The organism is Rhizobium sp. NZLR1b (assembly GCF_019685155.1).
Taxonomy (GTDB): Bacteria; Pseudomonadota; Alphaproteobacteria; order Rhizobiales; family Rhizobiaceae; genus Rhizobium.
Genome location: NZ_JABDWC010000018.1, coordinates 1 through 110,449 on the forward strand (window position 1 = coordinate 1; position 110,449 = coordinate 110,449).

General features: G+C 61.0%; 113 protein-coding genes and 4 pseudogenes (1 of these 117 cut by a window edge). 52 read left to right on the forward strand and 65 right to left on the reverse strand.

Going from position 1 to position 110,449, the window contains the following annotated elements:
• Positions 1 to 101, forward strand: a pseudogene (locus HJB84_RS22780) (IS110 family transposase); the annotation flags it as partial.
• Between the two features lie 58 nt (positions 102 to 159).
• On the opposite strand, the gene HJB84_RS22785 reads toward HJB84_RS22780, so the two are convergent.
• Positions 160 to 978, reverse strand: a complete 819-nt coding sequence (locus tag HJB84_RS22785) for a sugar phosphate isomerase/epimerase (protein WP_221116992.1) — start codon at positions 976 to 978, stop codon at positions 160 to 162.
• A gap of 342 nt (positions 979 to 1,320) precedes the next feature.
• Between HJB84_RS22785 and HJB84_RS22790 the strand changes: the two genes are divergently transcribed.
• From HJB84_RS22790 to zwf, 4 genes are all read left to right on the forward strand, one after another.
• Positions 1,321 to 1,785 (forward strand): cupin domain-containing protein, encoded by a 465-nt coding sequence (locus HJB84_RS22790; protein WP_221116993.1) that lies wholly within the window; start codon positions 1,321 to 1,323, stop codon positions 1,783 to 1,785.
• A 579-nt stretch (positions 1,786 to 2,364) separates the two neighbouring features.
• Positions 2,365 to 3,639, forward strand: coding sequence for a hemolysin family protein (locus HJB84_RS22795; RefSeq protein WP_207583460.1), 1,275 nt, complete (start codon positions 2,365 to 2,367; stop codon positions 3,637 to 3,639).
• Between the two features lie 71 nt (positions 3,640 to 3,710).
• Positions 3,711 to 4,481 carry a trans-aconitate 2-methyltransferase gene (gene tam / locus HJB84_RS22800; protein ID WP_207583458.1) on the forward strand — a complete coding sequence of 257 codons (771 nt, stop codon included), beginning with the start codon at positions 3,711 to 3,713 and terminating at the stop codon, positions 4,479 to 4,481.
• 338 nt (positions 4,482 to 4,819) lie between these two features.
• Positions 4,820 to 6,337, forward strand: coding sequence for a glucose-6-phosphate dehydrogenase (gene zwf / locus HJB84_RS22805; RefSeq protein WP_207583457.1), 1,518 nt, complete (start codon positions 4,820 to 4,822; stop codon positions 6,335 to 6,337).
• Between the two features lie 117 nt (positions 6,338 to 6,454).
• Here zwf and HJB84_RS22810 read toward each other — a convergent pair whose 3' ends face one another.
• The 3 genes from HJB84_RS22810 to HJB84_RS22820 all read right to left on the reverse strand — a co-directional run bounded on the left by HJB84_RS22810 (position 6,455) and on the right by HJB84_RS22820 (position 7,861).
• Complete coding sequence (locus HJB84_RS22810) at positions 6,455 to 6,775, reverse strand: hypothetical protein (protein WP_221116994.1); 321 nt, start codon at positions 6,773 to 6,775, stop codon at positions 6,455 to 6,457.
• A 131-nt stretch (positions 6,776 to 6,906) separates the two neighbouring features.
• Entirely contained in the window at positions 6,907 to 7,362 is a 456-nt protein-coding gene (locus HJB84_RS22815) for an NUDIX hydrolase (protein ID WP_207583455.1), read from the reverse strand.
• A gap of 106 nt (positions 7,363 to 7,468) precedes the next feature.
• On the reverse strand, positions 7,469 to 7,861 hold the full coding sequence (locus tag HJB84_RS22820) for a hypothetical protein (RefSeq protein ID WP_207583454.1): 393 nt from the start codon (positions 7,859 to 7,861) through the stop codon (positions 7,469 to 7,471).
• Positions 7,862 to 8,083: 222 nt separating this feature from the next.
• Here HJB84_RS22820 and HJB84_RS22825 point away from each other — a divergent pair, with 222 nt between their 5' ends.
• From HJB84_RS22825 to HJB84_RS22835, 3 genes are all read left to right on the forward strand, one after another.
• Entirely contained in the window at positions 8,084 to 9,649 is a 1,566-nt protein-coding gene (locus tag HJB84_RS22825; protein WP_207583453.1) for a helicase HerA-like C-terminal domain-containing protein, read from the forward strand.
• A 239-nt stretch (positions 9,650 to 9,888) separates the two neighbouring features.
• Entirely contained in the window at positions 9,889 to 11,484 is a 1,596-nt protein-coding gene (locus HJB84_RS22830) for an ABC-F family ATP-binding cassette domain-containing protein (RefSeq protein ID WP_221116995.1), read from the forward strand.
• A gap of 506 nt (positions 11,485 to 11,990) precedes the next feature.
• Positions 11,991 to 13,517: an ABC-F family ATP-binding cassette domain-containing protein gene (locus HJB84_RS22835; protein ID WP_221116996.1), complete on the forward strand. Its 1,527-nt coding sequence runs from the start codon at positions 11,991 to 11,993 to the stop codon at positions 13,515 to 13,517.
• A gap of 80 nt (positions 13,518 to 13,597) precedes the next feature.
• Here HJB84_RS22835 and HJB84_RS22840 read toward each other — a convergent pair whose 3' ends face one another.
• The 3 genes from HJB84_RS22840 to HJB84_RS22850 are packed head-to-tail and all read right to left on the reverse strand — an operon-like array spanning position 13,598 to position 15,640.
• Positions 13,598 to 14,377: a VOC family protein gene (locus HJB84_RS22840; RefSeq protein WP_221116997.1), complete on the reverse strand. Its 780-nt coding sequence runs from the start codon at positions 14,375 to 14,377 to the stop codon at positions 13,598 to 13,600.
• 34 nt (positions 14,378 to 14,411) lie between these two features.
• Positions 14,412 to 14,879: a DUF1579 domain-containing protein gene (locus HJB84_RS22845; RefSeq protein WP_207583448.1), complete on the reverse strand. Its 468-nt coding sequence runs from the start codon at positions 14,877 to 14,879 to the stop codon at positions 14,412 to 14,414.
• A gap of 32 nt (positions 14,880 to 14,911) precedes the next feature.
• Positions 14,912 to 15,640: a thioredoxin family protein gene (locus HJB84_RS22850; protein WP_207583447.1), complete on the reverse strand. Its 729-nt coding sequence runs from the start codon at positions 15,638 to 15,640 to the stop codon at positions 14,912 to 14,914.
• 88 nt (positions 15,641 to 15,728) lie between these two features.
• Here HJB84_RS22850 and HJB84_RS22855 point away from each other — a divergent pair, with 88 nt between their 5' ends.
• Entirely contained in the window at positions 15,729 to 16,250 is a 522-nt protein-coding gene (locus tag HJB84_RS22855) for a MarR family winged helix-turn-helix transcriptional regulator (RefSeq protein WP_207583446.1), read from the forward strand.
• 63 nt (positions 16,251 to 16,313) lie between these two features.
• On the opposite strand, the gene HJB84_RS22860 is transcribed toward HJB84_RS22855, so the two are convergent.
• Positions 16,314 to 16,736: an organic hydroperoxide resistance protein gene (locus tag HJB84_RS22860; RefSeq protein WP_003580247.1), complete on the reverse strand. Its 423-nt coding sequence runs from the start codon at positions 16,734 to 16,736 to the stop codon at positions 16,314 to 16,316.
• Positions 16,737 to 16,861: 125 nt separating this feature from the next.
• Here HJB84_RS22860 and HJB84_RS22865 point away from each other — a divergent pair, with 125 nt between their 5' ends.
• The gene (locus HJB84_RS22865; RefSeq protein WP_207583445.1) at positions 16,862 to 17,350 is read left to right on the forward strand and encodes a MarR family winged helix-turn-helix transcriptional regulator; all 489 of its coding nucleotides are present in this window, start codon (positions 16,862 to 16,864) and stop codon (positions 17,348 to 17,350) included.
• Positions 17,351 to 17,405: 55 nt separating this feature from the next.
• Here the strand turns inward: HJB84_RS22865 and HJB84_RS22870 are convergent, their stop codons facing one another.
• From HJB84_RS22870 to HJB84_RS22930, 13 genes are all read right to left on the reverse strand, one after another.
• Entirely contained in the window at positions 17,406 to 17,639 is a 234-nt protein-coding gene (locus tag HJB84_RS22870) for a hypothetical protein (RefSeq protein WP_164010655.1), read from the reverse strand.
• A gap of 239 nt (positions 17,640 to 17,878) precedes the next feature.
• Positions 17,879 to 18,115 (reverse strand): 30S ribosomal protein S21, encoded by a 237-nt coding sequence (rpsU, locus tag HJB84_RS22875; RefSeq protein WP_003569533.1) that lies wholly within the window; start codon positions 18,113 to 18,115, stop codon positions 17,879 to 17,881.
• A 58-nt stretch (positions 18,116 to 18,173) separates the two neighbouring features.
• Positions 18,174 to 18,458: a cold-shock protein gene (locus tag HJB84_RS22880; protein ID WP_221116998.1), complete on the reverse strand. Its 285-nt coding sequence runs from the start codon at positions 18,456 to 18,458 to the stop codon at positions 18,174 to 18,176.
• Between the two features lie 179 nt (positions 18,459 to 18,637).
• Positions 18,638 to 18,847, reverse strand: coding sequence for a cold-shock protein (locus HJB84_RS22885; RefSeq protein WP_003546468.1), 210 nt, complete (start codon positions 18,845 to 18,847; stop codon positions 18,638 to 18,640).
• 257 nt (positions 18,848 to 19,104) lie between these two features.
• A complete protein-coding gene (locus HJB84_RS22890; RefSeq protein ID WP_207583442.1) occupies positions 19,105 to 19,839 on the reverse strand; it encodes a L,D-transpeptidase in 735 nt (244 codons plus the stop codon).
• Between the two features lie 139 nt (positions 19,840 to 19,978).
• Positions 19,979 to 20,785: a L,D-transpeptidase gene (locus HJB84_RS22895; protein WP_221116999.1), complete on the reverse strand. Its 807-nt coding sequence runs from the start codon at positions 20,783 to 20,785 to the stop codon at positions 19,979 to 19,981.
• A 106-nt stretch (positions 20,786 to 20,891) separates the two neighbouring features.
• Entirely contained in the window at positions 20,892 to 21,590 is a 699-nt protein-coding gene (locus tag HJB84_RS22900) for a nucleotidyl transferase AbiEii/AbiGii toxin family protein (protein ID WP_207583440.1), read from the reverse strand.
• Positions 21,591 to 21,645: 55 nt separating this feature from the next.
• The gene (locus HJB84_RS22905) at positions 21,646 to 21,870 is read right to left on the reverse strand and encodes a hypothetical protein (protein WP_207583439.1); all 225 of its coding nucleotides are present in this window, start codon (positions 21,868 to 21,870) and stop codon (positions 21,646 to 21,648) included.
• Between the two features lie 49 nt (positions 21,871 to 21,919).
• Positions 21,920 to 22,840 carry a S9 family peptidase gene (locus tag HJB84_RS22910; protein WP_207583438.1) on the reverse strand — a complete coding sequence of 307 codons (921 nt, stop codon included), beginning with the start codon at positions 22,838 to 22,840 and terminating at the stop codon, positions 21,920 to 21,922.
• 118 nt (positions 22,841 to 22,958) lie between these two features.
• Positions 22,959 to 24,584 (reverse strand): cisplatin damage response ATP-dependent DNA ligase, encoded by a 1,626-nt coding sequence (locus HJB84_RS22915; RefSeq protein WP_207583437.1) that lies wholly within the window; start codon positions 24,582 to 24,584, stop codon positions 22,959 to 22,961.
• A gap of 201 nt (positions 24,585 to 24,785) precedes the next feature.
• Positions 24,786 to 25,796: a ligase-associated DNA damage response exonuclease gene (locus HJB84_RS22920; protein WP_207583436.1), complete on the reverse strand. Its 1,011-nt coding sequence runs from the start codon at positions 25,794 to 25,796 to the stop codon at positions 24,786 to 24,788.
• A 194-nt stretch (positions 25,797 to 25,990) separates the two neighbouring features.
• Positions 25,991 to 27,349 carry a tetratricopeptide repeat protein gene (locus HJB84_RS22925; protein ID WP_207583435.1) on the reverse strand — a complete coding sequence of 453 codons (1,359 nt, stop codon included), beginning with the start codon at positions 27,347 to 27,349 and terminating at the stop codon, positions 25,991 to 25,993.
• Positions 27,350 to 27,563: 214 nt separating this feature from the next.
• Positions 27,564 to 28,394 (reverse strand): alpha/beta fold hydrolase, encoded by an 831-nt coding sequence (locus tag HJB84_RS22930; protein ID WP_221117000.1) that lies wholly within the window; start codon positions 28,392 to 28,394, stop codon positions 27,564 to 27,566.
• A 121-nt stretch (positions 28,395 to 28,515) separates the two neighbouring features.
• On the opposite strand from HJB84_RS22930, the gene HJB84_RS22935 reads away from it, so the two are divergent.
• Positions 28,516 to 29,487, forward strand: coding sequence for a glycerophosphodiester phosphodiesterase family protein (locus tag HJB84_RS22935; RefSeq protein WP_221117001.1), 972 nt, complete (start codon positions 28,516 to 28,518; stop codon positions 29,485 to 29,487).
• 19 nt (positions 29,488 to 29,506) lie between these two features.
• Here the strand turns inward: HJB84_RS22935 and HJB84_RS22940 are convergent, their stop codons facing one another.
• Positions 29,507 to 31,297 carry a PAS domain-containing methyl-accepting chemotaxis protein gene (locus tag HJB84_RS22940; RefSeq protein ID WP_221117002.1) on the reverse strand — a complete coding sequence of 597 codons (1,791 nt, stop codon included), beginning with the start codon at positions 31,295 to 31,297 and terminating at the stop codon, positions 29,507 to 29,509.
• Between the two features lie 489 nt (positions 31,298 to 31,786).
• Here HJB84_RS22940 and HJB84_RS22945 point away from each other — a divergent pair, with 489 nt between their 5' ends.
• Positions 31,787 to 32,509 (forward strand): LuxR family transcriptional regulator, encoded by a 723-nt coding sequence (locus HJB84_RS22945; protein ID WP_221117003.1) that lies wholly within the window; start codon positions 31,787 to 31,789, stop codon positions 32,507 to 32,509.
• A 36-nt stretch (positions 32,510 to 32,545) separates the two neighbouring features.
• Here HJB84_RS22945 and HJB84_RS22950 read toward each other — a convergent pair whose 3' ends face one another.
• On the reverse strand, positions 32,546 to 34,843 hold the full coding sequence (locus HJB84_RS22950; protein ID WP_221117004.1) for an EAL domain-containing protein: 2,298 nt from the start codon (positions 34,841 to 34,843) through the stop codon (positions 32,546 to 32,548).
• A gap of 260 nt (positions 34,844 to 35,103) precedes the next feature.
• On the opposite strand from HJB84_RS22950, the gene HJB84_RS22955 reads away from it, so the two are divergent.
• Together HJB84_RS22955 and HJB84_RS22960 are read left to right on the forward strand one after the other, a co-directional pair.
• The gene (locus tag HJB84_RS22955) at positions 35,104 to 36,471 is read left to right on the forward strand and encodes a TIGR03808 family TAT-translocated repetitive protein (protein ID WP_221117005.1); all 1,368 of its coding nucleotides are present in this window, start codon (positions 35,104 to 35,106) and stop codon (positions 36,469 to 36,471) included.
• 124 nt (positions 36,472 to 36,595) lie between these two features.
• Positions 36,596 to 37,261: a glutathione S-transferase family protein gene (locus HJB84_RS22960; protein WP_221117006.1), complete on the forward strand. Its 666-nt coding sequence runs from the start codon at positions 36,596 to 36,598 to the stop codon at positions 37,259 to 37,261.
• Position 37,262: 1 nt separating this feature from the next.
• Here HJB84_RS22960 and HJB84_RS22965 read toward each other — a convergent pair whose 3' ends face one another.
• Complete coding sequence (locus HJB84_RS22965) at positions 37,263 to 38,159, reverse strand: LysR substrate-binding domain-containing protein (protein ID WP_221117007.1); 897 nt, start codon at positions 38,157 to 38,159, stop codon at positions 37,263 to 37,265.
• 112 nt (positions 38,160 to 38,271) lie between these two features.
• Between HJB84_RS22965 and HJB84_RS22970 the strand changes: the two genes are divergently transcribed.
• Positions 38,272 to 38,466 (forward strand): hypothetical protein, encoded by a 195-nt coding sequence (locus tag HJB84_RS22970; protein WP_207583427.1) that lies wholly within the window; start codon positions 38,272 to 38,274, stop codon positions 38,464 to 38,466.
• Positions 38,467 to 38,479: 13 nt separating this feature from the next.
• Here HJB84_RS22970 and HJB84_RS22975 read toward each other — a convergent pair whose 3' ends face one another.
• The gene (locus HJB84_RS22975) at positions 38,480 to 38,971 is read right to left on the reverse strand and encodes a GNAT family N-acetyltransferase (protein WP_221117008.1); all 492 of its coding nucleotides are present in this window, start codon (positions 38,969 to 38,971) and stop codon (positions 38,480 to 38,482) included.
• Positions 38,972 to 39,243: 272 nt separating this feature from the next.
• On the opposite strand from HJB84_RS22975, the pseudogene HJB84_RS22980 reads away from it, so the two are divergent.
• From HJB84_RS22980 to HJB84_RS22995, 5 genes and pseudogenes are all read left to right on the forward strand, one after another.
• Positions 39,244 to 39,386: pseudogene (locus HJB84_RS22980) on the forward strand (LysR family transcriptional regulator); the annotation flags it as partial.
• 126 nt (positions 39,387 to 39,512) lie between these two features.
• Positions 39,513 to 40,490 (forward strand): phosphodiester glycosidase family protein, encoded by a 978-nt coding sequence (locus HJB84_RS22985; RefSeq protein WP_221117009.1) that lies wholly within the window; start codon positions 39,513 to 39,515, stop codon positions 40,488 to 40,490.
• Positions 40,484 to 40,666: pseudogene (locus HJB84_RS34150) on the forward strand (hypothetical protein); the annotation flags it as partial. The gene HJB84_RS22985 and the pseudogene HJB84_RS34150, both read left to right, overlap by 7 nt.
• A gap of 169 nt (positions 40,667 to 40,835) precedes the next feature.
• Positions 40,836 to 41,486, forward strand: coding sequence for a glutathione S-transferase family protein (locus HJB84_RS22990; RefSeq protein WP_221117010.1), 651 nt, complete (start codon positions 40,836 to 40,838; stop codon positions 41,484 to 41,486).
• Positions 41,487 to 41,556: 70 nt separating this feature from the next.
• Positions 41,557 to 41,922 (forward strand): MmcQ/YjbR family DNA-binding protein, encoded by a 366-nt coding sequence (locus tag HJB84_RS22995; protein WP_221117011.1) that lies wholly within the window; start codon positions 41,557 to 41,559, stop codon positions 41,920 to 41,922.
• Here HJB84_RS22995 and HJB84_RS23000 read toward each other — a convergent pair.
• Together HJB84_RS23000 and HJB84_RS23005 are read right to left on the reverse strand one after the other, a co-directional pair.
• The gene (locus HJB84_RS23000) at positions 41,907 to 42,527 is read right to left on the reverse strand and encodes a glutathione S-transferase family protein (protein ID WP_221117012.1); all 621 of its coding nucleotides are present in this window, start codon (positions 42,525 to 42,527) and stop codon (positions 41,907 to 41,909) included. The two genes, HJB84_RS22995 and HJB84_RS23000, sit on opposite strands and share 16 nt — an antisense overlap.
• Before the next feature lie 219 nt (positions 42,528 to 42,746).
• Positions 42,747 to 43,103, reverse strand: coding sequence for a DUF4406 domain-containing protein (locus HJB84_RS23005; RefSeq protein WP_221117013.1), 357 nt, complete (start codon positions 43,101 to 43,103; stop codon positions 42,747 to 42,749).
• Positions 43,104 to 43,243: 140 nt separating this feature from the next.
• Here HJB84_RS23005 and HJB84_RS23010 point away from each other — a divergent pair, with 140 nt between their 5' ends.
• Positions 43,244 to 43,999 (forward strand): DeoR/GlpR family DNA-binding transcription regulator, encoded by a 756-nt coding sequence (locus HJB84_RS23010; RefSeq protein ID WP_221117014.1) that lies wholly within the window; start codon positions 43,244 to 43,246, stop codon positions 43,997 to 43,999.
• Here the strand turns inward: HJB84_RS23010 and HJB84_RS23015 are convergent.
• Positions 43,974 to 44,708, reverse strand: a complete 735-nt coding sequence (locus HJB84_RS23015; RefSeq protein WP_221117015.1) for a hypothetical protein — start codon at positions 44,706 to 44,708, stop codon at positions 43,974 to 43,976. The two genes, HJB84_RS23010 and HJB84_RS23015, sit on opposite strands and share 26 nt — an antisense overlap.
• A 126-nt stretch (positions 44,709 to 44,834) precedes the next feature.
• Complete coding sequence (locus tag HJB84_RS23020; RefSeq protein WP_221117016.1) at positions 44,835 to 45,842, reverse strand: asparaginase; 1,008 nt, start codon at positions 45,840 to 45,842, stop codon at positions 44,835 to 44,837.
• A 335-nt stretch (positions 45,843 to 46,177) separates the two neighbouring features.
• Here HJB84_RS23020 and HJB84_RS23025 point away from each other — a divergent pair, with 335 nt between their 5' ends.
• Positions 46,178 to 47,389 (forward strand): MFS transporter, encoded by a 1,212-nt coding sequence (locus HJB84_RS23025; RefSeq protein WP_221117017.1) that lies wholly within the window; start codon positions 46,178 to 46,180, stop codon positions 47,387 to 47,389.
• A 28-nt stretch (positions 47,390 to 47,417) separates the two neighbouring features.
• On the opposite strand, the gene HJB84_RS23030 is transcribed toward HJB84_RS23025, so the two are convergent.
• Positions 47,418 to 48,041, reverse strand: a complete 624-nt coding sequence (locus HJB84_RS23030) for a metalloregulator ArsR/SmtB family transcription factor (RefSeq protein ID WP_221117018.1) — start codon at positions 48,039 to 48,041, stop codon at positions 47,418 to 47,420.
• A gap of 102 nt (positions 48,042 to 48,143) precedes the next feature.
• Between HJB84_RS23030 and HJB84_RS23035 the strand changes: the two genes are divergently transcribed.
• Complete coding sequence (locus HJB84_RS23035) at positions 48,144 to 49,604, forward strand: MFS transporter (protein WP_221117019.1); 1,461 nt, start codon at positions 48,144 to 48,146, stop codon at positions 49,602 to 49,604.
• Here HJB84_RS23035 and HJB84_RS23040 read toward each other — a convergent pair.
• From HJB84_RS23040 to HJB84_RS23055, 4 genes are all read right to left on the reverse strand, one after another.
• Positions 49,585 to 50,583 (reverse strand): NAD(P)H-quinone oxidoreductase, encoded by a 999-nt coding sequence (locus HJB84_RS23040; RefSeq protein ID WP_221117020.1) that lies wholly within the window; start codon positions 50,581 to 50,583, stop codon positions 49,585 to 49,587. The genes HJB84_RS23035 and HJB84_RS23040 overlap by 20 nt on opposite strands.
• 179 nt (positions 50,584 to 50,762) lie before the next feature.
• Positions 50,763 to 52,586 (reverse strand): GGDEF domain-containing protein, encoded by a 1,824-nt coding sequence (locus tag HJB84_RS23045; RefSeq protein WP_221117021.1) that lies wholly within the window; start codon positions 52,584 to 52,586, stop codon positions 50,763 to 50,765.
• Positions 52,587 to 52,744: 158 nt separating this feature from the next.
• A complete protein-coding gene (locus tag HJB84_RS23050) occupies positions 52,745 to 52,987 on the reverse strand; it encodes a type II toxin-antitoxin system ParD family antitoxin (protein ID WP_221117022.1) in 243 nt (80 codons plus the stop codon).
• 162 nt (positions 52,988 to 53,149) lie between these two features.
• Positions 53,150 to 53,698, reverse strand: coding sequence for an HdeD family acid-resistance protein (locus HJB84_RS23055; RefSeq protein WP_207583410.1), 549 nt, complete (start codon positions 53,696 to 53,698; stop codon positions 53,150 to 53,152).
• A 138-nt stretch (positions 53,699 to 53,836) separates the two neighbouring features.
• Here HJB84_RS23055 and betI point away from each other — a divergent pair.
• The 4 genes and pseudogenes from betI to HJB84_RS23075 all read left to right on the forward strand — a co-directional run.
• Positions 53,837 to 54,430 (forward strand): annotated as a pseudogene (gene betI, locus HJB84_RS23060) (transcriptional regulator BetI); the annotation flags it as partial.
• A 157-nt stretch (positions 54,431 to 54,587) separates the two neighbouring features.
• Entirely contained in the window at positions 54,588 to 56,051 is a 1,464-nt protein-coding gene (gene betB, locus HJB84_RS23065; RefSeq protein ID WP_221117023.1) for a betaine-aldehyde dehydrogenase, read from the forward strand.
• Positions 56,052 to 56,223: 172 nt separating this feature from the next.
• Entirely contained in the window at positions 56,224 to 57,873 is a 1,650-nt protein-coding gene (gene betA, locus HJB84_RS23070) for a choline dehydrogenase (RefSeq protein ID WP_221117024.1), read from the forward strand.
• Positions 57,874 to 57,995: 122 nt separating this feature from the next.
• Positions 57,996 to 59,339: a chloride channel protein gene (locus HJB84_RS23075; protein ID WP_221117025.1), complete on the forward strand. Its 1,344-nt coding sequence runs from the start codon at positions 57,996 to 57,998 to the stop codon at positions 59,337 to 59,339.
• A 109-nt stretch (positions 59,340 to 59,448) separates the two neighbouring features.
• Here HJB84_RS23075 and HJB84_RS23080 read toward each other — a convergent pair whose 3' ends face one another.
• Positions 59,449 to 59,895 (reverse strand): Rrf2 family transcriptional regulator, encoded by a 447-nt coding sequence (locus HJB84_RS23080; protein ID WP_007626992.1) that lies wholly within the window; start codon positions 59,893 to 59,895, stop codon positions 59,449 to 59,451.
• A 419-nt stretch (positions 59,896 to 60,314) separates the two neighbouring features.
• Between HJB84_RS23080 and HJB84_RS23085 the strand changes: the two genes are divergently transcribed.
• The 5 genes from HJB84_RS23085 to HJB84_RS23105 all read left to right on the forward strand — a co-directional run bounded on the left by HJB84_RS23085 (position 60,315) and on the right by HJB84_RS23105 (position 67,572).
• Positions 60,315 to 61,073, forward strand: a complete 759-nt coding sequence (locus HJB84_RS23085) for a phosphoadenylyl-sulfate reductase (protein WP_221117026.1) — start codon at positions 60,315 to 60,317, stop codon at positions 61,071 to 61,073.
• A gap of 113 nt (positions 61,074 to 61,186) precedes the next feature.
• Complete coding sequence (gene cysD / locus HJB84_RS23090) at positions 61,187 to 62,140, forward strand: sulfate adenylyltransferase subunit CysD (protein ID WP_207583404.1); 954 nt, start codon at positions 61,187 to 61,189, stop codon at positions 62,138 to 62,140.
• 1 nt (position 62,141) lies between these two features.
• Positions 62,142 to 63,638, forward strand: coding sequence for a sulfate adenylyltransferase subunit CysN (gene cysN / locus HJB84_RS23095; RefSeq protein ID WP_207583403.1), 1,497 nt, complete (start codon positions 62,142 to 62,144; stop codon positions 63,636 to 63,638).
• Between the two features lie 416 nt (positions 63,639 to 64,054).
• Positions 64,055 to 66,349 (forward strand): PBP1A family penicillin-binding protein, encoded by a 2,295-nt coding sequence (locus HJB84_RS23100; protein ID WP_221117027.1) that lies wholly within the window; start codon positions 64,055 to 64,057, stop codon positions 66,347 to 66,349.
• A 269-nt stretch (positions 66,350 to 66,618) separates the two neighbouring features.
• The gene (locus HJB84_RS23105; protein ID WP_221117028.1) at positions 66,619 to 67,572 is read left to right on the forward strand and encodes an NmrA/HSCARG family protein; all 954 of its coding nucleotides are present in this window, start codon (positions 66,619 to 66,621) and stop codon (positions 67,570 to 67,572) included.
• Between the two features lie 60 nt (positions 67,573 to 67,632).
• Here the strand turns inward: HJB84_RS23105 and HJB84_RS23110 are convergent, their stop codons facing one another.
• Positions 67,633 to 68,553: a LysR family transcriptional regulator gene (locus tag HJB84_RS23110; RefSeq protein ID WP_221117029.1), complete on the reverse strand. Its 921-nt coding sequence runs from the start codon at positions 68,551 to 68,553 to the stop codon at positions 67,633 to 67,635.
• Between the two features lie 112 nt (positions 68,554 to 68,665).
• Positions 68,666 to 69,703: a LacI family DNA-binding transcriptional regulator gene (locus HJB84_RS23115; protein WP_221117030.1), complete on the reverse strand. Its 1,038-nt coding sequence runs from the start codon at positions 69,701 to 69,703 to the stop codon at positions 68,666 to 68,668.
• A gap of 540 nt (positions 69,704 to 70,243) precedes the next feature.
• On the opposite strand from HJB84_RS23115, the gene HJB84_RS23120 reads away from it, so the two are divergent.
• The gene (locus tag HJB84_RS23120; protein ID WP_207583398.1) at positions 70,244 to 71,749 is read left to right on the forward strand and encodes a DegQ family serine endoprotease; all 1,506 of its coding nucleotides are present in this window, start codon (positions 70,244 to 70,246) and stop codon (positions 71,747 to 71,749) included.
• A gap of 199 nt (positions 71,750 to 71,948) precedes the next feature.
• On the opposite strand, the gene HJB84_RS23125 is transcribed toward HJB84_RS23120, so the two are convergent.
• Positions 71,949 to 72,323, reverse strand: a complete 375-nt coding sequence (locus HJB84_RS23125; RefSeq protein ID WP_207583397.1) for a hypothetical protein — start codon at positions 72,321 to 72,323, stop codon at positions 71,949 to 71,951.
• Positions 72,324 to 72,489: 166 nt separating this feature from the next.
• On the reverse strand, positions 72,490 to 72,879 hold the full coding sequence (locus HJB84_RS23130) for a hypothetical protein (protein ID WP_207583396.1): 390 nt from the start codon (positions 72,877 to 72,879) through the stop codon (positions 72,490 to 72,492).
• A gap of 174 nt (positions 72,880 to 73,053) precedes the next feature.
• Between HJB84_RS23130 and HJB84_RS23135 the strand changes: the two genes are divergently transcribed.
• The 8 genes from HJB84_RS23135 (at position 73,054) to HJB84_RS23170 (ending at position 76,137) form a co-directional block, all read left to right on the forward strand.
• Positions 73,054 to 73,356 carry a hypothetical protein gene (locus HJB84_RS23135; RefSeq protein ID WP_207583395.1) on the forward strand — a complete coding sequence of 101 codons (303 nt, stop codon included), beginning with the start codon at positions 73,054 to 73,056 and terminating at the stop codon, positions 73,354 to 73,356.
• A 155-nt stretch (positions 73,357 to 73,511) separates the two neighbouring features.
• Entirely contained in the window at positions 73,512 to 73,775 is a 264-nt protein-coding gene (locus HJB84_RS23140; protein WP_164010733.1) for a DUF1488 domain-containing protein, read from the forward strand.
• A 50-nt stretch (positions 73,776 to 73,825) separates the two neighbouring features.
• Positions 73,826 to 74,188, forward strand: coding sequence for a hypothetical protein (locus HJB84_RS23145; RefSeq protein WP_221117031.1), 363 nt, complete (start codon positions 73,826 to 73,828; stop codon positions 74,186 to 74,188).
• Positions 74,189 to 74,254: 66 nt separating this feature from the next.
• Complete coding sequence (locus HJB84_RS23150) at positions 74,255 to 74,401, forward strand: hypothetical protein (RefSeq protein WP_207583393.1); 147 nt, start codon at positions 74,255 to 74,257, stop codon at positions 74,399 to 74,401.
• Positions 74,402 to 74,494: 93 nt separating this feature from the next.
• Positions 74,495 to 74,938, forward strand: a complete 444-nt coding sequence (locus HJB84_RS23155; protein ID WP_207583392.1) for a pyridoxamine 5'-phosphate oxidase family protein — start codon at positions 74,495 to 74,497, stop codon at positions 74,936 to 74,938.
• Between the two features lie 202 nt (positions 74,939 to 75,140).
• A complete protein-coding gene (locus tag HJB84_RS23160; RefSeq protein WP_207583391.1) occupies positions 75,141 to 75,377 on the forward strand; it encodes a hypothetical protein in 237 nt (78 codons plus the stop codon).
• A 127-nt stretch (positions 75,378 to 75,504) separates the two neighbouring features.
• On the forward strand, positions 75,505 to 75,672 hold the full coding sequence (locus HJB84_RS23165; RefSeq protein ID WP_003587904.1) for a hypothetical protein: 168 nt from the start codon (positions 75,505 to 75,507) through the stop codon (positions 75,670 to 75,672).
• 264 nt (positions 75,673 to 75,936) lie between these two features.
• On the forward strand, positions 75,937 to 76,137 hold the full coding sequence (locus tag HJB84_RS23170) for a hypothetical protein (RefSeq protein ID WP_207583390.1): 201 nt from the start codon (positions 75,937 to 75,939) through the stop codon (positions 76,135 to 76,137).
• A 527-nt stretch (positions 76,138 to 76,664) separates the two neighbouring features.
• On the opposite strand, the gene HJB84_RS23175 is transcribed toward HJB84_RS23170, so the two are convergent.
• The 10 genes from HJB84_RS23175 to HJB84_RS23220 form a co-directional block, all read right to left on the reverse strand.
• Positions 76,665 to 76,850 carry a hypothetical protein gene (locus HJB84_RS23175; RefSeq protein WP_207583389.1) on the reverse strand — a complete coding sequence of 62 codons (186 nt, stop codon included), beginning with the start codon at positions 76,848 to 76,850 and terminating at the stop codon, positions 76,665 to 76,667.
• Positions 76,851 to 76,977: 127 nt separating this feature from the next.
• A complete protein-coding gene (locus HJB84_RS23180; RefSeq protein WP_221117032.1) occupies positions 76,978 to 77,406 on the reverse strand; it encodes a DUF1515 domain-containing protein in 429 nt (142 codons plus the stop codon).
• A 22-nt stretch (positions 77,407 to 77,428) separates the two neighbouring features.
• Positions 77,429 to 79,270, reverse strand: coding sequence for a hypothetical protein (locus HJB84_RS23185; protein WP_221117033.1), 1,842 nt, complete (start codon positions 79,268 to 79,270; stop codon positions 77,429 to 77,431).
• Positions 79,267 to 79,479 carry a hypothetical protein gene (locus tag HJB84_RS23190; protein ID WP_221117065.1) on the reverse strand — a complete coding sequence of 71 codons (213 nt, stop codon included), beginning with the start codon at positions 79,477 to 79,479 and terminating at the stop codon, positions 79,267 to 79,269. Before HJB84_RS23190 ends, HJB84_RS23185 begins: the two co-directional genes overlap by 4 nt.
• Before the next feature lie 19 nt (positions 79,480 to 79,498).
• The gene (locus HJB84_RS23195; RefSeq protein ID WP_221117034.1) at positions 79,499 to 79,861 is read right to left on the reverse strand and encodes a hypothetical protein; all 363 of its coding nucleotides are present in this window, start codon (positions 79,859 to 79,861) and stop codon (positions 79,499 to 79,501) included.
• Complete coding sequence (locus HJB84_RS23200) at positions 79,861 to 80,325, reverse strand: lysozyme (protein ID WP_221117035.1); 465 nt, start codon at positions 80,323 to 80,325, stop codon at positions 79,861 to 79,863. The genes HJB84_RS23195 and HJB84_RS23200 overlap by 1 nt, the downstream gene beginning before the upstream one ends.
• Positions 80,300 to 80,554 (reverse strand): hypothetical protein, encoded by a 255-nt coding sequence (locus HJB84_RS23205; protein WP_003587918.1) that lies wholly within the window; start codon positions 80,552 to 80,554, stop codon positions 80,300 to 80,302. Before HJB84_RS23205 ends, HJB84_RS23200 begins: the two co-directional genes overlap by 26 nt.
• A 281-nt stretch (positions 80,555 to 80,835) precedes the next feature.
• Positions 80,836 to 81,396 carry an acyltransferase gene (locus HJB84_RS23210; protein ID WP_221117036.1) on the reverse strand — a complete coding sequence of 187 codons (561 nt, stop codon included), beginning with the start codon at positions 81,394 to 81,396 and terminating at the stop codon, positions 80,836 to 80,838.
• A 50-nt stretch (positions 81,397 to 81,446) separates the two neighbouring features.
• Positions 81,447 to 82,805: a hypothetical protein gene (locus HJB84_RS23215; protein ID WP_221117037.1), complete on the reverse strand. Its 1,359-nt coding sequence runs from the start codon at positions 82,803 to 82,805 to the stop codon at positions 81,447 to 81,449.
• Positions 82,806 to 83,073: 268 nt separating this feature from the next.
• Complete coding sequence (locus HJB84_RS23220) at positions 83,074 to 84,759, reverse strand: hypothetical protein (RefSeq protein ID WP_221117038.1); 1,686 nt, start codon at positions 84,757 to 84,759, stop codon at positions 83,074 to 83,076.
• Positions 84,760 to 85,016: 257 nt separating this feature from the next.
• On the opposite strand from HJB84_RS23220, the gene HJB84_RS23225 reads away from it, so the two are divergent.
• From HJB84_RS23225 to HJB84_RS23255, 7 genes are read left to right on the forward strand one after another with little or no spacing between them, the layout of a single operon-like run.
• Positions 85,017 to 86,102: a lysylphosphatidylglycerol synthase transmembrane domain-containing protein gene (locus HJB84_RS23225; RefSeq protein WP_246762732.1), complete on the forward strand. Its 1,086-nt coding sequence runs from the start codon at positions 85,017 to 85,019 to the stop codon at positions 86,100 to 86,102.
• A 3-nt stretch (positions 86,103 to 86,105) separates the two neighbouring features.
• On the forward strand, positions 86,106 to 87,437 hold the full coding sequence (locus HJB84_RS23230; protein WP_207583385.1) for a glycosyltransferase family 2 protein: 1,332 nt from the start codon (positions 86,106 to 86,108) through the stop codon (positions 87,435 to 87,437).
• 2 nt (positions 87,438 to 87,439) lie between these two features.
• Entirely contained in the window at positions 87,440 to 88,222 is a 783-nt protein-coding gene (locus HJB84_RS23235) for a bifunctional 2-polyprenyl-6-hydroxyphenol methylase/3-demethylubiquinol 3-O-methyltransferase UbiG (RefSeq protein ID WP_221117039.1), read from the forward strand.
• A gap of 2 nt (positions 88,223 to 88,224) precedes the next feature.
• Positions 88,225 to 88,974 (forward strand): FkbM family methyltransferase, encoded by a 750-nt coding sequence (locus HJB84_RS23240; protein WP_221117040.1) that lies wholly within the window; start codon positions 88,225 to 88,227, stop codon positions 88,972 to 88,974.
• A gap of 16 nt (positions 88,975 to 88,990) precedes the next feature.
• Positions 88,991 to 89,854 carry an FkbM family methyltransferase gene (locus HJB84_RS23245; RefSeq protein ID WP_207583382.1) on the forward strand — a complete coding sequence of 288 codons (864 nt, stop codon included), beginning with the start codon at positions 88,991 to 88,993 and terminating at the stop codon, positions 89,852 to 89,854.
• Positions 89,855 to 89,895: 41 nt separating this feature from the next.
• Complete coding sequence (locus tag HJB84_RS23250) at positions 89,896 to 90,903, forward strand: fatty acid desaturase family protein (RefSeq protein ID WP_207583381.1); 1,008 nt, start codon at positions 89,896 to 89,898, stop codon at positions 90,901 to 90,903.
• 27 nt (positions 90,904 to 90,930) lie between these two features.
• Entirely contained in the window at positions 90,931 to 91,893 is a 963-nt protein-coding gene (locus HJB84_RS23255) for a bifunctional 2-polyprenyl-6-hydroxyphenol methylase/3-demethylubiquinol 3-O-methyltransferase UbiG (RefSeq protein WP_207583380.1), read from the forward strand.
• Positions 91,894 to 91,961: 68 nt separating this feature from the next.
• On the opposite strand, the gene HJB84_RS33665 is transcribed toward HJB84_RS23255, so the two are convergent.
• The 15 genes from HJB84_RS33665 to HJB84_RS23335 form a co-directional block, all read right to left on the reverse strand.
• Positions 91,962 to 94,034, reverse strand: coding sequence for a hypothetical protein (locus tag HJB84_RS33665; protein WP_259671152.1), 2,073 nt, complete (start codon positions 94,032 to 94,034; stop codon positions 91,962 to 91,964).
• Positions 94,035 to 94,188: 154 nt separating this feature from the next.
• Positions 94,189 to 94,506, reverse strand: a complete 318-nt coding sequence (locus HJB84_RS23270; RefSeq protein WP_405049111.1) for a hypothetical protein — start codon at positions 94,504 to 94,506, stop codon at positions 94,189 to 94,191.
• Positions 94,503 to 95,507 (reverse strand): tail fiber domain-containing protein, encoded by a 1,005-nt coding sequence (locus HJB84_RS23275; protein WP_221117041.1) that lies wholly within the window; start codon positions 95,505 to 95,507, stop codon positions 94,503 to 94,505. The genes HJB84_RS23270 and HJB84_RS23275 overlap by 4 nt, the downstream gene beginning before the upstream one ends.
• Positions 95,473 to 95,889, reverse strand: a complete 417-nt coding sequence (locus tag HJB84_RS23280) for a GNAT family N-acetyltransferase (RefSeq protein ID WP_221117042.1) — start codon at positions 95,887 to 95,889, stop codon at positions 95,473 to 95,475. Before HJB84_RS23280 ends, HJB84_RS23275 begins: the two co-directional genes overlap by 35 nt.
• On the reverse strand, positions 95,886 to 97,709 hold the full coding sequence (locus tag HJB84_RS23285; protein WP_221117043.1) for a hypothetical protein: 1,824 nt from the start codon (positions 97,707 to 97,709) through the stop codon (positions 95,886 to 95,888). The genes HJB84_RS23280 and HJB84_RS23285 overlap by 4 nt, the downstream gene beginning before the upstream one ends.
• Positions 97,706 to 98,413, reverse strand: coding sequence for a hypothetical protein (locus HJB84_RS23290; RefSeq protein ID WP_221117044.1), 708 nt, complete (start codon positions 98,411 to 98,413; stop codon positions 97,706 to 97,708). The genes HJB84_RS23285 and HJB84_RS23290 overlap by 4 nt, the downstream gene beginning before the upstream one ends.
• A gap of 34 nt (positions 98,414 to 98,447) precedes the next feature.
• Positions 98,448 to 99,014, reverse strand: coding sequence for a hypothetical protein (locus HJB84_RS23295; RefSeq protein WP_221117045.1), 567 nt, complete (start codon positions 99,012 to 99,014; stop codon positions 98,448 to 98,450).
• 204 nt (positions 99,015 to 99,218) lie between these two features.
• Positions 99,219 to 100,004 (reverse strand): hypothetical protein, encoded by a 786-nt coding sequence (locus tag HJB84_RS23300; RefSeq protein WP_221117046.1) that lies wholly within the window; start codon positions 100,002 to 100,004, stop codon positions 99,219 to 99,221.
• A 23-nt stretch (positions 100,005 to 100,027) separates the two neighbouring features.
• Positions 100,028 to 101,002, reverse strand: a complete 975-nt coding sequence (locus tag HJB84_RS23305) for a phage major capsid protein (protein ID WP_003587937.1) — start codon at positions 101,000 to 101,002, stop codon at positions 100,028 to 100,030.
• 15 nt (positions 101,003 to 101,017) lie between these two features.
• Entirely contained in the window at positions 101,018 to 102,109 is a 1,092-nt protein-coding gene (locus HJB84_RS23310) for a hypothetical protein (protein WP_221117047.1), read from the reverse strand.
• A gap of 35 nt (positions 102,110 to 102,144) precedes the next feature.
• Positions 102,145 to 102,456, reverse strand: a complete 312-nt coding sequence (locus tag HJB84_RS23315) for a hypothetical protein (RefSeq protein ID WP_207583371.1) — start codon at positions 102,454 to 102,456, stop codon at positions 102,145 to 102,147.
• Between the two features lie 19 nt (positions 102,457 to 102,475).
• Positions 102,476 to 104,569, reverse strand: a complete 2,094-nt coding sequence (locus HJB84_RS23320) for a hypothetical protein (protein ID WP_221117048.1) — start codon at positions 104,567 to 104,569, stop codon at positions 102,476 to 102,478.
• Positions 104,569 to 106,140, reverse strand: a complete 1,572-nt coding sequence (locus HJB84_RS23325; protein WP_221117049.1) for a terminase — start codon at positions 106,138 to 106,140, stop codon at positions 104,569 to 104,571. The genes HJB84_RS23320 and HJB84_RS23325 overlap by 1 nt, the downstream gene beginning before the upstream one ends.
• Positions 106,106 to 106,576: a terminase small subunit protein gene (locus tag HJB84_RS23330; protein ID WP_221117050.1), complete on the reverse strand. Its 471-nt coding sequence runs from the start codon at positions 106,574 to 106,576 to the stop codon at positions 106,106 to 106,108. Before HJB84_RS23330 ends, HJB84_RS23325 begins: the two co-directional genes overlap by 35 nt.
• A 19-nt stretch (positions 106,577 to 106,595) precedes the next feature.
• Positions 106,596 to 106,832 (reverse strand): hypothetical protein, encoded by a 237-nt coding sequence (locus HJB84_RS23335; protein WP_207583368.1) that lies wholly within the window; start codon positions 106,830 to 106,832, stop codon positions 106,596 to 106,598.
• Between the two features lie 759 nt (positions 106,833 to 107,591).
• On the opposite strand from HJB84_RS23335, the gene HJB84_RS23340 reads away from it, so the two are divergent.
• On the forward strand, positions 107,592 to 108,437 hold the full coding sequence (locus tag HJB84_RS23340) for a dienelactone hydrolase family protein (protein ID WP_207584273.1): 846 nt from the start codon (positions 107,592 to 107,594) through the stop codon (positions 108,435 to 108,437).
• A gap of 282 nt (positions 108,438 to 108,719) precedes the next feature.
• Here HJB84_RS23340 and HJB84_RS23345 read toward each other — a convergent pair whose 3' ends face one another.
• Positions 108,720 to 109,277 carry a YidB family protein gene (locus HJB84_RS23345; protein WP_207583367.1) on the reverse strand — a complete coding sequence of 186 codons (558 nt, stop codon included), beginning with the start codon at positions 109,275 to 109,277 and terminating at the stop codon, positions 108,720 to 108,722.
• 294 nt (positions 109,278 to 109,571) lie between these two features.
• On the opposite strand from HJB84_RS23345, the gene HJB84_RS23350 reads away from it, so the two are divergent.
• The 3 genes in view from HJB84_RS23350 to HJB84_RS23360 are tightly spaced (at most 43 nt apart) and all read left to right on the forward strand, a layout consistent with a single transcriptional unit that may run on beyond the window.
• On the forward strand, positions 109,572 to 109,901 hold the full coding sequence (locus HJB84_RS23350) for a helix-turn-helix transcriptional regulator (protein WP_207583366.1): 330 nt from the start codon (positions 109,572 to 109,574) through the stop codon (positions 109,899 to 109,901).
• Positions 109,898 to 110,362: an SRPBCC domain-containing protein gene (locus HJB84_RS23355; RefSeq protein WP_207583365.1), complete on the forward strand. Its 465-nt coding sequence runs from the start codon at positions 109,898 to 109,900 to the stop codon at positions 110,360 to 110,362. Before HJB84_RS23350 ends, HJB84_RS23355 begins: the two co-directional genes overlap by 4 nt.
• A gap of 43 nt (positions 110,363 to 110,405) precedes the next feature.
• Positions 110,406 to 110,449, forward strand: partial view of a GFA family protein gene (locus tag HJB84_RS23360; RefSeq protein ID WP_207583364.1) — the start only. 373 nt of this gene lie beyond the right edge of the window; the window shows 44 of its 417 coding nt (coding positions 1-44); it begins with the start codon at positions 110,406 to 110,408; the stop codon falls past the right edge of the window.

Genomic DNA, 110,449 nt, shown 5'->3' on the forward strand with positions numbered 1-110,449 from the left:
CCGGCAAGCCCAAGATCGTCGCAACCGTCGCAACTATGCGCAAGCTGCTCACCATCCTCAATGCCATCATCAGGGACGGACGACCATGGCAAAACGCTTGACAAATAAGACAGTCGCTCTCCCCGCTGGGGAGAAGAGGGAATGGGCGGACAACGAACCCTATTCGGCCAAGCCGATCGAGGCGAGATAGGCCGCGGAAGCCGGGATCTTCAACTTGTCCTTGATCTCGATGATCAGGCGCGGATTGCTTTCGAGCTTGGCGAGGGCTGCGAAGACGGCGTGCCAGTGGATCGAGCCTTCACCGAGGCTCCAGTGGCGGTCGGCATAGCCGTCGGCATCCTGCAGATGGACATGCTGCAGGCGGTTGCCGGCGGCCTTGACGTAATAATCCACAGGCGGCGCGCCGGTATAACCATGGGCATAATGGGCGTGGCCGGTATCGATCGAGACGGCGACGGCGGGCGAATTGAAGCTTTCGGCCAGCGCCACGCGGATGCTGGGATCCTTGTCCTCGATGTTTTCGATGACCATGGTGCAGCCGATATCCTCGGCGCGTCTGACGGCGTCACGCAGCGTCAGATGCACGCGCTCGACCAGATCCCCTCGGGCACCGTCATTGTTGTCGAGATTGTTGTAAGACCACGAGGTGTAAGGGCTGTGGACGACCATCTGCGTCGCGCCGATGGCGGCGCAGACGTCGAGGCCCTGCAGCAGCCGCCGGGTGACGACAGCGCGGATATCCGGATCTTCCGAGGCGATGGTAAAACCCCAGAACGGGCCGTGAATGCCGAGGCGGCCGGTATGGCCGTCGAGAAGCCTGCGGGCGCGCGCAGCGAGCGGCGCCCAGTCGCCGTTCAGAACCTCGGCATCGACGAAACTCTGCAATTCGAGATCGCGGGACTTTTCGAAGAGCCAGCTTCGGTGAAGCTCGAGCTCAACGAGCGTCATGGCGGCGCCGACGACGGGAAGAGAAGACATGGATGCGCTCCATCGATGACGCCGTGACGGCGTGAAGGGACGGCCGGAACAGCCGCCGCGTTCTATGCGCCCCTTCTGTGTCGGCGGTATTACAGGCGCGGAGCCTTTCGAAACGCCGCAGCCCTGTCATTTCCGCACGGCTGGCACAGCGCTGGCGGACCTTGCGAAATAGATCCGTCGCACCGATATCAGCCTCTCAGCTTCGTGAGGCATGTCCCATGCCCGAGCTATGTGGCGACGGTGCCTTCGGTAACAAGGCTGTTGTCAAAGGCGGTGCAAAGGTCTAACGGCTGCGCCCGCAAGAAAAAGCCCCGGGAGAAAAGCCCGAAAAAAGAAAGGGACATGATGTCCAACTCATTTGTGACAATGCCTGCCGGCGAAGGCGCGAAGCGCTTTTTCGTCCTCGGCGACCGGATCGAGCGACAGGTCCGTATCCGCGGAACCTGGCTCAACATCTTCGACGTCACCGTGCCGCCCGGCAGCCGCACCCCGAAACACGCGCATGCGAGCCCGGAAGTGTTTCGCATCCTCGCGGGACGTTTGACGATCTGGCGGCTCACCGACAACGGCCCCGAAGAGATCGAGGCCGGCGCGGGCGATATCGTCACCATTCCGCCCTTCATGGTGCACGGCTATTCCAACCGCGGGACAGCCCCGGCTGTCTTTTCCGCGATCGTCGATCGCGACATGGCCGAATTCATCGAAGCGGAAGGCACGACCGAGCCGCTGAAAGCCCCCTCGCCTGAGACCATCGCCCGCATGACCGCGGCGGCCAATGCTTACGGGATCACCATTCTGGCGGCTTGATGGCGCGAGCGCGTGATGCCGGGCCGCTTCGAGCGGCTTTCGGCATCATGCGGAAACACGAACAATACTTTTAAAACCTTCAATCAGAACGCGGTACTGCCGCCGTTTTCAAAACTGTCACATCAGTAGGCTATGAGGATTTTTGCCCGGTGCCTCTTGCGCCGGCACCGTTTCACCGCCAAAATTGCGACATGCCTGACAGCGACCCATCCAGTACAAGTTCCGCCCGTTCCAGCCGAGATCTTCCGGCCGAGGAAGCTGGCGACCACTGTAGGCGGCTTCGTGTCCGCCCCGCCCAGGGTACATCCCGCAGAGAGCGGCCTGCTTCCAGATCATTGCGAACGACGCGCCGCCGCATAGCCGGCTCTTGCCGAATCACGGATGTTTTTCGACCGCATTTCCGACCCTTCCACCCGGGTCGGGCTTGCCGCCTCACGGAATTCTGAGGACCGATGGAAGCGACACTGATGTAATACGACGACGGAATGACGATGGGCGACGCGTATGTAGCGCCTCGTCGAACACCTCGCTGCGTCGCCTTGTCGATGCGGCATTGAAACCTCAACGAATAGGGTCCCTGTGTTTCTGGAAATTGGAATTGTGGCGTTTCTCACCATCGTCAATGGTGTGCTCGCCATGTCGGAGTTGGCTGTTGTGTCTTCTCGAACAGCCCGCCTCAAGGTTCTCTCTGACCATGGGAGCAAGGGTGCAGCGCAAGCAATCAAACTTGCCGAAAACCCCGGTCGTTTTCTCTCTACGGTTCAGATTGGCATCACACTGGTCGGTGTTCTCTCGGGCGCCTTCTCAGGGGCCACGCTCGGCAGCCGCTTGACCGGATGGCTGGAGACACAGGGAATGTCATCGACGGTCGCCGACGCGATTGGCGTCGGTTCAGTCGTCGTGGCAATCACCTATCTTTCTTTGATTGTCGGCGAACTTGTTCCAAAGCAGATCGCGTTGCGAGAACCCGAAGCCGTTGCAGCGAAGGTCGCACCGGCTATGGCGGTGCTTTCAAAAATCGCGCTGCCGCTCGTGTGGCTTCTGAACGCCTCCGGAAATCTTGTGCTCAAGCTCTTGGGCCAAGCCGGAAAAGGTGGCGATAACGTCTCTGACGAAGAGATCAAAACTGTTCTGGCCGAGGCGCAGTCGGCCGGCGTTATCGAAAGCGAAGAGTCCGCGATGATATCCGGCGTTATGCGCCTGGCGGACCGCACCGCCCGAGCGCTTATGACGCCGCGACGAGACGTCGAAATTATCGATATCGACGACAGCCTTGATGAAATTCGAACTCAGTTGCACCGGACGAAACGGTCTCGGCTGCCGGTTCGGAAAGGCAGTTCGGACGAGGTGATCGGCATCCTTCCGGTCAAGGACTTTTACGACTCGATGTCGGAACACGGCACTGCCGATATCAAGGCTCTGACGCAAGACGTCCCGGTGGTTTCAGACCTTTCAACGGCGATCAATGTGATTGAAGCCATCAGGAAATCGCCAGTCCACATGGTGCTGGTTTTTGACGAGTACGGCCATTTCGAGGGGATTGTCTCGTCGGGTGACATTTTGGAAGCGATCATGGGGGCGCTCCAGGAGGGACCTATCGACGAGCAGGCCATCGCTCGTCGAGACGACGGTTCGTACCTGGTGTCCGGCTGGACGCCGATCGACGAATTCGCCGAGTTCTTGAATCTCAAGCTCGATGACGATCTCGAATATCAGACCGTGGCTGGCCTGGTGTTGGAAGAGTTGAAACATCTGCCGGAGCTGGGTGAGAGCTTCACGAGAGGCGGATGGCGCTTCGAAGTCGTCGATCTCGACGGAAGGCGCGTGGACAAAATACTTGTGTCTGCGGAGTGAAGGTCGGCGGGCGCTTGCATCGCCTATAAGATCGTCAAGCTCGACGGCCACAACATCAGGAGGTACCGCCCATGGCATGGTCCGCCCATCAATATGTGAAATTCGAGGATGAGCGCACACGACCGGCGCGCGATCTTCTGGCGCAGGTGCCTTTGCAAAGCCTTCGCCGCGCTGTCGACCTCGGTTGCGGGCCGGGCAATTCGACAGAACTGATCATCGAGCGCTATGGGGCCGACGGCGTCTCCGGTCTCGATAGCGACATGAACATGCTGGAGGCGGCCCGCAAGCGGCTTCCAGGCACGGCCTTCGTCGAAGCCGATCTCGGCAGCTGGCAGCCGACGGAGCCGGCCGACCTGCTGTTTGCCAATGCGGTCTTCCAATGGCTACCCGATCATCTCGATATTTTCGACCGGCTGATGGACGGGCTTTCCGCAGGCGGCGTGCTGGCGGTGCAGATGCCCGACAATCTTGGCGAACCCTCGCATCTGATGATGGAGGAGACGGCGCATGCGGGGGCCTGGAAGGCCGCCTTCGAGGAAAAGAGCGTGCGCCGCCAGGCGTTGGCCCCGCCTTCGGCCTATTATTCCAGGCTGATCGCCAAAGCCGCGCGCGTCGATATCTGGCACACCATCTACAATCATCCGATGGCGGATGGCGCGGCGATCGTCGAATGGGTGAAGGGCACCGGGCTGATGCCCTATCTCACCCATGCCGGCGAAAAGCATCGCCAGGCCTTCCTGACGGATTATCTCGCGCGGGTGGAAAAGGCCTATCCGAAGATGTCGGATGGGCGGGTGCTGCTGCGGTTTCCGCGGATTTTCATGGTGGCGGTGAAGGGATAACCGGAGGCTAATCACTGCTCTCCGGTTCTGACCGCAGCCCAGACCCCTCCCCACAAGGGGGAAGGGCTGAAATGCCGCACCGCTTCACATAACCTCCATCGCAGCAATCCGCAGAACGGTAACAGCCAGCAAGACTTCTCGTTTTGGTCACCGCCAGGGACCACAGCTTAGTCCCTCCCTCTTGTGGGGTCTTCATGGGTCTTCATGCAGCCGAATGAGGAGCCTCGGCACCCAGGCCGCCTCAGATAATGTCAAATGCCTGTTATCCCCGCCCGCATATGTTGCGGCGAAACCGATGCGGATTATAGTCGGCCGGAAAATCTCAGGAGATGACACACATGAACGCTGCCCCTACCCCGCCGGTCACCCTCGTCATCTTCGGCGCCACGGGAGACCTGACGCGCCGCCTGCTGGTGCCGGCGATCATCAACCTGACGCGTGAGCGCCTCGTCGGCGACGATCTTCATATTCTCGGCGTCGGCATCGAACCGGGCGACGACGCGTTTCTGCGCGGGCGGCTCGACGAATTTCTCAATCATCTCAGTGGCGAACAGCCGACGGTGAAAGACGAGGCCTGGCAAAGCCTGCGCCGGCGCATTTCCTATATGGCGGGCGATTTCACCAAGGTCGAAATTTTCACCGAGATCGGCAAGCGGCTGGGGCCGGATGCCAATGCCGCCTTCTATCTGGCGGTGCCGCCATCCTTTTTCGGCTCGATCGTCGAAAAGCTCGCCGCCCATGGCCTGACCGATGAAAAGGACGGCACCTTCCGTCGCGTCGCCATCGAAAAGCCATTCGGTACCGATCTCGCCTCCGCCAAGGCGCTCAATGCGCAAATCCTCGCCCAGATCGCGGAAAGCCAAGTCTACCGGCTCGACCATTTCCTCGGCAAGGAGACGGTGCAGAACCTGATGACGGCGCGTTTTGCCAATATGATGATCGAGTCTTTGTGGAACAGCCGCTACATCGACCATGTGCAGATCACTGCCGCCGAGATCGTCGATGTCGGCAGCCGCGGCAAATTCTACGATGCGACCGGCGCGCTGCGCGACATGGTGCCGAACCATCTGTTCCAGCTCCTGGCGATGATCGCCATGGAACCGCCGAACAGCTTCGATGCCGAAGCGATCCGCAACGAGAAGAGCAAGGTGTTGAAGGCGCTGCGCATCTATACGCCCGAGGAGGCAAAGACACATGGCGTTCGCGGCGCCTATGCCGCCGGCCCGCTCAACGGTGCTGCGCTTCCGGCCTATCGCGATAGCAAGGACGTTTCGCCCGACAGCCGGACCGAGACCTATGTGGCGCTGAAGCTCTATGCCGATACCTGGCGCTGGGCGGGTGTGCCCTTCTACCTCAGGACCGGCAAGGCGCTGACGGCGCGCGACACCGAGATCGTCATCACCTTCCAGCCGGTGCCCTTCGCGCAGTTTCGCGAGACCGACGTCCAGAGCCGCCTGCCGCGGAACCGGCTGGTGATCCAGGTGCAGCCGGACGAGGGCATGAGCATGGAAATCTCGATCAAGTCGCCGGGGCTTTCGGTCGATACGACGCCGGTCTCTCTCGACTTCCGCTATGCCGACAAGTTCGATATCGGCAAGACCACCGGCTATGAATCGCTGCTCTACGATCTCTTCATCGGCGACCAGACGCTGTTTCAGCGCGCCGACGGCATCGAGGCCGGCTGGGCGGCGGTGCAGCCCTTCCTCGACATCTGGGAGACGGATGAGAGCGTGCCCGAGGCCTACGCGCCGGGCAGCATGGGACCGGCCTGCGCCGACCAGCTTATCCAGCGTGACGGGCGGCGGTGGCATGAACTCGGTGTCATCCTGAACCATGACAAGAAGGACGGTAAATAGCGCCCTTCCCCAACGCTAAAGCGCGTCGCAGTTAACGTGATTCATGCGACGCGCTTTAGCTCTTTGTTTTACGCAATTCCGAACGCAAAACCGCTTCACACTTTTGCTGGAATTTCTCTATTCGTTGTCACGGCAGGCGGCGCTGGTGGAAGCGCCGCTGTTGCCGCCTTCGGTCGCAAGCGCTCCACGGGTCTTGCGCGGCGGGCAGCGCGCCCAGTCGACGCGACCGCTCGACGTTCCATTGTCGTTAATGCTGCCGGTTTCCATCGAGTCGAGCGGGATGATCAGTCCGCTTTGTGTTTCGACGCCCGGCGCGGTGCCGAGCGGCGGCGTGCCGTCGATCCGGCCGCTGGCGTCCATGCCCATGTTCGACTGGGCAAGACCCGGGGCGGAGAGGCTGAGGAGAGCGATCGTCGTTGCTGCAATAAACCTGCGCATGATGCTATTCCTTCTGATTTCAGCGATGCTGATAGAACAGCGAATACGACCTCGTTGTTCCTTCGTTACCGTCACTGACGATCAAAGTTTGGCGCGCTGTATGGGAGCCTTGCACCGGCGGTGTTTCCAGCTCAATCGCGCCAGCGTGACAGCAGTCTGTCGAGGCCTGTCGGATAGAGATCGATGCCTGCGTCACGCAGTGTATCGCGGCCGAACCAGCGCGCCGTCGCCGCCGTCTCGTCAAGTTCGGAATAGCGGATTTCGTCGCGCTCATAGAGCGATGCATCCGCCAGTTCGATTTCGGCGGCGAAGATGAATTCGTGACCGGTCTCGCCATGATGCTCGTAGATGTTTTCAAGCAGGAGCCAGGGACCGACGATGCGGATCGCCGTCTCAAGTTCCTCGCTAAATTCGCGGTGCAGCGCTTCTTCGCGGCTTTCGCCGAATTCGATCGCGCCGCCGAGCGGGCGAACACCCTTGATGCGGCCGCTATCTTCCTCGACCTCCGCGGCGAGCAACCGGTCTTCCCGCCAGGCGAGGCCGATCACCTTCACCCTGATCTGCTGCGACGGGCGCCAGACGGTCATCCGGCTCTCCTTCCATTCGAGAGGCAACGTTGCTGTTCACCCCGGTTTTTCCGGCACGAGAGCAATGAGCCCCGCAACGAAGCGAGGCTCCTGCCGATCTCTCGTCTCAGACGAACTGGCTGAGGCCCGGGACGGAGGCAACGACTTCGTCGACCACCTCTTCGCCGGCATATTGCTTGGCGATGGCGATGGTTTCCTTGGCGAGCGAGGTGATCTCGCCCATGCCGAGGCCTTCGCCCATCAGCTGCTGGCCGAGACCCATGATGCCGCCGCCGCCGAGCGAGCTCATCAGCCCGCCGAGCAGACCGCCACCGCCAGCACTTGCGCCATTGTACTGGGCGACGAGATCGGCGCCGCCGGGGATTGCTTCGATCATCCGGGCGACAGGGCCATCAGCGGCCTCGCGTTGCAGGAAGCCGAGCATCATGCCGAGCGCCTTTTCGGCCAGATCAGGCGCAATGCCCACACGATCGGCGATCTGGGTCACAATTTCATTCATCGTCAGCCTCCTGTTATTTTGACGTTAACGTCAACGTTATTCGAGATTCGAGCGCAACTCAAGCCGGGCGCGCACGGCGGCACATTGTCCAGTTTTGCTTTCGATGCAAACAGTTGTCCGCATCCGCCAGCCTGCTTATAACAGGGAAACGATGGTTCGATGAAGGCGGCAGGAGCCAGCCTTCTCAACAAAGACCGGCATAGCCGAAGGGAGCATTTGCGGATGATCGAGGATGGCAAGATTTTCATCGGCGCGAGCCGCAATCCCGACGACAGCATCAACAAGCCGGAATATCTCGACTTGAAGTTCGGCAACCGCCACGGCCTCGTCACCGGCGCCACCGGTACCGGCAAGACGGTGACGCTGCAGGTGCTGGCCGAGGGCTTCTCGCGGGCCGGCGTGCCGGTCTTCGCCGCCGATATCAAGGGCGACCTTTCCGGCATTGCCGCCAAGGGCGAGCCCAAGGATTTCCTCACCAAGCGGGCCGAGCAGATCGGCTTCACCGACTATGAATTCGATCAGTTTCCGGTGATTTTCTGGGATCTGTTCGGTGAGAAGGGCCACCGGGTGCGCACCACGATCGCCGAGATGGGGCCACTGCTGCTCGCCCGGCTGATGGATGCTTCCGAACCGCAGGAAGGCGTCATCAACATCGCCTTCAAGATCGCCGACCAGGGCGGGTTGCCGCTGCTCGACCTCAAGGATTTCACCTCGCTGCTGAATTATATGGGCGAGAATGCCACCGAGCTTTCCAATCAGTACGGGCTGATCTCCAAGGCCTCGGTCGGCTCGATCCAGCGGGCGCTGCTCGTTCTCGAACAGCAGGGCGCCGAGCATTTTTTCGGCGAACCGGCGCTGAAGATCTCCGACATCATGCGCACCAGCAATAACGGCTACGGCCAGATCTCCGTGCTGGCCGCCGACAAGCTGATGATGAACCCGCGACTCTACGCCACCTTCCTGCTCTGGCTGCTATCGGAATTGTTCGAGGAACTGCCCGAAGTCGGCGACCCGGACAAGCCGAAGCTGGTCTTCTTTTTCGACGAGGCGCATCTGCTCTTCAACGACGCGCCGAAGGTGCTGACCGAACGGGTCGAGCAGGTGGTGCGGCTGATCCGCTCCAAGGGCGTCGGCGTTTACTTCGTGACGCAGAACCCGCTCGACGTGCCGGAAACGGTGCTCGCCCAGCTCGGCAACCGCGCCCAGCATGCGTTGCGCGCCTATTCGCCGCGCGAGCAGAAGGCGGTGAGAACGGCGGCCGATACCTTCCGCCCCAACCCGGCCTTCGATTGCGCCACCGTCATCACCAATCTCGGCACCGGCGAGGCGCTGGTCTCGACGCTGGAGGCCAAGGGCGCCCCCTCGATCGTCGAGCGCACGCTGATCCGCCCGCCATCCGGCCGCGTCGGGCCGGTAACGGATGCCGAGCGCCAGCAGATCATGGACCGGAGCCCGGTCCTTGGCGTCTATGACGAGGACATCGATCGCGAATCCGCCTTCGAGCTACTGGCCGCGCGCGCCAGGAAAGCGGCCGATGCCGATGCCGCCAAGCGGGCGCAAGACGACGCCGCCCATGAGCAGCCGGGCACCACCACCTCCGGCTGGACCTTGCCGGGCTTCGGCGGCAGCAATGACGACGACAAGGACCGCGGCCAATCGCGCGGCCGAGCCTCCGGTTACCAACGCGAAACGGTGGTGGAAGCGGCAATGAAGAGCGTGGCCCGCACGGTGGCGACGCAAGTCGGCCGGGCGCTGGTGCGCGGGATATTGGGGAGCCTGAAGCGGTAGGGTTTTCGCGGGCGACATGGCCCTCATCCACCTGCCGGCACCGACCGGGGTCGAGCCACGGGTCTCGACCCGTCCTTCGGACGCCCGCCAGCAGGGAGGCAAGATCGTTCCCGCCTTGATTCGGAAGCGTTTATTCCCTAGATTACCTGCCATCGACCATTTCAACAGGATGTGTGCCGCAATGGATTTCAACCCGATCGCAACGCCAGTTCGCCTTGCCAACGGAGAAATCCATATCCATGCCTGCATCAATCACCCTCTCCCAAGTCTCATGGTCCGCGCCTGACGGGCGGCCGCTTTTTTCCGATCTCGATCTAAGTTTCGGGGCGGAGCGCATCGGTCTCGTCGGGCGCAACGGCGTCGGCAAGACGACGCTGCTAAAGCTCGTCTCCGGTGAGATCAAGCCGCATTCGGGAACCGTATCGGTCGGCGGCAGCCTCGGCATCCTGCGCCAAAGCGTGCAGGTGGCGGCCGATGAATCCATAGCCGATCTCTTCGGCGTGACGGATGCGCTTGGCGTTCTCCAGCGCGCCGAAGCCGGTGAGGCAACGGCCGACGAGCTTGTATCGGCGGACTGGATGCTCCCAGCGCGCATTGCCGCAGCACTCAATCGCACCGGGCTCGACGCGCCACCGCAGACGTTGCTTGCCGCGCTTTCCGGCGGGCAGCGCACGCGGGCCGGGCTTGCCGCGCTTGTTTTCACCGAACCGGATTTTCTGCTGCTCGACGAGCCGACAAACAATCTCGATCGCGATGGCCGCGAGGCGGTGATCGCGCTGATTTCGAGCTTGCGGGCCGGCGCGATCATCGTCAGCCATGACCGGGAACTGCTTGAAAGCGTCGATGCGATCGTCGAACTGACATCGCTTAGTGCCACGCGCTACGGCGGCAATTGGAGCCATTATCGCCAGCGCAAAGCGCTGGAGCTTGCGGCGGCGGAGCACGATCTCGCCGATGCCGAGAAACGCATGGCCGAGGTCGCGAGGAAGGCGCAGGCGACGGTGGAACGTCAGGCGCATCGGGACAGCACGGGGCGGAAAATGGCCGCCAAGGGCGGCATCCCGCGCATTATGCTCGGCGGCATGAAGGAGCGCAGCGAAACGACGGGTGGCGACAATGTCCGCCTTGCCGAGCGCCGGCGCGCCCAAGCGCTGGACGAGGGAAAGGCTGCGCGCGAGAAAATCGAGATCCTGCAGCCCCTGTCGGTGACCCTGCCGCCGACCGGACTGGCGGCCGGCAAGATGGTGCTGAGGGTGGATCGTGTGACATCCGGCTATCGGCCGGGCGACCCCGTCATCCGCGATCTCTCCTTCGATGTGACGGGGCCTGAACGGATCGCCGTCACCGGCCGCAACGGCTCGGGCAAGACGACGCTGCTTTCGCTTATCACCGGCGAACTCAAGCCCTGGGCCGGCACGGTCACCGTGCTGACCGACTTTGCGATGCTCGATCAGAAGGTCAGCCTTCTCGATCCCTCAGCCTCGATCCGCGATAATTTCCGCCGGATCAATCCGCATTCCGATGAAAACACCTGCCGGGCCGCCCTTGCCCGCTTCATGTTCCGGGCCGATGCGGCGCTGCAGGCCGTTTCGACGCTCAGCGGCGGGCAATTGCTGCGCGCCGGCCTTGCCTGCGTTCTCGGTTCAGCACCGCCGCCGCTGCTGATCCTCGACGAGCCGACCAACCATCTCGACACCGACTCGATATCAGCGGTCGAAGCCGGACTGCGCGCCTATGACGGCGCCCTGCTGGTCGTCAGCCATGACGAAACGTTTCTCGAGAGCATCGGGGTAGAACGGCGGCTGGAGCTGGCGGGCGGTGATCTGGTGGGGTAGTCGCAGAGAGACAGCCACGCAGGCCGAAGGCCGAAGCCTCGAAGGACGCGCTCGCCGCTGCTCCTTGTGTCCACAACCGCCAGTGCACCCGCCTCGTCCTTCGAGGCCCCTGCGGGGCACCTCAGGATGAGGCTCGCGTTGGCGTCGATCACCGACGCCGCCAGCGCCACCGGAAATCCCGGCTGCTGCGGTTCTCTTGCCTCTTTCTGCGGGCGATGTTATTTCAATCCTGCAACCGTTCGAGAAAGGAGGATCACGTAATGCAATATTATTTTCGGTTTAATCGCCAGCGTGGTCCCGTCAACGCCCTGCAAATGCGTTTGCAGGGCTGACCAGAGACCGTTTCTCGACATCTCCTCGTGGTCTGCCCTTCGTGGCCAATGCGGCGCCGTATCCTAAGGTTCGAGCGCGCATTCCTGTAATTTCCCGGGCCAATTTCCCGCAATCCCGTGATGGTTGAACGCCCCGGGTCGCGCGCGATACCCGATCAGGACCAGAGAACGATCATGACACTCATCGCTATCCGCAATCTCGGCGTGACGCTGGGCAATTTGTTGTTTTCCAAACTCAATCTCGTCGTCAATTCCGGCGACCGCATCGGCCTTGTCGCCGCCAATGGGCGGGGAAAATCGACGCTGCTTGCCTGTATCACCGGCGCGCTCGAACCAAGCGAGGGCGAGATCACCAAAGCGCGAGGGCTGACTATCGGCCATGTCGCGCAGAATGTGCCGCCCGCAATGTTCGATACGCCGTTTTACGATGCGGTGCTGCAGGCGCTGCCTGCCGATCAGGCCGAAAGCGAAAGCTGGCGCGTCGACGTGGTGCTGGAATCGCTCGAGGTGCCGGAGGTCATGCGCCGGCGGCCGCTGAAGCAGTTGAGCGGCGGCTGGCAGCGGCTTGCCATGCTTGCCCACAGCTGGGTCAGCGAACCCGACGTGCTGCTGCTCGACGAGCCGACCAACCATCTCGACCTCGAAAAGATCGCGCAGCTGGAGGGCTGGCTGAATGCGCTCCCCCGCGACGTGCCGGTTATCCTCTCCAGCCACGATCGCGCCTTCCTCGATGCGACGACCAACCGGACGCTATTCCTGCGGCCGGAGCAATCGCCGGTCTTCGCCCTGCCCTATACCCGGGCCCGCGCCGCCCTCGACGAGGCCGACGCATCCGAAGCCCGGCGTTATGAGCGTGACATCAAGGTGGCGGAGCAATTGCGCAGGCAGGCGGCCAAGCTCAACAATATCGGCATCAACTCCGGCAGCGACCTGCTCGTCGTCAAGACCAAGCAGTTGAAACAGCGGGCGGAGAAGCTGGAGGATGCAGCAAAACCGGCGCATCTCGAGCGCTCGGCCGGCGCCATCCGGCTTACCAACCGCGGCACGCATGCCAAGGTGCTGGTGACGCTGGAGGATGCGGCGGTGACGACGCCGGATGGAACGCTGCTGTTCAAGACCGGCCGGCAATTCATCTGCCAGGGCGACCGGATCGTGCTGCTCGGCCTGAACGGCGCCGGCAAGTCGCGGCTGGTCTTGATGCTGAAGCAGGCGATCGAAAGACCGGAGACCGCGCGCGATAGCATCAAGGCGACGCCGTCGCTGGTTCTCGGCTATGGCGACCAGGCGCTTGCCGATCTTGCCGACACCGACACGCCGATCGGCACGATTATCCGCCGCTTCGATGTCGGCGATCAGCGGGCACGCGCGCTGCTTGCCGGTGCCGGCATGACGATCGACATGCAGGCAAAACCGATCGGCCAGCTTTCCGGCGGCCAGAAGGCGCGGCTCGGCATGCTGGTGCTGAGGCTGACCGAACCGAACTTCACCCTGCTCGACGAGCCGACCAACCACCTCGACATCGAGGGACAGGAAGCACTGGAGAGCGAGCTGATGGCGCACGAAGCCAGCTGCCTGCTGGTATCGCACGACCGCAGTTTCGTGCGGGCGGTAGGCAACCGGTTCTGGCTGATCGAGAGGAAGCGGCTGGTGGAGGTGGGGAGCCCGGAAGGTTTTTTTGCATCGGTGGCGAGTGGGGTTTGAGGGTGTGCCGTGCAGCCCCCTCAGCCGCCCGTGAGGGCGGATGAGGGGGCCGGTGGCACGACGCCAAAAGCAGCCCAAAACTACCGCTTCGGTGCGACCAGGCAGAAGAAGGCGCCTTGTGGGTCCATGGCCTGGATGATCCAGCTGCCGCCGGGGACTTCCATCGGGCCGTGGACGACCTTGCCGCCGCCTGAGGTGACGCGTTCAATCGCGGCATCGAGGGTCGGCACGATGAAATAATAGCTCCAGAACGGCATCGGGATGTTTTCCGGCTTGGTCATCATGCCGCCGATCTGCTTGCCGTTGTGGGCGAAGAGGTAGTAGACGCCCATTGGACCCATGTCCATTTCGCTGTCCTTCGTCCAGCCGAACAGCTTGGAATAGAAGGAGACAGCGTCTTTGCCGTTGCCGGCATAGAGTTCATGCCAGCCGATATTGCCGGGCGCATCGGGGGCTAGTTCCGGCCAGGTTTTGTCCATCGGCGCCGGCGTCATGATGCAGAGCACTGCCCCATGCGGATCGGCGACGACGGCGAAACGGCCGACACTCGGGATATCGTCCGGCGGACGGCGGACCGAACCGCCATTGGCGGCGAAATCCTTGGCCGACTGGTCAACGTCGTCGACATCGACATAACCCGTCCAGTTCGGCGGGATGCCCTTGCCCTCGAGTTCGGCCGGAAATTCCATCAGGCCGGCGACGCCGATGCCATTCGCCTCGAAGATCGTATAGGGCGGCATGCCCTCCACTTGCATTTCGGAAGTGCTCCAGCCGACGACCGAACTGTAGAATTTCGCGGCAGCCGATGTGTCGGGGGTCATCAACTCGCACCAGATGAACTTTCCATGCGTCTCAGACATCATACTCTCCCTTTAGGCTTGAGCGCCGTGATTGTCAGGTCTTGCGGGTGTAATGCGCTTCCATGAACTGTTTCCAGGCACCATCCGGCTGCCTGACGCTGGAGATGAAGGTGCGGTGATCGGCGTCGACGAAGGCAATCTGCTCGCGGTAATCGGCAAGCCCTTCGCTGTTGAAGTCGGGCCCTGTGGTATAGAGATCCAGCACGTTGCCCGAGGCGTCGAGTTCACCCTCGTAGACCCACATATAGTCCATCATGCTGCCGATCCAGCTGCCGACATATTTGCCTTTGGCGGCGTTATAGCCGAGCGTCAGGATGCTGGTGCCTTGCTTGCCATCCGGCATGCGGCCGGTGCCTTCGGCAACCCACCAGATGCCATGCAGCGAGCGGACGGCTTCGGTCCAGGGCTCGTCGCCGGACATTTCCGGTGCGGTGACGGTCCATTCGCCGATCAGCCTTTCCAGGAAGGAATGTTCCTTCAGCACTTCAGCGGTCTTCAACATCCTTCTCTCCCTTGCATGATGTTGGCCTTATTTCAGTGACAGCAGGATGGCGTCTTGGCAGCCTCGTCGTATTCGTCGTGGCGGCGCACGAAATTCATCGTGCTGTCCTCGTTGCGGCCCTTCGGCGCCCGGTCGAGGATCATCAGGGTGCCGATCAATTCCTCCGGGCCGCGGGCATAACTCGAATAGGTATGGAAGACTTCGCCCTTGTCATTGCGGTAGAAGGCGCTGAGACCCGGCAGTTCGTCATTGGCATCAGCCGGCAGCATGGGAGTGAAATTGTAAAAGACATTGTCTTTGGCAAGATCCTCTGGGCTGAAAGAGACGTGATAATCGAAATTGAAATCGCTGCCGAAGGACGAGACCCAGGGGAATTTCCAGCCCATGCGGCTTTTGTAGGCGGCGATCTTGTCGAGCGGCGCGCGTGAGGCGGCGACCCAGGTGACGTCGTGATGGTTCAGATGCGGCAAGGCGCCGTCGACATGATCCGACAGGAAGGAGCAGCCGGGGCAGCCGGCATCCCAATCCGGGCCGAGCATGAAATGGTAGATCAGCAACTGGCTGCGGCCGTCGAAGAGATCGGCTAGCGACCTCCTGCCTTCAGGCGTTTCGAAGACATAATCCTTGTCGACCTTCACCCAGGGCAGCGCCAGGCGCGCGACGTTGACGCTATCGCGCAGCCTCGTCGCCTCTTTTTCTTTTGCCAGAAGTGCACGGCGGGCTTCGAGCCATTCCTCGCGGGAAACAACTTCATTCTGCATGAAATGCGCCCTCCTCCGGCGCCTGCCGGTGAAGCCGGCTCATCTCCTTCTCCTTGACTAATTACATTGATATCAATAGAAATGAAGCATGTCAAATTCGATCGAGATTCCCTTTTCCACGACGCTGCTGGTGCGCGACACCTGCCTCTGCCTGCATGTGCAGCGCGCGGCGCGGGCGCTTGCCCGGCTGTTCGACGATGCACTGAGGCCGGCCGGGCTGACTAACGGGCAGTTTTCATTGCTGATGTCGCTGAACCGGCCGGAGCCGCCGCCGATGGGACCGGTCGCTGCCTTGCTGGCCATGGACCAGACGACGCTGACGGCGGCGCTGAAGCCGCTACAGCGCAAGGGCTGGGTGACAGTGGTGGAGAATCCGAGGGACAGACGTGGCCGGCTGCTTGTCCTCACCGGCGAAGGCAAGGCGGCACTGGCAAGGGCACTGCCAATCTGGGAGAGCACGCATGCGGGGATTGATGGCACACTGCCGGATGGCAACTGCACGCGGCTGCGCGGCGATCTGCAGGCGCTGTCATCGATGACGGCAGAGATCCCGAAATCGGCACCCTCGCCCCGCCGCTCCCGTCATGGCGAAGAGGCAGCGGCTGAATAGGATACGCCTCCTGTCCCGCGAGGTCGCGGCAGCCGATAGGGCTGCCGCTCCCTTTAGAATCGATCAGGCAACTGTGACCGGAACTTCGGTGGACGTGCGCATGGCGTGGCTGTAGGGGCAGACGATGTGGGCGGCGGCGGCGAGCTTTTCGGCGGTTTCGCGGTCGAGACCGGGGATGTTTACCGTGAGCGCCACTTCGATGCCGAAGCCGGTGCCATCTTCACGCGGGCCGATGCCGACCTTGGCGGAGACCGTCGTGTCCTCCGGAATCTTGACCTTCTGCTGGCCCGCGACAAATTTCAAAGCACCGAGGAAGCAGGCGGAGTAGCCGGCGGCGAAGAGCTGCTCGGGATTGGTGCCGGTCGCGCCATCGCCGCCGAGTTCCTTCGGAACGGTCAGCGTCACGTCCAGAACGCCGTTTTCGGAAACGGCGCGGCCAGCGCGGCCGCCGGTGGCAGAGGCTTTGGTCGTATAGAGAATAGGCATGACGATCTCCTTTGATTGGCCCGTCGTTTGGGGCTGGACTTTTAATATTGCACAATTAAATTGTACGCAAGTGAATTTTGCAAATTGCATTTCGAATTCGAAAAGAGGACAATCGGACCTCAGGGATGATGGATATGAAAGCGCACACGATAAAGACGATGGAGATACCGCAGGAGGAAAAGCGGCTGGAAAAGCAGTTGTGCTTTGCGGTCTACGCGACGGCGCATGCTTTCACCCGCGCCTACAAGCCGATTCTCGACAGGGTCGGCCTGACCTATCCGCAGTATCTTGTGATGCTGGTGCTGTGGGAACGCGGCGAGCTGCCGGTGAAGACGATCGGCGAGCAGCTGGATCTCGATTCCGGCACGCTGTCGCCACTGCTGAAGCGGCTGGAACAGAACGGACTGATCAAGCGCATCCGCGACCTGCGCGACGAGCGGCAGGTGATCGTGTCGCTAACCCCGGAAGGTCAGTCAATGAAAGGGGAGATCGATACGATCATGACGGCGATCGGGCAAGCCGCCGGCTGCACGCTCGAGGAAATGGCCGCGATGCGCGACATGCTGCATCGGCTGCGAGGCAATCTCGGCCGAGCCGGCACGGGCGGCGGCTGACCGCATCCGCCCGGTTAGTCTAAGAGGGATAGCCTAACGGTTCTGCGGCCGAGGATCACGGCCGCTTCACAGCCGCCTTGGCCGGCGACCGGCGCTTCTTTGCGGGCGCTGCTTCAGGTCCGGCCTCAGCCTCCTGCTGCAGACGCAGGGCCTTCAACTTTTCCGTCTTCTTGTCACGGGCCGAGGCCTCGGCCGCGATAATGGCGCGCGCCGTGTGATCGGTCGCTTCCGCCTTGTCGCGAGACGAAAGCTTGGCGGGATTGAAGAATTCTCCCTTGGTGGCGGTCATGTGCCCCTTTCTCAGGTGATGACGGCTGATTTAGGCGCGATTCACGGCTGAACCATGGTTTCATGGTCGAAAGCCGCGATTGTGCGGCTAGGCCATGATCCCACAGCTGGCCGCAATTCCGCGGCCAAGCCGTGATTCGCCAGTCAGCCGTGATTCCGCGTTAGCACGCGATTCCACGGACGGACCGTGCTTCCACGTTGGCCGCGATGCAGCGGCCGGGCCGTGATTCCACGGCCGGGTTAGCGGGCGCGGAGAACCTTCTTCGGTGCCGGCAGCAGGCCTTCGCGCTGCAGCTTCTTGCGGGCAAGCTTGCGCTGGCGGCGAATGGCCTCGGCCTTTTCGCGGGCGCGCTTCTCGGACGGCTTTTCAAAAGCGCTGCGCGCCTTCATTTCTCGGAAAAGGCCTTCCCGCTGCATCTTCTTCTTGAGCACGCGGAGCGCCTGATCGACGTTGTTATCCCTGACGAGTACCTGCAAAGTGATATCCTTCCTGTCACGGCGGCGAGGCCGCACTGTCAATAATGAAACGGCGAAACTACTTGCCCGTTCTGATGCTCGAAAACTTCAGCCAGGGCTCTGCGCCGCCGGACTTGGCCGCTATCTCCAGGGGAGCTCTGGATGGCGATTCCCCGGTATCGATATCGGCCTCAGTAATGCGGCGTTCGAAATTTTCCGCGTCGAAGCGGACGCGATATTGCACATGCCCGTGATCGTTGGGCAGAATGCTGGCGATCCGGCAGCGCTTGTCGGCCTTCGCCGTGCGGGTAAGACCGGATTTCAGCACGATCATATCGCCGATCTTATAGTTTGGTCTGCCCATTTCAGCGTCCCTTCGACTTTCGGCTGCTCACTGGTCAATCAGAACGAGGTCATTCAAGAACGACCGGGGTCATTCGGAAAAGCCCAGCGGTCAAAGCAAAAAGGCCGGGTTGGCACCCGACCTCTTCCAGTCACTCAGCCATTTCGCTGCCATTATGGTCAGCACAGGCGAATGACAAATCATGCGGCCTGAAGGTTATCGGCCGAATTCTTGCCGGACTTCTTGTCGCGGACGAGATCGTAGCGGATCTTCTGACCTTCAACGAGTTCGCGCATACCGGCGCGTTCGACCGCTGAAATATGGACAAAAACGTCCGTAGAACCATCATCGGGCTGAATAAAGCCAAAACCCTTGGTGCCATTGAACCACTTGACGACGCCTGAATTCATAACGATCTCCTTTTCAACCGTTTGTGTTTCGCCTGCGGAATGTCCGACAAGCCGTATCGATGTTGAGAGGATATCTGACGGAGCGCTTCAGCGCGTGGACAAAGGTCGCAAGCAATTCGATACGCACCATGTAGGATATTTAGCGAATTAAGCAATGGTTTTTTGAAAAATAAATCTCTCGCGGGCGCAAAACGGGCCGTTTCACCGGGGAAAACGGAGCAATCCGAGGCGGCTGGTTGACGGCCGCCTCGGTGACATTACTGCAAGACGACGATCGGCGCTTTCGTCGGAGCGCGATCGTAGAGATCGATGATATCCTGGTTCAGCAGCCGCACGCAGCCCGAAGAGACTGCCTTGCCGATCGAGCGCCAGTCGGGATTGCCGTGCAGGCGGTAGAGCGTGTCTTCCCCGTTCGAGAAGATGTAGAGCGCGCGGGCGCCGAGCGGGTTCTTCAGGCCCGGCTCCATGCCGCCGTTCTCGATCGAATATTTGACGAGTTCCGGCTGGCGGGCGACCATCTCGTTCGGCGGCTTCCAGCGCGGCCATCTCTGACGCCACTGGATGACGCCTGAGCCCTGCCAGGCGAAACCCTCGCGACCGATGCCGACGCCATAACGCATCGCCATGCCGTCACCCTGGACGAGATAGAGGAAGCGCGACGGCGTATCGACGACGATGGTGCCGGGGGGCTGGCCGGTGGGATCGAGGACGCGCTGGCGATAATAGCGCGGGTCGATCTGCTCGTAGGGAACGGCAGGGATGAGAAAGCCGCCGTCCTCGACGGGGCCATACATGACGGCAAGCTCGGCCCCGCTCGGCGTGCTCGACGCTTCCGGGGACTGGAACAGGCGCATGGGCGAACGGTAGGTGATCGTCGTATCGCCCGATGTTACCGTATTGGCCGAAGAGGCGCAGCCGGTGAGCGCGGATACTGCTGTCAATGCCGAAAAGGAAAGAAAGCTGCGGCGGGAAAGATGTCTATCGAAGCTCATGACGCGGGACTGATTTCCTCTGATGCGGGAATCCGAGATAACAACATCAGAAGATCTATCGGCTTGCGCCAAATAAACCATAGCTTCACGCAGACGTGTCCGGCCTTGGGCGGACGATATCGGCGGCGCTGTTGCAGCGCTACATCACAACGATCTCCGCCTTGGCAGGAAGGCGGTCATAGAGATCGACGACGTCCTGGTTCAGCATGCGCACGCAGCCCGACGAGGTGGCCTTGCCGATCGACTGCCAGTCGGGCGTGCCGTGGATACGATAGAGCGTATCCTGCCCCTCCTTGAAGATATACATGGCGCGGGCGCCGAGCGGGTTCTGGAGACCCGGGTTCATGCCACCGTTTTCCGCAGCAAAGGGGCGAACCTCGGGCTGGCGTGAGACCATTTCCACCGGCGGTGTCCAGCGCGGCCATTTCTGTTTCCACTGGATGACGCCGCGGCCGGACCAGGCGTAACCATCGCGGCCGAGGCCGACGCCATAACGCATCGCCTTGCCGTTCGCTTCGACGAAATAGAGGTAATGCGCCTTTGTATCGACGACCACGGTGCCGGGACGCTCGGTGGTCTGGTAGTCGACCTCCTGGCGCAGGAACTGCGGCTGCACACGGCTGACGGGGATGGCCGGCAGGGTGAAATCCTCATCGCGAAGCGCACCATACATCGCCATGTGCACCGGATTGGTGACCGGCAGGCCGTAAGTCTGATGGAACTGGGTCTTGTAGAGCTCGCGCGTCTGCGGCACCGGCTGATCGGGGATCGGCCGCACCCGGCGCGGATCGACGCCGGGCGGCTGATAGAAGACCGGCGAAGTTTCCTGGACGAAACGGGCGGGCGAATCGGCGGCGACATCGGGAATGAGGATGTTGCAGGCGCTCAGCGACGCAACGACCACCACCAGCCCGGCAATCGGGAAGACCCGGCGCAGAAAATTCATGGAACCACCCTTATCAACGGTCGGCAAGACAGCGACATCTGCCGGGACGATGGCATTCGCGGCTGGCGCGAGGCTGGTGTTGATGGCGGGCGGGAAAGCCGGGAGATTAAAACAACCAGAGCCGCTGCGCCTCGCCACGAAGGGCGGCGATTGCCCGCACGGCAAGATCGCCGTCCATCTGTAGAACGCTTGCGGCATGTCTCAATTCGGTCTCGTCCTCAAGTCTGGTGATGACCCAACCGATCTTGCGTTCAATGTCTTGCCCATAAGCTTGCGTCGCCTTCAAAACGGCGGCAGCGGGAATCTCCGTGTAGCGGGTGAGAAGCATGCCGAGGTCGATAGCATCACGGTAGGCGACAGCCCTGTCCTGGCAGCGGTCAGCGTTGGCGAGCAGTTTTTCGGTAAACAAATCAGGCAGCGACAGAATTGAAACATTCAGCCGCGAATCGAAAGCGCCTTCAAGAGCGATCCGCGCCTCGCGCACGATTTCGAAGCGAATAGGCTGGTCGTCGAGGGCAAGGACCGTCCGCACGCCGTACTGGTCCGTCCTGAAGTCCCTGAGCGTCGTGACCGGCTCCCCAAAAAACGCTCCCACGCCGCTTTCGACCGCCGCCGTGCGCAAGACGCGATATCCTTCGCTATCCGCACAGAGAAAATCGACGTCGAGCGACAGCCGGTATTCGTCGAGAAGCATGACAATGGCTGTTCCGCCGGCAAACCAACACTTGTTGGCCAGAAAAAAATCCGCCTTCATCAGCCGAAGGGCCGCAGCGATGGTGCGATGTTCGGAACGTCTGAATTCCATGATGGCCACCTGGTTTCTGCCCAAGCTTAAAGGCGAAGGATAAAGAAACGGAAAATCAGGAGACGAGCAGAACACCGTTGCCGTAGGCGGCAGCCAGTTCGCGGATCAGCCGCATCTCCCGCTCAGTCAGCCGGCCGGTATCGACGAAACGCCAGTTGCGTTCATACAGCGCGAAAGCCTCGCAGGCAGGTATCGCGCGCGCGGGATCGCGATTCCAGACGAGCGATTTCAGCTCGGGGAAGTCGTTCGGCACAACCATGCTCTCTGCGTCCGTCTTCATGCCGGGAATATAGGCCTAACGGGCCTGTATTTGAAGCGGCGGCAAAAAATCAGGCCGCAACTCCATGGAAGAAGCGGATGCTCTGTTCGATCTCGGCCGGCAGCGCCGAGGTGTGATTGCCGGCGACGGTTTCGGTCTCGATATGCACGCCGTTGGCGCGGGCGCGGCGGGCCAGCAGATCGGCGCGGTCGTTGAAATGCGGCTCCTCCGTGCCATGGACGACACGGACCGGACATTTGAAGCTGTGGGCGTAACACAGTGCTGAACGCACCTCGAATTCACGCGTATTGCTGTCGTCGAAGCGGATATCCTGGGGATAGCGGTTGAAGAAGCGGAATGCGTCGGGGTTGCCCGATATCGGCGCGGCGGCGCGGAATTTCTGGGTGCTCATCGCCGTCAGCATGGTCAGCGTGCCGCCGATGCTGTGGCCGGCGATGAACAGGCGCCCCGAATCGACACCCGGCAGATGCGCCAGGCGCTCGGTGGCGGCGAGAACGTCGTCGACCTCGTCGTAGAAGCCGGAGAAATTGCCCATCTGGCCGTTTTCGCCGCGCAGCGACGGCATCATCACGATATAACCGGCATCCATATAGGGTTTCATCAGCTGCCAGTGGCCGGCGCCCATGGCGTTGCCGCCGTGCAGGAAGAGCACAGCCGGCTTGCCGACGCGCTCACGCTTGTACTTCGAGACCCAAGCGGCCAGTTCCAGCTCGCCGTATCCCGAGCGATAGAAGATCTTGTCGGCGTCGGCAGGTGCGCTCAGCAGTTCGTATTTGTCGGGCGCCGGGCCCTTCTGCAAAAGCTTGGTGCGGAAATGGTGGCGGACCTTGGCATAATCGCGCTTGGCAAGCCGCGGTTCATCCGGAACGTCGAACGCCGCTGCCATTTGCGGCAGGACGAGTGCGCCGGCAAGACCGGCCAGCACGGCACGGCGTTGGAGGAAAAAGGAATTCCGTTCATTCGAGCTCATAACGCAGCACCCAAATCATTTCCCCGGCACGCGAGATTTGCACCGGAAGATCGTTGCCGCCAATACACATCGTGTTGAAAATATCGTCCTGCGGCATTGTTGCACAGGATATTGGCCCTCACCCCGGCTTGGCGTCGATCATGGCGATCAGCGTGCGCAGCCGGTCGGCCTCGTAGCTGGGTTTGTCGGGGCGAAGGCGGGCGATGCGGGGGAAGCGCATGGCGACACCCGATTTATGCCGGGTCGAGCGGTTGATGCCTTCGAAGGCCACTTCGACGACGAAGCCGAAATCCTTGTCGGCGCGCACCGCCCGCACCGGGCCGAAACGTTCGGTGGTATTGTTGCGCACGAACTTGTCGAGCACTTCGAGTTCGGCATCGGTGAAACCGAAATAGGCCTTGCCGACGGGCACCAGCTGTTCACCGTCCTCGTCATCGGCCCAGACGCCGAAGGTGAAATCGGAATAGTAGCTGGAGCGCTTGCCGTGGCCGCGCTGGGCATACATCAGCACCGCATCGACATTATAGGGATTGCGCTTCCACTTGAACCAGGGCCCCTTCATGCGGCCGGCCTGGTAGACGCTGTCGCGGCGCTTGATCATCACGCCCTCGATGACCGGATCGGGCGGGGCGGCACGGAGACGGTCAAGTTCGTCCCACGACGAGAACGGCACGAGCGGCGAGAGGTCGAAACGGTCGTGGGGGGCGCGATCGATGATCTCGGCCAGCCGGTCGCGGCGATCGATATAGGGGTGGCCGCGAACATCCTCCTCATCGTCGAAAAGCAGATCATAGGTACGGATGAAGGCCGGGTAGTCGGCAAGCATCTTTGCCGTCACCGTCTTGCGGTTCAGCCGCTGCTGCAGGTCGGAAAAGGTTCGGGTCGGGCTGTTGGAGCGCGCGGTGCCGCCGACCAGCAACTCGCCATCGACGACGCCGGAAAAACTGATTGCCTCGAGAATATCGGGAAAGGCGCCAGATATGTCGTCGCCGGAGCGGGAATAGATCTTGCGCCGATCGCCGGAGCGGGAGAGCTGGACACGGATGCCGTCCCATTTCCATTCGGCGGCATAACTCGCCGGATCGAGACTGGTGAGATCCCCCTCCTCCACCGGATTGGCGAGCATGACCGAATGGAAGATCGCCGGGGTGGCCAGCACCGGCTTTTCGCCGCTAGCCGCCAGCCATGCGAACAGCGTCTCATAGGGCGGCTGCAGGCCGTGCCAGAGGGTTTCGATCTCGGTGACGTCCCTATCGCCGAGGTCGGCCAACGCCTGCTTGGCAAGCCGGGCGGAAACGCCGATGCGCATGGCACCGGTCGCCAGCTTGATGAAGGCGAAGCGGCCGGACGGATCCAGCCGGTCGAGCAGATCGCGGACGAAGCCGCGCACTTCGGTGCGGCCGAGCGCGTTCATGCCGGCGACGACTTCGCCGAGACGCGGCTGCGAAAGGGCCGAGCGGTCGATATCCTGCTCATTATCCCAGACGAGCGAGATGGTTTCGGCGAGATCGCCGACATAGTCATAGGAATAGCGGAACAGCACCTCGTCGATGCGCTCCAGCACCAGTTCGCGCAGCATGGCGGGCTTGACGTTGCGCACCTCCAACGTGCCGGCGATGGCGGCCAGACCGTAGCCGCGGTCCGGGTCCGGCGTGTCGCGGAAATAATCGGTGAGCAGCTTCAGCTTGCCGTTGCGGCTGGGGGTGAGGACCAGGCGGTCGAGGAGGTCGGCGAAGGCTTTCATCTTGACCTCCGCATTCCGGGGAAAGACCCCTCCCCAACTCCTCCCCACAGGTGGGAGGGGCTAATATGCGGCACTGCCTTGTCCTCCTTCGACCGCAGCGTTTTCGGTGATTTCATCGCGAGACGATGCGGCAGGTTAAGCCCCTCCCCCTTTTGGGGAGGGGTTGGGGAGGGGTTTTGATCCAGGGTGCCGCTCATCGCCTCAATCTGCCTCATCCTCATAACCGACCAGATGCAGCGGTTTGGCCTTGATGCCCTGCAGCTGGCACCAGCGCACCAGCGCCTCCTCGCGGCCATGGGTCACCCAGACCTCGGCCGGGTGCAGTTCCCGAATGGTTTCCGTCAGTTCCGGCCAGTCGCAATGATCGGAGATGACGAGCGGCAGTTCGACGCCGTGCTGTCTGGCGCGCTGGCGCACCATCATCCAGCCGGAGGCGAAGGCCGGCAGCGGCTCGTTGAAGCGGCGGGCCCAGCGGTCGGCGAAGGCCGATGACGGGCCGATGACGACGGCACCCTTGAAGGCGGATTTGTCACGGCTTTCGACGGTGGCCGGCAGCAGCTCGCCGAGATCGATCCCTTGTTCGACATAATAGTCGCAGAGTTTTTCCATGGCGCCGTGGATATAGATCGGTTCGGCATAACCGGCATCGCGCAGCAGCCTGATGACGCGCTGCGCCTTTCCGAGCGCATAGGCGCCGACGAGATGGGTGCGCTCGGGAAATTGCCTGAGTGAGGCCAGCAGTTTGCCGATCTCGTCCATCGGATCCGGATGATGAAAGACCGGCAGGCCGAAGGTCGCCTCGGTGATGAAGACATCGCAGGGGACCGGCTCGTAGGCCGCGCAGGTCGGGTCGGGGCGGCGTTTGTAGTCGCCCGAGACGACGATGCGGGTGCCGCTCTTCTCGATGGCGATCTGGGCCGAGCCGAGCACATGGCCGGCGGGATGGAAGCTCACCTTGACGCCGTTGACCAGCAGTTCCTCGCCGAAGGCCGCCGCCTGCTCACTGGCGCAGAAACCCTCGCCGTAACGCAGGCGCATGATGTCGAGCGTCTGGCGGGTGGCAAGTACGTTCACATGGCCCGGCCGGGCATGGTCGGAATGGCCATGGGTGACGAGCGCCTGCTCAACTGGCCGCACCGGGTCGACATAAAAGCCGCCTTCCGGACAATAGAGCCCTTCGGGGGCAGGATAGAGCAGCGCATCAGGTCTCATGAAACGAGAGATAGCGGGAAATGGACGCGAGGCCAGAGGGCGGAAACAGGGATTGTCGAATGCGCCGGAAACGCGCAATGCATAAGCTCGACTCCATCGGACGCTGGTCGAAACAATTCGGACAGTAACGTCAATGGCCGCCTTTCCTCAAGACGGCCATGATGATCTCCTTGGCGGTGACGCAAGCCGGTTGCTCAGACGACCGGCGTCATCAGCAGGCTCGTTCTGTCGTGGCCAACCAGCATGTCCAGTGACGTCCCAGCACGGACGTCTACCGGCTGCGGGAAGGTGTGAAGAACCTGGAGCCAGCCGCCATCATGATAGTCGTCGGGGTGATTGCTAAAAACCACGCCTTCGATCAGATCGACTTTCATCCACTGGACGACCCCGACTGCGGTGCCGTTTGCCTGAACAGGCACCGATATCTTACGCAACGCAGCAGTATGTTTGCGAGCGGTGAGATCCACTGTGGCGATCTCGAAATCATCCGAAAGCCTGGTCCACTCGGTCATCGTACCGTGAACCGGCAGACGCAGCGGGGCGAGCGCATTGAACTGCGACATGTCGAAGCCGCAGACCTCGCCGACATGGGCATAGTTCGAGAGCGTTTCGCTGGCAACCAGGCAGCCCATGGCAGCGGCGGCGCGTGGAATGACGATAGCGTCCTCGCGGACCAGTCGGGCGTGGGCGTCCTCGAAGGTTTTCAGCACGTCTTCGGCCAGGAGATCGCTCGAAAGGATCTCGGAAATCAGAATGTCGGCGCGAGCTTTCATCTCCCTGCCGACAGAAAGTTCGGTCGAGGGCTTTTCGAAGATATCGATCTGTTCGCGATAACCATTGGCAGCGATGATCCGCTCCGCGGTCTGCGCGATGACAGCCACAGTCTCACAGGTCGCGATATTGGTAGCGCCGGCGCGCGCCGCCATCATCGACAGCAGGCCGCTGCCGGCGCCGATATCGAGGATCTGCGCGTCGGCTCCGCGCAGCTCTATGGCACGGCGGATCGCCGCTTCGAAAGCGTCGTTGCGTCTGGTGTCGTTCATCATGGCGATGTGCCAGAAGGGTACGATCGATGAAGAGATGCGCCTTATCTGATGCCAGGCGTTGATATTGTCCGGCTGCAGCCGCAGAACATGACGAAACTCGGCAAGCGCCTCCGGCTGCCGGCCCGAATCGGCGAGCGCCACGGCGAGGTTGTTGCGCACGACAGGATTTTCCGGTGACAGGCCACGCGCCATCTCATAACAGCCGACCGCTTCCGCCGACCGGCCGAGCCGGCGCAGCAGCGCACCTTTTTCCATGAGGGCGACGAGATGGCCGGGATTGAGGCCGAGCAGTTTATTCCAGTAGTAGAGAGCGGTTTCGTCATCGCCTCTCTTTGCGACGACACCCGCCAGGAGCGGTAGAATATCTATCGTGCGATAGTCCTTGTGCAGGACTCTGACATAGGCTTTCTCGGCGCTTTCGAGATCTCCCGACGCCTGAAAACCCATGGCGTCATTCAGCGATTTGCGCGCGATCGAAATTCTTTCTTCCATATCGATGCTGATCATTCCGGCTCCCTGGCCTTCTCAATTCAAGCGGGGGAGCCGCGGATCGAGCACCGGCCATCGAACCGCACAATCCGCCCATGCATAGGAAGTCGCATGGGTGGGCGGCGGCCCGAAGGTTTCCGTGAACGAACGACAAACGAATCCTTCCCAGAGGATCCTACGTTTGCCGATACGAAAAAGTTACCGAATTCTTAAGAAATTCCGCTGCCGCGGCTCAACGCCGCAAGTCTTCATTTTTTTGTGTGCCGATGTCGTCAAGGAAGGACAACACCGCGGCGTTGAACTCCGCCGACCGCTGCAGCGGCGCAAAATGGCTGACGCCCGTGAGATAGATCATCTGCGCGTTGGGAATGCCGCGGGCAAGATATTCGGCGTGCTCGGGCTTGATGAATTCGTCGTGCTCGCCGAGGGCGATGGCGACCGATACGTCGACCCTGGCGAGATCGGCAGCCTGATAATTCGGCTCCGTCCGCATCATCAGGCTGACCGCCTCGACGAAGGGCTGAAAATCGTCCGGCGTCGCGGACAATGCGGCATAATCCCTGGCATGCCTGCTGAAACAGCGGTCGATGACCGGGGTCGGGACGAATTCCAGCGTGCCGCTCGGATCCATGTTGCAGGCGAAGAAGAAGACGCCCTCGACACGCGACGGCGCCGTCATGGCGAGGATCAAAGCGATGCAGGCGCCATCGCTCCAGCCAACGAAGGCCGCCCTTTCGAGAGAGAGATCGTCCATGACGGCGAGAACGTCCGCCGCCATCAACTCATAGGTATAGGGGCGGGAATCGCGGGTGCTTCTTCCATGGCCGCGGCTGTCGATCAGCACAACGCGGCGGCCGCTGCTGAGGAGCGCCGGGACCTGGTAGCCCCAGTTGCCGCTATGTCCGAGGCCGCCATGCAGCAGGATGACCGGCGGGCCGTCGCCATAGGTCGCATACCAGATGCGGGCGCCGTCCCGCCCAACATGACCTTCGACGGCGGCCGGCGGCAAGGCGGCCGCGCCATGCGCTTCGAAATGGATGAGCTCGTCGTCCTGTTGTTCCATCGCGATGACAATCCTTTCCGGCATATAAGCCATTGGCATAGAAAAGCCGGAAAAGAGCCCAAGAACAACCAGAATCGCTTTCTAGCTGTTGAATCTCTAGGTGCAATCAGGAGGAGCGGCATTGGGCAGGAAGCTTTTCTATTGCGCCGGCGCAATCGCACTGGCCGCGGCCGGCATCTACCTCAACAATACCAGCCTTCTGGCGGAGCAGCGTCCGGGAAAGCCTGAACTACTCGCCCATCGCGGCATTGCCCAGCGGTTCGACGAGACCGATCTGAAGAACGATACCTGCACGGCGAGCCGCATGCTGCCGCCGAAACATGATTACCTCGAAAACACCATCCGCTCGATGCAGGCAGGCTTTGCTGCCGGCGCCGATATTGTCGAGATCGACGTGCATCCGACGACGGACGGCGCTTTCGCCGTCTTTCACGACTGGACGCTCGACTGCCGCACCGACGGCCGCGGCGTCACGCGCGAGCATTCGATGGCGGAGATGCGAAAGCTCGACATTGGCTACGGCTATACCGCCGATGGCGGCCAGACGTTTCCGTTTCGCGGCCGCGGCATCGGCATGATGCCGACGCTTGCCGAGGTGCTTTCGACTTTTCCCGATCGGCGCTTCCTCATCAACGTCAAGAGCCGTGATCCATCCGAGGGTGAAAAGCTCGCAGCCGTGCTGAACGGGCTTTCCACTGAGCGACGGGCTCAGATCATCGTTTATGGCGGCGACGAGCCGATCGATGTCCTGCGCCGGCTCGTGCCCGATCTCAAGACCGCCTCGCGCAAGAGCCTGAAGACCTGCCTTACCGGCTACATCGGCTATGGCTGGACCGGCTTGCCGCCGGATGCCTGCAGACACGCCATGATGCTGGTGCCGATCAATATTGCGCCATGGCTCTGGGGCTGGCCGGACCGTTTTCTCAACCGGATGCAGGATGCCGGAACTGAGGTCTTCGTGCTCGGCCCCTATCGCGGTAGCGATTTTTCCGCCGGCATCGACGACCCCGCGCTCCTGGCGCGCCTGCCGCAGAATTATGCGGCAGGCATCTGGACGAACGAGATCGAAGCGATCGGCAAGGCTATGAAATGAGGAACCGCCGCGCCCGGTCTCAGAACTCCTGCCAGTCGCCGCCGGCAATTGCCGCATTGCCATGGAAGGCGGCGCTCACCTTCGCAGCCATTGCGCGCGGTGGCGATGCGACGGGCTTGGAAGCTGGAGTTGCCACAACGGGGCGTGGTTGTCGTGAGGCCAGGCCGCCGATGTTGAACTGCCCTAACAGCTGGAAGAGCGCGTCAGCCTCTCTGGCGAGACTATGGGCGGCTGCCGTCGATTCCTCGACCATGGCTGCATTCTGCTGCGTACCCTGGTCCATGGTGTTTACGGCGGTGTTGATTTCCTTCAATCCCGTCGCCTGCTCCTTCGAGCTTTCGACGATCGCGAGAACATTGCCGTTGACCTGCTGAACCTGGGCGACAATTTCCTCCAAGGCCTTGCCGGTTTCGCCAACGAGGGTCACCCCGCTCTTCACATGCTCGTTGGATGCGATGATGAGCTCCTTGATCTCTTTTGCCGCTTTGGCTGATCGCTGAGCAAGCTCGCGAACTTCTTGCGCTACGACCGCAAACCCTTTGCCGGCGTCGCCGGCGCGTGCCGCCTCGACGCCTGCGTTAAGCGCCAATAGATTGGTCTGAAACGCAATCTCGTCGATGACGCCGATGATATTGCCGATTTCCGCGGACGATGTTTCGATCTTCCCCATCGCCTCGACCGCGCTGCGGACCACCGCTCCGGAGCGCTCGGCATTTTCGCGGGTCCTTCGCACCAACTGGCCGGCTTCCTGGGCGCGGCTGCTGGAATCGGAAACCGTTGTGGTGATCTCTTCAAGCGCAGCTGCGGTTTCCTCGACGGAAGCGGCTTGCTGTTCCGTGCGCTTTGACAAATCGTCCGACGCGGAACGAATTTGCTGAGCTCCGGCAGCGATACCCGTTGCATTTTGGGCGACGACCTGCATCGCTTCGCGGAGCTTGGTAGCCGCAGCGTTGAAGTCGGTCCGGAGTTTCTCCAGTGTGGGAATGAACGGTGTTGCGACTTCCTGGGTCAAATCTCCGCCAGACAGGGCCATCAACGATCCTGCCAGCTGATCGACATTGTTCACGCGGGCAGTGACGTCGGTCGCGAACTTGACAACCTTGAATACCCTGCCGTTCATGTCGAAAATCGGATTGTAGGAGGCCTGGATATAGATCCTTTTTCCGCCCTTGCCTATGCGCAGAAACTCATCCGCGACGAACTCCCCACCCGACAGACGCTCCCAGAACCGCCGATATTCGTCACTGTTGACGTAAGCATTTTCGCAAAACATGGAATGGTGGCGACCGGTGATCTCCGCAATCTGATAGCCGAGAGCCGACAAGAAATTCTCGTTCGCCGACAGAATCTCGCCCTTCGGTGTGAACTCGATAACCGCCTGGACGCGCGAAAGTGCGTTCAATTTGCCGGCGTCTTCAGCACTTTGCAGCTTCTGCTTCGTGATGTCGGTCGCGAATTTCACGACCTTGTATGGTTTTTCGCCGCTGAAGACGGGGTTATAGGAAGCCTCAATCCAAATTTCCTTGCCCCCCTTGCCGATGCGCTTGTACTGGCGCTGATCGTACTCGCCTCGGCCGAGCTTCGCCCAGAACTCGCGATAGTCGGCCGACGCGGCGTCCGCCGGCTCGACGAATATCTTGTGGTGTTGGCCGACAATCTCAGACAACTTGTAGCCGAGCGCGGCACAGAAATTAGCATTGGCGGTTAGAATTTTGCCGGTGAGGTCGAACTCGATGATGGCCTGTGACCTGCTCATTGCCGCCAATATTGCCTTGGCATCAGATCCGAAACCAAATGCTATTTTCTTCATGCTGTTCCCCCTACTCAGGTCTGAACGAATGACTGCCGCGACCCATCACGGGCTTGCGCTGGACGAGCAACCTGAAAATAAAATCCGCTAAATTCATTAAGCACCCATTAACCGAACCGCTCGGCGACGCGGCCCTCCGCGCCAGGGGAAATTGTCAAAATTAGCAAATTAAAATCAATTACTTAAACTTCTCCATTGGAGAGACTCCAGGACGGTAGAATATCCCTCGGCGAGGATCTCGGAGGTCAAGTTGGGGATTTTTCACCTTGGCCTGTCCCCAAAAGCCCGAGGATTGGTTTACTTTTTGTTAAGTATTACCCGCCCCTTTATGCTTGTGTTCCGGTACTTGGCGGCCGTTCGATTCTTCCTCCGCGGCGGCAAAGTTGCATCCGCCTTCGAGCGTATGGAATCGACTTCCGAGACAGGCGGTGTTCGGTGGGTACACCAGTTGCCAAGCGCCCGGGTGCGAACGGCTGATCGGAGAAAGACATGAAGCTCGAGGCCGAATTCTACCGAATTGAGGAAGTCGCGGCAGGCTTCAACACGCATTACGAAGTGTTCAAATATATGAAGGGCCTCACTCAGGACCTTGGAATGAATACTTTCCTGATCATGACGCTACCCACGGTCGACTTCGTCGAAATAGGCGCAACCAAAATCATTGCCAACTGGCCGGCGGAAATGGTGGATTATTATGACGCCCATAATCTGATGATCGACAGTCCGGTCATCCGGCGGATGCTGAGATCAACCAGCCCGTTCAACTATGATGTCGAAGCGATCAATACCGATCGTGGCGAAGGCAAGAAGTCCACGGTCATCGAGCTGTTCCACCAGTACGGCATGGGAAAAGGCGCCTATTTTCCTGTTCACGATGCCGCGGGCGGACGCGGCGCCATGTCGATTTCTGGGCTACGGAATTTCGACATGATCGAAATGGCGAAGCTCCTGTTTATCGCCACACTCATTTATGACCGGCTTTCACAACTCACATTGAACGAGAAACACAAGCCCATCGAATTTACGCGGGGCGAACTGGACTGCCTGACGCTGACTGCCGGCGGCAGGAAGGGCAATGAAATTGCGAAGCTTCTCGATCTCACGGAGAATGCGGTCAACCATAACATCGGCAGCGCCATCAAGAAGCTGGGATGTACGACGAGAACGCAGGCCGTCGTCAGCGCTCTGCGGCTCAATATCATTCGTGTTTAGAAATCGCGGCGATTGGCAGGCTTGTGAGATTAAATCTCAGAGGTCCCGCGCCCGCAGCAATGCCGGAATCTCTTCCGGCGAAACCGGCTTGGAGAAGCGGTAGCCTTGCGCCTCTTCGCAGCGCGCGTGCCGCAGGAACTCCATCTGGGCGTCGGTCTCGACGCCTTCGGCGAGAACCGAAAGCTTCAGCGTCTGCGCCAGCGAAATCACCGCCGAGGCGATGGCGACGGCTGTTTTGTCGCCCGGCAGGGCTTCGACCAGCGAACGGTCCATCTTCAGGCGGTCGAAGGGGAAGGTCTTCAGTGCCGCCAGGCTGGAATAGCCGGAGCCGAAATCGTCGATCGACAGGCGCACGCCAAGCGCCCGCAGCGATTCCATCATGGCGAGCGCGCGGTCGGCATCCTGCATTACCACGCTTTCGGTGACCTCCAGTTCCAGCCAGCGCGATTGCAGGCGGTGGCGCTCCAGCGCCTCGGCGACGTGAGTGGCAAAATCCGGATCGGCGAATTGTTTGGTGGAGACGTTGACGGCGATCGTCAGCGGCGTCAGGCCCATATCCTGCCATAGGCGCGCCTGGCGGCAGGCCTCGTTCAGCACCCACAGACCGAGGGGAACGATGAGGCCGGTTTCTTCGGCAAGCGGGATGAAATTGACCGGCGGCACCCTGCCCTTGGCCGGATGGTTCCAGCGCACCAGCGCCTCGATGCCGGTGATGCGGCCGGTGGCGACATCGACCTGCGGCTGGTATTGCAGGAAAAGCTGGTCGCCGGTGATCGCCTGGTGCAATTCCTCCTGCTCGCCGAGCGGCATTCCGACTGGCGTACTGCCGCCATCGTGGTGCTGCAATGTGTTGCGGCCGAGTTCCTTGGCGCGGTACATGGCGCGGTCGGCATTGGCGAGAAGCACTTCCGAGGTTGCGCCATCGAAGGGAAAGGCGGCGACGCCGATGCTCGAAGTGACGGTGATCTCGCCGCCGTCGCTGCGGATCGGCCGGTTGATGGCCTTCTGCAACTCGCGCAGACGGCGGGTGATGCCGGCATCGTGGCTCGACTGATGGACGAGCACCACGAGGAATTCGTCGCCGCCGAGGCGCACCACCATATCGGATGCCCTGACGCTGTTGGCCATGCGGGCGGCGGTTTCCTTCAGCACCTCGTCGCCGGCGGCGTGGCCGCGGCCGTCATTGATATCCTTGAAATTGTCGAGATCGATATAGGCGACGGTGACCTTGCGGTTGTTGCGCCGGGCCTGGTCGAGAATATTCGCCAGCCGTTCCTTCAGGAAGGCGCGGTTCGGCAGGCCGGTGAGATCGTCGTGATGGGCCATGAAGTGGATGCGGTCATCGACACGCTTGCGCTCGATGGCAATGCCGGCAATGTGGGTGGCGAGCGCCACCAGCTTCATCTCGTGCTCTGTGGGACGGCGGACTTGTCTGGAATAGAGCGCGAAAGTGCCGAGCACGTTATTCTGCGCGGTGGCGATCGGCGTCGACCAGCAGGAGCGGAAGCCGAAGGGGGCAATCAAGGCGCGGAAATCCTCCCACAGCGGATCGCTCATCACGTCATCGACGATCACGGCTTGGCCGCGCCAGGCGGCGGTGCCGCAGGAGCCGACCTTAGGACCGATCGTGACACCATCGATGAGCCGGCTGTAGCCGCCGGGCAGGTTGGGCGCCGCGCCGTGGTAAAGCCTGGTGCCCTCGCTGTCGAGCAGCAGCACCGAGCCATCGATATCCGTCAGTTGCTCCTCGATCATCAGGACCAGCGCCTCGAGGATCATCGGCAACGGCTCGTTGCGGGCGATCATTTCGAGCAGTTTCGCCTGGCCGCGATGGAGATCCTCCTGAAGCTTGCGTTCGGTGATATCACGGGAGACGCCGATCAGGCCGACGATCTCGCCGCGGTCGTTGCGCAGCGGTATCTTCGAGGTCAGCCGGCATATCGGCCTTTTGCCGCCGGGCAGGACGTAGCTTTCCTCCATGTCGATAGAGGCTTGTCCCGTCGCCATGATCTGCTGCTCGATATCGAAATGGCGGCGAGCCGTCTCGAAATCGAACAGGTCGAAATCACGCTTGCCGGTGAGCAGATCAGCGCTCTCGAGGCCGAGGCTGCTGGCGGTGACGGCATTGGCGAAGACGAAGCGGCCGTCACGATCCTTGACGTAGAGGAAATCCGGAAGTTCGTGGACGATTGCCTTGAGGCGCAGGTTCTCGATGCCTTCGGAGAGGTGATGGGCAGTCGAGGCCATCATCGCCTCCGTCGCGGCGACGACGCGCCGCGTTTCGGCCGACAGGGCATCGGTCGATTCCCATCGCCTGGCACTCGGTTCGTGCATGCCGCCATTCTCCCCGGTGGGCCGAAGGCCCACACCCCGCATCGTCACCCGAAAAATTCCCTTCAAAGTAGTCCCCATTCCCTTCGGCTTGCTTAAATGAAAGGGTGAACAAGACGACAAAATCCGCGGCGATATCCTGCCGTTGCCGATCGCCATAACCGCAAATTCGGCCGCCTGCCCCAGAAAGAGACAGGCCCCCTGGCATGTTTCCTGCTATGGACATGCCAATGAATGAACACGCCATGATCAGGGAGCCCGGGATGCCTTCACGCCGCGACATGCTGCTCCTTCTCGCCGCCTCGGCGATTGCGGGCGGGGCATCGCGTGCGCTGGCCTCGCCGCGGACGGCGGCCGCCGAGCCCAATTTGCGCGGGACGATCGACGCAGCGGAATATCGCGCCATTCCCGAAAGCGGCGACCGCAAAAACCGCAACCTTGAGCAGATGATCAAACAGGCGGCGCGGGAAAACGTGCCGGTCTTCCTGCCGCCCGGCACCTACCGGATCTCCAATCTGACCCTGCCCGACAATACACGCATATCGGGCGTGCCCGGCGCCTCGCGGATCGTCTACACCGGCGAAGGCCAGCTGTTTTCGGCCGAGAACGTGCGCCGCATCGAGCTTTCCAATCTCGTCATCGACGGCGGCAATCGCTCGCTCGCCGACCACGCCGGCGGTCTGCTGCAATTTACCGGCGTCGACGAACTGCTGATCGACAATTGCGAGATCGGCGGCAGCCGCAAACACGGGCTGCAGTTGGAGCGCTGCGGCGGGCGGATCGAGCGCAGCCGTATTTCCGGTGCCGGGCAATCCGGGCTTTATGCGGTCGATTCCGCCAATCTTTCGGTCACCGGCAATACGATCTCGGATTGCGGCAATGGCGGCATTCTGGTGCATCGCTGGAAGAAGGCGGAGGACGGCACAGTCGTTTCCGGCAACCGCATCTCCAACATCCGCGCCAATGACGGCGGCACCGGCGAAAACGGCAACGGCATCAATATCTTCCGTGCCGACGGGGTGATGGTGGTGAACAACCATATCTCCGACTGCGCCTTCACGGCGATCCGCGCCAATTCGGCGTCGGACATCCAGATCAGCAGCAACCAGTGCCGGCGATCCGGCGAGACGGCGATCTATGTCGAATTCGCCTTCGAAGGCGCCGTCGTTTCCGCCAACATGATCGACGGGGCAGCGAACGGCATCTCGATCGCCAATTTCGACGAAGGCGGCAGGCTGGCGAGCGTCACCGGCAATGTCGTGCGCAACTTGACGCTGAAAGGGCCCTACCAGCACGAGGTCGGTTTCGGCATCGGCATCGCGGCGGAGGCCGATACGCTGATCTCAGGCAATGTGATCGAAGGCGCGCCGCGCTGGGGAATGCAGATCGGCTGGGGTCCCTATCTGCGCAACGTCGTCGTCAGCGGCAATGTGGTGCGCAAGGCGCCTGTGGGATGCGCCGTCTCGGTCGCCGATGGCGCCGGCACCGCCGTCATCACCGACAACATCTTCCAGGAAACCATAGAAGGCGCGGTTTTAGGCTTCCAGTGGGAGAAGAAAGTGTCGGCCGAGATGGCCGGCGGCGGCTCGCCTTATGCGCAGCTCACCGTCGAGCGCAACCGCGTTTCGTGACTTCGTTTTCGCGAGTGCCTGGAACTCCGCCATCAAAAGCTTTCATCATCCCATCAGCGGCAGGGACTTTTCCGGGGCCGATCGCGCAACTACGGTCTCTCGGAAACATTGAGGGGATACGGTCATGCTGACAATCTACGGAGTTTATCGATCGCGCGCCTCGCGCGTCTACTGGATGGCGGAGGAGCTTGGGCTGGAGTTCCGGTCGGTGCCGGTGCTGCAAGCCAGGCGGCTCGCAGACCCGCTGGCATCAGAGGCGCCCCTCAACACGCACTCCCCGGATTTTAGTGCGGTCAACCCGATGTCACAGATCCCCAGCATCAGGGATGGCGAGTTCGTCATGCACGAGTCGCTGGCGATCAATCTCTACCTCGCCCGTAAACATGGCGGTCCGCTTTCCGGACAAACCGTCGAAGAAGACGGTTTGTTGACGATGTGGTCGATCTGGGCCGCTTCGCAGGTCGAGCCGGAGACGGTAAAGATCGTTCTGACCTATGATAACGGCCTGGAAAACAGCGATGAGGGCAAGCAGGTGATCGCCGCCGCCTGCCGCGCGCTGCGCCGGCCGCTTGCGGCTCTCGAAAACCACCTTGCCGGCAGGGAATGGATCGTCGGCGACCGCTTCACTGTTGCCGATCTCAATATCGCCGAGGTGCTGCGCTACGCCCAGAGCGAGGAGGCCGTTTTCAACGCACATCCCAATATCAAAGCGTGGATCGAGCGCTGCCAGTCTCGCCAGGCCTATAAGGCGATGCAGGCGGGCCGCAGCCTGGAGCCGGCCGAGGCCTGAGTTACCGGAACAGCGCCAGCGTGCCGGTCATTTCCTCGCGGATCCAGGCTTTGAAATCCCTGACCTTCTTCGGCTCGCGCGTGCCTTCGGCAGTGACGAAATAATGGCCGAAGCCGGTTCGGGCGCGAATGCCGAAGGGGGCAGCGAGCCGGCCTTCGGCGAGCGCAAAGGCGGCTAGCGTCTGCCAGGCAAGCATGACGCCCTGCCCGGCGATCGCCGCATCCAGGCACAGCGAAGCATCGTTGAAGACGTGGCGGGTCGCGGGTGTCGCGCCTGACAGCCCCGCCTCGCGCATCCAGACCTCCCAGGTGAACATGGCGCGGCCGTCGACGACGGCAGGCAGCGCCAGGATATCGGCTGGCTCTTGCAATCTCGCCGCCATCTCAGGCGAACAGACCGGAAAGACCTCCTGCTCCAGCAGCAGTTCGGCCTTCACATCAGGCCAATTGCCGGTGCCGACGCGGATGCCGATATCGACATCGCAAAGCGCCGGGTTGACGAGATTGGTCGTTGCATCCAGCCGCAGCTTGATATCGGGATGACGCTCGGCGAAGCGATCGAGCCTGTAGACGAGCCAGCGGGCGGCGAAAACCGGCGCCACCGAGATGGTCAGGATCGTATCGTCCTTGCGGCTTGCGATCGACACCGCCGCCGAAAGACGGGCAAAACCCTCGTTGAGCGCGAGCAGCACGGGCCGGCCGGCTGCGGTGGCGATCATTCCCCTGGCGGTGCGCTCGAAGATCACCTGACCGAGCTGGGCTTCGGCCTTGATTACTTGCTGGCTGACGGCGCCGACCGAGACGCCGAGCTCGTCGGCGGCGGCCTGCAGCGAGCCCAGACGACCGACGACTTCGAGCGCCCTGAGGCCGTTGAGATGGACCGTGTTGAGGTTCTTCATGCAGTTTTTCTATAGCAGCGTCGCCTTAATCTCAATTGAAAATCCGCTTAGGAGAGCCGACATTACAGCCTGCGGCCATCATCCCGCACCGCCGGAGAAAGCGAGGCATGCCATGTCGTTGCTGAAGTTTTTCTTGAAGCCCGCCCTTGCCATGGGCGGTGCAGACACTACGCTAGTCTGGAAGGACGATCCGCTTCGGCATCCCGAGGTCGAGCGCATGTCGATGCGCGAAATTGCCGATCTTCCGCTCGGGGCAGAGACCGGGTTTTCCGCCGAGGCCAAACCGCCGCTGGCGAAATGCGCGTGACGGTGCGCGCCGCTTAGGCGATCGATGCCTGCCAGCAAATCACCTGACCGTCTTCCGGATCGATGCGTTCGCCGGTGCGGATAAATCCGTTGCGTTCAAGGGCACGCTGCGAGGCGATGTTTTCCACGCCCGTATCGGCCGAAACGAGCCTAACGCGCGGGTCTTTCCGCGCCCATTCGAGCAATTCTCCGATAGCGCGCGTGACGTATCCACGCCGCTCGCGACCCGGAACAATCCCATAGCCTATGTGGAGTTCGCCGTTCTCAGGCGCACGGATGATGGAGCACAGTCCGACGATCTCGCCATCCTCGACAATCATCCAGGCGGAGGGGGTAAATTCGGCGCCGATCTCCGCGGCGATCCTCGCCAGCATCTCCAGAACATCCGGAGGGGCGATCGCGCTATCGGGAACCAGGCGCGTATCTGCGGGCGCGGCGCCGTTCAGCAACGCGGCGAAATCATAAGCAGTCAATTCGATGATCATATTCTTCTCGACATTGGACATGCGCAAGCTTTGGCGCGTCAAGGCCGAGCAGCAAGACTAGCCCTCGATTGAATTCGAGCCGCGTCTCGTCCTTCCGCCTCGGCCAGTGCGTTCTGAATATTTTGCGACGGCAAACAAAGGCGTTCTCCTATTGGGGCCTGATACCCGAATGAGCGAATGCGGATTGATACTGAAGCTCGCCGGCCTCTTTGTCCAGGCTTCGCAGGGGACCAATCAATTGCGTGATGTCATCCAGACGCCCTCCATCGCCACCCCATCACTTCCGCCTGTAGATGCAGATCATCACCGACAGGCTGCCGTCGCCTCCTATGTCTTCCGTCGTGGGCGCAAGAGGCGAAACCCGGCGCTCGACACTCTGGTCAGACAGATCGAGAGCGAAATCAGCCGTTACGGAGGACTGGCCCTGGCAAGCTGAAGGGCTATTTCGACAGAGCGGGCAGCCTTTCCACCGTAGAAAAACCTTACTTGGGAGCTGCATTCGGGCGACGCCACGCCAACCCGGCGTCGCGAAGCCCTATCTGTTTCAGCAAAGAGATTTTCAGTGCCAGCAATTCGAAAGATCCTGTTCGGACTCCTAGCAATTTTAACGGTCGTCATTGTCGTCAGCGCCGGCTGGCTCTGGCAGGTCGCGGGTGTTTATGGTTTCAACACCGTCCTGCGGCGCGGTGGAACCTATTGGGTCAAAGTCAAACCTGACGACGAGCGCCTTTCCGCCTCCATGCGGTTGGCGTTGAGCCCGGTAATCCCGGCCGTTTTGCCCGGGCCGCTGGTCTGGCAAGAGCCGGAGACGGGCTTCGAAGTGGCGGAGCTGCCGGTTCTTGCCGATGGCCGCGAGGTCGACCGGATCTTTCTCAGCAGAATTGACCCGGCCCGCTTTCGATTCGTCACCCGCAATGCGGCTGCGGGCGATACCGGCATCGACGAATGGGAAAAGGCTTTGCCCAACGCAGTGCTCATCGTCAACGGCAGCTATTATGACAAGCATGGCAGGCCCGACACACCGTTCATCAGCGAGGGTATTGCGATGGGGCCCCAGCAATATGACGCGAAGGCCGGCGCCTTCATTGCCGGCAAAGACGCTGCCGATATCCGCGATCTGACCCATCAAGATTGGCGGGTCGCCTTTGCCGGCGCGTCGAACGCCATGGTTTCCTATCCGCTCCTGATCGGCGACGACGGGCAGACTCATGTGAATGTGAAAAGCCGCTGGCTCGCCAACCGAACCTTCGTCGCCAGGGACGATTTGGGACGTATCGTCATCGGCACGACAAAGGACGCGTTCTTTTCTCTCGACCGGCTGGCAGAGTTTCTGAAGACCTCGCCGCTCAATCTCAAGGTGGCCCTCAATCTCGACGGCGGTCCTCTCGCCTGCCGAAGTGTCCGGCTGAATGACTATCGGCAAAAATTCTACGCTAGATGGGAAGCTCAGGTGGACGACGACAGCGTAAACCTGCTCAGCTGGCCGATTTCCGAGGCCAATTGGGCCATGCCGATGGTACTGACGGTCGAGCGGAAGTAGGTCGGCATCTGATCGAGCGCGGCGACAATCCAAGCGACCTGAACGTCTTCTCATCGCGCCGTGGAAACTGGTAAGCCATGATGCGCGGCCTCTTCACCAACAAGACGGTCCGCAATCTCGTTACGGCCGGCATCCAGCCCGGCTCCACGGTTCATGTCCCGTCTGGCGGGGCCTTGCGAGGGATCTGGCGATAGTCTCAAGGCTTGCCGCGCTGAATTGATCTGGCCCCGGCGAGGATTATCGCGAGCATCGGTGTCGGAATCTCGTTTCGCCAGCCGTCTTCAAGCCATTGTATAACGCCTTACATCGGCATCGATCTAAGGATAAAATTATAGGGAGGAAGCGATGATGATTACCATTACCGCCTTTGAACGCTCGCCGGATCGCGGCCGGGGTCTGGCGCGTGACATGCGCGTTCGCTGGGCGCTCGAGGAAGCGGGCGAGCCTTACGAGGTTCGTCTCGTTTCGTTCAAGACGATGAAGGAGCCCGCGCATTTGGCGCTTCATCCTTTCGGGCAGATTCCGACCTATGAAGAAGGCGATCTCGCTCTGTTCGAGTCCGGCGCGATCGTGTTCCATATCGCCGAGCGCCATGCGGAACTGCTGCCGGCGGATACGAATGCCCGGGCACGCGCTGTCACGTGGATGTTTGCCGCGCTCAACACAGTAGAGCCACCGATCTTCGAGCGCAGCCTCGCCACAATCCTCGAGCGCGACGAACCCTGGTACGAGCAGCGCCTGCGTGCCCTCGAAGACAGCATCTGCAAGCGGCTGGGGAGCCTTTCCGCTCGCCTTGGCGATGCCGACTGGCTCGATGGTGCGTTCAGCGCCGGCGACTTGCTGATGGTGACGGTGCTGCTCAGGGCGCAAGCATCGGGTCTATTGGAGGAATATCCAAACCTTGCCGCCTATGTCGCCCGCGGCGAAGCCCGGCCGGCCTATCAGCGTGCTTTCGCGGCCCAGCTGGCGGTGTTCACCGCCGCATCGGCAGGCTGACAAAGGTTCCGCTTTCTGTCCGAAGCGGGCGTGGTTTCAGGTTTCGGATCAATGAGGGGAAGGTGAGACAATGGCCGGCGACGTCGATGCAATATTTGAGCGCCTCAAGCAGCTGGCTGCGGAAGCAGGCTTGCTCGATGTCGAGGAAAGCACCTCCTATGGCAACCCGGCGCTGAAGGTCGCCGGAAGGAGCTTCGTCGCGGTGAAGGACGCCGAGACGATCGTGATCTCGATAGGTCTGGACGACAAGGATCATCTGCTCGAAATGGCGCCCGACATCTATTTCCAGACCGCGCATTATATCGGCTGGCCCCATCTGCCAGTGCGCGCCGCCGTGATCGGCGACGAGGAATTACGGTTGCGGCTCATCGGCGCCTGGCTGTTCCGGGCGCCGAGGAAACTTGCTGCCCGTTCCGGATATCAGCCTCGATCGTAGGCCAGCGCCCGCTGGACGGCGGGGCGCTGCAGCATGCGCGCGTGGTGATCACTGACCTTTTCGAAGCGGGCGGGATCGACACCGTCGGACGGCAGCCAGCCTGTCATCACGAAGAGATAGGGATCGGCGAGCGAATAGGCCTCGCCCATCGCCCAGGGGCCTTTGAACATCGTCTCTTCGATCAGGGTGAAACAATCCGCCATATTCTCAGGCACTTTCGCCTTCATCGCCTCGATCGCCGCCTGATCGCCGGCCCAGCGCGAGCCGCGCGGGCGATGGGCATGGTTCACATGCACGGTCGAACAGAGATAGCTGTTGAAGGCCTGCAGCCTTGCCAATTCGAAGGCATCGCCGAGCGGCGCCAGCTTGGCGTCCGGCGCGCTTTCAGCGATAAAGCTGAGGATTGCCGGGGTTTCCGTCAGCACGCCGCGCTCGGTGACAAGGGCGGGCACACGGCCCTTTGGGTTGATCTTCAGATAGTCCGGCGAGCGCTGCTCGCCATTGGCGAAGCTGAGCTTTCTCGTTTCGAAGGCGAGGCCTGATTCTTCCAGGACAATAAGGCTTGCGAGCGCGCAGGTTCCTGCCGCGTAGTACAATGTCAGCATGGTGATCCACTCCCTTTCGGCACGTGATATAGCGCAGGGATGGGTGCGCCGGAACTGGGGAGATTGGGTTTTGTCTCTGCGTCGGCGCGGGCGAGGAGCAATGATCGGCATGCCGTGCCGTCTCCCTCAACCGCCCCGAAGGGTCGGTCGAGGGAGTGAGCAAAGCCGCAAATGCGCTGAGCTTAAGCGAAGAGCAACGCTGAGGCGCCGCGCAAGTCTTCAGCCGCAGCCCGGCACGTCTTCCAGCCGATGCCAGACCGGGATGCCGCGCTCCCTGGCGATGCGCACGTCGTTATCCGCCCCCTTGGAATCGCCCGGCAGGCGCAGCACGCCTTCGCAGAGCTGCAGCAGCCGGCCGGCGACTGGGTGGAAAATCTCCTCGTAAAGCGCGTCCCCGACCGACTTACCGCCGGCGGCGTGCCAGATCGGCAGGGCCAACCATTCGCCGATCATCGGCACGTGGCCGGCGACAAACAGTGCGTGCGAGGGTTGCTCCAGCCGCTTCAAGTTGGCGGCCATTTTTTCCGGGTCGTCGCCGGTTCCGGACCGATATGGGCCGGCAATCAAAATCAACATCATCCACTCCATCGCTCCGCTTCTGCGTGAGCACTCCCGGCTTCATGCACGGGATTTCGTGAAAATGCATGATATTTCTTGAATGTCGAGTCTGTTCGTGCAATATCGGGCTAATATGTTTAATTTCGTGCAGAGACCCTATGCTGACGTCACAACGCAAAACCCTCATCCTCGACATATTGCGCCGTGATGGCCAGGTGATCGCCAAGCGCGTCGCCGAGGATTTTTCCCTTTCGGAAGACACGATCCGCCGCGATCTCCGGGAAATGGCGGCGGAGGGGCTGTTGAAACGGGTGCATGGCGGCGCGATGCCGCTTTCGCCCGACCTGCCGGATTTCACCGCGCGGGCCAGCGTCTCGTCAGAGATCAAGGCACGGCTCGGTGCTGCTGCGGCGGCGATGGTCAGGCCGGGACAGATGATCTTCCTCGACGGCGGCACGACGACGGCTGAGATCGCCCGGCACTTGCCGCGCGACATGCCGCTGACGGTTGCGACCCACAGCCCGACGATCGCCGCCGAACTCGAGCACCACCCGACCGCCGAGGTGATCCTCACCGGCGGCCGGCTCTACAAACATTCGATGGTGGCAACGGGCGCGGCAGCGGCAGCGGCGATCTCGCAGTTGCGCCCCGACCTGTTCTTCCTCGGCGTCACTGCCGCGCATCCGGTGCATGGGCTTTCCACCGGCGATTTCGAGGAGGCGGCAATCAAGCGGCATATCGCCGGCTGCGCGGCCGAAACGCATGTGCTGCTGACGGAGGAGAAATTCGATCTCGTCTCGCCCTGCCCTGTGCTTGGAATTTCCGAGGTGGCGGGATTGATCGTGCCGGCGGAGATGACGGCCGAGCGGCTGAAGCCCTATCGCGACCTCAACGGCGCGATCGCCGCAGCGTGATGGCGCGGCGGGCCGGCGGCGCGGCAGCATGCAGCAAGAGGCTTGCGGCAAGAGCCGCGACGAAGGCCGCCAGCACGGCATAAGCGGGCGCCATGCTGCCGGTTCCAAGAGTGAGCGCTGTCTGCAGATGTGGCTGCACCAGCGCGATGGCGACGGAAAGTGCCGGCATGTCGAGCAGGGTTCCGGCGGCTCGCGACAGTTCCGACATGAAGGCTACCCCAGCAAGCGCGCCGTAGACGGCCGTCAGGCCGAGTGTGAAGCGCAACGGCACCGAGGCTGCGAGCGGCATGTCGCCATCCTCGAGGGTAAGCATGAGATAGGCGACGAAAGCGGCCAGAAACAGGAAGGCGATAGGCAGCGCCGCCACCGTGGCGGGTCGCGTCAGAGCCGTTGCGTCCGCTGCCAGGAAGAGGAGGACCGGCGTGGATGCGACGAACCAGACCGCGACAATCGGCCCCCAGAACCAGATGAGCGAGAGATAGTGAAGCCGGAGCAGCGTCGCCATGAAGAGCACGCCGATCGCGGTCCAGATGCAGGCGGGTTTGAGCACGCTCGATATTGTCAGGATGGCCGGTTCGCAGGCGCCGGCCATATTCCCACAGCCGGACAATTGCATAACGAGCCAGGTGATATAGTCGCGGCTTAGCGCGGTGAACATGAAGATGCCGATACCCATCAGCATCCACCAGAGATAGCGGCCTGCAAACATGCCCTGCCCTCATGGCTTGGACTGTGCTCACGTCGCCCCGAAGGGGTGAATCCGCGATCGTAGGACGCACCCTCTTTATATTAGGTAATTCTTATTTTTCTAATAACTTATACATGCGCCTCGCACTCATCCAGCCAAGGCGGAAGTGACCCTGACATCGCCGACATGAATGCCGTTCCAATTGCGCATCGACGTTGCGGCATGGGCCATCAGGGCGGCATGCACCTTCTCTTCGGCCTCGAAGAAGCGGGCGAGTGTCGCCGCCACCATGGCTTCGGCTGCGCGGGTGGTACCATCCTCGCATTTCAGCGCAATGGCGATGCCCTTTTCCGGGATGGCGGCGCAGAAAACGCCCTCGGCGCCGGTTTTGACGAAGATGCGACCGGGGGCGATCTGCATCAACGTGGTGCAGGCGCGGCCGGAGCCCGCGACATAGAAGGGCTCGGCCATGCAGGCCTCGACCAGGCGGCGAGATGCCTTGGCGCGTAAGGGCTCCAGACCGACGCCGGTCGCCATTTTGGCAAAGCCGTGGGCTAGGCTCCTGAGCGGCACGGCATAGGTCGGGATCGAGCAGCCGTCGGTGCCGCAGCTCTCGGCGCCAAGCACGGCGCCGGTCAGGCTTTCCATCGCCGCGCGGATCTCGACTTGCAGCGGATGCTGGTAGCCGACATAGCCTCTCGGATCGACGTCCTGGTGGCAGCAGGCGCAGATGAAGCCGGCATGTTTTCCCGAGCAATTGTTGTGCAGCGCGGTCGGCGCATCGAGCGTGCGGGCCTGATGGATGAGGGTTTTCTGGTGGAACGACCAATGGGCGCCGCATTCCAGCACGTCGGCATTTCGGCCGGCGCGCGACAGCATCGACGCGGCAAGCGCTACATGCTCGTCCTCGCCATTGTGCGAAGCGCAGGCCAGCGCCAATTCCTTGTCACCGAAACCGTAAGCATCGGCTGCTCCGCTTTCGACCAGCGGCAGCGCCTGCATCGCCTTGCAGGCCGAACGCGGGAAGACGGCGGCGTCGATATCGCCCAGCGAGAAGACAAGCTTGCCGTCGCCATCGACGACAGCCACCGCGCCGCGATGGCGACTTTCGACAAGCAGGCCGCGGGTAACTTCGACGGTGACGGGATTGGTCATGGGCTCTCATCCGGGTTCTGACGGGTTGCGGCAGGCATAACGCGTCAGGGGGCGAAAGCCAACGGTGTTGACGTTTTGTCCCGGTGTAGCGACGGCCACTTAGCGGCTACCGCTCCGCGCGTGGCGAGTTTGGCGGAAACGCGCAGCCAATCTCCGTCATCCCAAGCCCTGAGCCTGGGATCCAGGCCTCGCTCAATCCGGCAAGTACCGATGTTCCGTCGCACAGCCATCACAGCGTCCAAACGATCATCACAAGAATTGACCGAAGTGATCGAAAACTATCATTTCTCTGATGTAGCCGATGCGGCTAAAGGTGGTGCATCAGGAACCGCCCCATGCCATCCACTTTTTCCTTGATCCTGCGCGATAACCGGATCCGCATTCCGGCCGTGACGCTCGTCGCGCTGGCCTTCACCTATGCCTCGACCGCGCCCTATCAGTCGATCATCGGGATCAACGAACTGGGCCTGAGCAACGGCGTCTATTCGGCGCTGATCTTCTTCTCGGCGATCGTCAACGTTACCACAAGCCTGACGCTCGGCATCTGGTCGGACAGGCTGAAAGAGCGGCGGCCGCTGGTGCTGGGACTTTCCGTCGCCGGCATGCTCGGCTTCGGATCGATCGCGATCTTTCACAGCCCGGCGGTCTTCATCGTCTCGACGCTGTTGCTGGTGCCGATGAGCAACTCCACCTATTCGCTGCTGTTTGCCAGCCTGCGCGCCAGGACCAACCAGATGGATCGCGGCCAGGCGGCGGGGATCACCGCAACGGTGCGGGCGCTGTTTTCCGGCTCATGGGCGCTGGCGCCGGGGATGATCGGCCTCTATCTGGTCAATTCGCCGTCGATGACGCCGGCCTATGGGATCGCGGCCTTCGCAAGCTTCACCTGTTTCTGCCTGTATTTCTTCTTCGCGCCCGGAAACGGCACGGCCGGTCCGTCCCCCGATCAGCCCGGGTTCTTTGCATCGCTGAAGCGGATCTTCATGCCCTATGTACTTTCGCGCGTCATCGTCATGGCGCTGCTCTTCGGGCTGCAGCGGTTAAACAGTATGCTTCTGCCGCTGATCATCACCCATGCGGCTGATGGAAGCGTGGTCGATGTCGGCTTCATCGCCGGGCTGACGGCCTTTCTCGAAATGCCGTTCATGATGATGTGGGGCATGGCGCAACGGCGGTTCCGCACCGTGCATGTGCTCGCCTTCGGAGCGCTGATCTATTGCTGCTATCTGCTGCTGCTCGGATTTGCCTCGGCGCCCTGGCACATCTATGCGCTGCTCCTCCTCAACGCCTGCGGGGCGGCGGTGATCCTCAGCGTGCCGATCACCTATCTGCAGGACCTGATCGCGGACCGACCGGGTCTCGGAACCTCGCTGATCTCGCTCAACACCTTCATCGGCACCGGCATCGCCGCCGGGCTCTTCGCCTTCGGCACTGCGATCACCGATTATTCCGGAACCGCCTTCGTCGGCGCCGCTGCAGGTCTCGCGTCGATCGGAGTCTTGCTTTATCTCGAAAGCAGCAAGCGTCAGGCGCAGCAGCCGGCCTGAAGCGCGAGCTGCTTGCGAGCGGTATCGGTCAACGACGCGTGATGCGGTAGGCGCAGCGGCGGGCGCCGAGCAGGATGTGTTCGCTGCGCTCGACCTCGGCGCCGAGGGCGGCGCGGAAGGTTTCGAGCTCGGAGCGGCAGAAGCCGGCGCAGGCAGACGCGGCTGCGCAGACGGGGCAGTGGTTTTCGACCAGCATGAATGAGCCGTCCGCCTCGCGCCAGCTGTCGGCCATGTAACCCTCGCGGGTGCGGATCGCGGCAAGGCCCTCGACACGCGCGGCAAGGTCGCCGGCATTTTCCAGTTCCTGCCGATAGCGCTGCAGCGTCTCGGCCTCGCGGGCCGAGATGACGGTGTCGAGGGCTGCCGGGCCAAGCTGTTCGACCAGCGTGCCGAGCAGGTTTACCGTCAATTCGGAATGGCCGTCGGGAAATTGGCGGTTGCCGCTGGCGGTGAGATGCCAGAGCTGACGCGGCCGACCCCGGCCCGTGGCGCCGACGGTAACCGGCTCCACCAGCCCCTGCTCCGCCAGCTTGGCGAGCTGCTGGCGGGCAGCCTCGCCTGAAATGCCGAGCGCATCGCCGATCGCGGCGCCAAGCTGCGGACCTTCGGTCTTTATCAGGATCAGGATCCGGTTGGCGGGGGACTGGCGCATATTTTTCCAAGTGACATCTTGTTTTAATCCGGGAAGCATGTAATTTTCCAATTTATAACTTGGAAAATAATTCTTCGCCAGCAAAAATCTCGGGATCATTCCATGTCCGATATCGACCAGACTGCAGCCATCCCCAGCGCCAGCTCCCTCCTCCGCCTCTTCCTGCCCGAGCACCTGCCGGCAACATTGATGCTTGCCGGCGGCGTGGCGCTTTATGCGGTGGAGAGCTACATCATGGCGACGATCGCGCCTTCGATCGTGCGCGACATCGGCGGGCTGGCGCTGTTTTCCTGGGTCACCAGCCTGTTCGTCGCCGCAGCTGTGCTCGGCTCGATCTTCGTCGCCATGCGGCCGCGGGGGATCGGGCTTCGCGCCATCTATGTGATCGCCGCGCTGGTCTTCGGCGTCGGCAGCCTGATTGCTTCAGCCGCACCGTCGATGCCGGTGGTGTTGCTCGGACGCGCGGTGCAGGGTCTCGGCACCGGGGCGCTGGCAGCGCTTGGCTATGCCTTCATCCGATTCGTCTATCCCGAGCCGCTATGGACGAAGGCGTCGACGCTTTATGCGGCGATCTGGGGTGTGGCGACCGTCATCGGACCGACGCTCGGCGGCTTCTTCGCCGCCGGCAGCAGCTGGCGCTATGCCTTCATCGTGCTGGTGCCGCTCGGCCTAGTGATGGCGGTGCTGGCGCCGCGGCTGTTGCCCGAGGTCGAAGACGACCGTGAGCAGGCCAAGACGCCGGTTGCCCAGATCGGGCTGCTGCTTGGCGCCGTGCTGATGGTCAGCACCGCCGGAACGATCGAAACGACGGCTGCGAAAATCGCTTTGATCGCGGCCTCGATCGCCGCGGTCGCCGGCATGCTTTTCATCGAGGGGAGAAGCCCGAACCGGCTGCTGCCCTCCGGCGCCGTCAGCCTTTCCAGGCCGATTGCACGCGTTTACCTGACAATGCTCGCCATGACGGTCGTGCTCGTCAGCGACGTCTTCATTCCCTATTTCCTCCAGGTCCTGCACGGGGTGACGCCGCTTGTCTCGGGTTATCTCGTCGCCCTCGTCGCCCTCGGCTGGACGTTTGCGGCCTTCCTCAGCGGCTCGCTGACCGGCCGGAAGGCGTATTTGGCCATCGTTGCCGGTGCGCTTATCGAGGCGGCGGCGACGGCCTGCCTCGCGCTCTTCCTCGCCAGCGACAATCCGAATGCGCATGTGCTCGTCATCGTGCCGGCAGCGATCGGCATGTTCATGATGGGCGTCGGCGTCGGTCTTGGCTGGGCGCATCTCGTCGCCATGGTCCTGACGCTGGTTGCCGACAACGAACAGGACAAGGCGTCCTCGGCGATCCCGACGATGAGTTCGCTCGGCGGCGCTTTCGGAGCCGCTTTTGCCGGCGTCATCGCCAATGGCGCCGGCCTCGTCGATCCCGGCGGTGTATCAGGGGCGCTGTCGGCGGCCTACTGGCTCTATCTGCTGATGGCGCTGCCCGGCGTTCTGGCTCTCGGCGTCTCACTGACATTGATGCACGTCGCCCGCAACGCGGATAAAACGCTCAGCCGAGGCGCAGCATGATCTTGCCGACGTGGCTGCCCTCTTCCATCAGCCGATGGGCTTCGACGACCTCTTCAAAGGCAAAGACCTTGTGGATGACGGGGGCGACGGTGCCGGCTTCCAAAAGCGGCCAGACCTCGGAGAGCAGGTCGTCGCGGATGGCACGTTTTTCTTCCGCGGTGCGCGGGCGCATCGTGGAGCCGGTGACCGTCAACCGCTTGACCATGATCGGCTGGAGATTGACCTTTTCGGCAACGGCGCCGCCGAGGAAGGCGATGATCGACAGGCAGCCGTCTTTTCCAAGCGATGCGAGATTGCGCTCGAAATAGGAGGCGCCAATCATGTCAAGGATGATGTCGACGCCGTGGCCGGTCTCGGCCTTGATCACCTCGGCGAAATCCTCGCGTCTGTAGTTGATCGCCCGTTTGGCGCCGAGCTTTTCGCAGGCATCGCATTTCTCACCTGAACCGGCCGTGGCATAGACCTCGGCGCCGAAGGCACGGGCGAGCTGGATCGCCGTCGTGCCGATGCCGCTGGAACCGCCATGGATCAACACGGTCTCGCCTTCCGTCAGCCCGGCCATCTGGAAAAGATTGGCCCAAACGGTGAAGAAGGTTTCGGGAAGGGCGGCAGCCTTGACCGCATCATAACCCTTGGGAAAGGGCAGGATCTGGCCGGCCGGCAGCAGGCAATATTCGGCATAGGCGCCGCCATTGGCGAGACCGCAGACCTTGTCACCGACGCGATAGCCGCTGACGCCGGCGCCGATCGCGACGATTTCGCCCGAAAGCTCCAGGCCGAGGATCGGGCTCGCGCCCTTGGGCGCGGGATAGCTGCCCTGGCGCTGGGCGACATCGGGGCGGTTGACGCCGATCGCCTCGGCGCGGACGAGAACCTCGCCCTCACCCGGCACCGGCAACGGGCGCTTGCCAATCGTCATCACCTCCGGTCCGCCGAAGGACGGCAGATCGACGAAACGCATTTCCTGAGGCAGTGACATAGCGCGACCCTCCCTGAAGCATTTTTCAGGCATTCCGGACGCAAAACCGCTGCACACTTTTGCTTGAAATGCTCTGCGCCAAGGAAATAAGTCAGCCCTGCAGGCTTGGGAAGGCCGGAAATGGCAAGGGCGTCAATTCGCCTCGCCCGCTGCATAAGCTCTGCAGCGTCCTTGCGCGTCTAAATAGACGCACGGCGCTGGAGGAGATGGAAGATGAGACCTTCCTCGCTCTCTTTGGCGGCCGATTTGATGACGGCGATCTCGGCGCTGACGCGGTTGATATCGTCGATGACGAGGCCTTCCGGCAGTTCGATGACGCCGATCGAGCAGCGCATCAGCGGAAACAAGGCTTCGGCGCCGGCGCGGTCGTGACCGAGGATGCGGCCGGCGGCGCGGTGCTCGTCGGAATAAAGGTCAAGCACATCGTCGTGGAAATCGCTGATCAGCCGGTCGAGGATTTCCGTCAGCTCCTCCTTGGTCCAGCCAACGACGCCGATGAAGAAATCGTCGCCGCCGACGTGGCCGAGGAAATGGCGCTCGGCGAAAAAATAGCGGCGCATCAGCGCGGCAAACAACGAGATCGCGTGATCGCCGAGATGGAAGCCGTAGGCATCGTTGAAAGGTTTGAAATTGTCGAAATCGCAGTAGCAGAAGTGGCGGACCTCATCGCCGTCTCGGCCGGACTGGCGCATGAAATCGCGGATGGCACGATTGCCCGGCAGGCCGGTCAGCGGGTTCTGGTCCTGGGCGGTCTTCAGCTGTTTCTCGTTGATGACCTTGATCAGCGAGGCGGCGGAGACGACGCCGGCATAGCGCATGTTATCGGTCAGGATCAGGCAGTTGCTGCCTTCCATATTGGCGAAGATCGCCATCAGCTGCTCGGCGTCGCTGTCGAGGCCGACGATCGGCGCCATTTCGACGAAATGCGAGATGCTGCGCTCGTACATCTTGTTCTTCAGGAGATCGCGGCCGAAGGGCTGGTAGATATATTCCTTGAGGTGTTGCTCGTGGATGATGCCGCGCGGCTCGTTATTGGCGTTGAGCACGGGAAAGAAGGCCTGGCGCGGGTTGCGGCGGAAGAGTTCGAAGACGCTGTCGATGCTGTCGTTCTCGTAAACCGTCGGCAAGAGTTCGATCTGCTTGCGGATGAGGATTTCGTCGAGCGACTGGCTGTTACGTTTGCTTTTTCCGAGTTCCTGCAGATGTGGGAAAGAGGGCGCCAGCTCGGATATGTGCGTCGTCGGACGGGAGATGAACCAGCCCTGGACGAGGTCGACGCCATATTCGCGGCAAGTGATGAATTCGGCCTCGGTCTCGATGCCTTCGGCGATGACGCGGGTGCCGAGCACGTGGGCGATGTTGACGATGCTCTTCAGCAGGTGGCGCTTGCGGGGGCTGCGATCGATCTCGGCGACGAAATGGCGGTCGATCTTCAGGTAATCGACGGAATGATCGCAAAGCAGCTTCATCTCGCCGTGACCGACGCCGAAATCGTCGATCGCCAGCTTGAAACCGGCCTTGCGAAGCTTCGACACCAGGGCGGAAAATTCCGGCACGCTGGTGTTGTCGAAGCGTTCGGAGAACTCGAAGCAGATGGAGGATGGCGGAACATTCGCCTTTCGCAGGTGCTGCAGCAGGCTCTCGACCAGGCGTTCGCCATCAGGGATCAGCCGGACATCGAGATTGAGAAACAGCGTCGAGGTGGAAAAATTCGACAGCGACGCGAATTTGGCGAGCGCGCGGCTGGCGAGCATCTGCTCCAGCTGCAGCAGTTGGCCTGCCTGATGAGCCTCATCGAGAATGTCGACCGGCGTGTCGTAGCCGATGCGCTCCTGGCCGCGCATAAGGGATTCATAGCCGAACACCGTGCCGGTGCCGGCCTCGACGATCGGCTGAAAAGCGTTCTCGACCACGAGCTTGGCAAACGTGACGATCTGGTCGCTAGCATAGCGGCGCAGGACGCCGGGCTCGACGTTGGCAGCCAGGGAAGTCCCGCTCTTCATTTGGCTGATCTCCACTGTGACTTGTTCTTCTTGGTCAGGAAGATGCCCCGGAAGGATCAATGAACCCTTTCGCCAATATGAAAGTTTTGTGAAAGACGCAGGACGCGGCCACGCGTTCCGCGTTTACTTTGAATTCAAAAATACAATCAGGCGCTTCGTCAGGCGGAGCGGCGGCGCTCGGCCTCGTGATCGGCGAACATGTCGGCGACACATCTGCCGCCGGACGGAGCGCCCTCGTCGTCGAGAACATCGTCGCGGAATTCGTTGAGCTTGCGGGCGGCATCCCAGAGGCGGAGCGCCTCGCGGACGACCTCGCTGCTCGAGGCATAGCCGCCATTGTCGACGGCGGCGCGGATGCCCGCTGCCTGTTGCGGAGAGATGGAAACGGTGACCATCGGCATGAACTTCCTCCCTTTTTTATTCAGGCAGAACCCTGCCTTTGGGGGACGCATGACCATTTGCGGCGATCGCACACAGGGCCACCCGCTTTTGGCGAGCGGTCCATACCCCTTAAGTCTAATCCCCTGTCATGCCCTTGTCAAAATAGGCGTATCAAAAAGGCTTTAACTACGGATGCCGAGGCCGAAGGCGATCATCGTCGAGCCCTGGATGATGAGATCGGCGGCCAGGAACAGGCCGAGGATCCAGAGGCTGTTCACCGGCCAGCCCAGGGCGATGACAAAGCCGGCCAGCGCCGTTATGACGCCGCTTGCAACGATCCAGCGCCAGCCCTTCAGCGGTCGCATCCGCATTCCAACCCAGAGACGGAAGATGCCGGCCACCAGCAGGGCAATGGACAGAAACAGGGTCAAGGCCGCCGAGGTAAAGATAGGATTGATGAAGGCGCAGATGCCGGCAAGCACATAAAGGACGCCGCTTAGGGCCCAGAAGAGCACTTGATCCCAACGGCGCAACTGAAAAGCGTGGACGAGGTAGATGACGCCGCCTGCCAGCATCAGCATGCCGACATAAAAGACCGAGGCGACGGTCGCCATCAACAGGTTGCTGAGAGCGATGAGGCCGCAGATAAGAAGCAGTACGCCGAGGCCGAGAAACCATGCCCATTTCGAGCGCAGCGAGGATGCGGGCATTTCGTTGAAGACGCTGGTCATAGAACACCTCCTGATCAACTCCTAATATGTTGCCCCAGTTCTTCCCTAAAAGATGTGCGCGAAATCAATTCAGCAAATATTTTTGTTGATTGATCAGTCAATCAAAAATATCCTTACCGACAATAGGGGAGTTGGCGGTTGCCTAAAGTTGGAATGGAACCGGTGCGCCGGAAGGCGCTTGTCGATGCGGCGTTGCGGGTGATCGGCGATCACGGCTCGCTTGCCGTCACCATGTCCGACATCGCCCGCCAGGCCGGCGTCTCCCCTGCCCTGGCGCATCATTATTTCGGCAGCAAGGAACAATTGCTGATCGAGACGATCCGCTCGCTTCTCAGACAATTGCGCAGCGATACGGTGTCGGCGCTCCGTGCAGCCCGGACGCCGCGCGCCAGGCTTTCGGCGGTCATCCGGGTCAGCTTCCACGCCGACCAGTTTGCGCCGGACACGATCGCCGCCTGGCTTGCCTTTTACGCCGAGGCGCAGCGCTCCGAGGAGACGCGGCGTTTCCTGGTGATCTATGCCCGACGGCTGCGCTCCAACCTGCTCGTCGATCTCAAGGCGCTGCTGCCCGCCGACGCCGCAGAACGCATCGCCGAGGGCGCTGCGGCGATGATCGACGGGCTCTATATCAGGCAAAGTCTGAAATCGGCGCCGATCGGCATCGAAGCCTCGATCGCGCTGACCGAGGATTATCTGAATGCGCTTCTGGCCGTCGTTTCCCCTTCTCCCCAGCGGGGAGAAGATGTCCGAGGGACAGATGAGGGGGTGAGCGACGCAGGAGCGAACGGCCGAAAGGCCGAGACTGCCGCCCCCTCATCCGGCCCTGCGGGCCACCTTCTCCCCCAGGGGAGAAGGAAAAGCCACATCGCACCACCCAAGGACAAATGACATGAAAGCCCAGCCGAAAGCCTCGCACTTCATCGACGGCGAATATGTCGAGGATACCGACGGCACCGTCATCGAGAGCCTCTATCCGGCCACCGGCGAGGTGATCGCCCGGCTGCACGCGGCAACGCCTGCGATCGTCGAGAAGGCGATTGCGGCCGCCAAGCGCGCCCAGCCGGAATGGGCGGCGATGAGCCCGATGGCGCGCGGGCGCATCCTCAAACGGGCGGCCGACATCATGCGCGAGAGAAACCGGGCGCTGTCCGAACTCGAAACGCTCGATACCGGCAAGCCCATCCAGGAGACGATCGTCGCCGACCCGACCTCAGGCGCCGATGCCTTCGAATTCTTCGGCGGCGTTGCGCCGGCCGGCCTCAACGGTTCGCATATCCCGCTCGGCCAGGATTTTGCCTATACCAAGCGCGTGGCGCTCGGCGTATGCGTCGGCATCGGCGCCTGGAACTATCCGCAGCAGATCGCCTGCTGGAAAGCGGCGCCGGCGCTGATCTGCGGCAATGCCATGGTGTTCAAACCGTCGGAAAACACCCCGCTCGGCGCCTTGAAGATCGCCGAGATCCTGCATGAGGCGGGGCTGCCGAAGGGGCTCTTCAACGTCATCCAGGGCGACCGCGACACCGGGCCGCTGCTCGTCAACCACCCCGATGTCGCCAAGGTGTCGCTGACCGGCTCGGTGCCGACCGGGCGCCGGGTGGCGGCGGCGGCGGCCGGCAATCTCAAGCACGTGACGATGGAGCTCGGCGGCAAGTCGCCGCTGATCGTTTTCAACGACGCCGATCTCGATTCGGCGGTGGGCGGGGCGATGCTCGGCAATTTTTATTCCACCGGCCAGGTCTGCTCGAACGGCACCCGCGTCTTCGTGCAGAAGGCGATCAAGGCCGAATTCCTGAAGCGGCTGAAGGCGCGCACCGAGGCGATGCTGATCGGCGATCCGATGGACGAGGCAACGCAGATCGGGCCGATGGTCTCCTGGGCGCAGCGCGAGAAGGTGATTTCCTACATCGAGAAGGGCAAGACCGAGGGCGCGACGCTGATTGCCGGCGGCGGCATTCCGAACAACGTCTCCGGCGAAGGCTATTACGTGCAGCCGACGGTGTTTGCCGATGTCACCGACGATATGAGCATTGCCCGCGAGGAGATCTTCGGGCCCGTCATGTCGGTGCTCGATTTCGACGATGAGGACGAGGTGATCGCGCGCGCCAATGCCAGCGAATTCGGCCTCTCCGGCGGCGTCTTCACTGCCGACCTCACCCGCGCCCACCGCGTCGTCGACCGGCTGGAGGCGGGCACGCTCTGGATCAACACCTACAATCTCTGCCCGGTGGAAATCCCCTTCGGCGGCTCGAAACAATCCGGCTTCGGCCGGGAGAATTCGCTGGCCGCACTGGAGCATTATTCCGAGCTGAAGACGGTTTACGTCGGCATGGGGCCGGTGCAGGCGCCTTATTGATCGCAGCGCAGGCAGCCCCCTCATCCGCCCTCCGGGCACCTTCTCCCCAAGGGTAGAAGGGGGAACCGAGAGGCCGCGGCACGTCTCTTCTCGCCTTGGGGAGAAGGTGGCGGCAGCCGGATGAGGGGGCGACGCGCCGCGACGACTGAAGCAAAACGCGAGAGAAAGAACCATGCAAGCAGATTTCGTCATCATCGGCTCCGGTTCCGCCGGCTCGGCGCTCGCCTATCGCCTCTCCGACGACGGCAAGAATAGCGTCCTCGTCATTGAGGCGGGCGGAAGCGATTTCGGGCCGTTCATCCAGATGCCAGCAGCGCTTGCCTGGCCGATGAGCATGAAGCGCTACAATTGGGGCTATTTGTCCGAACCGGAGTCGAACCTCAACAACCGGCGCATCACCGCGCCGCGCGGCAAGGTGATCGGCGGCTCCTCCTCGATCAACGGCATGGTCTATGTGCGCGGCCATGCTGAGGATTTCAACCGCTGGGAGGAACTCGGCGCCGGCGGTTGGGCCTATGCCGATGTTCTCCCCTATTTCAAGCGGATGGAGCATTCGCATGGCGGCGAGGAAGGCTGGCGCGGCAGCGACGGGCCGCTGCACGTTCAGCGCGGCGGCTTCACCAATCCGCTGTTCCACGCCTTCATCGAGTCCGGCAAACAGGCGGGCTTCGAGACGACGGAGGATTATAACGGCAGCAAGCAGGAAGGCTTCGGATTGATGGAGCAGACCATCTTTTCCGGCCGCCGATGGTCAGCCGCCAACGCTTATCTGAAACCGGCGCTGAAGCGGAAAAATGTCGGGATCATCTACGGCCTGGCGCGCCGGATCGTCATCGAGGACGGCCGGGCGACCGGCGTCGAGATCGAGCGCAACGGCAAAATAGAGGTCGTCAAGGCAAGCCGCGAGGTGATCGTCTCGGCCTCTTCGTTCAATTCGCCGAAGCTGCTAATGCTGTCGGGCATCGGTCCGGGCGGCCATCTCCAAGAAATGGGCATCGAGGTGAAGGCCGACCGGCCGGGCGTCGGCGCCAACCTGCAGGACCATATGGAATTCTACTTCCAGCAGGTGAGCACCAAGCCGGTGTCGCTCTATTCCTGGCTGCCCTGGTTCTGGCAAGGCGTGGCCGGCGCGCAATGGCTGCTTTCCAAGGGCGGGCTCGGCGCCTCGAACCAGTTCGAAGCCTGTGCCTTCCTGCGCTCCGCGCCCGGGCTGAAGCAACCCGACATCCAGTACCATTTCCTGCCGGTGGCGATCAGCTATGACGGCAAGGCGGCGGCCAAAAGCCACGGCTTCCAGGTGCATGTCGGCTACAATCTGTCGAAATCGCGCGGCAGCGTGACGCTGCGCTCCGCCGATCCCAAGGCCGACCCGGTGCTGCGCTTCAACTATATGAGCCATGCCGAGGACTGGGAGAAATTCCGCCACTGCGTGCGCCTCACCCGCGAGCTCTTCGGGCAGAGCGCCTTCGCGAACTATCGAGGACCGGAAATCCAGCCGGGCGAAAATGTACGAAGCGACGAAGAGATCGACGCCTTCCTGCGCGAACATCTGGAAAGCGCCTATCACCCCTGCGGCACCTGCAAGATGGGCGCCAAGGACGATCCGATGGCAGTGGTCGATCCGCAGACCCGGGTGATCGGCGTCGAGGCCTTGCGCGTCGCCGACAGCTCGATCTTCCCGCACGTCACCTACGGCAACCTCAACGGACCGTCGATCATGACTGGCGAAAAGGCCGCCGACCATATCCTCGGCAAACAGCCGCTGGCGCGCTCGAACCAGGAACCGTGGGTCAATCCAAGGGCGGCGGTGAGCGATCGGTGATGGTTGGAGAGAGCTATCGTTGCCTGTCGGCGAAGTTCGTCGGCGGCGAATTTCGAAGAAAGAGATGGTTCTTTCCCTGCAAACCGGTTTAGGAAGAGGCTCTGTTCAACATCCGCTCCGGCATGCCCGTGTTGTATCGCAAGTCCAGACTTCTTCGTCGATCCCGTGTTCTATGGGGTTCCCTCGCGCTCTGGCGCCCGCGGCTGATTTTCTGGTTCGGCGCCTTTGCGATCGGCGTCATCAGCGTCGGCTTTGCCAGGCTGGCGGATCTCGCCCAGCGCGCTTTTGCCGGCGTGACCACCTCCGGCGAATGGAGCTTTTTGCTGCCGCTCGTCATTACGCCGCTCGGCTTCATTCTGTCGGCCACTCTTGCCGCAACGTTTTTCCCGAATGCGCAGGGCAGCGGCATTCCGCAGGCGATTGCCGCCCGGCACCTGCGCGATCCGGAAGACCGCACCCGCCTGCTGTCGCTGCGGCTGGTCTTCGGCAAGATCGTGCTGACGGTGCTCGGGCTGCTCAGCGGCGCATCGATCGGCCGCGAAGGGCCGACCGTGCAGGTCGGCGCATCGATCATGCTGGCGGTTGCCCGCTTCGGCGGCATGGCGCAGGCCCGCGGACTGATCCTTGCCGGTTCGGCGGCCGGCATCGCCGCCGCCTTCAACACGCCGCTCGCCGGCATCGTCTTTGCGATCGAAGAGATGAGCCGGACCTATGAATCGCGCGCCAACGGCCTGGTTCTGACCGCCGTCATCCTGTCCGGCCTTGCCGCCCTCGGGCTTGCCGGCAGCTACAATTATTTCGGCTCTACCGCGGTGGCGCCGGCATCGCTGCGCGACTGGGAACTGGTGTTCGTCTGCGGCATCGGCGGCGGCGCGCTCGGTGCAGCCTTCAGCGGGCTTGCGCTCCATATCGGCCAGCATGTCCGCCGCTTCACGCATTCGCAGCCGCTGCGGCGGATGGTCATGCTGGCAACGGCCTGCGGCCTCGCCGTCGCCGTCATCGGTATCCTGTCTGATGGTACGACCTTCGGAACCGGCTACGACCAGGCGAAGGGCGCGGTCGAAGGCAATCCCCTGCCCCTGCTGTTCTTCCTCGAAAAGCTTGCTGCCGGCTTCCTGTCGATGATTTCGGGAATTCCGGGCGGCATCTTCGCGCCCTCACTCGCCATCGGCGCCGGTTTCGGCAGCACGGTCGGCCAGTTGATGGGCAGCGGCATCGCGCTTGCGGCGATCCTCGGCATGGCCGGATATTTCTCCGGCGTGGTGCAGGCGCCGATGACGGCCTTCGTCATCATTCTGGAAATGACTGGCGATCACCAGGCCGTCATCCCGATCATGGCGGTATCGATGATCGGCTACGTCACCTCGCGCCTGTTGTCGCGAGAGCCGCTCTATCACGGCCTGTCGCGCGTCTTCATTGCCGCAGCGATCAGGGCCCGGCGCGCCAGGGAACTGGCGGAAAGCTGAGATCGGTCCACGAGAGGCGTGACTTCGACCCACGGCATCCGCGATGGTCGCAACACCCTGCCGTTGTGAATGACGCGCAACAGCACTGGGCAAACCGGCCGATCGTCGCTCAGGCGAGCAGCCGGGTGACTTCGGCGGTGCGGGCCGGCTGGGCGGCATCGGCGATGGTCGTCGAAAACAGCACCTTGCGGGTGGCGTCAGCCACCTTGGCGAAGACGTGGCGGATCTGGCAGTTCTGCTCGCCGTCGCAATCGTCGCACTTTCGATAGGCGGTGATCGACAGGCACGGAAGCGGCGCGAGCGGGCCGTCGACGATGCGCAGGATCTCGCCGAAGGTGATGGTGTGGGCGGGTTTCAAGAGGAGATAACCGCCCTGCTTGCCGCGGCGGCTGACGACGATGCCGTGATGTTTCAGGTCGAGCAGGATCTGTTCGAGAAACTTTTTCGGGATCTTCTGCTGCGCGGCGATATCGGAAATCATCACCGGTTCGTCAGCATCGGCATCCGCCAGAACCGTCAGCGCCCGCAGCGCATATTTCGCCTTTTGCGTAATCATCTCAGACCATCGACACACACAGGCGGCACGAATCTTCGCACCGCTACGGAAGTACTTTCGCCTCTATGGCATAGCCAGCATGAACGGAATTTGAACGCACCGGAGAAAGCCTTGAGGATCAAGCGTTTTCGGCCTTGTTTTCACCCTCGGCCGAGCCGGCGCAATTTACGCCTAAACCGCGTCTTCCGCATCTTTTTCGGCATCACTTCAGATTTCGGATTGACAGGCCGCGTGTAAGTCTACAAATCTTATAGACATTCAGGCTGCCAACGCGGATTTCGTCCGCGGGCGGCTGCTTTTCTGCATCGCGGCAGCTTCGGAGAGATATTTGCTCCTCCGGCCGCAGCTTTCGAAATCCCTTTTTCTGTCCGACCCTAGCCTGAGCTGCGATACTCCCGTCAACAAAGGACAGGATTCCCATGACTGTTAACAATACGATTGCGGAAGAAGGGCCGATTGCTAGAGCCGAGGCGCTGAACGACGCGCTGGCGGGTCTTGACCTCGCCGGACGTCTGTCGCTGGTCTCCGGCCTCGGCGGCCGCGTGGTGTTCACCACCTCGCTCGGCATCGAGGACCAGGTGATCGCCGCCGAGATCGGCACGCACCGCCTGCCGATCGATGTTGCGACGCTGCAGACCGGCCGGCTGTTTGCCGAGACGCTGTCGCTGATCGAAGAGACGGAAAGCCAGTACGACATTCAGATCCGCCGCTTCGAGCCTGAACAGGCCGACATCGACGCCTATGCGGCGCAATACGGCCTCAACGGTTTCTACGAGAGTGTCGAAGCCCGGCATGCCTGCTGTGGCATGCGCAAGCTGAAGCCGCTGGCGCGTGCGCTGGAAGGCGCTGCGATCTGGATCACCGGCCTGCGCCGTGGCCAATCGGCCAATCGCGCCGAAACGCCGTTTGCCGAATACGACGCCGAACGCCACCTCTTGAAAGTCAATCCGCTCGCCGATTGGGACCTGGAGGCAATCAAGGCCTTCGTGGCCGACAACGGCGTGCCGGTCAATCCGCTGCATCAGCGTGGCTATTCCTCGATCGGCTGCGAGCCCTGCACGCGGGCAATCAAGCCCGGCGAGCCGGAACGCGCCGGCCGCTGGTGGTGGGAGCAGGACGAGACGCGCGAATGCGGCCTGCATGTCGCCGAAGAGGCCGCGGTGATCGCCGCACAATAATCAAATTCACGGCTTACCGAACCCGGGCGCGGCCACCGCCGCAGCCTTGGGAAAGCCAGCATCAGGAACTGCTTTGCGGCAAACCGCAAAGGATCGACAGTCTGGAGTAAAACATGCCCGATAGCCGTCCGGATACGGAACTCAGCAATCCCCAGAGCGCCAAGGCGCCACTCGACCCGCATCTCAAGGCGCTGGAAAACGAATCCATCCACATCTTCCGCGAGGTCGCCGCCGAATTCGAGCGTCCGGTCATGCTCTATTCGATCGGCAAGGATTCCTCGGTGCTGCTGCACTTGGCGCGCAAGGCCTTCTATCCCGGCCGCGTGCCCTTCCCGCTGTTGCATGTGAACACCGGCTGGAAATTCCGGGAGATGATCGCCTTCCGCGACGCGACCGCCAAGAAGTACGAACTCGATCTGATCGAACACATCAATCCGCGCGGCGCGGCCGAAAACATCACGCCGTTTACCCACGGTTCGGCGGCCTTCACCGACATCATGAAGACCGAAGGCCTGCGCCAGGCGCTCGATGCCGGCCAGTTCGATGCCGCTTTCGGCGGCGCGCGGCGCGACGAGGAAGCCAGCCGCGCCAAGGAGCGGATCTATTCCTTCCGCACCCCGGACCATCGCTGGGATCCGCGCAACCAGCGGCCGGAACTGTGGAACGTCTATAACGGCATGATCCGCAAGGGCGAGAGCGTGCGCGCCTTCCCGCTGTCGAACTGGACGGAGGTCGACATCTGGCGCTACATCCAGGCCGAAGACATTCCGCTGGTGCCGCTCTATTACGCCAAGAAGCGGCCGTTCGTGGAGCGCGACGGCATGATGATCCTGGCCGAGGATCCGCGCCTGGAATTGCTGCCCGGCGAAGTCCGCCAGGAAGGCATGATCCGCTTCCGCACCCTCGGCGACTTCCCGCTGACCGGCGCCATCCGCTCACAGGCGACCACCCTCGAAGAGGTGATTGCCGAACTCGAAATCGCAACGGTGTCCGAACGCCAGGGCCGCGCCATCGACCGCGACCAGTCCGGCTCCATGGAAAAGAAGAAGCGTGAAGGATATTTCTGAGATGACCGCAGCCCAAACCGCCGTCTCGGCCGCCACCGTCGTCAGCCTGCCCGCCGCCGAGCCGCAGAAGGCCCAGCGCGACACGCGCCCGTTGCGCCTGATTACCTGCGGTAGCGTCGATGACGGCAAATCGACCTTGATCGGCCGCCTGCTCTGGGACACCAAGGCGGTCAAGGAAGACCAGGCCGCCACGCTGCAGCGCGATTCCACCGGCAAGCAGAACGATCTCGGCCTGCCCGACTTCGCGCTGCTGCTCGACGGCCTGCAGGCCGAGCGCGAACAGGGCATCACCATCGATGTCGCCTATCGCTATTTCTCGACCGACAAGCGCTCCTTCATCGTCGCCGACACGCCCGGCCACGAGCAATATACCCGTAACATGGCGACCGGCGCCTCGACGGCCGACCTCGCCATCTTGCTGGTCGATGCCCGTTTCGGCATTCTCGAGCAGACCCGCCGTCATGCGACGATCGCCTCGCTGCTCGGGATCAAGCAGTTCGTGCTTGCCGTCAACAAGATCGACCTGACGGGCTACGACCGCGCCGGCTTCGACAAGATCACCCATGAATTCCGGGAATTTGCCCTGTCGCTCGGCGTCAAGCAGATCACCGCCATTCCGATGTCGGCGCTGAAGGGCGAAAACGTCGTCTATTCCGCCCAGGCCGCCATGCCGTGGTACAGCGGCCCGACGCTGGTGGAGACGCTGGAGCTTGCGACCGTACGCTCGTCGCAGACGGTCGGCTTCCGGCTCTCGGTGCAGCGCGTGTCGCGCCCGGGCGAAAGCTTCCGCGGCTATCAGGGCACGGTTGCCGGCGGCTCGGTCAAGCCAGGCGACAGCGTCATGATCCTGCCGTCGGGCATGGTCGCCAATGTCTCGAAGATCGTCACCTTCGATCTCGTTCGCAACGCTGCCGTTGCCGGCGACGCGATCACGCTGGTGCTCGACCGCCAGGTCGATGTGGCGCGCGGCGACATGATCGTCTCGATCGACGCCCAGCCGCAGGTCGGCCTTGCCTTCGACGCGCAGATCGTCGCGCTGCAGCCTGAGGGCATCGAGCCCGGAAAACGCTACTGGCTGAAGAGCGGTTCGCGCCGCCAGCGCGTTCAGGTGCAGCCGCTCAGTCAACTCGAGCTGAAGACCGGCACCTGGACTGCTGCCCAGCGGCTCTACATGAACGCCATCGGCAAAGTCCGGCTTGTCTTCGAGGAAGCGGCGATCTTCGACCCCTATGAGCAGAACCGGCTGTCCGGCTCCTTCATCCTGATCGACCCGGAGACCAACAACACGGTTGCCGGCGGCATGGTGACGGGCAAGCGTACCGAACTCGGCGGCCTGCACAATGGCGAAGGCCGCGTCATCCTCTCGCTGCCGGCCGATCTTGCCGAACAGATCATGGCCAGCGAACTCTTCGCCAGCCGCAGCCACGAGGCCGAGGTGCGCCGCATGACCGCCGCCGAAGCGGCCGATCTCTGGTCGAGCGCTGCAAGTGATATTTGATAAGAGATAAGGGGCCAGCAACACTGGCCTCTTATGCGAGGCCGAATCCGGTGACTGCGGCCGGCGGATTCCTGCCGAACGGCGATGGCGCAAATTGCAGTAATGAAATCGATCAGGTCCTGGGACGTTGCGACAAGCTCTCCACCTCGGCTTTCGGCCGATTGCGGCTATCTGAAATGGTCCTGGGAGGCAGGAGAAACCCCGTTACTTCTCTCGAAGCCCAGCTCTGATCCCCTCGCCAAGTCTTGACCTCCTGGCTGGCTGAGAGCGGCTTCAACGTGGCGGTTGCCCTCTCGATGTCTGGTGCATGGTTGCCGTCATTGTCATCGCAGCAGTCCGTTGGGGCCTTTTGCGGTGGAACAGTCCGCATCCCCGGCTATATAGGTCATTGTGCGTTGGCTTTTTAGCGGTAATCGATGCCCAATTCTCCCGAATCCTCAGGTGAAAGCGTTAGCAGCTCGAGCTCGGGTCGCGATCAGACCCCAGATTCGGCAGCGCAAGCGGCCGCCTTGGATTCGCCGGGAACCACCCAAGTCGAAGACCCGCAGCCGCCCCACGGATCCTTCGACCAAACCAGACGGGCCGTCAGGACTCTATTACGTGCGATACGTCAAGATTTGCAGGCAAGTTCTGCTGTGGCAAAGATCAAGACGGCCGCATTTTCTTGGAGGACGAAGCCAAGGAGGTCGGCGCCGCTTGGAATCCCGCCAGCTCCGCACAACTGGATGGCGACTGCTTTGGTCAAAGCCGGGCGCGGTATTCGCGATCGGCGTTCAAAGCGTGAAAGCCGTTGGAGCGCATCGCTCATTACGGGCTGGTGGAAATTCGCTCTCGGGTCCTTCCTTGTTGTCTGCCTCCTCGTCGGAAGCATTCTGGTGTGGGCACTGAAAGACGTGCCCTGGAGCGAAATCCGGGATGGAACGTTAAAGCCGGTCGTGGTGCTGGAAACCGCCGACGGCGCGCCGCTGGTAAGACAGGGACCTTATCAAGGGCCATATGCTCGATACGACCAGTTTCCACCCCATCTGATCGATGCCGTCCTTTCGATTGAGGATCGCCGGTTCATGGGTCATTTCGGCATCGATCCCAGGGGCATCGCGAGGGCGCTTCTGCGGAACTTGGAGGCCGGCTCGGTGGTGGAGGGTGGCAGCACTATCACCCAGCAACTGATCAAGCTGCAATACCTCGACAGCGACCGAACAATAAAACGAAAGATTCAGGAGGTCGTGATCGCATTCTGGCTGGAGTGGAAGCTCGGCAAGGCGGAAATCCTGACGCGCTATCTGAATAGCGTCTATCTTGGCGCGGGGGCTACCGGCATGCCTGCCGCCGCGCGCATCTATTTCAACAAGGATGTCGGCGCCCTCAACCTGCCTGAGTCGGCGATGCTGGCGGGATTGCTGCGGGCGCCGAGCCAATGGAATCCCATCGACAATTTCGAAGGCGCCCGGCAGCGCACCATGGTCGTCCTCGATGCGATGGCGGCCAATGGCAAGATCACCGCGCCGCAGACGGCGGAAGCCAAGACGAGCTTTGCCAGCCTGCACCCAACGACACCAACGCCGCGTTCCGGAAGCTGGTTTGCCGACTGGATTTCGCCGCAAGCGAGCGAAATCGCCGGCTCCTCGCCGGGTTCGACTACGGTGCGCACCACGCTGGTGCCGACATTGCAGCAGATCGCCGAAAGGGTCGTGAAAAGAGCCCTGGACAGTGAAGGAAAGACGGTCGCAGCATCGCAGGCGGCGTTGGTTGCGATGACGCCCGACGGCGCGGTCGTTGCGATGGTTGGCGGGCGCGACTACAAGGCGAGCCAGTTCAACCGCGCCGTCACCGCGATGCGCCAGCCGGGTTCCACCTTCAAGCTGTTCGTCTATTACGCAGCATTGAAGGCTGGGCTCACTCTGTCCGACCAGGTTCTGGACGCGCCAATAGACATTGACGGCTGGTCGCCAGAAAATTCCGGTGGCAACTATCGCGGTTGGGTAACGCTTGCCGAGGCGTTCGCGCGATCGCTCAATGCCGCGTCAGTGACGCTTGCGCAAGAGGTGGGTCTAGACAATGTGATCGCAGCCGCGCGCGAACTCGGCATCGATGCGCCACTGGCCAACACGCCGTCATTGGCGCTTGGCACATCCGAAGTAAATCTGCTTAACCTCACCAGCGCCTATGCGTCCGTCAAATTCGGCAGGGCCCCTGTCAAACCCTGGGGCATCATCGACTTTCAAGCGGCAGGGCAGCCCAAGACGTTTCGCGTTGGCTCACAATCAAAGCCGAATGTCGATCTTTCGCCCTACCAGTCCGATCTCCTCGGCCTTCTGCAGTTGGTGGTCGAGCGCGGTACTGGACGCGGAGCAGATCCCGGCACGTTTGCCGCCGGTAAGACCGGCACGAGCCAGAACAATCGTGATGCCTGGTTCGTCGGCTTTACGGAAGCCCTCGTCGTCGGTGTCTGGGTTGGAAATGACGATGACGCGCCGATGAAGGGGGTGACCGGCGGCGCCCTGCCAGCGCATATTTGGCGGGACTTCATGCGCGAGGCGACGACCGAACCGACGTTGGACGGAGTGCGATCGACAGAAGCAGCCGTCGAGGGCCAAGGCGCGCCGCAGTCCTGTAACATCACCGCCTGCTCGCGCAGCTACCGCTCCTTTCGACCGTCCGATTGTACCTATCAGCCATATTCCGGCGGCCGAAGGCTTTGCGAAAAGTGATGTGGATGGCAGAGATCGAGCCGCCCGTCCTTCCCTGACTGCCGGTGTTTCCGATCCGTGATGCGCTACCGACTGGTATCGGCGCCCGGCCGGGCGCCACTTATCCATAAAACGGCATTATCTTATGCTTTTCAGCAATCTACAGCGATAGAGCCTGTTTCGATAGGGTAGCCACAGTCGAGGTGGCTATCGGCACGGACCGACTGCGCTGCCTTGTAAAGACGCCTGCCACTCTGGTCGGCGGCAAATGACAGGGAAAGGATGAAGCTATGTCTACAGACAACAAGCTATTGATCGCGGTTACCGGTGCAACGAGCAAACAGGGGCGCAGCGTCGTTGCAACGCTTCTTGAGAGCCAGCGCTTCCGCGTCCGTGCCTTCACTCGGAAAAAGGATTCGCCCGAAGCTCTACGTCTTGAGAAGCTCGGCGCTGAAATCGCCACCGTGCCTCTCGAACTCGGCCGCCAGAATGAGTTCGTTGCTGCGTTCAAGGGCGCGGATGGCGCCTTTCTGATGACGCCGCCGATCGCCCCGCCGGAGACAAGCGAGGCTCCGCTCGGCCGGCAGCTGGCGGATGCGGCCGTCGAGGCCGGCGTCGGGCACATTGTGTTCAGCACGCTCGAGAATATCGACAAGATCACCGGTGGGACGAAATATGCGCCGCATTTTACCGATAAAGCGCGCGTTGCAGATTACATTCGCGGCCTGCCGATCTCTCATTCCTTCATTATGCTGGCATTCTTCTATACGAATCTAAGTGAATATTATGCGCCGCGCATGGAAGGCGACACCCTGCTCTTGCCGATCTATCTGCCGGAAGATTTCGCAGCACCTTTTGTCGATCCGCTGACGGCGACCGGGCCTGTTGTCCTCGAGATCTTCTCGAACCCCGAGCGCTACAACGGCAAAACGCTGCCGATCGTCGGCGATATCATTTCTCCGCGCGAGATGGTCGAAACCTTTCAACGCGTGACCGGCCTCAAGGCCGAGTATCGAAATGCGTTCACCAGGGACGGCCTGCTCGCCTATTTTCCGGAGTTTGCCGCCAACGAACTTCTCGTTCGAGAGATTCTCGGGATGGTCGAATATGCTGTCGAGTATGGCTATTTCGGCAAGGAGCACGATCTCGAATGGAGCCGTCGCCTGAATCCCGGAACGCTCGGCTGGGAGCAGTTTCTGCGGACGTCGGGGTGGCGCGGCGACAAGCGCTCTTTCGGAGGTTGAAGCGTCTCGCAAAGGTGCGGCAGCGGTTTTGCGAGAACGGGATGCCTGAAAACAAGAGGCTTACGATGGCCGGATTCCCGGCAGCTTAGCGACCTCGGCGGCCAGAAAGTCGACGAGGAGTCGAACGCGGGCAATGGCTGCACGCTCCGGAACTATCAGCAAGCTTACAGGAACCGGCGAAGGCCGATAGTCGCCAAGCACGACCTCTAGCCGGCCGTCTTCCAGAAGATCGTGAACCAGCCAGAGATGTGTGGGACCAATGCCGCGGCCGGCGGCAAGGGCTTCGCGCGCCGCAAGCCCGTGATCGACGCGCAAACGGCCGCTGACCGGGACCATCAGGCTGGCGCCATCGGGAGAGGAAAGAAGGAGCTGATTGCTGCCTGCCACGTTGGACATCACAACGGTTTCGTGGCGCGACAGATCGGCCGGGCGCTGCGGCCGTCCGCGGACAGAAAAATAAGCCGGAGCGCCGACCAGCAGCCGCTGGCTCTCTCCGAGCGCATGAAGCTTCATCGAGCTGTCGGCGAGAGGTCCAAGACGGAGCGCCACGTCGACGCCTTCGCGAACCAGGTCGATACGCTCGTCCGTCAGGTTGAGGTCGACGCGGATATCCGGGTGCCTGTCCTGAAAGTCAAAGATCATTCGCGTGACATGCATTACGCCAAGTGCTGCGGTACAGGAAAGGCGAACTGCGCCAGCAGGGGCTTGACGGGCATCTCTGGCTTCTTCAGCAGCCTGTTCGACCAGGCGCAATATCTGAAGGCAGTTGGTATAGTAGCGACTACCTTCTTCCGTAAGGGTGACGCGACGCGTGGTTCGGCTGAGAAGAGGCACACCGACAGCCTCCTCAAGTTCATTGAGGTGCCGCGTCACGGTGGATTGGCCGACGCCCAGTTCCTTTGCGACCATCGACAGGTTGCTGCGCTCGGCGACGCGAATAAAGGTGCGCATTCTGTCAAAAGACAGTCCCGCCTTATCCATTTTTCAGCACAGTGATTGTCATTTCACCCATATACGGAATAATCTTGACTATGCCCAGTCCAAGCTTCCGCAAGGCTAGGCTCCACGTCTATTGTCGGTGTGTCTGACCAGATTACCGCGTCGAACCCCGCGGAATAATGGTAAAGCCCAAGTCAGCCTTGTCTTCATCAGCTGGCTCGCCGCGGACGGCGCGCAGCAGCATGTCGGCGACGCGGTAGCCGATATCGTAGCGCGGTATGTGCACCGTCGTCAGCGACGGCTCGGTGAAGGCCGAAAATTCCAGATCGTTGAAGCCGCAGATGCCGACATCCTCCGGCACGCGGATGCCGCGCACGGCGCATTCGATGAGAACGCCAAGCGCCAGTTCGTCGCTCTGGGCAAAGACCGCATCGATATCCGGCACGCGCTGCAACAGCGTGGAAAACAACTCCCTGCCGAGGCCGGTGCGACTTGGCGCATCGCCGCCGATAATGAGATCGGGGTCGAAACGCCCGGCTTCCCGCATCGCAGCCTCATAGCCTTCGATGCGGCGGCGCGAGCGGACATCCGCGCCGCGGCCCATGAAAGCGATCCTGTTATAGCCCTTCGACAGCAGGAAACGGGTGGGTTCGGCGCCGGCCGCATAGTGATCGAGGCCGACGACCAGGGTTTGCGGCTCCTGGCTGAGATCGGCGATATGGGCGATGGGACAGGCAGCACGCTCGATCAGCGGCAAAAGATCACGATAGGATTCGGCGCCGGCGATGATGACGCCGGCCGGCTTCTGCGTCAGGAAAGATTTCAGCAGGCCGGCCTCCCCCTCGCCATGGTTCAGCGTATTGGAATATTGCACGGTGAACTCGGTGCCGCGGAAGCGATCCTCCATACCGGTCATCAGGCCAGTGAAGCCGTATTGATGCAAGGCGGGCGTGATGACGCCGACGCTGCCGTTGTGGCGGCCGGCCAGCGCCCGGGCGGCAAGATTGGGGATATAACCCATCTCGTCGACCGTGCGCAGGATCACCTCGCGCAGATCCTCCGAGACGATCTCAGGATTACGAAGCGCGCGCGAGATGGTGATCGGGCTGACGCCCACCTTCTTCGCCACATCGCTCAACGTCACATGCGCGCCGCGCTTGCCGTTGCGCCCCCGCTCCACTGCCTTGCCCATCGCCCCTCATATGCTGCCGCGAAACCCGCCGATTCGCAGTCTATACTTTCTGCAGAAGAAATAATTTAGAGTCTACTAACATTTTATATTCGCAACAAGTTTCGGGCAGACAATTTCCAGAAACAGCAGCATGATCATCTGTCGGCAAAATTACGGGCGCATGCGGCGATCGGATCAACGGATTCGGGAATAAGTCCATTTATTTTCGAATGAAAATCGCTGGGGAGAACGCGCTGCGAAGCCAAACCTCGGCCGGAAGACCCAGCGTGTGGCACCCGGTTCAAAAACCGTCGGCACAAAGATTAAATTCCAGTAATGTCTTACAAATCGGCAATATAAACATGATCAATATTTAATTTGTAAATCCGCCGGCCGCGATCATATGAATCCCGAGCGCGAATTCTTCGATTGTCCCGGTCGCCACCCCAACGACTGCGCTGCGATCGGAGGCATTGGCGCCAAACGCCATCCGACGCCAGGTCCCAAGACGTGGAACCACGACGCCATCCAAAGCCAACACTCTCGCAAGGGACCATCACCATGTCACACATCTTAAGCAAACACCGCGCTGCAGCGCTGGTCGGGGCGGCCATCATCGCCGGCGCGGCCTGTCTGCCCTTCACCATCAACGGCTCGAACGCCATTGCCGCGCCAGCCGATAGCGGCGGCGTCTTGGCCGCGAGCGGCTCCTTCGCGTCCATCGTCGATGCCGACAAACCTGCCGTCGTCACCATCACCACGACAATGAAGGCGACCGACGTCAGCGCCGACCAACAGGACTCGCCGATGGACGAGCAGTTCCGCCAGTTCTTCGAGGATCAAGGCATCCCGCTGCCGCACCAGGCACCGAAAAACCGGCCTTCCCAGCAGGCGATGGCGCTCGGCTCCGGCTTCATCATCAGCCCGGACGGCGTGATCGTCACCAACAACCATGTCATCGACAATGCCATCGACATCAAGGTGACGCTGGACGACGGCACGGAACTGCCGGCCAAGCTGATCGGCACCGACCCGAAATCCGATGTCGCCGTCTTGAAGATCGAGGCGCCCAGGCCCCTGCAGACGATTGCCTGGGGCGATTCCGACCAGTTGAAGCTCGGCGACCAGATCCTGGCGATCGGCAACCCCTTCGGCATCGGCACGACGGTGACGGCAGGCATCGTCTCGGCGCGCGGCCGCGACCTGCACAGCGGGCCCTATGACGATTTCATCCAGATCGATGCGCCGATCAACCATGGCAATTCCGGCGGACCGCTCGTCGACCGCAGCGGCAATGTCGTCGGCATCAACACTGCGATCTATTCGCCGAACGGCGGCAGCGTCGGCGTCGGCTTCGCCATCCCCTCGGATGAAGCCAAGGCGATCGTCGCCAAGCTGCAGAAAAACGGCTCGATCGATCACGGCTATCTCGGCGTGCAGATCCAGCCGGTGACGAAAGACGTCGCCGATGCCGTCGGCCTCGACAAGACAGGCGGGGCGCTGGTTGCCGCCGTTACCGCCGATACGCCGGCGGCGCAGGCCGGCGTTAAGCCGGGCGATATCGTCACCTCGGTCGGCGGCGAGACCGTCAAGACGCCGAAGGATCTGTCGCGGCTGGTGGCCGACCTTTCGCCGGGCGCCAAAAAATCCCTTGGCATCTGGCGCGACGGCAAGACGATCGATCTCAACGTCACTGTCGGCGGCAATGAGGACGGCCAGAAGCAGGCTGCGGCCGAAAGCTCGGACAACAAGGGCGAGAGCAGCGGCCAGCCGAGCCTCGGGATCGGACTTGCCGACCTGACAGTCGACATGCGCCAGCAGCTCAACCTGCCGCGCGCCGTCAGCGGCGCGGTGGTCGCCAGCGTCGATCCCGACAAGTCGGCCGCTGCCGCCGGCATCCAGTCGGGCGATGTCATCGTCTCGGTCAACGATAAGCTGGTTCACAACAGCCGCGACGTCAAGGCCGCGATTGCCGACGCCGGCAAGGCCGGCCGCAAATCGGTGCTGCTGCTCGTCGAACGCGACGGTATCAAGACTTTTGTCGCCGTGCCATTTGCCGCGGTCTGAAGGCCGCGTCTGGTAGCAAGACCTTCGTCGCCGTGCCGTTCAGCGCGGCCTGAGGGCTCAAGTTGAAGGTTGAAAGGAGAAGCCCGTGAGAGCGGGCTTTCGACCGACCGGCGTGGTGGCGTTCGAACCGTGTTCGGCTTGGTCGGCGAAGACATGGATGCGTACCTGCAGAATGCGGTCGCTCTCGCCCTACGTCTGCTCAGGGAGATTTCCGCTTCGCCCTCTTTGTCTGACTGCCGTGGTTGCCTCTTTGACGGTTTGCCTCCTGCTGATTTATCGCATCGGATTGGCTGCGTTGGGCGGCCTCCAATTGCTGCCTCGTCGGGAGATCATGCTCGTAGGTGGGCGCGCTGAATGCCGTGGCGTTGTCGAACGGACCTTTGTGTGTCCGCGCCACACCATAGGCTTGGTTAGCACCCCTATCGATCCCGTGCTCGGCCGACGGTGAGCGGGCGTGACGAGCCTGTGTGATCAGATCGTCGGCAGTCGGGCTTGACGTTGCGCTCTTCTGCGCCGAAGCGATGATCGCGCGTTTCCCGGCGTCGTCCTTTTGATCGGCGCGGTTCCGGGACATGTTTTCATCCTTTTTCGTCGTGTCACATCAGATCGCGATGCATGCCGTTCAGACGCGTGTAGCCGTTCAGGAAAAACGACACGCCTAACTACGAACATGAATCAGGTTCGATGCGGCGATTTAGAAGCGATAATTCTGCCCTGTCGCGTTCGGCGGCCTTCACCGATCATCGTTCAGGCAGCCTGGTTTTTGGAAAGCGATAACCGACCGGCCGTCGCGATGCGTTGGCACGCCGGGGCGCCGTATACCGGCCAATCCGATAGGCCTTCTCCGGAGCGCCGCCGTCATCCTGCCATCTTGCAAAAGACGCGTCTTCGATCGCCTGAGGACGCGGGTTCGAACTCAACTGGGTTGCAAGATACATTCTCAAAGCCGATCTCAGCGCGGCCTCATCGACGATGCCTATTTGGAAACAATGAATGAGGAAACTCGTCGCGCTGATCTCGCTGATATCGATCGCGTAAGTTTCGCCGCCACGGAAACCGGCCTTTCGAAGAATGCGCTCCAGCATTCTCAAATTGGTGACATCGAAAAACGGATCAGATGGGGAAGACATTGTGTCCTCCTTCATTGGGGCTAGGGTTCACGTGCGCGCCCCAAGCGACGGTGCCCTTATCGTGCCCGCCGATCGCTCAGCTTGCGCTCTTTGCCACCTGGCCGCAACCTCATTCGCCGGCAGCCATTGATAATGCCGTCGCAAAACCCATTTAGAGGGGGGAGGATACGCATCATGCAGTTCAACGGTGAAGCGACCCTCACAAGGCCGTCGGCATTGGCGGTTTCCGAAAGGCGAGCGCTTTTAGATCACCTCAGTGAGGCGATCGGTCGCCTGGCTTACGGGCTGGCGGCTGATGGATTGCTCGACCTTGTGCCGTCTCTGCTTGAGATAAACAGCGTTCTCCGCGACATGACGGATGAAATTTCCCGTGCGGACCCTGTTTATTCCGACGAGGTCATCGCGAACACGGTACGCTTGATCAAGACGTCCGAGGCCTTGCTTGAGAACAGGGTCATCGTGCAGACCATCCATTAAGATCGGTCGGCCATTGAGATCGGTCGGCCATTGAGATCGGTCGGCGTCGGACATGCCGACAGGCTTTGGCATCAAGCTCCTCGTTCTCTACGTGCATCCAGTTCATCGCCGGCTCCGAGTCAACGGCCCGCGCCCACCTCCAAGGATCGACCGCCATGGCACTTATCTTTCCAAATAGAAGCCGGAGCTTCGACGAAGTGCGAAAAGGCGTGCGTTTCACCGGCTATGACGGCATGTTCGAGGTCCGGTTTCTGGTCGAAGAAGGCGCACTCGGCAGTACTATCACGCAGAGTTCGTCCGAGGCCGCATACCTTAATGCCTTCGATGCCGCCCGTTCTTCCATTCAGGAGGCCGCATCGAGAGCCTATCAGCATCGACGCGGAAACAACTTCACGCTCAAGGCCGAAGATTTTCGCTAGAGTATTTCCGTTTTTCTCAGGAATCACGGAAATGCGGGGGAGCTAAGAATATGGTTTCGACACGATACCGGCCGAAAGACCTCAAGCTTGCACGTTGTCATATCGTGAAGGCCGCGCGCCGCATTGCCCATCAGGAAATGGTGATCGGGAGACTACTGGTCAAAGGCAGCCCCTCGGGATTAGCCTACGAGCTGTTGGGCAGGCTCTACGACGATCAGCGGCAAAAACTCGATCGCCTGAAACTGATCGAAGCGATGGTTGAGGTAAAAGCACAATCCTCTATGGGCGCGCCCCATCCTCGCGGCGCGCTCGCGCCGCGCTTGGCGATTGTGCGCAGCGGCGTGATCTCTCTGCCTGACCGGGAATCGGCCACGCCTTGTCGCGCAGACGTTTGGCACCCATATTTGGTGTAGTGGCAGTTTGTGAACGAGCACTGCTTCAGTGGTCGTTAGAGTTCCCCGGCCCCAAAGGAGGGCATCATGTCAGCCACGGTAAACATCCATTCGTGGAAAAGCCTGGTCCAGCATGTCGGCAAGTTCCGCTATATCGACTTTCTGGTGAAATTGACGCCGGCGATCAGCGTGGCTTTTATCGTCTATGTCGTCTTCAAGGATGTGTTCTGGTAGGCGCTGGAACACCGTGGACCACGGCCAAGACGCGCCTCGCTGTGCTTGTCAAACGAGGGTCTGTAACGCTGACGACGGAACTGGACAACGCAAATGCAATTGCGAGAAATGGGTGAACAAGATTGCCTCGCCTTTCTGGCAAGCCACACCCGTGGGCACCTGGCATGTCTGGGCGACAAATATCCCTATATCGTTCCCATTCATTATGCGTATGAAAAGGACCGGCTTTTTATATTTTCCATGCCGGGCCTGAAGGTTGATCTATTGCGGGCCAATTCACCCGCCTGTGTTCAGGTTGAAGAATTCAGCGAAAACCGAACGTGGAAGAGCGTGCTTGTTCAGGGTACCTCTGATGAGCTGACCGATACGCCGGCCCGGCATGACGAGCGCATCCACGCCTGGTCCCTTCTGCAAAAGCAACCGTTTTGGTGGGAACCCGGATCGCTTGCCTTAAACTCGGAAAGCGAAGACCGTCCTGCTCCCTCCATATTCTTCGGCATTTCGATTGATATGGTATCTGGGAGGCAAGTGGTTTAAGGTGCGGCCTTCAGACCTGCCGTGCCCCCTCGATTCGCAGGGCGGCGTTGCTGCACCATATATGGAACTCCAGACAGACACGGCTAAGCGCTGTCCGATACCAGCCTTCCCATAGGGGCGCGGATTGCTTGATGCTTTTTACCAACGCGGTTGCTGAGCCAGCATCGCGTTTAATGGCACGCGACCACCGATAGGGAAAACCATGAACCAGGCACCCGAGAACGAAACTCTTTTCAACATCACCGGACACTTCGTACAGGAACTGAAGGCCGTTCTTCAAAGCGAGAGCATCGTCGAAGGCTCCGACTACGAAAACAGCGCCTTCGACGAAAAACGACGGGCGGAAGGGCTTCACCTGCTGCGCTTCCACAAGACCGGCACCGCAGCTCAGGCAACCCAGATCTGGGAAAAACATACGACAGCCCGGTCTCATCGATAATCCGGAACGAAGCCCATCCGGCTGACGTTGACGTGATGCCGGCTCTCAAATCCTGATGAGACGATGCAGCTGGCGCGTCCTGACGTGACGCGCCACTCGGCTCTACATTTCCATGAAAGGAAAAATCATGACCAATGACAAAACGAAAAACGCGGCCGCGACCGACGGACCCTACGACGTCATCTACTTCGCGAAGAAACACCGTATTTCCAACGAGGATGCCAAAGACATCATCGAAAAATACGGCGCCAATCGCAAAGAGGCTGATAAGGCCGGCCGCCGCATCAGCGCCTGAAGCAGGATAGGACTTGCCGGCGTGGAACTCTAACAGCTCCCCGCATCTGCTTGCGAGGCCACGATGCAACATCAGCGGACGAATTAACCCTACTGGCTTACCTTAATATCAGCATACGCTTGAATACGTCAGGCCCTGTGCCATCGTATCCTCAGGGTAACGTTTCTTATTCCTGAAGCAGTTCGCCGGAACCGTGGCCTGCCTCTTAGCGAAGAGGCAGCTTCCACGCATAGGGGCCGGGCAACATCAAATGGAGGGTATGCAATGAATAACGTCTTAGAATTTCGTGCAAAATCCCCGCATGTCGAAAGTCTGTCCGACTGCCGGGAGGCGCTTGAATCGGCGGTGATGAAAATCGTCAGTGACGCGGTCTGCAAGGGATATCAGCCGGCAGAAGCCGCCATGGTGGTCGCCGATATCGCCGACGACTACATCCTCATGCTGTCGCGCCAGCTGCAGCATTGATCTGCTTGCAAGGCTCGCGCCTTGTCTGCACGAGCGGTTGACGGGCCGAGATCGTTGCCGTTCATCGCCAGGAAGCAGAGCGCTTCCGCCATATAAGATGGGTGAGTGGACCGCGCAGCGACTGCAGGGGTAGCAGTTGGTACAGGAGACGAGACCTGCTACGCGGTCCGTCGGCCACAACGCCAGTCTTTGTCGGAAGTTCCGCAGGGAACGGCACCGCAAATAGGCCCGCGTGCGGGAACATCCGCTGGAGGAACAAGTCACAATTGTTCCCGTCATGTTCCAATCGTTAGACTTGTGTGCTTCGACCCCGGGGGAAGACAGAGAACTTCATCACAAGCCAGCAAAAACCCCGCCGGAGCGGGGTTTTGAGCGAGTCGGAGTGGGTCGGCAGCGTTATCGGCGACCTGGGAAGCCCGCTAGCGGGATTTCTCTCCCTCGCCTCTGGGGCTCGTTGCTCCGTTCTCTCACTCTTTGAATCATCGTCGTAATGCGGCGTGAAAGAGTGACAGGTCGTTGAAGCGTCGCTAGCGCCACCGCGGCTGCCGCGGCGGAGCGTTGGCCTGGATCTCGTGCAGCGGCGCGCGGGATCCGAGAAGCTTCTTCAGCTTCTTCTCCTCCGCCGGACCGATACCGAACTTGCGGCAATGCTCGGCGACATCATGCTCTCGCGGACCGGGAATGCGAACTTGGCGATGGTTCATGCTCTTCATGACTATTTCCTCCTGAGAGGAAAACCACCACGGAACAGATTTGTTCGTTAGCAAAGTCTAGAATTTGTTTTACTTGCTCCGTTGTCGTCAACAAAATGGCAGCAGCACGGAATACGTGAGCAATTGCTCAACTGATCTTCAACCAATGCCTTAACGCTGCCACCGCGCCGTCGCTGGCATAGGCAATCATCCCCCCGATCGTCAGCCCGGCAAAGGCGATCAGCCCCGATATCCCGTACCCGATCGATTTCATCCGTTTCCATTCTTCCAGCGCCGGCGCCACCGCCTCCTGGTTCTTCTCGACGGTCCCCTTGAGGCTCTTGATCTCCTCGCGGATCTGCGCGTCGACACCGCCGCTGATCGCCACCCTGGTATCGAGATTTGCGATCTGCCTTGCCTGGTTGTCGAGCCGCGTATGGATCACGGCGCGGCTATCGTGGGCATTGGCCTTTTCATCGCTGACCTCATTGCGCAGAAGTGCCACGTTTTCCTCGATGCCGGTCAGCCTTCCCTCGACGCGCCCGAGAGCGCGGAGAATATCGTCATTGGATGTCATCTCTGTAACCGCTCGCTATGCCTTAGGGATAAAATTTCAGCTTTTCGGATTGGGGAATGCCGCCGGCGATACGGTCGATTACGGCGCCATAGGGATGAACGCCATCCGGCGTGACGCTCGGGCGGACAATGGAGCCGACCGGCAGCACCGTGGCGCGCGGGATCGAGATCGTGATCGTGTTGCCGGAGATGCTGCCGATCGATGTCGTTGACAGGCGGGCAATGCCATCCGGTCCGGCATAGGTGTTGATCTCTTGTTCCGGCCCGAAAATGCTGGCATCCGCAACCTCGATCGTCGTGTAGTTCGCGACACCGTCCGTTCCCGCCTGCACCGTCACCGTGGTGCTCGGCAGCTCCAGCATACCAGGCCAGACGCCATCCCGGACGCCGGAAACCCATGCCGCATAGGTGTCGATCGCATCGTCGCAGCAGCCGCTCGTCTTGGCGAGAATGTCGTTGCGAAGGCGCCATTTGCCGGAGGCATCCGTGCCGTCCGCCGGCCAGCTGTTGTTGGCCGAGACGTTTTGATACTCGGCTCTCGCATAAAGGTCGTTGGCGCTGATCGAGCCCGTTGCCGGCGACGTCGCCGATCCGGCGAAATTATAGGTGAAGGTGGTCGGCCCGGTGACCGTGATCACCACATTGCCGTTGTACTCCGTCTGCACAGCGCCGGAGATCGAAACCGTCTGGCCGGTCGCCAGGCCACTGATGCCGGATGCGATCGTTGCGGTTACCACTGTGCCGACCGACGTCAAGGTCACCGTACGGGTGGAAACGGTGCGGCCGAGCGGCGGGAAGGCGACGATCCTGACGCCGGGATAGCGCGCCCGAAGCCTTGTGATCAGGCTTCTGTAGTTGGTGGTGAAGAAGACGGCGTAGGTGGCTGCAGTGTCGTTCTGGCCCATCTGGTTGGCAATGATGGTGAACGGCTTCTTGCCGCTGTTGAAGGTGGCGATCTCATCGAGAATGGCCCAGCGCCGGGTCGCGATCGCCGCACCGGTGCCGGTAAGCTCGCGCACGGAGCCCGATCCCGGCATGCCGATCATCAAAAAGGGAATGCGGCCGATGCCGCCGTTCCTGTCGAGCCAGCGGCGAAACCAGCCGAGATTGCCGCGCGCGTCGGCAGCCGCGGAAAACTGCTGGCGCGCCTCACCCAGACTGTCGACGACAGCAAGCGCGACCGGCCTTCCATCCCAATCGCCCTTGGCGACCATGAAGTCGGGGCCGTAATATTGCGGCTGCGCCTGCGTGGCGTAATTGGTATCGAGTGCCGCCGTGCTGTCGGCAAGCGGGGTATCCTTGAAGGCCAGGAGGGTGGCGAGATCGCCGGCGCCCCAGACGCGCTCGCCGCGATGCTTCTGGATGCGGTAGACGGGCCAGATCTTGTCGCCGACGGCGGTATGATAGAATAGCCAGATTTCGATTTCGCTTTCCGGGTCGACATCGGGAATCGTCAGCTCATCGGTCCAGGCGCCGTTCGTCTGGTCGGCAACCGTCAGCGTGTTCAGACCGGCGAAGGTGCATTGGTAAAAGACACCGGCGACCCGGATGAACATCGCATCGGCGACCACAGAATTGCCTGGCGTGCCGATCGTGCCGGTGACGACCGTCTCCTGCGGCGCGTTGCCGCCTTCCGTCGAGGCGAAGCCGGACAAGTGGAAACGGAAGGTTCTGGTCTTATATTGCGGCGTGTTGACGACGATCTTGCTGCACACGTAATTCGTGCCGGATGCGGCGGTGACGATCGTGCCCGACGGCATGCGATTGCGGGTTGCGAAGAACATGTAGCGATCGGGGTCTGCGCTGCCCCCGCCCCCGCCACTCAGCATCGGATTAACAAGGGCAAGCGAAATGGCATTCATCATCGGCGTGTTCCAAATCTGCTGGTGAGGTCGTCATAGAAGCGAATGGTGCGGCCCTGGCGGGCATTGGCGCGGTCGAGCGCCTGGCGCTCGCGGGCGAGGATGGCGATGACCGGCTCGCCTTCCACAACAGGCGCATGCGCCTCCTGTCTGCGGAGATCATCGGGCAAGGGCGGCAGCGCGATGCCGGCCGCCGCCTGCCCCTTGATCACCGCCGCCTTGTTCAGCCGCTCAGTGGCGGAGCAGCCACTGACGATCAACAGCAGTGACAGCGCAAGCGCGGTTCTTTTCCGAAAGCTGAAGCTCATAGGATTGGATCTCGATTTCGAGTGTGTCTCTGGCCGCCTGCTCTGACGCTTCGGCGGCTGCCAGGCGCTTGCGGTGCTCTTCGGTGGCCTCGGCAGCGGCGTCACGCTGCCGCTCCATCTCGGCGGCTCTCGCATCGGCTGCCCCCTTTTCGGCCAGCATGATATAGCCGGCCCGCGCCTGCCTTGCCGCCGAGGGATAGCCGATCGAAACGGCATAGAGGTGATAGAGCATCAGGCCGGCGGCGATGCCGGCGCCCATCTTGAGCGTGTCGAGCAGGGAGAACATCAGATGCCCTCCAGGCAGAATTGGCGTTCCTTCTGCCGGCGCCGCGTCAGGCCGGGAAAGGTGATGCCGGAGGCGCGGTTCCACTTCAAAAGCGCCTCGCAGCCCTCAGCCGCCCTGCCCTGGTTGATCAGCTTGACCGCGCTCGAGCCGCAAGCCGCCTTGACGCCGACATTATAGGCAAACGAGGTCAGCGCCACGAAACGGGCATCCGGCAGCGGCACGCGCACACAGCTTTCGACGCCGCTCGCATAGGTCTTGAGCTCCAGCGCCAGCAGCGCCTTGCACTGCTCCACCGTCTTGTGATCGCCGGGTTTGACGCCATTGGTGCTGCCATAGCAGATCGTCCATGGCTGTCCCTGTGTCGCCGGATCGGGATAGGCATTCTGGCGCAGCCCCTCGAACGAGCCGACAAGCGCCACAGCCATGGCCGCGGCGGCACTACCCTTCTGCAGGCGGTTTGCCATTCAATTCTCCTGAGATTTTCTGCTGGACGAAGATGCGGGCAACGATCGCCGCAACGGCGAAAAGCCCCGTTGCCGCCGACATGGCGAGCTGGATGTAGAGGTTGCGCGACACCCAGGTTGCGGCGACGAAATTGATGACGGGCTCAAGCACGATGAAGAGCAGCGCCAGCGCCATCAGGCGGACGGACCAGGCGTGCTTGATCACCGCGCGCCAGTTATGGACGAGCATGGGGTGGGCTCCGGGGTGTGTGAGAATGTGGAAAAGCACCCGGCTCCGGGGTGGAGACGACTGCGAGTTGAGATTTCAACGATGTGGGTTCGTGCTCCGTCCAACGTCAAAGGACACTAGAGCGAGTATATTGAACGCGGAATCGGCTTGAGGATTCCGTTGCCTCCGTTGGTGATTTCGTCGGAGAATATGACCCCGCCTTAGGCGATGATCTTCGCAGCCGCGTTCTGGCTGCGTCGCACGATGCATGTCAGTGTGATCGGACGAGCCGTGCCTGACGGCTATTCACGATATTTTACAACCCTTGCTGGCGAACCGACAGCGACCCCATATTCCGGGATGTCGCTTATTACAACTGCGTTCGCTCCAATCACGGCGCCATTGCCGATTTTGACATTCACCAGGATCTTGGCTCCGGCCCCTATCCACACATCATTACCGATCTCAACTGTACCGATCTCAGCCTTCTGAAGCCTGATTGGCGTATCACGCCTCATGCCGTGGCCGTGGTCGATGATCTGGACATCAGAGCCGATCAGGACATCATTCCCGATTGATATCCGGTTCTTCGCCGTGATGATGTTGCGCCGGCCGATTACGGTGTTGTTGCCGATGAAGACTTTGGGCTCTGGCATTGTAAGTTGAAAGAACGACTGATCTTGGATGGTGACGTTGTCGCCGACCTCAAGGACGGCATGACTAACTAGGCGGAACTCAGCGCTGCGTTTCACCACGAGATTTTTTCCGGCAGCGGTGAAGTAGCGAAAGCGCTTATAAGCAGTGACGAGCCTCTGAATTAGGCCGCCTCGATTTCGATATGATGCCTTGTCGACCTGTGCCATTTCTACTCCTGGCGTGATGGCAGCATGTCAAACACAGGTGTGGAGCTTATTCAAGAGCCCCTTCCGCAATGAAAATGGAAGCCATCGGTCCAGATCCAGATACTGCCGGTAGAGCCGCCCAATGTCATGCGAATTTGCCGACTTGTATTTGTCCATATCTCCTGCGATCCCACTGCGAAACCGCTTGCTACCTGGATAGTGCCGACGTTGGCGCCATCGCTGCCGGCGCCGGCAACAAGCGCACCTTGTGCAGGGTCAGATAGCAGAGCTGCGTTAGTCGTTGCCGACGATGTGAACTCGAAACGCAGCTTCGCTTTGACTTTCACCCCATTTGGCATTGTCAGCGCCAGAAGCGTCGAAGTCGTAGAGATAGCAACGTTGACAGCGTCCTTGACGGGCGTAACGAAAGTGTATTCGTCACGCGGGTACATCACGAATTGCCGGATGAGCGAGCTGGCATCGGTCAGCACCACGCCGATGCATTTGACGATGCTATAGCCGATGAGCAGCGTTGTGGTGACGCCGCCGATGGTTGCCGAGGTCGAGAGAACAATGTCGAAAGACAGGTCTGCGTCCTTGCGCAGGGCATAGGCAAAGTAGGTCGCGTTCGCTGCAATGGCGCCCGCGTCAAGGCCGCCAGCACCGGTGCCGGCCGCAAATGTTCCCGTCACTCGCTTCGTCAATGACGTTGCGCTGGAAACGAAGCTCGATCCCGTCCTGGCAGATCCTGCAGCAAAATCGATATGCGTATTCGGGCTGCCGACGTTGTTGGAAAGGGTGAGCCCGACAATGAAATCGCCGACCGCCGAACTGTCGGCTTTACTCTGGATCCTGGCGAAGAGCTTGTTGGTGAAGAAAGCGCCCCCGGAACAGATGATTTCGACGCTGTAACCGTCCTTGAGGATAAGCTTGGCCGCGCCGTCGATCGTCTCCGAACCGTTCGGATCGATCGTCACATCCCCGCCATCGGCCATGACGCAATAGTGCCAGTTTGCGCCGAGCGTTGCCGCTGCGGTCAGGGTGAGCGTGGCTGCCGCGGTAAAGCGATGGACGGCGTTGTCGTCGGATGCGAGCGCGGTGTAATCGCCTGACTTCACCGCATAGACCAGATCCTGATCGAACGCGACCTCAACGCCGTTCTGGGCAAAACCGAGCAGGCCACCGCCTTTCAGATAGAGGCCGGTCTGCGGGGTCGAGGCGAAGCCGACGCCCGGTGCGGAGAGGGTTCCGCCTGCGGCTTTGAGGGGCGCGATCATCGGCGCCGAACCGTCGCGCGGCAGAGAATTGGTGATTTCGTTGCCGAGGTCGGTGGTCAGCGCGTTCCACGGCGCCGGGTCGATGACCTGGCCAACGGAGGGTGTCGTGCCGGCGGGTTTGGAATAGACGCCGGTTGATGGGTTTCTGGGCATTCATCATCTCCAAAGAAAAAGGCCCCGCGGATGCGAGGCCATATGATGGGTTAGCAATGGCGGGTGCACGCGCCCCCGGATTTTGCGGGTCGATCAACCCAGCGACCGACAGCCTCGATCTGCCGTCTCAAGATCGCGGATTAACTCAGCGGTCTCCGCGAAGACGGGCACTTGAGTTCGCCCGTGGCAGTCGCGACGGCGCCCGTGGACTGCTGCCTTTGGTTCAGGGCCAATTGAGCCAGCCACGGCTTTGGTGATGCCATAAGCCTCAAAGCGCCCGCAGCGTTACATTTACCAGTTCAGCCAGATAATTTTTCAAGCCACTAGGCTCGATGAAGCGGTAATAGAGGTATCCAGATGCGACGGAAGCATCGTTCCATGATCTTTGCGTGGCTGTAATTTCCAGTTCCGCTTGTGGGCCGCTTAAATCAATATCTTTTGCGCTGGCCCAAGAATTGCAGAAAAAAGCGATTCGAGCGGGAAGATTGGAGTGGACGGGCCTAACGCCCGGCTTTGTATCAACGCCAAAAAACAAGATGTGGGCGGGCGTAAATGCCATCCTGGTTTGTCCGCCCCAAAGAATGCGGAATTTAGAGGTATAGTCAGCGAACCCATACTCCGAAACCTCGCCAGACAGCGGAAGCTTGTCGACTATCCAGTAAACCGAATAGGCAGACCACTCAGGATGATCAGCGAGATATTGAGAGACAGCCAGATCCTTCGCTGCCCGTGCTTGCCATGCCGCGTAACTCTCCCACCACCGGCCGATGAAGACGGTGAGAAGTGATACAAACACCACGATTGCAACCCTATGGCTTTGAAGGTTGGTCGATCTGAATTTGATAACTCGCCATATCCCGATACCCACCACGCTTATCGGCAGCGGCATAAGCATCGCGTTTCTCATCAACACGCCGGGTGCGGGGCTCTTGCCAACAAGTATATAAGGGACCGTCCCACACAGCAGTAAAAATATCCCAAAGCCGATAATTTTGAAACCGTCGCTAGAGCGTTCATTTAGCTGAGCGTTTCGAGCATCTCCCCTGTTCGCGAACACAAAGCACGCGACAAAAAGGATCGAACAGACCGCAGCTCCCAAGTAGAGATAAACATTCCAATCATAAACGCTCCTTGCCAAAGGAAAGATCGTGCCATTAAATATAAATCGATAGGAATTCTCCGCAATGCTTTCAACATTTAGGGTAAAGCCATTGTAGTTATCGTATAATCCGTACCTAGGGTAGAAAATTGCCTTACAAACCCAGTACACGAAGGGCAGAATGGTGAAATCCGCTCGTGCAAGGCAGAATGATGAAAATGTCGAGACCAATTCCCGCGCATTGCGAACTCGGCGCCCTGTCCTTCTCAGCCACACCGCATAAACGAGGACGAAACCAGCCGCATAGAGCACCAGCAAGGAATTCAGCGTGAATGCAATGAAGTAAATGCAAATTGCCAGTCCGCGGAGGAGATAGTGGCTCCTTCCGCGCATCCATTCGATTGACAGGAATAAATATGTAGCCAATAGAAAAAGGGCATAGGCATTAAAGTATATCGAATATGTAAAAATAACCGTGATCGTGGGGAGCGGCAACAACTGCGTGAATATTGCGAGCACCAAAGACTCGCGCTCCGAAAAATATCCAGACTTTGAAGCTAGGAGGTAGGAGAAGATCGCAATGAAGTAGACCCCGATTATGACAAAGGATTTTAAAAGCAAAACGTTCCCAACGAAGGCCATCGGCCAAACATAGTACGTAAATACCGGCACCCCTGCTGAAGAAAACATGTCCGCGATGGCGATCCAATCATTGTAGATCAATGTTGGAAATAAACCGGCATCCTCAGCAAATATTCCTTCATTGAAGAAGGCCATCCAGTGGGTCAAGAGAACAGCAATCGTCAGTAAAAGCAAACTATTCAGTTTCGGCCTAGCTTGAAGCTGATCACTCATTCTCATTTCCCGCGCTCTAGAAATTTCCGGATATCGAGCCTTTGCGGAGCGCCGTTCTAAATCAACCGCGGTCGTAAGCAAGCGCTAAATCACGCTGATTCCAGGCTGCGTGCGACTAGGAAATAGAAGACTTGTGGGTACCATAAATTGAGGTGGCGCCGCGACGAAACTATTGGTAGCGGGCCGCCCGTTAGTGCTGTATGCGGTCGACTTCACCCTCGACTTCCACTTGCGATCGATTCAAACGCAGGCCTTTTATGCTCAAACGTCCCGTCAAAAACGCTCTACCCAGTTCGGCTGTTGAAGCCGCAAGTCACTGGCGGATGCGTGAGAGGTTGTATAACTCATGGAGCAAAGCTGCGGCGGCGGCTCCTGCATATCAACGCCTGCAGATGCTTATAGCCTCGGCAATAAGCATTTTCCTCCTGATATTCTTGCTAAAGGCGGTGGATTGGGAGGAAGCCATCCGGATTTTTCGTAGCGGAATATCCGTCACATCGCTCCTTTGGTTTATGCTTGTTACCTTTGGTATCGCGGTAGGTTATGCGGTGCGGTGGCGCCTGTTGTTGGATGGCAAGATCGGTTACGGAACGTCCCTCATGGCCTCCCTACTCGGCTTGGGCGCCAACATGTTCCTTCCTGCGAGAGGTGGAGACCTCTTGCGTGTACATTACAGCCGAGTTGTCGCGACCGTCCCCTACGCAGACGCTCTTGGTAGGCTTCTGGTCGAAAAGATGGTTGACTTGGTGACGATCATTTCCGTCGGCATATTTTCTTTGGTTTTACTGAGCCATACATTGAATTCCGAGTACCGAAATGCTCTGTTGGTCATCATGGTTGGTGCAATAGTTGGGATATTTCTATCGGCAGTTCTGGTAAGGAATTTCGGCAATCGGCTTGTCCCGATATTGCGGCCCGTCTTCGGTCTCCTGCGACTGCAAGATTTCTTTGACCGTCACGTTATTCATTTTATCGGAAATTCCGCACGAAGCTTATCTCTGTCCGTGACCATCGTTCCGGCCTTTCTGACGCTGGTTTTGTGGCTTTCGGCATACGCCCTTGCGTATATCTTCGTCGCCCGGTTTGTCGGCGTCGAGCTGAGTTATCAAGAATCGTTATTCGTGTTGTTTGCCGGGGGATTGGGTCTGATGATCCCAGCTGCACCATCCGGAGTCGGCACCTTCCATGCATCCGTCGTTTCGGCATTCGTATTGCTAGGGCGTTCACCCTCAGAGGGGTTACTCCTGGCGACGGCCGTTCATTTTCTCTTTTTTGTGGTGTACGTCGTGCCTGCAGCCCTCATCCTGGGACATTGGCGCTTGAACCGCTTGGCGCCGAGGTAACTTATGCGGGACTATTTCTATTCTCAATTGAGAAAGTACATTGGCCTCTTTGTCTTGGGCCAGAATTCCGTGGTCGAGATCGATCCGACGACGCCTCTGCTGATTGGTAAATTTCCTCAGGGCAAGATAACGTTTCGCTCGATAACGCAACCGACTGAACCTGTGAAAGAGTTTGACGAGCACAAGGTCGTCAAGATCGAAGAAGTCGCTGACACCAAACCTGATTATCTGGTCATCAGCGGCCTCATCCATTACGAACGAGACATACAGAGCATGTTCGCTCAGGCACGTGCATTGTGTTCACCTGAGACACGCCTTGTTCTTACCTATTACAGCAGCATGTGGCGGCCGCTTGCAACTCTCGCATCTAAGCTCGGCCTGCGCCGGCGGGTTCCTGAATCGAATTGGCTTGCCCATGAAGACGTCGAGAATCTTCTGACGCTCGAAGACTTCGAATTAATACGACTGGACCAGAAGATTCTAATCCCGGTTTACATCCCACTTATCAGTGGCTTTGTTAACCGTTGCCTTGCTCCTCTTCCGCTTTTTCGAACTCTCTGCCTTCTCAACATCGCGATTGCGAGGCCGGTCGGCGATGCCGCATCGAAAACCGAGCCGTCGGTGTCAATTGTAGTTCCAGCGAGAAACGAGGCAGGAAATATCGAGGATATTGTCAAACGGTTGCCGGTTATGGGGCCGGATGATGAACTCATTTTTGTCGAAGGCAATTCAACCGACGCAACGTGGAAGGCGATCCAAGAAGCGCAACAGCGCTATGGCGGCGAACGCACCATCCTGATTGCCCAACAGGATGGTAAGGGTAAAGGCGACGCCGTCAGGAAGGGTTTTTCGCTGGCCACAAAGGAAGTCTTGATGATTCTTGACGCGGACATGACGGTCCCGCCCGAGGATTTGCCGAAATTCTACAACGCCATCAAGGATGGGAAAGGCGAGTTCATCAACGGAACTCGCTTGGTCTATCCCATGGAAAAGGAGGCGATGCGTTTCTTCAATCTCCTGGGCAACAAGTTTTTCGCATTGGCTTTCTCCTTCGTTCTTGGCCAGAGATACAAAGACACCCTATGCGGAACCAAGGTGATCAGCCGCTCCAATTATCTCAAACTTCAGGCAAACAGATCCTACTTCGGTGATTTCGATCCCTTTGGTGATTTCGACCTGATCTTCGGCGCCGCGCGGATGGGCCTTAAGATCGTCGAGGTTCCGATCGGTTATCGAGAAAGACTCTACGGTGAAACGAACATCTCGCGTTGGCGCCATGGTTCCATTCTGTTGGCTATGCTGGCTTTTGCGGCAAGACGAATAAAGTTTCTCTGACGATGGAAATCGAAAGCACTCTCTATGACGCCGATCTTGCTCAAACGCTGGCAAATCGCGAGCGGCTAAGCGCAAATCCCAACCTGATGCATTGGTATGGCGAGCTCTACCAGGAGATGTTTCGACAGGAACCGGATATTGCCACGAATACCGTTCTGGAAATCGGAAGCGGAACGTCGCCTCTCAAGCGCTTCCTACCGAATGTCATCACCTCCGATGTGCTGAAGTTAGACTATTTGGACTTTGTCTTCGATTGCCACGAGATCGCTGGGTTGCCTGACATCGCGGACCATAGCGTCGATGTGATTACGATGACCAATGTTCTGCATCACCTGAAGGATCCCCTTGCGTTCCTCCGCGGGGCGACACGCAAGCTCACAAAGGGCGGCAGGGTGTATGCGACGGAACCTTATTTGTCTTGGCTATCCTACCCGATGTATAAACTTCTCCATCATGAGCCGGTGAATTTCAGTATCCGCCGCCCGGTTCTGGATACCGTTCAGGGTCCTCTTTCGACCTCAAATCAGGCTATGCCACATATGATCTTCTTTCAGCGGCCGGACTGGCTCGCTGAGCTTGCAGATTGCTATAGGCTTGAGAAGACAAGGATCAGCTATTTCACCTCCCTCTCCTATATGGTGACAGGCGGGATATCGAAGAAGTTTCCTGTGCCTGGCTGGGCTTATAAGCCTTACTTCAAGCTCGACAGAGCAATAGGCGCCGCGCTGCCCAAGGTGTTCGCCTCATTCTTCACGGTCCGCCTCACGTCAAAAGAAGAGGTGTAGGGATGGTTTTGCTACGTCTCGCCGATTGGCTCTATCGGCATTGTTATGCCCTGTATTATCCTCTCTATTCCGTATGGAAGGCAGTTTCGGAACGACGTGAGCGCGCTTTAATGCGTGAGCTCATTTCGCCGGGCATGATCGTCGCAGATATCGGTGCAAATATCGGAATATATACCCGCATGTTCTCCGCGCTGACGGGAACGACCGGCCATGTCCATGCCTTCGAGCCGGCGCCGGCGAACTTCGAAAAGCTTGAAGCAACGGTAACCGGCTTGTCGAATGTATCCCTGCAACACGCCGCGGTAGGAGCGGCCAGCGGCACCACAAGGCTGTATGTTTCGGCCGAGCTGAATGTCGATCACCGAACATTTGATAGTGGCGATGGGCGAGTGAGCATCGACGTCCCATTGGTGAAGCTGGATGATTACTTTTCGCCAGGGCAGCGGGTCGATTTTATCAAAATCGATGTTCAGGGATATGAGTTGAGCGTTCTACAGGGTGCCGAGCGGGTCCTGCGGGAGAATCGCGACATTCGGGTATTCATGGAGTTCTGGCCTTATGGTTTGTCGAAAGCGTCCGTGAACCCGGCCGAACTCACCAAATTCCTACAGATGCTGAATTTCGAGTTCCAAAACATAGCGGATCCACCTGGCACTGCTTTCAATTACGAGAGCCTTGATCCAAAAAACGCGGGCCAATATTGCAATCTGGTCGTTGCAAGAAGAGCGCCCGCCAATCACAAAACCACTTAGAGGCGGCCTGAGGACAATGTTATCCACCAGCAACAAAATCCTGATCGCTCGCTCTCTATCCAAAGCTGTCTTGTTGGTCCGGGGTTGCGTTGGCTTACCCGCAACCGTCATAACGAAGCGCCGCGGAATAAATTGGTCGCTGGACCTTAGAGACGGCGTTGATTTCGCGATCTACCTATTGGGCGGGTTCGAGGTCAGAACGCTCGATAGGTATAGAGAGCTGATAGGGGACGGAGACATAGTCCTCGACATCGGCGCCAATGTGGGTTCTCATACGTTGCCCCTGGCGCAATTGGTGGGCGGAGCCGGCAGGGTGATCTCCTTCGAGCCGACGGCTCATGCATTCGCGAAACAGAAGGCCAATATTTCGCTCAACCCGACGCTCGCCCAGCGAATCGACGCTTACCAGATGATGCTTATGGCAAGTGCATCCGAAGCGATGCCCGAAGCGGTCTATTCAAGCTGGCCGCTCGAAGTTGCTGAAGATTTGCATAGCGAACACCACGGTCGACTCATGTCGACACAGGGCGCGCGGCTCGGCACGCTGGACGAAACATTGCGGGATCTTGGGGTCGGCAAGGTCGATTTCATAAAACTTGACGTGGACGGAAACGAGCTTGCGGTTCTACTTGGGGCGACGGTGACTCTCAAAAAGTTCCAGCCGCGTATAATGCTTGAATTGGCCCCCTATGTTTACGCTGAGAATCCCGGAGACTTCGACAGATTGTTGGAGCTTCTCTGGCAGGGCGGCTACGAGATTGATGAAATGGCATCTGGCAGGAAGCTGCCTGAAGACGCCGACAAAGTACGGGCGATGATACCGGAAGGTGGCGGTATGAATGTGCTGGTTAGGAGCAAGAGCTCAAAGGAAGGTAGATAACTTTCTTCGAGGGTTATCGGATGGATAGGATTGGTCACTGCATGGATGCGCAGTTCAATGAATGCATGAAGGTAGCGAGAAGGCTTGTCGACCAGAGCTTCCTTGAATCGTTGAAACAGCCTCAACCGCGCGCAATTATCGTGGCGACGACGATGGTCTGGGTTCAGATCGTTATCTCTTGGGCGATCGCGCTCTTCGGCCCTTGGTGGGTGCTATGGCTGCCATTCCTGATTAACTCCGCGGTAACGCAAGGCATGTTGCTTTGGGTTCACGAAGCGTCGCATTTCCACCTCTTCTCCAGCCGCCGCAAAAACGATATCTGGTGCGATATATTCTTTGCCGCGCCTGTCGGGATGTCAGTCGGCGCGTATCGACTACGCCACATGAGCCACCATGCACATCTGGGTACAGAAAAGGATGAGGATGGTTACCCCTATCGCGAGCCGATCAAGGGCTTCCGGGCGCTCGCGTGGGTCATGGTAAAGGCGCTGAGCGGTGGCATGGGAGTGTGGCTGGCGGCTGACAAATATGGTGGTCTGGCTCGAAAGAAAGCATCGGGTAACTCGCTGTCGCCTTCCTGGTTAGCGCCGATGGTGACCATCATCTTCAACGGCTTGCTGTTTGCACTCTGCATTGTCACGGGACGATGGTATCTCTACATTCTGTTATGGGGTTATCCCATTGCTGCCGTGGCAATCGCCCTGAATATTATACGCACCATCGCGGAGCATCAGCCCGAGGATTATCCACTTTACGAGGACGGACGGGAGCGGGCCATGATGCCGCTCGCCCGGACGACAGTCCCTAATTGGTTTGAGAAATGGCTTATGTACCAGGCGAATTTCAACTATCATATCGAACACCATCTTTTTCCCGCCATTCCGCAGCACAATCTCGCAAAACTTCATAGGCACCTGCTCAAAGGTGGTTTCTACGAGCATTTTCCGAGGTGCCTGCAGCGCAGTGGTTTTGCAAAATTCATCCGACTCTCGAGAAATCGTAAGAACGATGATTTCTCAGATTCGGTTCAAGATGCGTTGGCTCTCTAGGGTCTAAAGGTATTGAACGCGGCAAACATGAACTCTCAAGCGACAAATCACATAAGATCAACCCCTACAACGTGCAGCGGTTGCGGCAGTGACAGCTGCACAGTTGTCGCTACCGGGCGCGACTATATATATCACGGCAGTGAAGACTTCTTCAGATACGTCCGATGCGATGGATGCGGTCATTTCTATCTCAATCCGAGACCCGACATCAGCCAACTGTCTTTGATGTATCCGGCGAACTACGGAACCTTCTCGAATAGATTTCAGAGCCGGGCAAATCTCCTTGGAAGAGTAAAGACCATCGTCAATCGAAAGCGCCTTAAGGATGTTGTCGCGCATCTCCCTTTGCGGGGAAGAGTGCTCGATGTAGGATGCGGCAACGGCGAACTTTTGATTGCACTGCGTCAAGCGCGTCCTGATCTTGAGCTCTTCGGTCTCGATTGGCATTTCCCGGCTGAAACGCGTACCGCCCTGGAAAAACAAGGAATAAAGGTAGTCGAAGCGCCGCTCGAAGCGGCGGAATTGCCGGCCCAGCCATTTGATCTCATCGTCATGCTCCAGCTTATAGAACACCTTTGGGAGCCAGAAGAGAGCTTGCGGCGCCTTGTCCTCGCCTTGGCGAAGGATGGCCGGTTATTGATCGAAACGCCTAATACTGACGGCTGGGACAGACAGCTGTTTGCGGGCTGTGCATGGGGCGGATATTATTTCCCGCGGCATTTGAACCTTTACAATTTTGAGCGTTTGGCCGAACTCCTGCGCAGAGTGGGGTTGGCTGTCGAATCTCAACGCAATCTTCCGGCTCCTTTGATCTGGATTTACTCCCTGCAAGGCGCTGTGCAGGCGCGTTTCGGCTGGAAAAGCACCTTGACGAAGATTTTCGGCGTCAAAAATATACCCTTGATTGCTGCCTTTGCTTTTCTTGATATCGCCGCCATCGCGATGAGATTTACAACGTCAAACCAACAGGCAATATCGAGGAAGGCATAGCCGCCATGTGGGCTATGCCGGCGCCGAACGAGCTTTCACGCGTTGCGGCCCCGGAAGCCTGAATTGGCCTACCACAGACCACTTTGCTGCCGAGCGAGGAGCGCACGCACGAGGGCGGCCGCCGCCGGTTCGCGACCTTGGTTCATCGTCTGCCGCGGATTGCGGGAGGCCGGCCTCGGTGTCAAGTTGGGTGGGTTGTCAGGCAGGGCGAAGGGATCGGTGGCGCCGTCGGTCTGGTACTCCGGCAGAAAGCTCTTTGCTCTCGCGAGCCGGTTTGTGGCCTCCTGGTTCCCCGGAACATCGTAATCTCGAAAAGCCCAAGCCCTGTTCATCAGGCGTTGCGCCTCCTCGAGCGATTGAGCGGCGTTCAGCCTGGCGATCAGGCGAGGGTCCTCCTGCAGGAAGAACTCGGCCTGTGTCTGCGGGCTGATCGCACCCGGCTTTTCGCCCTTGGCGGCGGCGAAGTCGTAAAGTGCCTGCAGTCGGGTGTTACGCCACGACATAATGGCGCCTGATCTGCCGGGCTTTCCGCTCTTGCTTGGGTCGGACCAAGAACTATTGGCTCTCTTGGCCGAGAACTGGCTTTCGGACTGGCCCGTCGAGGCGATAGCCGCAAGACCATAAGGGTTGGTCACCTTGATGATCGACCCATCTCGCTGCTTATAGCCGTTCTTGATCGTGCCCATGAAGCCGTCGAAGACATCGGCGTCGACGGGTTGCTGGCTGGGAGTGCCCCTTACCGCCTGCCGATCGTGGCGGCCGGGTTTCGGTGTGGGAACGGGCACTTTGCCCGTTGGAACGAAGGGATCGTCGCCGGGCAGTTGGGGCGCCGTCGCGGGCTGCTGGCGGCGCTCGTCCGTCGTCAACTGCGGATCGGGATATTCCGGCCTCGGCGCGGGGACAGGCCCCTTGGCCGGCTGAGAAGGCACGGCATGCGCAACGCCCTTGGACTGTGCCGCGATCGCCGCTTCAATCATGCTGTCCGGATAAAGAGCGCCCGATGTTCCCTGCTCCTGCGTGATGAGGGCGCGAACAAACTTCTTTGCCATTGCCGGGTCGTTCAGGCGGAGATCATCGGCAGGGCCAATGCCCATCATTTGCGCGATGTTGGCAGCCGCCGTGAAAGAGTTAGGCGTCCAGCCCTTTGTTCCAGCGATGATTTGATTCGGCGTCAGCATGCCCTCTCGATACTTCTTCATGATCTGCCAGACATTGTGCTCCATGCCAGCTTCCGGCGTGGCATAGACAACTTGCGGATCGCCCTGGTCGGTGTTCTCGGAAGGGCCGATGATCCCCGGCCTATGTTGGCCGGCGTATTTGAGATTGGTGGGATTGTTGTTGCGCATGCCGGGCGGCAACTCGCCGCGACGAACGGGATCGGATAGAACCGTTTGAAGCTCTGCCCCGTCGTTTGCGGATCCGGCGGCGGCGGCGCCAGGAGCTGGCGCCGCGGGCTGTTGGCTGTGTTCGTCCGTCGTCATCTGCGGGTCGCGATATCCGGGTCTCGGCGAGGGAACGGGTCCGTTGTCAGGCAACGGAGCGAAGGCATCGTCGCCTGGTTGATCGGCCGCCATCGGCTGCTCGCGGCGATATTCGGTCGTAACCATCGGGTCGCGATAAGGCCGCGGCGTCGGAATGGGAGGGTTGGCAGGCGGTGCGAATGGATCGTCGCCAGGCTGGTCGGCCGCCCGGCGATAGTCCGTCGTGACCATCGGGTCGCGATAGGGCTTCGGCGTCGGAATAGGCCCGTTGTCGGGCAGCGGCGCGAAGAGACCGGCGCCGGGCTGGGCGGCCGGGGCCATGGGCTGTTCGCCGCGATCATCAGTCGTCATCAGCGGGTCGAGACTGGGTCTTTCCGGCGGAACGGGCCCGTTGTCGGGCAGCGGCGCGAAGGGATAGTCGCCCGGATCGCCGGCCGGCGCCGCGCTGCCCTCACCGCTTGCCTGCTGCTCCTGCTGGCGGATCGCCAGCCCGCCCAGGAGAGCCTGGACAAGACGCGCGGCCCCTTGCCAGGAGGATTGTACGGGGCCCGAATCCATGCCCTGCTGCAGCATGGCATCAGCCAGCTGCTTGCGCCGGTCGCTGATGTCGCCCTGTGTCTTGCCGGTATCGCCGCCGAAAATGAATGACGCTAGTGACATTGGTCCACTGCCCTTTCGTAGAAGACGCGGTCGAAACCGTCTGTCTGGATGGATTTTTCACACATTATTGAACACGAGGCCGATCCGGATCGGACCGCCGTCCCTGTATCGGTAGGGACCGATCAGCACGCCGTTATCCCGCTGATGTCCTAGTTCAGCCGTCAGTCCGGCGCGTCGGCCCGCCACCGAAGAACAGCGACAGGAAGCCGGGAGAGGCCGGCGCTGGTGTGGAAGGCTGGCCTGTCGGAGCGACGGCACCTTGACCGGCGCCTGCCTGCTGCGCCTGCCGTTGCTGGCGAACCGCCCAGCCGCCGAGCCCGCCTTCGGCAAGCCGCGCGACCCCTTCCCACGGCGATTGCACCGGGCTCATATCCATGCCCTGCTGCAGCATGGCGTAGGCCAGTTGCTTTCGCTTGTCGTCGATGTCGCCCTGTGTCTTGCCGGTATCGCCGCCGAAGAGGAAATCCATCATGCCACTGCCCTTTCGTAGAAGACACGGTCGAAACCGTCGGCGTGTTCGAACACGGCGTCCGGATGGGTCTTGCGCACATCGTCGGACATCAGGCCGAGCTGGGTCGGGCCGCCGTCCTTGTATTTGAAGGCGTAGACCGGCAGGCCGTTATCCAGCGTGCCGACGCGTTTGATGTTTTCCTTGAGCCGACGGTCGGATTTCGCCCAGCCGCCGAGCAGTGAGCCACCAAGGCCGAAGAGGCCGCCCATCGCCGCGTTCGATTGGGCGACCTGGCGGTCGTAGAGGCCCATCTGCTGGTTGAAGCCTTCATTGATCAGGCCGGCCTGGTCGACATTCGGCAGCTGCGTCGTCGGCGTGTTGACATAGCTCGGCTGGTGGACCTGCGATCCCGACATCAGCGCCGAAATCTCGTTCAGCGGCTGGTTTCGCTCGGTCAGGATGGAGTTCTGGGCATTCGAATACATGTCGCCGAGATACTGGTCGGAGGCGGCCTGCTTGCGCGTCGAAAAATCGCGCAGCGCGTTGTCATAGGCCGCCGACCCCATCGAGATGCCCTTGTCGGCAAGGCTCTGGTCGAGGCTTGCCTGATCGCGATCCCACTGGTTGTTGAAGCCGGACTGCCAGTGATTATTGACATATTTGTCGACATTGCCGACGCTCAGATCGACATTGGTGCCGAGCACACCGGAAATCTTGCCGGTCTGGTCGTTGGCGAGCCTGGCAAGGCCGAGCTGCGTCTGCTGCGTCTGGTCATAGATCGCCTGATTTTCAGGCGAATAGGTCTGATAGGCCGAATAGGTCGGCAGTTGGTAGCTCTTGCCGGTCTGGTCTTTCATCGTCTGGTAGCCGCTGACCTTGTATTCCAGCGAACCATCCGGCGTGTACTGGTTGGTGTGGCTCAGGCCGGCATTGGCAATGGCGGTGTCGACGTTGGTGGCCGTCTGTGCCGCTGCGGTCTGGGTCGGATCAGGCGCCTTCGGGGCCTTCGGCGTGGAGACCATAGGGAAAATCCTCCTTGATGATTGCGTAGAGCAGCGCGTCGCAGTCGCCGAAATAGGCTTGCTGGCGGCCTTCCAGCCGTGCGCCGAGTCTTTCGAGCATCGTCTGGGCGTCGAAATTGTCGGCCCGTGTCCTGGCGGTTGCGCGGCGGCAGCCGAGCTGATGCACGACATAGCCAAACACCGATCGCATCAGCGTCCGCGACAGCCGGTCGGCGGCAAGCGAGACCTCGACGTCATGCGCGGTCCAGACGTTGAAGACGAAGCCGGCGATGATCCGGCCGCGGTCGATATGGGCAAGCGTGGTGTAAGGCGCATGGAAGCTGACGCCGATCCGGCCGCCGACCCAGGCGGCGATTTCCGCGCGCGGTTCGGAGACGATCAAATCGGCGCGCCCTTTTCATAAAGCACCGAGCCGCCGACCACGGCCGCCTCGGAGACGGAACCGGAGGAGCCCGAAATCAGCGCACGGATCGTCGGCGCCAAGGCCGAACCGGCGCCGCCGGCGGAGGCGAATTTGCGCACCAGCGAAACGCCCGGAAATTTTGACACGCCCCAGATCGCCGTTCCCCATTTCGCCGCCGCATTGTTCTCGACCGAGGACAGCAGCGCCGTCGGGATCTTGGTCTGGTAGTCGACCGAGATCCCACCATACATCAGCGAGGAAACACCGATCTGCGCCGTCACCCCGATTAGCTTCGAGAGCTTGGTCGAGAGCCCGTCGCCATATCGGCTCCAGGCGCCGACCATCAGCGCATCGATCGCCACGCCATTGTCGTTGGCGCCGACCTCGGCCTCATAGACCGTGCCGTCGCCGGCGCCGAAGAACAGCCGGTCCTGCCAGGTCGCCCAGCAGGAGGCCGGCATGCCGACGAAGCGGCACCAGGCGCCGGTTTCGGTGTTCATCACATATTGATAGGGGCCGAAGGAGGACGGCAGGTTGACGATCGCCATCTGCCTGGCCGGGAAGCTCGAAAGCTGCCACTCCTGCGAAGTCGTGCCGATCGCCGCCACGGTCTCGCGCCATGTCGGGCCGATCCTGGCAGTGATCGCTCCGAGGCTGGTGGCGCCGCGGTCGAGCTGCACCGCCTTGGTGATCGGCACGATGCCATCGGTGGTCATGATCGCCAGATCGGCGCCGACCGAAAGCAGACATCGATCGCTGCCGAGCGGCCGGCCGAGCTTGAAGGTGCCGATCAGGCCCCAGTTCGAAACACTCGAAGGATCGGAGCCCTGGAAGACGATCACCTCGCCTTCCGAGGAGATCAGCACCAGGCACTGCTGCAGGCCTGTCGAAACCGGAATCGTCCAGACGTTGATCGCAACCAGCGTGCCGCCATATTTCATGTTGCCGCCGACCGGCAGCACCGTGGCTGCGCCGCTGACGGCGTCGGTGGCGAGATACCAGACATTGGTCGAATTCTTCTCGATGAACCACAGGCGCGAGCGATAGGCGGTGACCGCGATCAGCAGCGAAGCGTCCGGTATGCCGGTGATCATCGTCGAGGCAACGTAAGGTGTGGCGACCGCGCCTTTTTCCAGCTGCGCATTGGTCACCGTTCCCGTCACGGTGACGACAAGCGTGCCGGCCGCCGGCGTGAAGGTGAGCGACACCCGATTGTTGACGCCGGTGCCGTTCAACGTGCCGGAGAAGGCGCCGGAGAGCGTGACCGAGCCGTTGCCGAAGAAGCTCAGCGTATAGGCCGTGTTGCGGACGGCAACGTTCTGGGTGGCGAGCGTTGCCGTGCCGGTGAGAAAATTGTTGGTCCAGGAGCTGCCGTTGAAGAGCAGCGGTGTATCGAGGCCATTGACCAGGCGTAGGAATTCCTGGCCGGCCGGGTTGGTATATTGCTGCACCGACCAATGGGCGCTGGCCATGCCCGAGACGACGGGCGCACCGGCAGCGCCCCCCACCGTCACGTCGAAGATCTTGTCGCCGGCGGCGGCAAACAGCCTGTTGCTGACGCCCGAATAGGGGATGACCGTCTGCACGTCGGCGCCAAGGCCGGTGGAAAAGGCGAGGAAACCGTAGCGGGCGCGGACGCGGTTGGCCTCGGGAAAGAAGTTGTCGAGCTGAAACGCCGCATCTTCAGGCATATCCGCCATTTCGACATCGGTTCGCCAGCCGCCGATCGGCGCGATCCAGTCTTTGCCTGGCGAAACGCGGCGGGTGCGCCCGTTTGGGGGAACAGGTTTGCGGGTCATGGATTTGAAACCGTGATCGTGCCGGGCCAATAATTCTCGGGCGCCTGTCCCCTCGCCGGCAGCGAAAGGTCGACGGGGCTTGCTGCCCGATCGGCGCCGATGGCTGCTTCCTTGGATCGCTCGAAACTGGCGATCTCCTCGCCATAATCGAGGCCCTTGGCCCGCTTCCAGCGCCAGATCAGCGAGAGTTCGAGGAGGTCTTCGGGAAAACGGGCCGTATCGGTATCGTTTGCCCAATTCGCCCCAGAGGTCGCACCGCCATTCACCGCCACCCAGAAGCCGGAGATATAGGCATATTCCATCGTCTCGCCTGAGGCGTTCGGGTAGATGTCGAGCTTGCCGCCAGCCATGCGCCAAATCTGCGGCACCGGGTTGGAGTTGAGGATCGTCTGGCGCTGCCAGGTCTGCGGCTCGACAGGGCCGTTGAGCTGCCACAGGCGCGAGGCATTCCAGATCTTGGCATTGGCGGCAAAGCGGTTCCAGTCATCGGGCGGCTCGGCCGGCTCCGGATTTGCACCGGTCGCCACGAACTGCCGCCGCACCATCAGCGCCGACCAGTCATGCTCGCGCACCAGGTCGCGGCCGGCGCGGGTGGAGAGGATGCGCAGCTGCATGATCTGCGGATCCGCCGAGGACATGACGGCCGTCGGCGGATCGAGGTCGATTTCCGCGCAGACGTTCTGAATGATGGTCAAGAGCGACATACGGGGGAACTCCGGTTCAGGTCAGGCGGCTGGTTCAGGCGGCTGGGCGGCTGCGGGCCTTGTTGCCCTGGCCTTCGTTTTCGAGCGCCTCGAAGCGCGAGGCCATCTCCCTCATCTGCTCCTGCAGGCGGGTCACCTCATCCTTCAGCCGCTCGTTCTCGGCGGCGAAGGCCGAGGCGGCGCTGGAGTTTTCGGCAGTGGCGAGATAGGCCCGGGCGGCGGCGACGAGCTCGTTGGCGCCCATGCCGATCTTCTGCTTGGCGGTGTCGGAAAGAGCTGCGAGCTGCTCGACGGTGTAGATATTGACCGCCTCCATCTCCTTGATCTGGCTGGGCTTCAGATAGGGCCACTGCGCCAGCGGCGTGCCGGTCAGCTGCTCGCGGGCCTCAGCCCCTTGCTTGAACCGCTTGTAGGCGTCGGCGAAGCGGAGTTTGTCGTTCTCGGTCACCTCGCGGTAGACTTCGGTGTGTTTGTCGCCGGCGATAAAGATGCGGACGAATTCCTTGTCGGCAAAGATCGGCCGGCCTTCCTTCTCGGTCAGAAAGGTCTGCTCGACCGGTTCGAGGCTGAAGGAGGCATAGATTCCGGTGTTGTCGGGCATTTGCTGGTCTCGCTGTTGATGGCGGGGAAATAGGGATGGGCGGGGGAAGCATCCCCTCCTCGTCATCCTCGGCCTTGTGCCGAGGATCTGCTGCGCATCGACCGGCGGCAGCTGCTCGGGACAAGCCAGAGCATGACGGAAGAGAAGTTTGCAGGCATTGTTAGTAGCCATGACGGGCGCCGAAACGCCCGTTGATAGCTTGATTTAGTTCACCTTCGACAGGAACGGCCGCATCAGCGTCGCTTCGAGTACGCCGGTCGCGGTGATGGTGATGCCGGTGCCGTTGACGGTGGCGTTGGCCGAGAGCGTGATGCTCTGGACGACGCCGTTCGGGCTGTAGGTGATGCCCGAGATCGTCGTGCCGCCTGCGATTCCGGTGCCGGCGACCGCCGCACCGATGAACGGGCCGGAACCGGCACTCAGACCGGCAATACCCGCCAGCAGGTTGGAGCCGTTGACCGTGGTTGCCGTAAACGTCTGATTGGCGGCCGCGAAGTTGACGTTGGCGATGGCCTTGGTGGTGGCCGTGGCCGAGGCCGGGGCGCTCGCCTGGCCTGCGGTGGCGGTGGTTTCGGCAATGACGAGGGCCGCCGTTGCGGTTGCCACCTGCGACGGCGCCTGGCCGTTGCGCTGCAGCCACAGGTAATAGTTGCCGGCTGCGAGTGTCACGGCCCCGACCGGGCCGCCAGTCAGCGTCGGAGGCTGGGCGGCACCGGAAAAGACGCCGCAGCGCTGGCCGACGACGGCCGCCGCCGTGGTCAGCAGCGAAGCGACATAATCCCGGGTCCACTGGAACCACTGGCCGGGCTGAAGGGTGGTCGGCGAGGCCAGCACCAGCTGGCAATAGACCCATTCGGATTCACGGTCCCCGCCGGCGATAGCGCCGAGGGAGAAGTTCGGGCCGGGAATACCGGAGCCGGAAACGATCGGGCCTTCGACGACGAACGGGTTCGCGCCAAGACGATCGGACTGGATTGTTGCGACCGACATTTGCTTGTTCCTTTCGTTGACGATCAGGCGAACAACACGCCCTGCAGGAAGGCGTTGTTCATGGTGAGGTTGCCGGCAAAGCCCATCAGCTGGACGAAGGCATCCTGGTTGGTGTTCATGCGCTCGTCGCCGATCGGGGCCATGTCGCGGTCGCGGTGCGGGCGGTAGAACAGGTATTTGGTGTTCAGGAAGAACATCTGGTTGAGCGGCGCACCGCCGCCGAAGCCGCCGTCGAAGATCACGTCGGCGCCCATATATTGCAGCGACTGGAAGCCGGCCATGCCCTTGTCGGCCGAGGTGATGCGCTGGATTGCCTGCAGCGATTCCCAGTAGAGGCGGAAGAAGTTGTTGTCGGCGACGACGAGATCGGGCGCGTCGGAGCCGCGAACGCAGGACATATAGAGCCGGTTCATGTAGCTCTGGATATTGGCATTGGTGGCGGCCGCACCACCATCGGCCGAGGCCGAGAATTTCTGGTTGCGCCAGAAACCCCAGGTGGCGCGCGAGATGCCGCCGACGGTGCCCGAGGTCGGAGAGGTCGAGATCAGCAGCTGCAGGCCGCCGATCTGCCGCCCGCCATCGGCCGTGCCATCGGAATAGCAGTCAAGCGCGATGTTGTTCTTCAAAGTGGTTTCGGCGTTCTCGATGCGCTGCTCGAGCAGATCGAGGATCGCATCCTCGCCGGAGTTCTGCAGCTGTTCGAGGCCGGACATGGAAACTGCGACCGCGGCCTGCTTCAGATCGTATTCGGCCGCAGTGATGACGTCGGACGGCTGCACATTCAGGATATCGTAGCCGGAATAGCGCTTGAAGGTGCTGTTTTCCTGGTACTGCAGTTCCTGGACGATTGTGCGACCGCCGGAGATCGGCTTCTTGCGGCCGCGGCTGTTCAGACGGGTGAGAAGACCGTTGTTCTTCGTCACGTCGTCGGCCACCGTGCCGCTGCGATTGCGCAGCGTCGTGGTGACGATTTCAGAGAGGTTGGGCGAAATGGGCATTGATCATTCCTTTGCTCAGACCTGACCGCGCGAAAAGCGCATGGCGTCGCGCAGCGAGTCTCGGATGGAGGTGGGCTGGCCCCTTGCCGCATCGCGGGTCGGGCCCGGCGCGGAAGAACCAGAGATGGATCGCGAGGCGCGGCGGGCTTGATCTGCCGCTGCTGCCCTCTGGGCTTGCTGTTGTGGGACAGGCGCCGGTGCAGTCTGGCTGATCAACTGCTGGCGAATGTCCGGGCGCATCCAGCATGCGGCGTCGTAGGCGTCCTGGAGCGACGTTGCCCGCCCTGCGTTGACGAGGGCGATCATGTCGTCGAGCACATCTTCGGCGTGCGCGTTTGCCGGGTCGGAAAGGAAGGCATCGACTTGAGTTTCGGTGTCCCTTTTCCGCAAAACATGTTCGACCGTCGCCTCGACATTGAAAGATCGAGGCTGCGGCCCTCCTTGCTGGGGTCCGGCCTGCTGCGAATTGCGCTGCAGGATCTCTCCCGTCTGGCCATTGACCAGGGCGTGAAGATTGACCCCGGCCATCCTGGCAACGTGAACGACGGTGTTGACGGGATCGTGGATCAGCGCCTTCTCCCAGTCGATCGCCCGACGCATGACATCGGCATGGGTCATGCCGGCCTGGCGGACGATCGGGGTGAATTCCTCCAGCCCCTTGTAATCCTGCAGGACGCGGAAGCCGTTATCGACTTCCTGTTCGCGCTTGGCGATCGCCGCCTGCACTTCCCCGGGAAGGCCCCCGAATTGCGCCTTGGCTTCCGCCGACCAGCCGGGCGGAACCCGGTTGCCGATGGCTGCCGGCTGTTCTCCGCCCTGCCCGCGGCTCTGCAGCGTCTGCTGCTGGGCGAGCGCGGCGTTTGCCGCCGGCGCCTGCCCTGCCCGCGCCGTAGCGCCGGCTTGCTCCTGCCCCTTGGCCATGAAGCGGCCGTTTTCGCCGTCGCCCGGCTGGCCTGATATATCGCCCGGTCCATTGGTCTCGACGGTGTCGATCGCCGCTTTCAGGCTGTCGCGGATGCTGACCGGCCTATCGTTCAATGGCTTATCGTCGAACGCACCAAAATCTTCGCTGCCGTTGCCGGCCTCGTTCAGGTCTTCCATATCCATTGGGAAATTTCCTATGTCGGGGATTGATGCCCGGTTCAGGCGTTGTACTCGGTGTAAATTCGCCTCAAGTCGTTGCGGATCTCGCTGCGATCCGTCTTCGGCTTCTCGATCGGCTGCGGCTTTTCATTGCCGATCTCGATCACCCCGGCTGCCCGGTAAGCCGAACGCAGCCTGGCCTTCGAGGTGTAATGCTGTCCGTCATGCATCGACTGGATGTCGATGCTGTCGCTGACGAAATGCGGTGCCGGCAGATCCGACTGCGCCGGGTTTTGCGCTGGCAGGCAATTGTGCGGCCACTGATCGAGTTGGTGCCAGCCACCGCAGACGCGGCAATAGCGTTCTCTCATGCTGTTGCTCCCGACCAATTCATTGGTACGCTGGCTGCTGGAACTGCTGCACGGCCTGCGCCGCCATTTCGCCGCGCGCCTGCTCCACCGTGGCGCGATGTTCGATCTCGGCCTCGGCGACGCTGAGCTCGGCTCTGCGCTGTTCGGCGCCGGCCTTCACCTCGGCCGTCTTCAGCTTGAGCATCTCGCCGGGCGCAGGCTGCGGCTCCGGTTTTGGCGTGGCTGCTGCCTGGGAGAGCTGCGCTCCCACCTGCTCCAGCGTGCTTTCGAGCTGACGGCCGGCCCGGAAGCCGCGGGCGGCAAAGAGCAGCGTTTCGACCATTACCGGCACCAGCATCGGGCTCTGCTGCGCCATCGCTCCCGCCTGCTGCATAAAGCCGCCGACCATCTGGACGAATTCCATGCGGCGCTGCTTTTCGGCATCCTCGTCAGGCTCGATGGTCGAATCCGTCTCGATCTCGATCTGGAAGCCGCGAATGCTGTCATTGCGTAAGAGCTGCACCACCTCGTCGATCGTCGGCTGCTGCATCATCTGCTGCAGCTGCGGCGGCATTTCGGGCGGCGGTGGCGCCGGTTGGCCGGTCTGCTTTGCCCGCATGGCCGCCTGCTGTGCCGCCATCTGCATCTGCTGCATCTGCATCTCGACCTGCTGCTTCTCGGCCATCGTGGGCAGCCGGATGCCGCTGACCACCATCAGCGTTTCCGGCTGGAACTGGTCGCAGATGATCTCGCCGGCAAGGCGGATGATGTCGCGGGCAAAGCGGGCCAGCTCGGCCTGGCGGTCGCGGATGCGGATCGAGCCCCACTGGCTCTTGATGCGCTGCGCCGTCGCGGTTTCGGAGGCCTGGGTGTCACCGCGGACGATGTCGGAAATGCCGGTAATCTGGTAGACATCCTCGATCAGCTGCTTGCGCGCCGTCATGCAGGCAATAAGGACCTTCTGCACCTCGTCGATCGGCAGCGTCACGATGGCCTTCGAGCCGCCCTTGTCGGTAAACGCCGCCCATTCCGGGATCGGCACCATGACCATGTCGTTTTCCGGCCGCATCGCCTTCTCGATCGCCGGCGAGATCGCGCCGTCGCCGGAGGGATAAAACACTTTCAGCCGCAGCTGATCGGTCAGCTTGTTGATGCGTTTGGTCAGGAGATCGATCTCGTCGCATTGCTGCTGGTAATAGACATAGTCGGGAACCGGGATCAGCGAGCTCGTCGACATCGTGCCATAGGCCGGGCGCGGGCACGGCCAGAAATGCGTCAGATCGAGCGGCGGCTCGGAGACTTCCAACGCCACCGGCGAACCGTCGGCGATCCAGACGGTATAGTTCTCGCTCTTGCACCAGATCTCCCAGACATGGGTCTTGCCCTCATTCTCCAGGCGCTCGGCCTGGCTGATGCCCGTGCGGCTGCCGGCACCTTCCGCCGCCCGCGAAGCCATGGCATCAGTGCCGAAGCGCTTCTCCATTTCCGCGTCGGTCATCGGAACGCGCCGCGCCACCCAGGTCACGTCCTTCCAGCGCCGCGCCGGCGAATGCAGGAAGTCCGACCAGTGGACGTAATCGATGCACACACGCTCGTCGCTGATCGCTTCCGGCTGAGCACCGCCCATCCGACCGGGCAAACTCTCGGGAAGACTTTGGGCTGCCGCCGGGTCCGAGGGCAGGACGCCCATATCGAGCGGCTCGAAATCGGCCTCATAGCGCAGCCACACCGTGCCGCGGGCGCAGAGCAGAAAATCGTCGCGCACCGCCCGCATGATCGAATCGATATCGGCCTCATCGCCGGTATAGGCGAGATTGCGCTCGACCAGCTCCGAGGCGATGCGCGCCACCGGCTGGGCATCCTTGAAGCGGCGTTCGACGACCGGCTGCGGCACGCGGGCATAGACGGCCGGCTGCAGCACCGAAGTATTGGCCCAGAGCATCGGAAAGCGGCGCTTGGCGGCGCTCGTCTGGTCCGACTGCTGGTCGAGATAGATCTTCTCGATCTTGACGCAGCGGTCGTGCCAGGACTTGAAATAGCGCTGGGCGCGTTCGAGCTCTTGCTGCCAATGGGCGCCGACCTTGGCCGGATCCCAGCGCTGCTCGCCGTCTGAAGCCGTCATCTCGTCTTCCATCAAACACGCTCGCTTTGGCCAGGGGTGGAATCGGCAAATTCGTTGAATGTCATCGTCTGGAATGTCGGCAGCGCCTTACGCTCGGGCTTCAGCGGTTCGGGCGCCAATCCGGTGAAGATGATCGCCAGGCCGCCGAAAGCATCGGCGCCGTGTGAAGCCCAATTGTGCAGCGGCTCGTCGCGGAAGACGCTCAGATCCTCGTCCCAATCCTTGCGGTAGTTGCGCAGGCACTTGATGCCCTCGATGCAGCCGGCCTGGTCGAACTCGATCCTCGCCAGCATGCGCCGCGTGGCGTTGATGCGGTCATGCACATAGGCGCGCTCGACCTTGCGAACGGTGCCGAGACCACGCGCCCTCACCTCTTTCAGCATGACTTCGATGCGGGTCATGCCGCCGCGCGTCCACTCCCGGACCTTGATGTCATGCGGCATGTTGTGGACGCCGTAGACATAGCCGTTGTCGCGCGCGCGCCGCTCCAGCTCGTCGAGCATGCCGTCCATGCCGGTGCCGGTATGCTCGAAATAGCCGATCATCCGCACCCGGCCGGGCAGCACCTGAAACAGCCAGACGCTGTTGGCATCGTCCATGCCGATGTCGGAAATGGTGTGAACCGGATAGCCTTCGGCATGCGGGAAGACCCCGATGCGCTCTTCGGCGTCGGCGACCGCCATCTGCTCGGCGTAATAGGCGCCTTCGACGCTTGCCTCGAAAGCCTCGGCCGGCGTCGAGGGATATTCGCGCTTCATGTCGCCGAGCTGGGTTTCGGCCTTCTTGACGTACCAGGCTTTCTGCCCCTCGGTCAGGGTGATGCCCTGGTCGCCCAGAGTGCGGAAATATTTGGCGAAAGCATCGCTGACGATGACGCCCTGAGGCGCGAGCGCATATTGCGGTTCCTTCCACCAGGGAAAGAAATGGAACTTGAAGTCCAGTTCGGTCAGCTTGGCGACTTGCCGCTGCTTGACCTTGGCATCCTCGCAGAGCGTATAGAAATGCCCTTCCTGGCCTTCCGCCGTGCTTTCGATGAACACCAGCTGGCCGGCCTGCACCGTATTCAAAGCGCCGGTCCTGACTTCCCGCGCCTTGTCGGGATATTTGGCGCAAAGCTTTCCATATTCGGAAATATGCAGGTATTGCAGCGTTCCCGAGCGCAGCGAGGTGCCGACGCGGATGCTCGAATTGTTGGCGAGCAGCAGTTCGGCCTGGTTGCCCCTGACGACGGGCACGGCGTTGCGGATGGCTTCCGGCAGATTGTCATAGGGGTATTTGACCTTGTCCCGGAAGATCGTCTGCACGTCACCAAGCGTATGGGCGATGGTGCCGGCCCTGATATCCCGGTTGAAGACGCAGGCATCGAGCATGAAGATCTGGATGAAGGTCGTCAGACCGAGCTGACGGGCCTTCAGCAGCACGTTGAGATAGTGCATCTCCTCGAAAAACGTCATCTGCGTCCAGTTCATTTCGAACCTGACGCGTCGGCCCGCTTTGTCGGTGATCCAGTAGAGATTGTTCAGCCGCCAGCGCCAGTCGGAAAACTGGTCAACCGCCGTTTGGAAGTCCGCGGGTTTTGCCATTGATATCTTCCAGCAATTGCGAGACTTCGCCGGTCACGCCCTGTTCGGGCTCGATCTTCGAACCGTATTTCTTCGGCTTCAGCTTCTCGGCGACCCATTGGCGGGTGGCGATGCGCAGTTGCGAGCGCCTTATCGCCTCGCCGTTCTCCTGCCAGCCGGTGGTCTCGCCGGCGGCATTCTTCTTCTCGATCCAGTCGTCGCTGCGGTCATCGGCTATTTCGACCAGTTCGTCGACGAAGCTGTCGGCGAGGATCTCGCGGGCCAGCGCATAGCGCGCCCGAAACGCCGCCTTGCCGTCATCGGCGAGCCAGGAGAGCACCGTCGATTTCGCCGGCATATCCTCATCCCGGCAGATCGACCGCAGGCTTTCCCTGTCGGCAATGCGCTCGCAGATCTTCTCGGCCAGCGCCTGGGTGAACTTGGTCGGTCTGCCCATGGGATCCGCTTCTGAAGGCTCAGAACAGCGCGATGATGTTCGACGCCGTCGTCCCGGTCAGCGCCACGATTGCCGCATGCACCGGCAGGATCGTCCCGGCCGGCACGCTCTTGAAGATCACCGGATCCATATCCCGCCGCGGCGCAATCGCCACATCTCCCGCCGTGCCGATATAGAGCGCGCGCGCCCCGACAATGGCACTATCATTCGGCGTCACCACCGAGGCCCGCGAGGCCGGAGCAATCGAAGGGTCCATTGCAGTTCTCCTTGAAAGGACACAGCCCGACCCGGCTCGATCCCGATGTGATCGAACATGAAGGCTCGGGCGGAAGGGGTGGGGATCGACGACGATCAGAGGACGCTGTCAGGGCCTCGGAAACGGCCGGTGCGCAAATCGTGCAAGTGACGCACGCGACCGCAGGCCGGCGCCGACTTGGTCGATCACCTCTGAATTCAAATCTCGCAGTTTGGATTTACGGTAGTCTTAACTGATCTGCCGGGGGGTGATCAAGGGTTGATCGTGGGTTAGTTTTGAAATCAAGCCTGCCCGACCAATTGGCGGCAGAATGCCATCCGCTATCCAGCAAGTTTGGCAAAACACGCTCCCCAACCTCCGTCCTCCTCGGCCTTGAGCCGAGGATCCATGCCCGCTGCTGATGGAGGCCACCGTGGATCCCCGGGTCAAGCCCGAGGATGACGGAGCAAGGGGTGAGCTCCTTGGGAAACCCGCGGCTGTGCTCAATGACCGTGGCGGCTCGCAAGTCTGGGCGAGTGACGCATGCGGCGGGAAGGACGACGCCGATTTGATCGTCATTCGTTAAGGACTCAAATTTCGCAGCTTGAATTTACGGTAGTCTTAACTGAGCTGCCGGGGGGTGATCAAGGGCTGATCGCGGATCGGTCTAAACTCTGCCCTGCCCATGCCCCAATCGGCAGCAGAACGCCCCATCCGCTTTGCCAACCTTCAGCTCCGGCGTACAATTGGCAGCCTGTCGGTCAAACGGTGGAGGCGTCAGTGAAAACCGCGGGACTTTTTCTTTGCCTTGTCGCTTGTCTCGGCATCACGCTTGCCGAAAACCGGGCCGATGCCGACGAATTGGTGCGGTTCGAAAGCGTGCCCGTCAAGCTGAGCCCCTTCCGGATACGCAAGGCTGGCGAACAAGGAGAAATTATCTCCCAACCGCAAGGCACGCCATTGCTGGGTTATCTGTCCCGCCCCCAGGGTCAAGGCCCCTTCCCGGCCATCGTCGTCATGCATGGATGCGATGGCCTGCGGTTGAGCGTCAAAGACCTTTGGCCGAAACGGCTGGTCTCATGGGGGTACGTCGTGCTGGTCGTCGATAGTTTCACCACCCGCAATATCAAGGACACCTGTCAAAGCACTCTCCCCGACCGGGTCTTCGACGCCTATGGGGCTTTGGATTTCTTATCGAAATCGAGTTTTGTCGACGTGCAGCGCGTCGCGCTGATGGGCTTTTCGGCGGGCGGCACCGCGACGCTGGAGGGAACGAAAATCGAAGGTAACGAACAGCTGATGGATCACAAATTCAGGGCGGCGGTTGCCTACTATCCGGTCTGCGCAGCCAGTCAGGGCGATGCGACGGTGCCGATCCTGATTTTGAGTGGCGAACGAGACAATTGGAGCCCAACGGAACCATGCCGGAAGAGGCTTGCCAATCTGACTGACGATAGTCCGCCGATCGAGCTGAATATCTACAAGGGTACCTATCACGATTTCGATGCCCCGGAGTTTGCAGTGGGAAGGCGGGTGTTCGGTCATATCGAAAAATACGATCCGGACGCCGCAGCAAAATCCATCCGCAGCGTTCACACATTCCTTCGAAAGTATCTCTCGAACTAACGGGAAACTCCGCGATCTGGTGCGACATCGTAATGCGCCAGCGGCGAGTGTGGCAGCAGCGCACCCCCAATCTCCGTCATTCCAGGCCTTGAGCCTGGAATCCATGCCCGCTGCTGATGGGGCCGGCATGGATCCTCGGGTCAAGCCCGAGGAGGACGGAGGGTGGGGTGAGCTACGCGGCAAATCACGACGTATGGCGGAATATAAGGGCAATTGCGCTTCCCGATCGCCCTCGCAACACGCGCCGGCTGCCTGCCGGCCGCGCGCCCATTTACCCAGGATTTAGATGCTGCTCGGCCGTGCCGACGTGGTCGAACTGCTCGCCGAAGACAAAAAGTCTTCTTCGGCGCTCGGCAGCTTGCCCTGCGGCGTCAGGTCGTCGACGGCCTTGGGGAGATCGCGGCTCAATCGGCCAAGAATCTCCTCGTGCGAAAGGCCGGTATTTTGAGCAATTTCGTTCAGAACATCCGGACCGAGGGCTTCGGCGAGCTGGCCGTCATTGATCTCGGCATTCTCGCCGGGCTTGACCCACGAGTCGATCTTGTCGCCGTGGCCGTTCTGCTGAAAGGTCTTGAGGAGATCGCCGAGACCGCCGCTGACGATGCCGCCGGAGGTGAGACCGCCGAGAAGGCCGCCCAAACCACCCGAGCCGCCCAGCCCGCCGAGGATGCCGCCGAGCCCGCCCGGCTGCTGGCCTCCGGCACCGGCCTGCTGCTGGCCTCCGGGGCCGGCCTGCTGCGGGTTCTGCATGCCGCGCAGGAGTTCCCCGATCTTGTCTCTGTTCTGATAGCCGGCAAGGGCAAGAACGGCGAGAAGCGCCTTCAATTGACCGCTCATCATGATGAATCCTCCCATGGTTTTCCAAAGCGCAGCCGACCCAAGCAGAGTGCTGCATGGGCAGCAATGTCCAGAGCGCCCAAAGGTTCCGCGCCAGGCGCTTAAAGCCCGGCCGTTCACCCTGCCGCAGACGCCGCAGATCAGATTTCCGGGCAGCCGCGCCGGTTGGCAAAGGTCATTCCTCAACGCAAAGAAGACGCGTGGCGGGCGCGGGCTAATCGATGCGGCCACTTCACCGTCCCTCTATCAAACTAATTAGTATTGACTCATCAATTAGTCCACGCTATTGCTTTCCTCATGATCGAAACCGCCTCCATTACCGCCGTCATGCGCGCCCTTGCCGATCCCACCCGGCGGGCAGTGTTCGAACTGATCGTCCGCTCCGACGAGATCACCGTCGTCGAACTGACGCGTGCAGGCCACGTCACCCAAGGCGCCGTTTCCCAACACCTCAAGGCGCTGAAGCAGGCGGGGCTTGTCACTGAGCGTCCCGAAGGCCGAAAGGTCTATTACCGTGCCGCCCCTGATGGCCTCGAGCCGCTTGTCGACTGGATGAGCCATTACGGCCTCTTCTGGCGCGAACGCTTTGCCGATCTCAGAACATTGCTGAAGGAAATCGATCCATGAACGAGACCGCATTGAAGCCCGACACGCAGGAGATCGTGATCGACGAGATCTTCCCGCATCAGCCGGAGACGCTCTGGAAAACATTGACCACGGCCAGTCTGATGGGCCGCTGGCTGATGGTGCCGGCCGGTTTCGAGCCGGTGGAAGGCAAATGCTTCACCTACGAGACGACGCCGGCCGGCGCCTGGGACGGCACCATTCACTGCCAGGTGCTGGAGGTGACGGAAAACGAACGTCTGGCCTATGCCTGGAAAGGCGGGCATGCGGAGAACGCCGGATATGGCTCGCCGCTCGATACCGTGGTCACCTTCATCCTGACCAGGGTCGAAAAGGGCACGCGGCTGCGCCTCATCCATTCCGGCTTCGTGCTGCCTCGCAACGAAACCGCCTTCCAGAAAATGGGCGAAGGCTGGAAGAAGGTCGTCCAGAACATCGGCGCCATCGCCGAAGGCAAGAACTGAGGCGACCAACCCGTCGTCCAACAACCCTTATCAGGAGAGAGACATGAGCAAGCCCTACACCGGCGGCTGCGCCTGCGGTGCGATCCA

Excerpts from the sequence above, each read along its gene's own strand:
- HJB84_RS23130 (WP_207583396.1), bottom strand. The coding sequence starts at position 72,879 with ATGTCTTCCCCATCTGATCCGTTTTTCGATGTCACCAATTTGAGAATG.
- HJB84_RS23240 (WP_221117040.1), top strand. The coding sequence starts at position 88,225 with ATGGTTTTGCTACGTCTCGCCGATTGGCTCTATCGGCATTGTTATGCC.
- HJB84_RS22830 (WP_221116995.1), top strand. The coding sequence starts at position 9,889 with ATGCCTGCATCAATCACCCTCTCCCAAGTCTCATGGTCCGCGCCTGAC.
- HJB84_RS22815 (WP_207583455.1), bottom strand. The coding sequence starts at position 7,362 with ATGACCGTCTGGCGCCCGTCGCAGCAGATCAGGGTGAAGGTGATCGGC.
- HJB84_RS23045 (WP_221117021.1), bottom strand. The coding sequence starts at position 52,586 with ATGAAGAGCGGGACTTCCCTGGCTGCCAACGTCGAGCCCGGCGTCCTG.
- HJB84_RS23355 (WP_207583365.1), top strand. The coding sequence starts at position 109,898 with ATGAACGAGACCGCATTGAAGCCCGACACGCAGGAGATCGTGATCGAC.
- HJB84_RS22860 (WP_003580247.1), bottom strand. The coding sequence starts at position 16,736 with ATGCCTATTCTCTATACGACCAAAGCCTCTGCCACCGGCGGCCGCGCT.
- HJB84_RS22955 (WP_221117005.1), top strand. The coding sequence starts at position 35,104 with ATGCCTTCACGCCGCGACATGCTGCTCCTTCTCGCCGCCTCGGCGATT.
- HJB84_RS23180 (WP_221117032.1), bottom strand. The coding sequence starts at position 77,406 with ATGACATCCAATGACGATATTCTCCGCGCTCTCGGGCGCGTCGAGGGA.
- HJB84_RS23025 (WP_221117017.1), top strand. The coding sequence starts at position 46,178 with ATGCCATCCACTTTTTCCTTGATCCTGCGCGATAACCGGATCCGCATT.
- HJB84_RS22950 (WP_221117004.1), bottom strand. The coding sequence starts at position 34,843 with ATGCACGAACCGAGTGCCAGGCGATGGGAATCGACCGATGCCCTGTCG.
- HJB84_RS23120 (WP_207583398.1), top strand. The coding sequence starts at position 70,244 with ATGTCACACATCTTAAGCAAACACCGCGCTGCAGCGCTGGTCGGGGCG.
- HJB84_RS22965 (WP_221117007.1), bottom strand. The coding sequence starts at position 38,159 with ATGAAGAACCTCAACACGGTCCATCTCAACGGCCTCAGGGCGCTCGAA.
- HJB84_RS23285 (WP_221117043.1), bottom strand. The coding sequence starts at position 97,709 with ATGACCCGCAAACCTGTTCCCCCAAACGGGCGCACCCGCCGCGTTTCG.
- HJB84_RS22880 (WP_221116998.1), bottom strand. The coding sequence starts at position 18,458 with ATGGGCAGACCAAACTATAAGATCGGCGATATGATCGTGCTGAAATCC.
- HJB84_RS22825 (WP_207583453.1), top strand. The coding sequence starts at position 8,084 with ATGATCGAGGATGGCAAGATTTTCATCGGCGCGAGCCGCAATCCCGAC.
- tam (WP_207583458.1), top strand. The coding sequence starts at position 3,711 with ATGGCATGGTCCGCCCATCAATATGTGAAATTCGAGGATGAGCGCACA.
- HJB84_RS22995 (WP_221117011.1), top strand. The coding sequence starts at position 41,557 with ATGGCCGGCGACGTCGATGCAATATTTGAGCGCCTCAAGCAGCTGGCT.
- HJB84_RS23300 (WP_221117046.1), bottom strand. The coding sequence starts at position 100,004 with ATGTCGGTCGCAACAATCCAGTCCGATCGTCTTGGCGCGAACCCGTTC.
- HJB84_RS23170 (WP_207583390.1), top strand. The coding sequence starts at position 75,937 with ATGAATAACGTCTTAGAATTTCGTGCAAAATCCCCGCATGTCGAAAGT.
- HJB84_RS22975 (WP_221117008.1), bottom strand. The coding sequence starts at position 38,971 with ATGTCCAATGTCGAGAAGAATATGATCATCGAATTGACTGCTTATGAT.
- HJB84_RS23185 (WP_221117033.1), bottom strand. The coding sequence starts at position 79,270 with ATGATGAATGCCATTTCGCTTGCCCTTGTTAATCCGATGCTGAGTGGC.
- HJB84_RS23225 (WP_246762732.1), top strand. The coding sequence starts at position 85,017 with ATGCTCAAACGTCCCGTCAAAAACGCTCTACCCAGTTCGGCTGTTGAA.
- HJB84_RS23335 (WP_207583368.1), bottom strand. The coding sequence starts at position 106,832 with ATGGACCCTTCGATTGCTCCGGCCTCGCGGGCCTCGGTGGTGACGCCG.
- HJB84_RS22865 (WP_207583445.1), top strand. The coding sequence starts at position 16,862 with ATGATGGATATGAAAGCGCACACGATAAAGACGATGGAGATACCGCAG.
- cysD (WP_207583404.1), top strand. The coding sequence starts at position 61,187 with ATGCCCGATAGCCGTCCGGATACGGAACTCAGCAATCCCCAGAGCGCC.
- HJB84_RS23050 (WP_221117022.1), bottom strand. The coding sequence starts at position 52,987 with ATGCCGATGGTCACCGTTTCCATCTCTCCGCAACAGGCAGCGGGCATC.
- HJB84_RS23165 (WP_003587904.1), top strand. The coding sequence starts at position 75,505 with ATGACCAATGACAAAACGAAAAACGCGGCCGCGACCGACGGACCCTAC.
- HJB84_RS23245 (WP_207583382.1), top strand. The coding sequence starts at position 88,991 with ATGTTATCCACCAGCAACAAAATCCTGATCGCTCGCTCTCTATCCAAA.
- HJB84_RS23275 (WP_221117041.1), bottom strand. The coding sequence starts at position 95,507 with ATGGTCTCCACGCCGAAGGCCCCGAAGGCGCCTGATCCGACCCAGACC.
- HJB84_RS23310 (WP_221117047.1), bottom strand. The coding sequence starts at position 102,109 with ATGGATATGGAAGACCTGAACGAGGCCGGCAACGGCAGCGAAGATTTT.
- HJB84_RS22835 (WP_221116996.1), top strand. The coding sequence starts at position 11,991 with ATGACACTCATCGCTATCCGCAATCTCGGCGTGACGCTGGGCAATTTG.
- HJB84_RS23160 (WP_207583391.1), top strand. The coding sequence starts at position 75,141 with ATGAACCAGGCACCCGAGAACGAAACTCTTTTCAACATCACCGGACAC.
- HJB84_RS23305 (WP_003587937.1), bottom strand. The coding sequence starts at position 101,002 with ATGCCCATTTCGCCCAACCTCTCTGAAATCGTCACCACGACGCTGCGC.
- HJB84_RS23215 (WP_221117037.1), bottom strand. The coding sequence starts at position 82,805 with ATGCCCAGAAACCCATCAACCGGCGTCTATTCCAAACCCGCCGGCACG.
- HJB84_RS23235 (WP_221117039.1), top strand. The coding sequence starts at position 87,440 with ATGGAAATCGAAAGCACTCTCTATGACGCCGATCTTGCTCAAACGCTG.
- HJB84_RS23105 (WP_221117028.1), top strand. The coding sequence starts at position 66,619 with ATGTCTACAGACAACAAGCTATTGATCGCGGTTACCGGTGCAACGAGC.
- HJB84_RS23210 (WP_221117036.1), bottom strand. The coding sequence starts at position 81,396 with ATGGCACAGGTCGACAAGGCATCATATCGAAATCGAGGCGGCCTAATT.
- HJB84_RS23115 (WP_221117030.1), bottom strand. The coding sequence starts at position 69,703 with ATGGGCAAGGCAGTGGAGCGGGGGCGCAACGGCAAGCGCGGCGCGCAT.
- HJB84_RS23080 (WP_007626992.1), bottom strand. The coding sequence starts at position 59,895 with ATGATTACGCAAAAGGCGAAATATGCGCTGCGGGCGCTGACGGTTCTG.
- HJB84_RS23255 (WP_207583380.1), top strand. The coding sequence starts at position 90,931 with ATGAACTCTCAAGCGACAAATCACATAAGATCAACCCCTACAACGTGC.
- HJB84_RS23085 (WP_221117026.1), top strand. The coding sequence starts at position 60,315 with ATGACTGTTAACAATACGATTGCGGAAGAAGGGCCGATTGCTAGAGCC.
- HJB84_RS22900 (WP_207583440.1), bottom strand. The coding sequence starts at position 21,590 with ATGGAATTCAGACGTTCCGAACATCGCACCATCGCTGCGGCCCTTCGG.
- HJB84_RS22810 (WP_221116994.1), bottom strand. The coding sequence starts at position 6,775 with ATGCGCAGGTTTATTGCAGCAACGACGATCGCTCTCCTCAGCCTCTCC.
- HJB84_RS22785 (WP_221116992.1), bottom strand. The coding sequence starts at position 978 with ATGTCTTCTCTTCCCGTCGTCGGCGCCGCCATGACGCTCGTTGAGCTC.
- HJB84_RS23100 (WP_221117027.1), top strand. The coding sequence starts at position 64,055 with ATGCCCAATTCTCCCGAATCCTCAGGTGAAAGCGTTAGCAGCTCGAGC.
- HJB84_RS23000 (WP_221117012.1), bottom strand. The coding sequence starts at position 42,527 with ATGCTGACATTGTACTACGCGGCAGGAACCTGCGCGCTCGCAAGCCTT.
- HJB84_RS22895 (WP_221116999.1), bottom strand. The coding sequence starts at position 20,785 with ATGAATTTTCTGCGCCGGGTCTTCCCGATTGCCGGGCTGGTGGTGGTC.
- HJB84_RS23250 (WP_207583381.1), top strand. The coding sequence starts at position 89,896 with ATGGATGCGCAGTTCAATGAATGCATGAAGGTAGCGAGAAGGCTTGTC.
- HJB84_RS23350 (WP_207583366.1), top strand. The coding sequence starts at position 109,572 with ATGATCGAAACCGCCTCCATTACCGCCGTCATGCGCGCCCTTGCCGAT.
- HJB84_RS22840 (WP_221116997.1), bottom strand. The coding sequence starts at position 14,377 with ATGTCTGAGACGCATGGAAAGTTCATCTGGTGCGAGTTGATGACCCCC.
- HJB84_RS23195 (WP_221117034.1), bottom strand. The coding sequence starts at position 79,861 with ATGTTCTCCCTGCTCGACACGCTCAAGATGGGCGCCGGCATCGCCGCC.
- HJB84_RS23220 (WP_221117038.1), bottom strand. The coding sequence starts at position 84,759 with ATGAGTGATCAGCTTCAAGCTAGGCCGAAACTGAATAGTTTGCTTTTA.
- HJB84_RS23200 (WP_221117035.1), bottom strand. The coding sequence starts at position 80,325 with ATGGCAAACCGCCTGCAGAAGGGTAGTGCCGCCGCGGCCATGGCTGTG.
- betA (WP_221117024.1), top strand. The coding sequence starts at position 56,224 with ATGCAAGCAGATTTCGTCATCATCGGCTCCGGTTCCGCCGGCTCGGCG.
- HJB84_RS22945 (WP_221117003.1), top strand. The coding sequence starts at position 31,787 with ATGAAGCTCGAGGCCGAATTCTACCGAATTGAGGAAGTCGCGGCAGGC.
- HJB84_RS23140 (WP_164010733.1), top strand. The coding sequence starts at position 73,512 with ATGGCACTTATCTTTCCAAATAGAAGCCGGAGCTTCGACGAAGTGCGA.
- HJB84_RS22890 (WP_207583442.1), bottom strand. The coding sequence starts at position 19,839 with ATGAGCTTCGATAGACATCTTTCCCGCCGCAGCTTTCTTTCCTTTTCG.
- HJB84_RS22820 (WP_207583454.1), bottom strand. The coding sequence starts at position 7,861 with ATGAATGAAATTGTGACCCAGATCGCCGATCGTGTGGGCATTGCGCCT.
- HJB84_RS23015 (WP_221117015.1), bottom strand. The coding sequence starts at position 44,708 with ATGTTTGCAGGCCGCTATCTCTGGTGGATGCTGATGGGTATCGGCATC.
- HJB84_RS22855 (WP_207583446.1), top strand. The coding sequence starts at position 15,729 with ATGTCAAATTCGATCGAGATTCCCTTTTCCACGACGCTGCTGGTGCGC.
- HJB84_RS23135 (WP_207583395.1), top strand. The coding sequence starts at position 73,054 with ATGCAGTTCAACGGTGAAGCGACCCTCACAAGGCCGTCGGCATTGGCG.
- betB (WP_221117023.1), top strand. The coding sequence starts at position 54,588 with ATGAAAGCCCAGCCGAAAGCCTCGCACTTCATCGACGGCGAATATGTC.
- HJB84_RS23155 (WP_207583392.1), top strand. The coding sequence starts at position 74,495 with ATGCAATTGCGAGAAATGGGTGAACAAGATTGCCTCGCCTTTCTGGCA.
- HJB84_RS22960 (WP_221117006.1), top strand. The coding sequence starts at position 36,596 with ATGCTGACAATCTACGGAGTTTATCGATCGCGCGCCTCGCGCGTCTAC.
- HJB84_RS23150 (WP_207583393.1), top strand. The coding sequence starts at position 74,255 with ATGTCAGCCACGGTAAACATCCATTCGTGGAAAAGCCTGGTCCAGCAT.
- HJB84_RS23270 (WP_405049111.1), bottom strand. The coding sequence starts at position 94,506 with ATGATGGATTTCCTCTTCGGCGGCGATACCGGCAAGACACAGGGCGAC.
- HJB84_RS23175 (WP_207583389.1), bottom strand. The coding sequence starts at position 76,850 with ATGAAGAGCATGAACCATCGCCAAGTTCGCATTCCCGGTCCGCGAGAG.
- HJB84_RS22850 (WP_207583447.1), bottom strand. The coding sequence starts at position 15,640 with ATGCAGAATGAAGTTGTTTCCCGCGAGGAATGGCTCGAAGCCCGCCGT.
- HJB84_RS23345 (WP_207583367.1), bottom strand. The coding sequence starts at position 109,277 with ATGATGAGCGGTCAATTGAAGGCGCTTCTCGCCGTTCTTGCCCTTGCC.
- cysN (WP_207583403.1), top strand. The coding sequence starts at position 62,142 with ATGACCGCAGCCCAAACCGCCGTCTCGGCCGCCACCGTCGTCAGCCTG.
- HJB84_RS22940 (WP_221117002.1), bottom strand. The coding sequence starts at position 31,297 with ATGAAGAAAATAGCATTTGGTTTCGGATCTGATGCCAAGGCAATATTG.
- HJB84_RS23010 (WP_221117014.1), top strand. The coding sequence starts at position 43,244 with ATGCTGACGTCACAACGCAAAACCCTCATCCTCGACATATTGCGCCGT.
- HJB84_RS23055 (WP_207583410.1), bottom strand. The coding sequence starts at position 53,698 with ATGACCAGCGTCTTCAACGAAATGCCCGCATCCTCGCTGCGCTCGAAA.
- HJB84_RS22885 (WP_003546468.1), bottom strand. The coding sequence starts at position 18,847 with ATGAATTCAGGCGTCGTCAAGTGGTTCAATGGCACCAAGGGTTTTGGC.
- HJB84_RS33665 (WP_259671152.1), bottom strand. The coding sequence starts at position 94,034 with ATGTCACTAGCGTCATTCATTTTCGGCGGCGATACCGGCAAGACACAG.
- HJB84_RS23020 (WP_221117016.1), bottom strand. The coding sequence starts at position 45,842 with ATGACCAATCCCGTCACCGTCGAAGTTACCCGCGGCCTGCTTGTCGAA.
- HJB84_RS23330 (WP_221117050.1), bottom strand. The coding sequence starts at position 106,576 with ATGGGCAGACCGACCAAGTTCACCCAGGCGCTGGCCGAGAAGATCTGC.
- HJB84_RS22910 (WP_207583438.1), bottom strand. The coding sequence starts at position 22,840 with ATGAGCTCGAATGAACGGAATTCCTTTTTCCTCCAACGCCGTGCCGTG.
- zwf (WP_207583457.1), top strand. The coding sequence starts at position 4,820 with ATGAACGCTGCCCCTACCCCGCCGGTCACCCTCGTCATCTTCGGCGCC.
- HJB84_RS23290 (WP_221117044.1), bottom strand. The coding sequence starts at position 98,413 with ATGTCGCTCTTGACCATCATTCAGAACGTCTGCGCGGAAATCGACCTC.
- HJB84_RS23230 (WP_207583385.1), top strand. The coding sequence starts at position 86,106 with ATGCGGGACTATTTCTATTCTCAATTGAGAAAGTACATTGGCCTCTTT.
- HJB84_RS22920 (WP_207583436.1), bottom strand. The coding sequence starts at position 25,796 with ATGAGACCTGATGCGCTGCTCTATCCTGCCCCCGAAGGGCTCTATTGT.
- HJB84_RS23040 (WP_221117020.1), bottom strand. The coding sequence starts at position 50,583 with ATGTCACTGCCTCAGGAAATGCGTTTCGTCGATCTGCCGTCCTTCGGC.
- HJB84_RS23295 (WP_221117045.1), bottom strand. The coding sequence starts at position 99,014 with ATGCCCGACAACACCGGAATCTATGCCTCCTTCAGCCTCGAACCGGTC.
- HJB84_RS22870 (WP_164010655.1), bottom strand. The coding sequence starts at position 17,639 with ATGACCGCCACCAAGGGAGAATTCTTCAATCCCGCCAAGCTTTCGTCT.
- HJB84_RS23030 (WP_221117018.1), bottom strand. The coding sequence starts at position 48,041 with ATGCGCCAGTCCCCCGCCAACCGGATCCTGATCCTGATAAAGACCGAA.
- HJB84_RS23005 (WP_221117013.1), bottom strand. The coding sequence starts at position 43,103 with ATGTTGATTTTGATTGCCGGCCCATATCGGTCCGGAACCGGCGACGAC.
- HJB84_RS23110 (WP_221117029.1), bottom strand. The coding sequence starts at position 68,553 with ATGGATAAGGCGGGACTGTCTTTTGACAGAATGCGCACCTTTATTCGC.
- HJB84_RS23075 (WP_221117025.1), top strand. The coding sequence starts at position 57,996 with ATGCCCGTGTTGTATCGCAAGTCCAGACTTCTTCGTCGATCCCGTGTT.
- HJB84_RS22845 (WP_207583448.1), bottom strand. The coding sequence starts at position 14,879 with ATGTTGAAGACCGCTGAAGTGCTGAAGGAACATTCCTTCCTGGAAAGG.
- HJB84_RS22930 (WP_221117000.1), bottom strand. The coding sequence starts at position 28,394 with ATGGAACAACAGGACGACGAGCTCATCCATTTCGAAGCGCATGGCGCG.
- HJB84_RS22915 (WP_207583437.1), bottom strand. The coding sequence starts at position 24,584 with ATGAAAGCCTTCGCCGACCTCCTCGACCGCCTGGTCCTCACCCCCAGC.
- HJB84_RS23035 (WP_221117019.1), top strand. The coding sequence starts at position 48,144 with ATGTCCGATATCGACCAGACTGCAGCCATCCCCAGCGCCAGCTCCCTC.
- HJB84_RS22790 (WP_221116993.1), top strand. The coding sequence starts at position 1,321 with ATGATGTCCAACTCATTTGTGACAATGCCTGCCGGCGAAGGCGCGAAG.
- HJB84_RS22990 (WP_221117010.1), top strand. The coding sequence starts at position 40,836 with ATGATGATTACCATTACCGCCTTTGAACGCTCGCCGGATCGCGGCCGG.
- HJB84_RS22970 (WP_207583427.1), top strand. The coding sequence starts at position 38,272 with ATGTCGTTGCTGAAGTTTTTCTTGAAGCCCGCCCTTGCCATGGGCGGT.
- HJB84_RS22905 (WP_207583439.1), bottom strand. The coding sequence starts at position 21,870 with ATGAAGACGGACGCAGAGAGCATGGTTGTGCCGAACGACTTCCCCGAG.
- HJB84_RS23145 (WP_221117031.1), top strand. The coding sequence starts at position 73,826 with ATGGTTTCGACACGATACCGGCCGAAAGACCTCAAGCTTGCACGTTGT.
- HJB84_RS23205 (WP_003587918.1), bottom strand. The coding sequence starts at position 80,554 with ATGCTCGTCCATAACTGGCGCGCGGTGATCAAGCACGCCTGGTCCGTC.
- HJB84_RS23320 (WP_221117048.1), bottom strand. The coding sequence starts at position 104,569 with ATGGAAGACGAGATGACGGCTTCAGACGGCGAGCAGCGCTGGGATCCG.
- HJB84_RS22925 (WP_207583435.1), bottom strand. The coding sequence starts at position 27,349 with ATGATCAGCATCGATATGGAAGAAAGAATTTCGATCGCGCGCAAATCG.
- HJB84_RS23315 (WP_207583371.1), bottom strand. The coding sequence starts at position 102,456 with ATGAGAGAACGCTATTGCCGCGTCTGCGGTGGCTGGCACCAACTCGAT.
- HJB84_RS23125 (WP_207583397.1), bottom strand. The coding sequence starts at position 72,323 with ATGTCCCGGAACCGCGCCGATCAAAAGGACGACGCCGGGAAACGCGCG.
- HJB84_RS23325 (WP_221117049.1), bottom strand. The coding sequence starts at position 106,140 with ATGGCAAAACCCGCGGACTTCCAAACGGCGGTTGACCAGTTTTCCGAC.